This window comes from Falsiruegeria mediterranea M17 (assembly GCF_900302455.1).
GTDB classification, from domain to species: domain Bacteria; phylum Pseudomonadota; class Alphaproteobacteria; order Rhodobacterales; family Rhodobacteraceae; genus Falsiruegeria; species Falsiruegeria mediterranea.
This window is the reverse complement of the sequence record NZ_ONZG01000001.1, coordinates 570,228-669,759: the sequence shown is the minus strand read 5'-3', so window position 1 is coordinate 669,759 and position 99,532 is coordinate 570,228. Positions and strand designations below refer to the sequence as shown.

The window sequence follows — 99,532 nt, the reverse complement described above, 5'->3', positions numbered from 1 at the left end:
CGAAGCACAAATCCTGATCGAACAATGGAGAAAAAACTACAACACGAAACGTCCACATAGTGCCCTAGGTTATCGCCCGCCAGCGCCCGAAACCATCGTCCAGATGGACCAAAGGCCAATCATGCACTAACAATCAAACCGGACCACTCAGGTGGGGCTGATCACATGTTTTAACCGCCTTTGACCCAATACGATGGCTCTCGCCTACGAAATCAGTGGCGATTCGGCGGTGTCATGGCAGGTGATTCTGCTGCTAACCCTATTCACCCAACCCTTCCTGAAACCTCTCGAGGAAACTGACCATCTTTGCGATGATGCGCTCGGCTACTGACTTTCGCGTCAGAATTCCTGGCTGAGTGCGCACCGCCTGTAGAACTTCGTCAGTGAGGGGAGCTTTGTTCGAAAACTGAAATGCTTCCAACAGCCCATTGAAACGATCTGGGTCCAAATCCTCCTCAGAGCACAGCGTTTCGAAGGCTTCAGTCTGCTTCTGTTTCCAAAATTGCCAAAAGGTTTCGATGGTCTCTTCCTCCGACTTCGACTTGGGAAGATAGGATGAGATAAACTCCTCGATCAGTTCGCGTTTGCTTCTCAAGCGTGGCTCCGACCCAAGCAGGTCGAGAACAGCTTTCTGTTTGGCTTCAGCGTCTTCTGCTTCATCCGCATCCCCGGACGACATCGATGCCAACAGAGTGAGAATGTAGGCGACGTTGATGTTGTCGCGCCGGATCAACTCGAGCTCAAAATCGACTTCATCGACTATCGACGCCTTTAAATCGTCATCATTGTTGGCCTTCACACGATCGTGGATGTCCAAGTATTTGCTCTTATAGTCCTCGAACCTTTGCGGATCGAGAACCAGGTCCTCTGCCGAGAACTCAGCGAACGTCGACAGGACGTTCCGGATCCGCATGAGCTCACGAAAGGCCCTTACAAAAGCAAGGATGTCTTCTTCAGATTCCAACTTGTCGACAGCATTCGGTGTAGCCGCAATTTGAAATAGATCCATGGCGGCTTTGTTGAACTGATCGACATGTACTTGATACGGCTCGATCAGGATCTGGTCACTTGCATCCCGGTTTGAGAAAAGCGCGATGGCGTCATCGACCTTTTCCTTGAGGTTCCGGAAACAGACAACATTGCCCTGTGATTTCACCTGCCCAAGAATGCGGTTGGTACGCGAGAACGCCTGGATCAGACCATGGTATCTCAGGTTCTTGTCCACATAGAGAGTGTTGCACGTCTTGGCGTCGAAGCCGGTCAGGAACATATTGACGACCAACAGGATATCTATGCCTTTCTCGGGCACGAAGTCCTTCTTGTCCCGCCATTTCATGCGCTTGGCCAAGCCTTTGTAATAGACGTAAAAGGCCTTGCCATCTTTGACGCTATTGTTGGTGCCGAACATGGCATTGTAGTCGGATACATAAGAGGCCAGCTTATCCCGGCTATGCTGGGTCTGTATGTTGACCGGGCCGCCAGTCACGTCTGCTTCATCAATCAGACCGTTAGCCTCGGCATCCTCTTCATTCGCAGCGAACGTGAAGATGGTGGCGACCTTCAAATCATGCAGGCCTGCTTCCTTCCTGCTCTTGAACGCCTCATAGTATTTGGTCAGGGCCTCTACGGACCCAACGCACATGATGGCGCTGAACTGACGCTGGTGTGTCTTCCTGTCGTGGTTCTGGATCACCCAGTCAACAACGTTGCCAATGCGCCTGTCGTCTTCGAAGAAGCCTTTCAGATCAAGGCTTGCAACTTCCTCGTCGCCGATTAGAGATCCATCCTTGCGGCGAAGCTTACCCCAGTACTCAACCGAGAACCGTAGGACGTTCTCGTCTCTGATCGCGTCGGTGATGACATATTTATGGAGTGGCTCATCAAAGAGCTTTCTCGTGGTTTGCTTGCCCACGGCGTTCTCTTTGAGGATCGGCGTGCCGGTGAAGCCAAACAGTTGAGCCTTGGTGAAGAATGCGACGATGTTCCTGTGGGTGTCTCCGAATTGAGAGCGATGGCACTCATCGAAGATGAAGACCACCCGCTGATCTTTCACGTCCTGAAGGGCCTTTTCATGGCGCTCCCTGGTGATGGCAGTGTTCAGCTTCTGGATCGTCGTGACAATCAGCTTGGTTTCGCCTGAGAGCTGCCTGACCAGTTGATTGGTGTTGTCTGTGCCATCCACTGAACCTGGGGAGAAGAAGTTGAACTCTTTCGTCGTCTGATAATCCAGATCCGCCCGATCCACGACAAAGACAACCTTGTCCACCTTGGGGTTCTCAATCACCACTTGGGCAGCCTTGAAGCTCGTCAGCGTTTTGCCCGACCCGGTCGTGTGCCAGATATAGCCATTCTTCCGCCCCTTCATCACCCGGTCCAGGATCCGCTCGACCGCGTAGTACTGATAGGGGCGCAGCACCATGAGGTTCTTGTCGCTCTCATGCAGAACGATGTATTTGGCGATCATCTTCGAGACGAAGCACTTTTCCAGGAAACCGTCTGCAAATTTGTCCAGACTCTTGATCGGTTCGTTGTCTTCTTCAGCCCAATAGAAGGTCTGCTTGAAATCCTGGTTCCGATTGTTGGCGTAATACTTGGTGTTCACGCCATTCGAGATCACGAAGAGCTGCACATATTGGAACAGGGCGTTCCCCGCGCCATAGCTGTGCCTTTGATACCGGTTGATCTGGTTGAAGGCTTCACGCAATTCAATGCCACGACGTTTCAGCTCGATCTGGATCAGCGGCAGGCCGTTCACCAGCAGCGTCACGTCATAGCGGTTCTTGTAGGCCCCTTCCTGGGTCACCTGCGTCGTGACCTGATACCGATTGCGGCACCATTCCGTCTTGTTGAAGAACTCGATCCAGGCCGTTGTTCCATCGTCCCGCTGCAGGGCAAAGCGATCGCGCAGCGTCTTTGCCTTGTCGAAAACGTTGCCCTTCTCCAGATGGTTCAGGATGGTACGGAATTCACCAGGGGAGAATTTCAGGCCATTATGCGTTTCCAGCTGGGTTTGCAGGTTCGAGGCGAGGGCTGCGCTGTCAGGAATTGAGACGGCCTGCCAGCCCAACCCCTCGAGACGTTTGACAAGGGCTGCTTCGAGTTGGGCTTCGGACTGAACGGACATGAAAAATCCTTTTGGGGAATGAAATCAGACAAACATCTTTTGCAGGAGGCCCTTTTTGAAGGTCTCCATTTCGGAAATCTGGGCGGATACAGCTTCGATCTTGGCATCTATGGAGGAAAGGAAGTCGGCGATTTTGCGTTGTTCGTCGGGATGAGGGCACATAATTGTCAAAGCTTTCAGATCATGCGTTGTGACACCCTTTATCGAAGTCCCTTGGGCTACAGACAGCAGCTTTCTCTTGTTCCTGCAAAGCCAGTAGGCATAAAACTCAGGCACTCCATCGTTAGGAATGAAATTGGTAAAATCTTGGGAGGTGCAAACGTCCTCGGGCGCTATCGCGCACTTACCAATTCCAACACGCGTAACAATGAGAACCGCACCCTTAGGAGTGATTTGTGTCGCGCTCTGACGAATAGCTTCCTCAGTAATCCTCCGCTCGATTTTAAGAGATTTGATCCGATTTTCAGCAAGATCAGAACTGGAAACCCAAGCCGTTTTTCCCTTCCAATACTCGAGAACATTAGTGTCCGGTGTTCCTCCACCTGCGAAGCCGCCCAAACCGCCCAACTTCCGCTCTTTCCAATCCGGGAAATCGGAACCGTCATCTCTGGTGAAACGCAGAGCCCGAGAGAACAGCTGCTGCATCACCCCGCGCTTGTATTCCTCCATCGCGGACTTTTTTTCAGTCAAAAGAGATACTTTTTCAGCTACGGCACCTACGAAGTCGGCTATCTTCTTTTGTTCATCGCGCTTGGGAACGACGGGCTTTAATTTTAGGAAGGCGTCTTGTCCTAAAGTTTTGTTGCGCCCTGCCCCTCCAGGAGAGGCGATTTCCAGAAGGATCTTTCCTTTCGGCGTAAGCAGAAGCTGCTTGATGAAAGGCAGGTAAGAACGCTCTTCGTTTTCCAAGAACATTGGAAAACGGTGTGAAGCAATGAACTCCACCTCTTTGTCCGAAGTCAGAGCAACAGCTTGCTCCCATGCAAATACAATGTTCAGAACGAGTGCATCGGGAACAACTTGGAAAACCCGCTTGTTTCCCAACGCTTCCCCAAAAACCGGCCTCTTGTGAAATAGCCCCTTCCCATGAGAACGAACCCCGATCTCTCGATAAACCTCACCCGGAGCCACTTGGACAGGGTTGCTGACACGCCGCAACAATTGGGAAAACGGAGTGCTTTCCCAAGGCTGATCGAATTCTGGAAACCGAAGAGATGGGGAGAACGCCCTCATACCGGGGCCTCCAAACCCAATTCTGCGCAAAATGAACGCATTGTCTCATCCACTTCCTTCATATCAAGGTTCAGGTCGTGGATACGACGTGTCGTAGCTTCCAGGTCCACGTCTGGCTCGGGATCATATGTGTCCACATAACGGGGGATGTTCAAATTGAACTCGTTCTCACGGATTTCGGCCAGATTGGCCCGATGGCTAAACCGTTCTTCCTCTGCACGGATGCGGTAAGCTTCGACAATCCGGTCCACGTCCTTGTCACGCAAATTATTCTGGTTTTTGCCCTTTTCGAAACAAGAAGATGCATCAACGAACAGGACATCTTCGTTCTCTTTGCACTTCTTGAAAACCAACAGTCAGGTTGGAATTGTAGTGCCATAAAAGATGTTGGCCGGTAGGCCAATCACCGCATCCAGCCAATTCTTGGTTCCCACCAGAAATTCACGGATCGCCCCTTCGGCCCCGCCACGGAACAGCACCCCATGGGGCAAGACCACCGCCATTGTGCCGTCTTCGTCCAGGTGGTGCAGCATATGCTGCACGAAGGCGAAGTCCGCCTTGGAACTGGGGGCGAGCTTGCCATACTCCGAGAAACGGTCGTCGCTTTCAAAAATCTTGCTGGCCGACCATTTCGCAGAAAATGGCGGGTTGGCCACGATAGCCTCCGACAGCAGCCCGTCATGCTGGGGATGTTCCAGCGTATCTTCCTGCCGGATATCGAAATTCCGGTAATGTACCCCATGCAAGATCATGTTCATCCGCGCGAGGTTGTAGGTGGTTCGGTTCAGTTCCTGGCCAAAGAAGTCCCCCACGTGCTCAACCTCGCGGGCCACGCGCAACAACAGGGACCCGGATCCGCAAGTGGGGTCGTAAACAGAACGAAGGCGGGTTTTGCCTGTGGTCACGATCCGGGCCAGGATGGTCGAAACCTGCTGGGGCGTATAGAATTCCCCCGCTTTCTTGCCCGCCCCGCTGGCGAACTGCCCAATGAGGTACTCATAGGCATCGCCCAGAACGTCAGACTTGGTGTCCTGAAGCTGAAAGTCGATTGCATCAAGGTGCCCAAGCACCTTGGCGATAACTGCATTCTTGGCTTCTTCAGTGCGGCCAAGCTTGCTTGAACTCAGATCCAGGTCTTCAAACAGGTTGTCGAAATCATCCTCGGACTCAGTGCCCATGGTGGATTTCTGGATGTTGTTCAGGATCTTTGCCAGATCAGAGAGGATGAATGTATTTGGCTGAGCGCCCTTGGCCGCGATGGCGCTGAACAGTTCGGAAGGCTTCAGGAAATATCCCAGCGCTTCGATCGCGTTCTCCTCGACTGCTTTGAGAATGCCAATATGAACAGCATCATTCTCATCAAGGTTTGCAAAGGTCAGACCATCGGCTTTGAGGATCTTGTCGGCATAGAGATTCAGGCGTTCCGACAGATACTTGTAGAAAATGAAACCTAGGATGTAGTCGCGGAAACCATCAGCATCCATCCGCCCCCGGAGAACATTCGCAATATCCCAGAGCTTTTGCTCAAGCTTCTTCTTCTGTTCGTCAGTCACGCTGCTGGTTCCTCATAGATCTTACAAAGGTTCTACCAGCAGTCGATTGGATTGAAACCCAGTTTTCAGGCATACCCTCGGAGCCGGGCTGCTATGACAAACGTTTTATGATGCTTCCCACGCTTTCTGCCTGGCAGGTTTATTCATTCTGGGCGCGACCGAGCTTGCTGAATAGACTGCCTACAAGAAAATGCCCCGCAACTGCCGACGGGGCATCATGACCAAAAACCAACAAGGGCTCAAAACACGGACCGCAGAACTATGGGCGGATACCGCAAAACTATGAGGTATCCGCAGTGCTATGGGGAAACCTACACAGTGTTAGAAATCGAGGTTTTCTACACTCAGCGCATTTTGCTGGATGAACTCGCGTCTTGGTTCCACCACGTCGCCCATGAGCTTGGTGAACAGATCATCTGCTTCGACCATGTCATCCACGCGCACTTGCAGCAGCGTACGGGCGTCGGGGTCCAAAGTGGTTTCCCACAGCTGATCAGGGTTCATTTCACCCAAACCCTTGTAGCGCTGCAACGAGAGGCCCTTTTCGCCTTCCTCCAGGATCGCGCGTAGCAGATCCAGAGGGCCGTGGATGATTTGTACCCGGTCGCGGCGTATCAACTGGCATGAGGTCGAATAAACCTCTTGCAGGCTTTGGGTGAAGCTGCCGGTCTTGCGGGCTTCGCCCGAACGCAGCATGGGGCCGTCCAGCGTGCGAACCTCTTCGACGCCGCGAAGGATACGGGCCAGGCGGATGCCGTGGTCCTGTGTGATCCGGCCCTGCCAGCCGCGTTCGTATTCCAGTGCGATTTGATCCAAGCGGGCGGCAACCTTATCAGCCACGCCTTGCAAGTCGCTGTCCACCGCGCCAGGTACAAAGGCCCCGGCAACCGCAGCTTGTTCCAATATATGGCGGGGGTAATGCGTCGGGAAGGCATCCAGTACGCGCTTGAGTTGTCGTGCTTCGTCCACCACACGGGTCAGATCTTGGCCGATGATCTCTTCACCCGAGCCAAGCTTTAGAACAGCACCGTCAACGCCCTGATTGACCAGGTATTCGTCCATGGCGGCTTGGTCCTTCAGGTACACTTCAGATTTTCCGCGCGACACTTTGTAGAGCGGCGGTTGCGCGATGTAGAGGTATCCACCTTCGATCAACTCGGGCATCTGGCGATAGAAGAAGGTCAGCAACAGCGTTCGAATGTGCGCGCCGTCGACGTCCGCATCGGTCATGATGACGATCTTGTGGTAGCGCAGCTTTTCGATGTTGAATTCATCCCGGCCAATGCCAGTGCCTAGCGCCATCACCAGGTTGCCAATCTCTTGGCTCGACAGCATCCGATCAAAACGCGCCCGCTCCACGTTCAGGATCTTACCCTTCAGCGGTAGGATCGCCTGTGTCTGGCGGTCACGACCGGTCTGAGCGGAACCACCAGCCGAGTCACCCTCGACCAGGAAAACTTCGGTTTTGGACGGGTCTTTCTCGGAGCAATCCTTGAGCTTGCCTGCCAGATAATTGACATCCATCGCCGTCTTTCGACGGGTCAGCTCTCGGGCCTTGCGAGCAGCCTCACGGGCCAAGGCTGCCTCAACAATCTTACCGACGATCTGTTTGGCGATGTTTGGGTTCTCTTCGAACCATTCTGCCAGCCGTTCGTTCATCAAGCCCTCAACGGCAGGGCGAACTTCAGAGCTGACCAGCTTGTCCTTGGTTTGCGAGCTGAACTTGGGATCGGGCACTTTGACCGACAGCACACAGGTCAGACCTTCGCGCGCATCGTCACCGGTAAAGTTCACCTTTTCCTTTTTGGCGACACCCGACGACTGTGCATAATTGTTGATCGTCCGCGTCAGCGCGCCACGGAAGCCCGCCATGTGGGTGCCGCCGTCTCGCTGAGGGATGTTGTTGGTAAAGGGCAGCACCGTCTCGTGATAGCTGTCGTTCCACCACATCGCGATTTCAACGCCGATGTCGTCCCGTTCACCCTTGATATAGATCGGCGCCTCCATTACAGGGGTCTTGGAACGGTCGAGATATTTGACGAACTCGTTCACGCCGCCTTCGTAAAACAACTCGGATTCCAGTCGCTCGGCAGGGCGTTCGTCAATCAGGATGATCCGCACGCCCGAGTTCAGGAACGCCAGCTCGCGTAGACGCTTTTCAAGCGTCTCGAACGAATATTCCAAGTTCGAAAACGTATCGGTCGAGGCCAGGAACCGAACCTCGGTTCCGGTTTGGTCACCGCAGTCGCCCACGACTTCCAGATGCCTGGCAGTCTCGCCGCGTTCAAATCGTGCGGTGTGTTCCTTACCGTCGCGCCAGATGCGCAGCTCCAGCCAGTCGGACAGGGCGTTCACCACCGAAACACCCACCCCGTGCAAACCACCCGAAACCTTGTACGAGTTGCTGTCGAACTTACCACCCGCGTGCAGTTGGGTCATGATGACCTCTGCCGCCGAAACGCCTTCTTCCTCGTGAATGCCAACCGGAATTCCACGCCCGTTGTCGCTCACGGAGACGCTGTTGTCGGCGTGGATTTTGACGGTCACATGGTCGGCGTGACCGGCCAAAGCCTCGTCAATTCCGTTGTCCACGACCTCGTACACCATGTGGTGTAGACCCGAGCCATCGTCGGTGTCGCCGATGTACATGCCGGGACGTTTTCGAACGGCTTCCAAGCCCTTGAGAACTTTGATAGAATCGGCGCCGTATTCTTCGGGTGCCTGATTGTCTTCGGACATGCGGAGAGTACCTTCATTATTTTGTCACCTTATACGTTTTCTGGGGGGGATTGTCACGTCATCCCACCATATTTTGTGTCACGTAAAGGGAATAATCAGACCAACACAGATCAGCAGGCAACCGGCCACGATATTGGTCCGTCGCATCGTTTGCGGCGAGGTCAAAACACTGCGCACCCGGTCGATGAACAGAGCAAAAGCAAGGTTGCCCAGCAGGGGCACTGTGAAGGACAGTGCAAGGATCGGGAGGATGTCGGTGCGGGTGATCTGGCTGAGGTCAAAGAACCCCGGCAGCATGCCCATATAAAACAGGATCGCCTTGGGATTGGCCAAGATAACGATCAGCCCGGCCATGAACCCCGCCCATTTGCCAGGCTTGGTCAGCGCCTTGTTTTCGCGGATCGTGTCGCCTGCATGGCGCAGCACGCCAACACCCATCAGCAGGAACACGCCGCTGGCCACATAGCGCAGAACGGTCATGAAGCCTTCGATCTCGTTCACCAGCCAAGACACGCCGATGATCGCCAACAGCGGCCAGAGGATATCCCCAATCGCGACGCCAAGCGCCAGCGGCCAGGCCGCCTGGAACCCGCCGCTGAGCGAGCGTGCGATGATTGCCAGCCAGACGGGACCGGGCGTCAGGAACAAAACCAGCAGGGCGCCAGCGTATAGGGTCAACTCCCAAGCGGTGACGGTCATCGGGCGTGAACCTCGGACACGCCATCGTGTTCGGTGACGTCCAGGAACTGGGCGCGGGTTTCCAACTCGGCGAACAACTCGGGCCCGGTGCCGGTCATCCACGCTTGGGTGCCAAGCGCGCAGATCTCGTCATAGAGCGCCGCACGACGACCAGCGTCGAGATGGGCCGCGACCTCGTCCAGCAGTACGATCGGCGGTGCGCCGGTCTGGGCTGCCAATGCGCGGGCGTTGGACAGGATCAGCGAGACCAGCAGCGCCTTTTGCTCCCCGGTCGAGCAATCTTTGGCTGGCACGCCCTTGGCAGCAAACACACCATACAGGTCACTGCGATGCGGTCCGACCAACGTCCGCCCCGCTGCCAGATCACGGAACCGGCTTTCGATCAGCGCCTCGCGCAAGTCATTTTCGGTTTCGGGCATGGCCCCTTCGGTTTGCACCAGTTCAAGATCGGCTGAGGGGAAGGCCGTTTGTGCCTGCTCCTGGGCCTGCCGGACCAGCTCCAGCGCCGACAGCCGCCCCTGATGAATGCGGGTGCCTGCCTCGGCCATCTGCCGCTCCAGCGCCACGTACCAATGATCGTCGCGGATTTGCTCCTTGAGCAGCTTGTTGCGCTCGCGCATGGCCTTTTCATAGAGCAGCGAGGCCTCGGCATGGCCCGGATCAAAGCTCAACGCCATGCGGTCCAAAAATCGCCGCCGCCCATCGGCGCCTTCGATCCACAGCCGGTCCATCGAAGGCACAAGCCAAACTACCCGCGACAGTTGCCCCAAAGCCACCTGATTGGCCGTTTTATCGTTGATCCGCACCTGTCGAGCGCCGCCGCCATCGGACCAGGTTTCGATCTCGTGGCATTGACCCTGCACGTCCAACACGCCTTGCAGCTTCCAGCCCAAGGCCTCGGGGCGCCGGGTCATCTCGGCCGCACTGGCCCGCCGCATGCCGCGCCCTGGGGAAAACAGGGACACCGCTTCAAGGATGTTGGTCTTGCCCGCCCCGTTTGCCCCGTGAATCGCAACCGGTCGACCGTCCAACGACAGCCGCGCCACCTTGTGTGAGCGGAAATGAGATATGGTCAACGAGGTCAGAGCCAGCACGAGACCCTACCCCTTCTTCTCGTGAAAAATGCGGCCGCCAGAGGCATCGCGCGGAACGCGCGATCAGACACGCATCGGCATGACGACATAAACCGCGCTCTGGTCGTTACCTTCCCGCATCAGGGTCGGATCACCCGCAGAATTGAACATGAACACCGCATTCTCGCGGTCCACCTGAGACGCGATTTCCAGCAGGTATTTGGCATTGAACCCGATCTCGAGCCGCTCGTCGCCATAGGCCACGGCCAACTCTTCCTCGGCCGCGCCGCTGTCGGGAGCATTGACCGACAGGATCAGACGGTCTTCTTCCAGCTGCAACTTCACCGCGCGTGAGCGTTCGGACGAAACTGTCGCAACCCGATCTACGGCCTGGGCGAACTCGGATGCATCCACCTCCAACCGGCGGGTGTTGCCCTGTGGGATCACGCGCGTGTAGTCAGGGAAGGTGCCATCGATCACCTTGGACGTCAGGGTAATGTCCGGTGTGGCAAAACGTACTTTGGTTTCGCTGACCGACACGGCGATATCCATCTCATCATCGTCCAGCAGCTTGCGCAGCTCGCCCACGGTCTTGCGCGGCACGATCACACCTGGCATGTCCGCAGATCCTGCGGGCAGTTCGGCATCAATACGGGCCAGGCGGTGACCATCGGTCGCCACGGCACGCAGCACCTTGCCGCCATCGGCGTCGGTGACATGCAGGTAGACACCGTTCAGGTAATAGCGGGTCTCTTCGGTTGAGATCGCAAATTTCGACTTGTCGAACAGGCGGCGCAGCACAGCGGCCGGCGCAGTAAAGTTCGACTGGTACTCGGACGAGGCCATGACCGGAAAATCTTCGCGCGGCAGCGTCGCCAGCGAGAAATTCGACCGACCTGCATCAACTGTCAGACGGCCCGTGGCGCTGTCGGCCGTGAGTGTCACGAGTGCCCCGTCGGGCAGCTTGCGTACAATCTCGTGCAGGGTGGTGGCGGCAACCGTGGTGGCGCCTGCTCGCTCGACCTGAGCGGGGGCCTTGTCCACAACTTCGATGTCCAGATCGGTGGCGCGAAATTGCACGCTGTCGCCTTCGGCTTCGATCAGAACATTTGCCAGGATCGGGATAGTGTTGCGGCGTTCCACAACGGATTGGGCCTGAGACACGGCCTTGAGCAGCGTGCCGCGTTCGATGCTGATCTTCATAATCCCTACATCCTTTTCTTGGGCCAGCGAGATGGCCGGGACAGGCACCCTAACGGGTCAGGCCTGCGGTACAAGTTTTTTCATGGATTTGTCCGCTGGAATGCAGGGAGCGTCAAGGCCCGCGTGGCCCTTGGGACACAGATCAAAGCAAATCGTTGACCGCAGCACACAACCGGCGAACAAAAAAGGGCCCCGGAGCGTGTCCAAGACCCTTTTTCATGAGTGGTGGTCGTAAGTCTATGCCTCGAGCGCGCGGCGCAGCATCTCGACGTCTTCGGCAATCTGCCCATCGGTCAGTTTCAGCTCTTCGATGCGCTTAACGCCGTGCATGACCGTGGTGTGGTCACGCCCGCCAAAGCGGCGACCGATTTCGGGCAGCGAGCGGCTGGTGAGCTGCTTGCACAAATACATCGCAACCTGACGCGGGCGGGCATAGGACCGCAGGCGCTTGGGGCCAATGATGTCGCTGAGACGGATGTTGTAATAGTCGGACACCTTGCGCTGGATTTCCTCGACCGTGATCTTGCGCTCGGAGGCGCGCAGCACATCGGCCAGGCAGTCCTGCGTCAGATCCATATCGATCTCGCGCCCCACCAGAGAAGCAAACGCAAAGAGACGGGTCAGAGCACCTTCGAGCACACGCACGTTGGTCGAAATCCGGTGCGCCAGAAACTCCAGCACGCCATCCGCGATCTTGAGGTCGGGATAGGTGGCTTTGTGCTGCTGAACCTTGTTCTGCAGAATGCCCAAGCGCAGTTCATAGTCGGTGGGATGCAGATCGACAACCAGCCCACATTGCAGGCGCGATTTTACGCGGTCTTCCAGATCCTTGATCTCGCCTGGGGCGCGGTCCGCCGAGATAATGATCTGTTTGTTCTGGTCCACCAGCGCGTTGAAGGTGTGAAAGAACTCTTCCTGGGTGGAATCCTTGCCCGCAATGAACTGCACGTCGTCGACCATCAGCACGTCGACCGAGCGGAACAGATGTTTGAAGTCCATCATTCGGCGTTCGCGCAGGGCCTGTACAAAGCGATACATGAACTGTTCTGCCGACAGGTACAGCACGTTCAGGTCAGGGCGTTTCGATTTCAGTTCCCAGGCGATGGCGTGCATCAGGTGCGTTTTACCAAGGCCAACGCCGCCATACAGAACCAACGGATTGAAGGTCACTGGACCGCCCTCGGACACGCGGCGCGCAGCGGCATGGGCCAGTTCGTTGGGCTTGCCGACAACAAAGCTGTCAAAGGTAAAGCGCGCGTCCAGCGGCGCGGCTTGCAGCGAATCCAACGGGTCAAATGCGCTACCGGTTGCACGAGTGTCCGTGGAAACGGTCTCCGTGGTCGGGGTCGCGTGTTTGCTCTCGGTTGGGCGCTTGCCGACAGAGGCGGTCGCTGTCGCAGGCCGTGCCGGAGAGTTCGCAGCAACCCGAAACGCAATGCGCTGCACGGATTCACCCGAGCTGTTGAGTTCGTACAGGATCAGATCAGCGAAGTTCTGGCTGACGTAATTTCCCATGAAGTTTGTCGGAACCGTAAAGACTGCAACCCCATCGTGCAGCTCCTGGAACTCAAGCGGTTCGATCCAGGTCGAGTAGTTGTTCTGTCCAACTGTCTTGAGCAGTTTTTGACGGAGTTGTCCCCATTTTTCTTGTGTCATCCAGCGCCTCACGCGTCCCATCATCAGCGGCCATTCAGCCTGTTATTACCCATCCAATTCACCGGACCAGTCCCGGTAGCGACCACTCATAAGGATATCGTTCACCGATGTGTGAGCACCGGCGTCATGCGATTTCCAAACCGCATGAAAACGAACAACGAAAGACAAACACCCGTCTTGTCCCGACGGATTGTACATCCTCGTCACCCGTAACACTCATTTTCGACAGGGCTAGGGCGTTTGAGTATACCCATAGCAGACCGACCGTGCCGGGTTGCCCCGACTCTCGGCAATCGCAAGTGCCTTCCCTGATACCAGTCAGGTCGGGTGCCTTGCAGCCTGTCCCCCCAAGCGAGTGAATCGCTGGAACAGTGGTAGCAAGTCCGGGTGCAGAGCGGCAACGAAACTCTGATGTTGACTCTGCCTTTGGCGACAAAGAATCTCTCGCGCTCGCAGCAACGGGGCATCCGTGCAACAGGCACAAAAAAAGGCGCTGCCGATGGCAACGCCTTTTCACAAAACGCTTTTGTGCGAGTCGCGAATTAACCCAGAGCTTTGACCCGGGCTGCCAGACGCGACATCTTCCGCGATGCGGTGTTTTTGTGGAACACGCCTTTGGTCACACCGCGCATCAGCTCGGGCTGAGCAGCGCGCAAAGCAGCGGTTGCAGCTTCTTTGTCGCCGGATGCGATTGCTTCTTCGACTTTACGCAGGAAGGTGCGGATGCGCGAACGACGGGCTTTGTTGACAGCAAAGCGGGTTTCGTTCTGACGGGCGCGCTTTTTTGCCTGGGGCGAATTTGCCATGGTTTTCTGACCTTTATCTCGGTTCGGTTTGTTCAAGTTAGCGCAATGCCAAGCCCAAGCCGGGTATCAGGTCACCGGTGTGATTCTAGCCAGAGCGGGCCGCACGCGCATGTATTGCGGCGCTATCTAGACAAGTTTGCCCATAAAGCCAAGCCGATTCTGTGCCCGGCTCTCCAAAACGAAACGGGCAGGTCCATGACCCGCCCGCTCACCAGAAGTGATTCCATTACGCGACGTCATTTGTCGCGGAATTGGGCCTCGCGTTTTTCCAGGAAAGCGGCCATGCCCTCTTTCTGGTCCTCGGTGGCGAACATCGAATGAAACACGCGGCGTTCAAACAGCAGACCCTCGTTCAAGGTCAGCTCGTAGCTGCGGTTCACAGCTTCCTTGGCGGCCATTGCCGTCAATTGCGATTTCTCTGCAATCTTCTGAGCTGCGGCTGTTGCTTCCTCGATCAGTTTCTTGGCCGGAACCACGCGGCTCACCAGGCCCGAGCGTTCTGCCTCTTCAGCGTTCATGAAACGCCCGGTCAGGTTCATGTCCATGGACTTGGACTTGCCGACAAATCGGGTCAGACGCTGCGTGCCGCCAATGCCGGCGATGACACCGAGATTGATTTCGGGCTGCCCAAACTTCGCGGTATCCGAGGCGATGATGAAATCGCACATCATCGCCATCTCACATCCGCCACCTAAGGCATATCCGCTGACCGCAGCAATTATGGGCTTGCGGATCGCAGCTACACGGTCACCAACTTCACCGAAGAGGTTTTCGGTAAACACCTCGACATAGGTCTTCTCGGACATCTCTTTGATGTCCGCTCCGGCGGCAAAAGCCTTTTCCGACCCGGTCAGGACAATGCAACGCACCTTGTCATTGGCATCAGCTTCATCCAGCGCAGTACACAATTCACTCAGCAGCTGACTGTTGAGTGCGTTCAATGCGTCGGGGCGGTTCAGTTTGATAAGAGCTACGTGGTCTTCAACGTCGACGATGATCGTCTCAAAGGCCATAGAGTTGTGCTTTCGGTTGTTCTGTCCTGGACCGATTCCTTACCACGAGGGGGAGATGGTTCAAGTTATCTTTGGCATTGCGGACAGTAGAAAGATGAGCGTCCCGACTGGGTGATTCTGGTTACCGTCCCGCCGCACCCCGGGTTGCGGCAGGGCTCATCCTCTCGACCATAGACGTCAAAGCTGTGTTGAAAATATCCAAGTTCTCCATCGGCTTGGCGGAAATCCTTGAGCGACGACCCACCCGCGTCAATGGCGTCTGCCAGCACCTGTCGGATGATTGGAACAAGGGTGGCAACGCGGGCAGCGGAAATTTTTCCGGCTTTGCGACGTGGCGAAATTCCAGCGCGAAACAATGCTTCGCAAACATAGATATTGCCCAAACCCGCGACGATTCCCTGATCCAGCAGTGCAGATTTGACCGGCGTATTCTTGCCACGGAACGAGTCAACCAGATGTTGTTCGTGGAAATCATTGCCCAGTGGCTCTGGCCCCAGCACCGACAGCAGCTTGTGTTCAGCCGCTGTCGCGGTCGGCAGCAGGTCCATTGCACCAAAGCGTCGGGGATCATTGAACGTGACCCGCGCACCATTGGCCATGTGGAACACCACATGATCATGCTTTTCCGGCATGGGGTGGTCATGCACGAACTGCCCCAGCGGGTCACCTGACACTGTCATGCGCCCCGACATGCCCAGATGAATCAACAACGTCTCGCCCGTGTCCAGATCGGCCAGAATATACTTCGACCGCCGCCCCAATCGCTGCACCCGCGCGCCGGTCAGCCGCTCGGCCATCCGCTCGGGAAAGGGCCAACGCAGGTCCGGGCGATTGACGTCAGCCCGCTCAATCACCTCGCCCTCCATCGCGGGGGTCAGGCCACGTCGGACGGTCTCGACCTCGGGCAGTTCAGGCATTATGGGGCTCCTAATTCCAAAGGGCCGCATTGTGCCCGTGTTCCAACGCCCTATAACAGGGTCGAAATCAGAAAACGGCAAGGCCCATGTCCGAGAACAGTCAAAAGACCACTCACTTTGGTTTCTCCGAAGTTCCCGAAGGTGAAAAGGCCGGGCGCGTCCAGGGCGTGTTCAACTCGGTGGCCAGCAAATATGACATCATGAACGATGTCATGAGCATGGGCATTCACCGGGTGTGGAAAGATGCCATGATGGATTGGCTGGCGCCGCGCCCCGGACAAAAGCTGTTGGATGTGGCAGGTGGCACCGGCGACATCTCGTTCCGCTTTCTGGATCGCGCGGGCCACGGCCACGCCACTGTTTTGGATCTGACCGAGCCGATGCTGGTTGAGGGGCGCAAGCGTGCCGAGGCGGCGCATCTGGCCGACAGTCTGGATTGGGTCGTGGGCGATGCCATGTCCCTGCCGTTCGAGGACAACACCTTTGACGTCTACACCATCTCGTTCGGCATCCGGAACGTGACCCGCCCGCAAGAGGCACTGAACGAGGCTTACCGCGTGCTGCGCCCCGGCGGCCGTCTTATGGTGCTGGAATTCAGCCAGCTGCCCAATGACGGGCTGCAGAAGCTCTATGATCTTTACAGCTTCAACGTCATCCCGCGCATGGGGCAGGCGATTGCCGGGGATTACGACAGCTACCAGTATCTGGTGGAATCGATCCGCAAGTTCCCCGACCAAGAGACTTTTCTGGGCATGGTGCGCAGTGCGGGCTTTGGCAACGCCAAGTACCGCAACCTGTCGATGGGCATCGCGGCGCTGCATTCGGGTTGGAAGCTCTAACGGATGCGCGGACCTCACAACATCATTCGCCTGATCCGGACGGGCGCAACTCTCGAGCGGACGGGCGCCATGAACGTGGTGCTGGATGCGTTTGAGGCCCCGCCTCTCTTGCGCTTTGTGGCGCATGCTTTGGGTAAACCGTTCCAATGGCTTGGGTACAAGGGCGACCCTGACATGCCGCCCGCAACCCGCGCCCTGACGGCGCTTGGTCCGGCGTACATCAAATTTGGTCAAGTCCTGTCCACACGACCCGATGTCGTGGGCGATGAATTGGCCGAGCAACTGCGGGTGCTGCAAGACAAACTACCCCCCTTTCCGCGATCCGAGGCCATGGCCGAAGTCGAGCGCGAGCTGGGGCAGCCCCTGCCCGAGATGTTCAGCGAGTTCAGCGAGCCGATTGCGGCCGCCTCGATCGCGCAGGTGCACAAGGCGACGCTGGCGACCAACGGTGATGAGGTGGCCGTCAAGGTCCTGCGCCCGGGCATCGAAAAAGCATTCCGCAAGGATGTGGATGCGTTCTATCTGGCTGCCCGCATCGTGGACCTCTTTGCCCCCGGCGCGCGCCGTCTGCGCCCGATGGAGGTGATCGAACATTTCGACGGTGTTGTTCGAGGTGAGCTGGACTTGCGGCTGGAAAGTTCGGCCGCGTCTGAATTCACTGACAACACCAAAGATGATGCCGGGTTTCAGCTCCCGCCCGTGCGGTGGTCCCTATCTTCGCGCCGGGTGATGACGCTGGGATGGGCTGATGGGGTGCCGTTGGGCGACAACGACGCGATTGATGCCGCTGGTCACGACCGCGTCGATTTGGGCGAGCGTGTGTTACGCCTGTTCCTGATGCATGCGCTGCGCGATGGCTATTTCCACGCCGACATGCATCAGGGCAACCTGAAGGTCGCGCCGAATGGCGACTTGATCGCCTATGACTTTGGCATCATGGGCCACATCGACGAATACACCCGCCGGGTCTATGCCGAGATTCTGTTCGGCTTTATCCGTCGCGACTACAAACGGGTGGCCGAGGTACATTTCGAAGCGGGATATGTTCCCGCCAATCAGGACGTCGATGAATTTGCCCGCGCATTGCGCGCTGTCGGAGAGCCGATCTTTGGCATGGACGCCACTCAGATTTCGATGGGCCGACTGCTGAACTACCTGTTCGAGGTAACAGAACGCTTTGGCATGGAAACCCGGACCGAACTGATCCTGCTGCAACGCACCATGGTGGTGGTCGAAGGCGTCGCTCGCTCGCTGAGCCCCCACATCAACATCTGGGATGTCGCACGGCCAGTGGTCGAGGATTACATCAAGAAATCCATCGGCCCACGCGCACTGGTGTCCGACCTGTCCAAAACGGCGATGGTTATGGCCCGCTTTGGCCCTCGTCTGCCGGCGCTGGTGGAAAAAGCGTTGATTGCGCAGTCGGTCGAGGATGAGCCAAAACCCATGACCTTTCAAAGCCGTCTATGGTTGATTCTGGGCAGTGCCTTCGGGGGTGGTCTATTGGTGATTTTGGCCGATATGCTGTTCTGAGCTGAAATCGTGCTAGGGTTCGGTCATGCCAAAGCCGAGCCCATACCGCCCTTTTCAGCCAGACCCGGATCAAACCTCCCGTCAGCCCGACATCAGCGGCAATGACATCAATGGATTGGGCGAGGTTGAGCCTCGCAATCCGTCGATGGTCTATTGGGCGCCTGACCCCATGGACATCCCGCACGGTCCCCTGCAGCTCTATTTTTATACCAGATCTGCTGAGGAACCTGCGTTCAGCGTGCAACGCGCCGCGCGGCAAAAGATCTTGGATGCAGCCTTGCCCGATGTGGCGCCGGTTGCGGTGTCTCGGTCTCCAGCGGATTGGACGCGCGGCTTGGATCATTTTGTCCAGGACGGCATTTGCGAAATGACGGGCGTTGCCGAGATGCAGCCCAACTGGGTGTTCGAGGGCCATGATATCCCTCAATCTCGGGTCGTCATTTTGGGTGTGCAACATGATTATGCCGAGATTTCCGCAGCCCCTGAGCCGCGCGCTGGATTGGAGGTCATGACCCAATACGCCCGCGCCGCTTTGGCAGCAAAGACGGTAGCCGGGTGGATCAGAGAGCAGGGATGGGAGGCTGAGGCGGTAACTGGACCAATGACTGGTGCCTTGGCGATGATCCCGCCTGCTTTGGTCTGCGGGTTTGGGGAATTGGGCAAACACGGGTCGATCATCAACCCGGAACTTGGGGCCTCGTTCCGGCTGTCAGCGGTGTTGACCGATGCGCCGTTTGAGCCAACCCCGGCGCGGGAGCATGGGATTGATGCGTTTTGTCAGAGCTGCCGGATTTGCGAGGATGCCTGTCCGCCCGAGGCGCTGTCACCCGACAAGCAGATGGTGCGTGGTACACGCAAATGGTACGTGGATTTCGACAAATGCCTGCCGTTCTTCAACCAGACCCACGGCTGTGCGATCTGCATCGCGCAATGCCCTTGGTCGCGGCCCGGCGTGGGTCTGAACTTGGCCGCTAAGTTGGCTCGAAGAAGGGAAAGGGCCGCAGTCGAATGACCGCGACCCTTGCCAGAAAAGTTCAATTGAATCAGAGACGTTCCAGAGCGATGGCGATGCCCTGGCCGCCACCGATGCACATGGTGACCAGCGCCTTGGAGCCACCTGTGCGCTCCAACTCATAAAGCGCCTTGAGGGTGATGATCGCGCCGGTTGCACCGACCGGATGACCCAGGGCAATCGCGCCGCCATTGGGGTTCACCTTGGCCGCGTCCAAACCCAGTTCCTTGTTCACTGCCAAGGCTTGCGAGGCGAAGGCCTCGTTGCTTTCGATGACGTCGAAATCGCCCACTGAAAGGCCCGTTTTGGCCATCAGGTTCTGCACGGCAGGAACTGGGCCGATGCCCATGACTTCGGGGCGGACACCGGCGTGGGCATAGCCCAGCACGCGGGCCTTGGGTTTCAGCCCCGCCTTCTCTGTCGCGTCGGCTGTGGCAAAGACCATCGCGGCCGCGCCGTCATTAATTCCGCTTGCATTACCGGCAGTTACGCGACCGTCTTTCTTGAAGACAGGGCGCAAGCCAGCAAGAGCTTCGGTCGTTGTGGCCTTGGGGTGTTCATCGACCGTGAAGTCGACCATGTCGCGCTTGACCTTGACCTGAACGGGTGTGATCTGGCTGTTGAAGTGCCCGGCTTCGATGGCCGCGGCGGCGCGGGTCTGGCTGGCCATTGCGAACTCGTCCATCTGTTCGCGGGTGATCTGGTGTTCGTCGGCGACGTTTTCCGCCGTGACGCCCATGTGACCGGTGCCAAACGGGCAGTTCAACGCACCCAGCATCATATCGAGCGATTTGACGTCGCCCATTTTCGCACCCCAGCGGGCCTGTTGCATGATGAAGGGGCTGCGCGACATGCTTTCAGCACCACCTGCCAGGGCAAAGTCTGCATCCCCTAACATCAGGGATTGCACCGCGGAAACAATGGCTTGCGCGCCCGATCCGCACAGACGGTTGACGTTCATCGCAGGCGTACCATTGGGAATGCCAGCCTGCATCGCGGCGACGCGGCTGAGGTACATGTCGCGGGGTTCGGTATTGATCACATGCCCAAAAACCACATGCCCGATCTGTCCACCTTCGACGCCCGAGCGCTCCAGCGCGGCTTCGGTTGCGACAGTGGCCAGATCAATGGGTGCGGTCGACGCCAAGGCCCCGCCAAAGGTACCGATGGCGGTGCGGGCACCGTCCAGAATCACGATGTCGGTCATAATCTCTCCTCTCGATTTGACGGCATTATGCACGTGCAGCACGACCCTGTCTGCGGGAACGTACCGTCATCAAAATGGCCAGAAACCCCTATGCACTATGCGTGCACCAAGCGTGCACTACCCGTGCACCGGGTTTACGCTGCTTTTTGCAGTCCGCGCGCATCCACCAGACCGGGGTGATCCGACCCCCAGATGCGTTCGATGTCTCGTTTCATGTGGGCGCGCTCCAGACGATCAAGCTCAACCAACGCGGCTTGCACGTTGCCTTGGTGCTTGCGCATGGCCTTGGCCCAGATCCGCTCGGCTGACTTTACTGACCAACTGAGCATGGCGCGCTGAAGCCAACCGCGTAGTTCGGGTGGGAGGCAATCAAAGCGGGTCATTGGAGCGGCCTTGCGGCGCCGGAGGGAAGAGGTGACGTTTCTGCGCATGAGTGAATGTAATGTTATTACGTAACTTATTTCTATCGACCGTGCCCAGAGTTGACAAGAGCGACAAAAGACGGGCAGAGACTCCGTTATGACGGAGAATGCAGACGATATCCTGACACGCTTGCCCGCGCGCCTGAAGGAGGCGCGCCGTGCGCAGGGCCTGTCGCTGGAAGCAGTTGCGAACCTGTCGGGCGTGTCCCGCTCTATGGTGAGCCAGATCGAACGTGGCGAAAGCAGCCCGACCATTGCGACCCTGTGGAACCTGACGCGGGCATTGCAGGTGGATTTCGCAGGTCTGCTCGAGGATGGTGAAGCTGCCGACAAGATCGAAGTGCTGCGCGCCACGGATGTGCCGAGCATCGACAACATGGGCCACGGCTGCCGCATTCAAATTCTGTCGCCCCCCGAAGAGGCCGGCGGGCACGAGGTGTATGACATCCGGTTCGAGGCGGGTGGCGCGCTGAACAGCCAGCCGCACACACGTGGCGCCAACGAGCAACTTACAGTGCTGGAGGGGTCTGTGCAGGTCACGTCCGGCAGCGCAAGCAACACGCTGAACGCCGGGGACACGGCCCGTTACGCTGCGGATATCGCCCATTCCATCCAAGCCGGAGATCAGCCCGCACGCGTCTTTCTGATCGTGAAGAACGCTTAACGCTCTGGACAGGTTCAACTGCTAAAGTGGTCCCCGCCAAAGAGGAGGGGGTTCTCTTTGACGGGGAAGGCCAGGCTGGGTGTAGCGGCAAAGCCTGGCCAGTGGTCAGGTCGCCCGGAAAATTGGGGTTCCTGACCAGTCCATCGGTGCGCCTGCGTGAGCAAGGATACGTATTCAACATCTTCGACCTGCAAACTGGGGGGTGGCCGAAGAGGTCAATGCACCGACGAAACTCTGTATTGCAAAGTCACTTAAAAGGTAGTGCGGATTATCCATTGGTCTACGCATCCGGCCGTGGAACTTGATCCGCTTATGTTCAGTGTCCCCAATTCTATCATGTTTCCTGGTGCAGTTGGACGTTGAGTCCCTGTCAAAGCAACCGCGAAAAGCACCCAGTTGGGCCAGAGGGCAAAAGTGAGCAATATCACGCCTATGCAATCTGGGGTTGTTGGCGAAAACTGGCCCGTTCTGCGCCTTTGGTGATTAAGTTGGGTCAGTCTTTTTCGCTGATCGGCGTCAATTTGACGGGTTTTTCCACGATAAGTATGCATCATACTGCGCGTGAGAGGAGAGTGTCATGTCCGAACCCTTGGCTGAACTGGAGGATTTACCGCAGGCGTATCGCGATGAGTTGGAGCAGGCGGGCGTTGCACCGCTCTGGCCGATGATGCGCAATGTGCTGCCCCATGATGCGCCGCAACCGGTGACGCAGGCGGGATATTGGAAGTATCAAGCGCTGCGGCCTTTGCTGTTGAAAGCGGGGGAATTGACGCCCGTGGAAAAGGCCGAACGGCGCGTGTTGGTGCTGTCTGATCCGGGGCGTGGAACTGGCGCGATGCAGGCCACGGCCTCGATTTATCTGGGGATGCAGTTGCTGCTGCCGGGCGAAAGCGCGCCTGCGCATCGGCACACGCCTTCGGCCGTACGGATCATTGTCGAGGGCGCGGGCGGCTATTCAGTGGTCGACAGCGAGCGCCTGCCGATGGAAGAGGGCGATCTGGTCCTAACGCCGTCAGGCGAATGGCACGATCACGGACATGATGGGGATGAACCGGTGGTGTGGCTGGATGCCTTGGACCTGCCGGTGTTTGTTCAGCTTGAGGGGTCATATGCGGTTGAAGGAGATTTACAGCCGCAGCGCAACAGACCGGACGCCAGCGAGGTTGAGTACAAGGCGGCGGGTCTGGCCCCCACCCGGAGGCCCGGTCACCGCGCCCGCCGCTTTCCGATGTTGCGCTACCCCTGGACCGGGACCGAGGCGGCGTTGCGCCAGATGGCGGCTTTCGGCGGGGATGAGATCGCAGAATTGGATTACATCAACCCCGAGACCGGCGAGGACATCCTGCCCACTCTTGGATTCACGGCCATGATGTTTGGTGCAGGGCAGTCGCAGCGCCCGCCCTTGCGGTCGTCGTCCTGCGCGTTTCATGTGATCAAGGGACATGGTCGGACCGAGGTTGACGGGCAAGTGATAGAATGGGGCCCAAAGGACACATTCACCGCGCCGGTCTTTGCCGCTATCTCTCATCACGCGGAGAGCGAGGCCTTTGTGATCCGCATTCATGACCGTCCGTTACAGGACAAACTTGGCTATTATGAGGAGCGCGCGCGATGAGCGACAGCTTGTTTTCCCTGCCCCAGACCCCCGGCATTCCAGTGAATGGCGAAAATGCCACCTATCCGATCGGGCGGATCTTCTGCGTTGGTCGGAACTATGCCGCGCATGCGGCCGAGATGGGGCATGAGGTGGATCGCGAGACGCCGTTTTATTTCACCAAGTCGGCCCCCAATGCGGTGCTGACAGGGGCGACGGTGCCGTACCCTCCGGGCACTGAGAATTTCCATTATGAGATGGAATTGGCGCTGGCGATTGGCAAGCCGGTGTTGCGGGCCAATAGCGGGCAGGCTTGGGATGCCGTCTATGCCTATGGCTGTGCCTTAGATATGACGCGACGGGATTTGCAGATCCGCGAGCGAAACAAACAGCGGCCTTGGGACCTGGGCAAGGATGTTGAGCAATCTGCAGTATTTGCGCCGCTGACAAAGGTGGAAGCCTGGGCGCCTGACGAAGACAAGCGCATTCATCTGTCGGTGAATGGTGAGGTCAAGCAGGACGCCACCCTTGCCGAGCTGATCTGGAAGATCGACGAGATCATCTGCCACCTGTCGGGGTTCTACCATCTTCGCCCCGGCGATCTGATCATGACCGGCACGCCTGCAGGCGTTGGCCCCGTGGTGGCTGGCGATGTGATCGAGGGCGGAATTGATGGCCTGAACCCGATTGCCCTGACATTAAGTGGCGCGGAGTAAGCCATGAGCCAGGACCACATCCTGATCGCTGGTGGCGGGATTGGCGGTCTTGCCGCAGCGCTGGGCCTGGCCCAGCGCGGGCGGCGTGTGCTGGTTCTGGAGAAAGCCACGAGATTTGGCGAGATCGGGGCTGGAATACAGCTGGGCCCCAATGCCTTTCACGCTTTTGACTATCTGGGTGTGGGCGATACCGCGCGGGCCATGGCCGTTTACATCGACAATCTGCGATTGATGGACGCGCTGAGCGGCGAGGAAATCACGCGCATCCCCTTGGGCGATGAATTTCGCGCGCATATGGGGAACCCATATGCCGTTGTGCATCGGGGAGAGATGCATGGAGTTTTCCTGAGCGCCTGTGAAGCGAACCCGCTGATTGAATTACGTACCGAAGCGGCGGTTCAGAGCTATGCGCAGAATGCAAGCAGCGTTCAGGCGGTGCTCAGCGATGGTGCGCGCATCGACGGCGCGGCGCTCATTGGCGCAGATGGGCTGTGGTCGCGGGTGCGCAAGCAGATGCTGGACGATGGCCCGCCACGGGTCTCGGGGCATACCACTTATCGCTCGGTCATACCGGTGGATCAGATGCCCGAGGCGCTCAGGTGGAATGCGGCGACGCTGTGGGCGGGGCCCAAGTGCCATGTGGTGCATTACCCGCTGTCGGGCGGGCAGAACTTCAACCTGGTTGTGACCTATCACAACGACGCGCCCGAGCCAGTGGCGGGCAAGCCCGTACCGGTCGAAGAGGTGCGGCGCGGGTTCGAGCATGTGCATCCCCTGGCGCAACAGGTGATCGAGCAAGGGCAGGATTGGAAACTTTGGGTGCTGTGTGATCGTGATCCGGTTATGGACTGGGTCGAGGGGCGCGTGGCCCTGTTGGGCGATGCGGCCCATCCGATGCTGCAATATTTTGCCCAAGGCGCCTGTATGGCGATGGAGGATGCGGTTTGCCTGTCAGACATGGTGGCCAGCCATGATGATCTGGAACAGGCTTTGTGCGCCTATCAGCAGAAACGGCGCTTGCGTACGGCGCGGGTTCAGTTGCAGTCTCGGGAGATAGGAGAGCACATTTATCATCCTGATGGGGCCCATGCGGAATTGAGGAACGCCATTATGCGGGAGAAAACACCCGCAGATTGGTATCGGGAGATCGAATGGCTTTACGGCGGCACCGGGTTGGAGAGCGCGGCGTCGTGACCAAAGACTGTAGCAATATATTGCATTGATGATCCAGATTTGCATTATATTGCTTCAAAGAGGGATCAAAGGGAGGAAATCATGACTTATCGCAGAACCTTAATGGGTCTGATCGGGGGCGCGGCCGTAGCAGCCATGGCCACCGGTTTCGGCGCAACTTCGGCGTTGGCGCAAGAGGTTACGCTGAAACTGCACCAGTTCCTGCCAGCACAGGCCAACGTGCCAAAGCTGGTTCTGGATGTCTGGGCCGACAACGTCGAAAAGGATTCGGGTGGCCGGATCAAGGTCGAGCGTTATCCGTCGATGCAACTGGGTGGCAAGCCACCAGAGCTGATGGACCAGGCGATTGACGGCGTGGCAGACATCATTTGGACCGTTGTGGGGTATACACCGGGCCGTTTCCCATCAACCGAAGTGTTCGAGCTGCCGTTCATGATGACCGATGCGCGCGCGATGAGCCGCGCCTATTGGGAAATGTTCGAAAAGCACATGAAGGACACCGAGTTCAAGGATGTGCACATCCTTGGCACCTGGGTGCATGGTCCAGGCCTGATCCACACGGCTGATCCAGTGGAAAGCCCCGATGACCTGCAAGGCATGAAAATCCGTGGCGGTTCCCGCTCGGTCAACTCGCTGCTGACCAAGCTGGGCGCGACACCGGTTGGCATGCCGGTCCCTGCAGTTCCCGAGGGTCTGAGCAAAGGCGTGATCGACGGCACCACCATCCCATGGGAAGTGACCGCCGCGCTGAAAGTGCCGGAACTGGTGGAAAACCACACCGAGTTCACCGGCAAGGCGCTGTATACGCTGACCTTTGTGCTGGCGATGAACAAGCCCAAGTATGAGAGCCTGCCAGATGATCTGAAAAAGGTGATCGACGACAATTCGGGACTTGAGTTTTCGGTCTTTGCGGGTGGCACCATGGCGGATGCCGATGGCCCGTCGCGTGTGATTGCCGAGGATCTGGGCAACAACATCATCACACTGGACGCTGACCAGACCGCCGAATGGCAGGCGCTGGCCATGCCGATCTATGACGAATGGATCGCGGATATGGAAAGCAAGGGCAAGGACGGCAAGGCGCTGATCGAAGAAGCACAGATGCTGATCGAAAAGTACTCGCAGTAAATACTTCTGACCGTGGCGGTTCTGCCGCCACGGTCGCCATTTCAAGAAAGACGAACGACCGATGCACAAGCTGATGATGGGATTGGCCCGTACGCTGGCCATTGTCGGCGGGATTGTCCTGAGCGCGCTGATCCTGTTGACCTGTGCTTCCATCCTGGGCCGTCTGCTGAACGGCTTTTTCCATGGCGATTTCATGCAAGGGCTGGCGCCCGGTTTTGCCGATTGGGCGATTGCGATCGGCATCGGTCCGGTGAATGGCGATTTTGAGCTGGTCGAGGCAGGCGTTGCCTTTGCCATCTTCTGTTTCATGCCGCTGTGTCAGATCACGGCAGGCCATGCCTCGGTCGATATTCTGGCGAACAATTTTCCCAAGGTGGTGAACCGGTTCCTGCGGATGGTGATCGAGGTTGCTTTTGCGGGCGTGCTGGTCCTGATCGCGTGGAAGCTGGGCGATGGAATGCTGAGCAAAAAGCAATACGGCGAGACAACGTTCCTGCTGCAATTCCCGATATGGTGGGCCTATGCGCTCAGCTTTGTCGCCTCGCTGGCGGCTGCCATTGTTGGGATCTACATGGCCGGTGTTCGGATTTTTGAGTTCCTGACGGGTCGGATCGTGATCCATGACGGGATGGAGGCAAGCCATTGACATCGCTTGAGATCGGGATTGCATCCTTTCCCGCCCTGATGGTGCTGATATTCCTGCGCGTGCCGATTGGGCTTGCGATGTTTGTTGTGGGGCTGGTCGGGCTGATCTGGGTTACGGACGGCACACAGGTGGCCTTTGCGCGCCTGAAGAATGAGACCTACACGACCTTTTCCAGCTACTCGCTGACGATCGTGCCGATGTTCCTGCTGATGGGACACTTCGCAACCTTGGGCGGCATGTCGAACGCGCTGTTCAAGGCCGCCGAGGGCTGGCTGGGTCACCGCAAGGGCGGTGTTGCGATGGCATCTATTGGGGCCTGTGCCGGATTTGGCGCGATTTGTGGCTCGTCATTGGCCACGGCGGCAACAATGGGACGCGTGGCGCTGCCCGAGTTGAAGCAATACGGTTACGCAGGCGGGTTTTCGACCGCGACACTGGCAGCCGGGGGCACGCTGGGCATCCTGATCCCGCCATCGGTCGTGTTGGTGATCTATGCGATCCTGACCGAACAGAACATCGCCAAACTGTTTCTCGCGGCCTTTATCCCCGGCATCATGGCGGCGTTGGGCTATGTGATCGCGATCTCGGTCTATGTTCGGCTTTATCCCGAAAGTGCCGGCACCCGGCCTGCGGTGCCCTATTCCGAGCGGTTTGCGGCCCTTGTTCAAGTCTGGCCTGTGCTTCTGGTCTTTGGCCTTGTGGTGGGCGGTATCTATCTGGGCTGGTTCACCCCGACCGAAGGGGCCGCTGTTGGGGCGTTCGGTACGGCTGTGATTGCGTTCTTCAACGGTGGTCTGACACGCAGTTCTCTGGTCGAGAGTTTCACCGTTACCGCGCGGTCCACCGCGATGATCTTTTTCATCGTGTTGGGGGCTGGGTTCTATAATGGTTTTCTGGCACTGACGCAGGTGCCGCAGGAGCTGTCGAATTATGTGGTCAGCCAAGGGTTCAGCCCGTGGATGGTTCTGGCGCTGATCCTGTGTTTCTATCTGGTCTTTGGCTGCCTGATGGACAGCCTGTCGATGATCCTGCTGACGATCCCGATTTTCTTTCCAGTGATCTCGGCCATGGATTTCGATCTGGTCAACCTGGCCGCCTTGCAGGCCGATGCCGCGCGCGAGGTGCTGGCGGCTGGCGTGCCCGAGGGGATGGCGGCCGAGACGCTAGCGTCGATCAAAGAGGCGATTGCCAACGGGACCGAACTGACCCGCGCCGAGATGAAAGAGCTGGGCATTCGGATAACCAAAGGTATGGCCAACCGGATGGAGGCCGAACATGTCGCGATCTGGTTCGGCATTCTGGTGCTGATCGTGGTCGAGGTCGGGTTAATCACGCCCCCTGTGGGGATGAACCTGTTCATCATCAACGCGATGGACCGCAAGACCCCGATGATCGAGACCTACAAGGCCGTGATGTTCTTTGTCGGCTCGGACATCATCCGGGTGATCATCTTGGTGGCCTTTCCGTCGATCACGTTGTTTCTGTTAGCCTTGTAGCGCACATTACGGCCCACCCACTTGGGCCAGCAGCTCCACGAACTCGAGCACACCTTATCTGTAACACAGAGTGGACCAGATAAGGGACGCCCCACACAAATCCTGGGCGCTCGCGGCCCGTTGCGGGCATAAGGCATCTTCACCCGTCGCGTTGCACCCCCACGGGTGTGCAACCGATTTCCTGAGCAAATTCAATGATGGTGGCGACCCCGGCAGGATTCGAACCTGCAACCTGCCCCTTAGGAGGGGGCTGCTCTATCCAGTTGAGCCACGGGGCCGAGTTCGGGATAAGCAGACACCTGCAGAGCGTTCAACAAGCAGTCGTTGGTTCCCTATTCTGACGATCATCCATAATTCAATCAGATGAGCGTTGCAAACCTGCTTTGCGAACGTTGGGCGTTTGAAATCGAACCTTTTTGATTGCGCCTCAAGCGCTTGTGTCTGAGTGAATGTTCACGGTAACATCATCCTAAATCAGAATGCTCAAAAAGGGTTCATCGTGACAGCAGACACAAAACGCCCGCTCACCCTTCGTGATGTCTCCGAAGCGTCAGGAGTGTCCGAGATGACCGTCAGCCGGGTGTTGCGAAACCGTGGGGATGTGTCCGATGCGACCCGCGCCCGCGTTCTCGCCGCTGCCAAAGAGTTGGGATACGTTCCAAACAAGATCGCTGGCGCCCTGGCATCAAACCGGGTCAACCTGGTGGCGGTGATTATCCCGTCGCTGTCGAACATGGTCTTCCCCGAGGTTATGACCGGCATCAATCAGGTTCTGGAAGACACAGAATTGCAGCCTGTTGTTGGTGTCACCGATTACCTGCCCGAAAAAGAGGAAAAGGTGCTATACGAGATGCTCTCGTGGCGGCCATCCGGCGTGATCATTGCCGGGCTTGAACATTCCGAGGCCGCGCGCACGATGCTGGATGCGGCCGGTATTCCCGTGGTCGAGATCATGGATACCGACGGCAAGCCGGTGGATGCGATGGTGGGCATTTCGCACCGCCGTGCAGGTCGGGAAATGGCGCAGGCCATCTTAAAAGCTGGCTATCGCCACATCGGGTTCATGGGCACCAAAATGCCGCTCGATCACCGCGCCCGAAAGCGGTTCGAGGGGTTCACCGAAGTGCTGGGCAAGAGCGGGGTCGAGATCGAAGACCGCGAGTTCTATTCCGGCGGGTCAGCCCTGGCCAAGGGACGTGAGATGACCAAGGCCATGTTGGATCGCTCGCCTGATTTGGATTTCCTATATTATTCCAATGACATGATCGGGGCGGGTGGCCTGCTGTACCTGATGGATCAGGGCATCGACGTACCGGGCCAGGTCGGTCTTGCGGGCTTCAACGGGGTTGAACTGTTGCAAGGTTTGCCACGCCAACTGGCAACCATGGATGCCTGCCGACTGGAGATCGGGCGCAAGGCGGCCGAGATTATCGCTGCCCGCCTGGAAGACCCCGAACAGGATCTTGAAAGCCGCGTGACCCTGACCCCCAAGATCAGCTACGGCGATACGCTGAAACGGCGCTGATCCCATGTCGGCCCCGGTGATGGACAACACATCCGCCCGCGCGCTGTTTCTTGACCGCCACGCCCTGGCGGAACAGCCCGCAGGCCCGGCCAAAGGTCAACACCTGCTCGACCTGATCGAACGGCTGGGGTTTGTACAGCTCGACAGCATCAACACCGTTGCGCGCGCCCACGACATGATCCTCTACTCGCGGCGGCCGACGTATCGCCCCAAGCACCTCAAGCGCCTCTACGAATCCGACCGCGCCTTGTTCGAGCATTGGACGCATGATGCCGCCGTGGTGCCGATGACGTATTACCCGCATTGGCATTTGCGGTTTCAGCGCGATGCTGAACTCTTGCGGTCACGGTACAAGAATTGGCATCGCGACGGGTTCGAGCAACGGTTCGATACCGTGCTGAAGCATATCCGCGATCACGGGCCGGTCTGCTCGTCAGATGTCGGCAAAGACGAGAAAAAGGGCTCGGGCGGCTGGTGGGACTGGCACCCATCCAAAACAGCGCTTGAATACCTGTGGCGCAGCGGTGCCCTGACAGTGATTGGACGGGACGGATTCCAGAAACGGTATGACCTGACCGAGCGCGTGATCGAGGAGCACCTCTGCCCCGGCGCGATCCCTTGTGACGCCGAACACACGGTTGATTGGTTGTGCAACGCGGCTTTGGACAGGTTGGGATTTGCCACATCCGGAGAATTATCGGCCTTTTGGGACACCGTATCGTCGGCTGAGGCCAAAGACTGGTGCACCGCAGCGGAACAGCGCGGCGAGATCGAGGTGATCGAGGTCGAATGCGCCGATGGCTCCAGACGCAAACATTTTGCCCGCCCCGGTACCGTTCAGACCGCGTCCAACGTCACCGCGCCACCGAAACGGCTGCGCGTCCTGTCCCCGTTTGACCCGGCCTTGCGTGACCGTAAGCGGGCGGAGCGTCTCTTCGGGTTCCACTATCGGATTGAAGTCTTTGTGCCAGCGCCCAAGCGCATCTATGGCTACTACGTCTTTCCGCTTCTTGAGGGGGACAAGTTGGTCGGTCGCGTCGACATGAAGGCGCACCGCGACTGCGGCGAATTGCGGGTTCGGGCACTTTGGCCTGAGCGTGGCGTGCGTTGGTCAAAATCCAGAACCCAACGGTTAGAGTCTGAACTGGATCGTGTCCGCCGTTTCACCGAAATGGACAGCGTGGTGTTCGTACCCGATTGGCTACGCGACCCCATTTGACCCATCAGGTCTCAGGTAGAAAGAAAGCCCCGGTCAAGAACCAGATCCTTTAGGCGGGCAAAAGCTTCGTCCTCGCTCAACCCCGATGTGTCGAACTGTGCCAGGGCCTTGCCGTATAAGGCCTCGCGACTGGTCAGGATGGATTTCAGTTGTTCCATCGCCTCGGGGTTTCCGGCCATTGGGCGTTCGTCGCCTTGCGCCCGGACCCGCTCCATATGCTCGGCGGGCGAGGCGCGCAGCCAGATGGTGTGGAAATGGCTAAGGAGGGTATTGTAGGTCTCGGGCTCGGCCACGATACCGCCCGCAACTGCCAGGATCATAGTCTCATGTGTGGCGATCACCCGGCTGACGGCCTGCGCCTCCAGCTTGCGATAGCCCTCTTGCCCATAAAGCGCCATGACCTCGCTCACCGGCATGCCGCTTTGCTCTTCGATCTCGGCGTTCAGTTCAACAAAGGGGGCGTCCACTGCAGCCCCCAAGCGAGCACCCAATGTCGACTTTCCTGCCCCGCGAAGCCCAACCAGACAGACCCGTTTGGCCCGCAAAGCCTCGGCCGGTTCAGGGCTCAGGATGCGCAGGGCCGCCTGTTGAACATCTGCGTTGGCCACACGAAACAGATCTGCCACGCGCACAGCGTCCGATGTCCAGGGGTCGTCCTCGCCCACCAGCCATTCGATGCGATGATCCAAAGCCACGGCAACCCGTTGTAGCAGCCCGATTGAGATATTGCCTTCGCCCGCTTCAAGCTGCGCCAGATAGCGCGGCGAAACACCTGACATCTCGGACAGAACCCGCCGTGGAATACCACGGCGCTGCCGCGCCTCGCGGACCCGTTCACCCACGCGCACTATCAAACCATCAACCGAGGCCTCGGTGTGGTCGCGCGTGTCCTGCGGGCTGCTTTCGCCGCGAAAGTTGGTGATTTCTGTCATCAGGCCCAGCCGTTATGCAAAATAATGCGCAATTCTACGACGGCATTGCCAAATTGGCAATGCGATACAGCATTATCTTGCATCTCGCTGGATTGTACGGGTCAGTAGGTTTCCACGTGATACCGTCCGTCTTCGCGCATTTTATCGCGGATCTCGGCCCAATTCAAACCGATACCGCGCGCAACGTCCTTGAGCGCTTCCTCGACGCCTTGTTCCATCGCCTTGAGTCCGCAGATATAGATGTGACCTTTGGGATCCTGCAACAGTTTGCTCACCTTCTCGGCCTCATCCCTCAGCTTGTCCTGGACATAGTGCTTGGTCTCACCCTCCATCCGCGAGAACGCGAAATGCTTGGCCATGAATTCATCCGGAACTTTCCCGAGGGGGCCAAAATACGGCAGCTCTTCGGGGCGTCTAGCACCAAAGACCAGGGTCAGTGTGTCCTTGAGCTTTGGGTTCTCACGCTGCCTGCGCATGGTGAAGGCACGGAACGGAGCTGACCCGGTGCCCGTGCAGATCATCAACAGGTGCGTCTCGTGGTCAGAGGGCAGCAAGAAGGTCGCGCCAAAGGGGCCGGTCAATTGAACCGTATCACCTGCTTTCAGGTCACACACGTAGTTCGAGCAGACGCCGTGTTCTTCGCGTTTGACGGTCAGGGACAGGTTGTTGAAGTTGGGGCGCTCGCCGTCTCGTGGGCTGGACACCGAGTAGAGACGCGGCAAATGCGGTTTGCCTTCGGCGTCGGTGCCGGGTGGGATGATCCCAACACTTTGCCCTTCGAGCACGGGAAAGGGCAGCGCACCGAGGTCCAGAATGATGTGGCGCACGTCGCTGTCGCTGTCTTGGTCCGTCAACCGATAGTTCCCCTGCACCTTTGCCTCGGCCGGTTTGCCGATGGTGTAGAGGTTGATCGTGGGCTTCGAGGCGGATGCCGGTGCCTTGGCCTTGCCGCCAGCCCCCTTGTGTGCCTCGGCCAAAAGGGCCGCCATCGCATCATCCAGCGCCTCGAGGCCGGTGTCGGCCTCGGGCAGATCCTCTTGCGGGGGCAGTTCCATCCACTCGAACTGTTCGTCGACCGAATAGGGCTCGGCCACCACCCGCCACTCGTCAATGGACCCCGTTGGGCAGACAGGAATGCAGTCCATGCAAAAATTGCATTTCGAGGCATCGACCACGACATTCATGTCGTCATGTTCGATGGCCTCTTCGGGGCAGGTCATCTCGCAGGTGTAGCAACGAATGCAGATTTCCGGGTCGATCAGATGTTGTTTCAGGGGTTGGTTCATGGGGTCGACCCCCGCCGCAACACAACTTCGGGCAAGGTTGCCACCTCGGCCAGGGCGAAACAGACGCCCCGACATGTGGTGCAGCCCAAACAGGGTGCATTCTGGTCGATCACGATCTGACCGACTTCGACCAAGCGCCGGGTTTTCGGCGCGCTTTGTTCGATCTCCATGACCTTCTCCTGGCTTGGACGATTATGCCATGTGCAGTTGCACGTATTCGAAATCGCCTGGCTTGTTGTCGATGCCGACCTTGGGCGGAGAAATCCAGCTCGCGAATTTGCCGGGCTCAAAGCAGGGTTTCATCAGCGACTGAATGAAATCGCCATCCGCCTTGGTTGGCAGCCAATCCTTGACCTTGGCATTCCACTCCTCTTTCGGAATGATGTTACCCTGGGGATCGACACTAACACTGGCAAAAACGCCGATTTTGCGGTGGAACCCTTCATGTGGCAGGGCCATGGCAAATTCGATCCCGTGCTTTTCGATGATCTTGTTCCAGCGGCCCACACCACCTGCGGCGTCTTTCACGTAGTCATCGCGCAAACGCATATTGATCGCTGTCAGAGCGGGGACCTCTTCGGCAAGGATCGCGCCATCTTTGACCGTGCGCACAACGTAGGTGTCGTCACTCAGCTTGTGGTCATCCTTGATCCGCATCTCCATGAACCGGCCCTTGACGCCCGCGTTGAACGCGTTGGCGGCGTTGGTCGACACTTCGTTTCCGAACAGGTCCAGTGACAGGGTGTAATGCAGGTTCAGCTTTTTCTGGATCGTGGGCAGGTCGATCACACCCAGATCGCGTATCTTGTCGATGTCGTAGGGATCAGTAATGCCCGCCTTGTTCATCGCCTCACACGTCGCCTGGATGGTGCGGCCAACACCGGTTTCACCAACAAACATATGGTGGGCCTCTTCGGTCAGCATGAAGCGGCACGTGCGGCTGAGCGGATCAAACCCGGATTGTGCCAGGCTTTCCAGCTGCATCTTACCGTCGCGGTCGGTGAAATAGGTGAACATGAAGAACGACAGCCAATCCGGCGTTTCTTCGTTGAACGCACCCAGCATTCGCGGCGCTTCATCCGATCCCGAAGAACGGACCAGCATGTCGTTGGCCTCTTCCCGGCCATCGCGGCCAAAGTATTTCTGCAGCAGATAGACCATCGCCCACAGGTGCCGCCCCTCTTCGACGTTCACCTGGAACAGATTACGCATGTCATATAGCGACGGGGCGGTCAGACCCAGGAACCGCTGCTGCTCGACCGAGCCCGGCTCGGTGTCGCCCTGGATCACGATCAAACGCTTGAGCATGTTGCGGTATTCACCGGGCACCTCTTGCCAGGCGGGTTCACCATAATGCTCGCCGCACGGAATGCGACGGTCTTCAACCTGTGGTGCCAACAAAACACCCCAACGGTATTCCGGCATCTTCACATAGTCGAACTTGGCCCACCCCTTGGGATCCACCGACACAGCGGTGCGCAGATAGACCATGCTTTCCTGAAAGTTCCGCGGGATCAGGTCGTTCCACCAGTTGATGTAACCGGGATGCCATTTCTCCAGCGCTTTCAGGACCTTCTTATCCTGACTCAGACCCACATTGTTCGGGATCTGGGTGTCATAACTGACGTTGATCAGATCGAGCATTTCATTCCTCCCCAGTCGATGGCCCTGCCACCGCCGTTACACACGTTCCATGTTGTAGTTGCCGCGCACACCAGTGCCATAGCGTTGCAATGCGCCGTCTTCGCCCACTGCGTTGGGGCGCTGGAAAATCCAATTCTGCCAGGCGGTCAGCCGCCCGAAAATGCGGGTTTCCATCGTCTCGGGACCGGCAAAGCGCAGGTTCGCCTCCATCCCGGTCATTGCATCGGGTGAGAAGCTGGCGCGTTCTTCCATGAAGATGCGCACCTCATCTTCCCAATCGATGTCATCAAAGGCATAGGTGATCAGGCCCATTTCTTCGGCCTCATCCGCCTCGATCGCTGCGCCGATCTGCGCCTTGGCTGCATCAACCGCCTCGGGTGATCCAAGAAAGCGGGTTTCCAACCGCGTCAGGTCGTTCGACATCGGATAGCGCCCGAAATTGCCGTCTGTCAGCTTGATCGCCGCCAAGGGCCGATTGTCGCCTTCGAACTCTTCGAGCATCATGTAGGTCCGGTCGACGGACCACAGCAACTCGGCCAGAACCCCAGCAAAACAAGACCCATGTTCGACCAAAGCCACCAGCGACCGCGAGGTCATGTCGACCCGTTTCAGCACCCGCTTCCAATAGGTCAGGATTTCGTTGGCCAGCCAGTGGTCGGCGTTGTCCAGCAGCAGCCTTTCATGGGCGACCAGGTTGTCCGCGTCTCCTTGAGTGCTGAAAACCACCAACCCAAGCTCACGCTCGTTCAGGCGCAGATGCAGGATCGCGTCGTCCAGCTCACGCGCAAGACGCAGCATGTAGCCCTCTGCCCCTTGTTCGGCCAGAGCATCGGTTGATGTCGGCGCTTCACCCTCTGGCCCCTTGATCAGGATGGTCGCACGGCCTGCATCCCGTTCGACCGTCACTTCGACCGTGGAATAGGTCACCGATCCGTCTTCGGCGAAACTGCGGGACAGAGGTGTCAGGGTGATGCCCGCGGCAACATCCGCCTTGTCCGAGGCATCTGCAAACTCTTTCGCGCGCTCTTGCACGGTGTCATCGAATTTCGAATTGGCGATGACCTCGTCCACAAGTTTCCAGTCCACTGCGCGTTGGCCTTTGACGCCTTCTTCGACCGAGCAGAACACATCAGCCAGATCGCGGCGCACCTTGCGCTTGTCGGTCACGCGGGTCAGACCGCCGGTGCCCGGCAGCACTGCCAGCAGCGGTACTTCGGGCAGGGCTACGGACGACGAGGAATCATTCGTCAGCATGATGTGATTGCAGGCCAGTGCCAGCTCATACCCGCCCCCGGCGCAGGCGCCTTTGACAGCGGCCACGTATTTTTGTCCTGAATCCGCTTCTGCGGCCTCGAACGTGTTGCGGGTCTCGTTGGTGAATTTGCAGAAGTTCACCTTGTGCGCGTGGCTCGCACCGCCGAGCATCCGGATGTTGGCCCCGGCGCAGAACACCTTGTCCTTTGCCGATTGCATCACCACGACCTTGACCTCGGGGTGTTCAAACCGCATCCGCTGCACGACATCAGCCAGCTCGATATCAACACCCAAGTCGTAAGAATTGAGTTTCAACTCGTAGCCGGGAAACAGCCCGGCCGTCTCGTCCACATCCATGAACAGGTTCGCAACGGGCCCGTCGTATTCAACGCGCCAATGACGATAGTTCGAGGGATCGGTCTGAAAGTCGATACGTTCGGCCATGCCGGTCTCCGCCTTTGTTGGTTGATGTGCAACATAGTACGTCAAATGATGTGCGGCAAGCTCATATTGGCATAATAATGCACAAATTGAACTCAAGATCGTTCATTTTCGGGCACGCTTTCACCAGGATGAGTGAATTTAAGAGCATTTTTAAGCATTATAATGCACATCACGTTGCGATTCGCCCTTCTATTGCACTCAATCGCTCCAGCACCCTTACAACCCGGATGCCCATAACTTCAGTCGGTAAACCGTTCAGCCCTGATCGGCAGGCAACGCACAAACGGCGCACAGCTTGTGGTCGATCCATCTTCTCTTTCAGCGACGCATTGGCCAATTGGATGACGGCCTGCACAAATCGCCGCTCTGTCGAATTCGGCGGCAAGACCAGCCAAACCGCCTCCCACACCTCATGCGCTTCCCAAAAGCATTCGGCCTCCAGAAACGTCCAACCCGCAGTCCAGGCGTCACAGATCGCAAGATCGAAAACGGACATTCCCGGCCGTGCTGTCAACCTCAGCGCGTCATACGTTCCCTCTTCGGGGCGCGGGGTCGCGCCGGGAACATATGGAACCGCAGGCAGTTCCACCGATCAAGCGGTTTCGACTTGCGCCGCTTCGATCCGTTCCAATCTGGCGCAGAATTCCGCCGCGGCGGCGAGCGTTTCCTCGGAAGCCTCCAGATGGGGCGAATGTTTACAATCCAGCTCGACTCGACCAACGGGGCAATAGGCGCGGTCGGTAATTTCGTCCAACTGCGCCATGGTGCCATATTGGTCGCCATGCCCCTGGATCGCCAGGATGGGCACCCGGATATAGTCGATCACCTCGGCCACATTCCAATCGGCAAACCCCGGATCAAGCCAAACATCTGCCCAACCCCGAAACGCACCTTCGGGATCTCGGTGATATTTGCTCATCCGCGTTGAAAGGTCGGTGGTGTTGAACGTGTCGCGCGCCCGCTCGATCTCGGCCAGCCCCATGGGTTCGGCAAAGAAATGCGGGGCCATCAAAATCACCCCTCGCACCCGATGATCTTCGACACTGCCCGCATAGGCCGCGGCCATCGTGGCACCGTCTGAATGACCGAACAGGATACACCGCTGAATATCCGCCTGCTCCATGATGTGCGGCAGCACCTCAAGCGGCTCTTTTGACTGGTAATCCAACCTGCGCGGCAGCTGGATCGGGTCCGAGTTGCCATAGCCCTGTCGCGAAAACACCAGCACACCGAAACCGGTGCGTGCTGACAGCTTCTCGGGGAAATCCCGCCACAGAGCGACACAGCCCAACCCCTCGTGCAGCAGGACGATCGTCGGGGCCTGATCCGGGGCGGGGCCGTGACAGGCATATTCCAAGGCGACGCCATTCACCTTCATCGGAAAGCTTGGGGTCAGACTCCATTCGAACATCTTTTACCCTTCACGCAGCTTGAAACGTTGAATCTTACCCGTTGCGGTCTTGGGCAGATCGTCAACAAAGTCGATCCACCGAGGGTATTTCCATTTGCCAACCTTGTCTTTGACAAATGTCTGCAGCTCTTCGGTCAGATCACCACCCACGTCCTGCTTGAGAACGATAAAGGCCTTGGGCTTTTCCAGATCCTGCTCATCCCGCATGGGGACCACTGCGGCCTCCAGTACGGCGGGGTGCGCGCTCAGCGCCTGCTCGACCTCGAACGGAGATACCCAGATGCCGGACACCTTGAACATGTCGTCGGTGCGTCCGCAGTACACATACCGCCCGCTTTCCGTCAGCTCGTATTTGTCGCCGGTGCGGGTCCATTCTCCTTCGAATGTCGCCCGACTTTTGTCGCGCTTGTTCCAATAGCCGTCCGCCGCAGACGCTCCGCGCACCAAAAGCTCGCCCAATCCGCCGACGGGAACGTCATTGCCATCTTCGTCCACCAACCGGACGTCGTAGCCCGGCACCGGGCGTCCAGAGGTGCCGTACGCCACATCATCGGGCGCATTCGACAAAAAGATGTGCAGCATTTCAGTCGAACCAACACCATCCAAGATGTCCGTTCCCCAAAGCCCGCGCCACGCGGTTCCGATGTCTTCTGGCAAGGCCTCTCCGGCTGAAATGCAACGCCGCAGTTTGGTATCCGGCACATCGCCTTGCTCGAGCAAGGCAACCGTCGCGGCATAGAGGGTGGGCACCCCACAGAACACGGTGGGTTTCTCGTCACGCAGGATCTGTACGGTCATCTCGGGTGTGGGACGGCCGTTGAACAGGATGGTTTCGGCCCCCACGGACATGGGAAAGGTCATGGCGTTGCCCAATCCATAGGCAAAGAACAGCTTTGCCGCAGAATAGACCACATCGCCGGGTTCGATCTGCAACACCTGCGCACCATAGGTGTCGGCCGTGGCCTTGAGACTGCCATGCACATGGCGCACCCCTTTGGGCTGCCCGGTCGACCCGGACGAATAGAGCCAGAATGCCACGTCATCCTCGGACGCATCGACCGTATCGGAAGGGGCACAATCCGCAGTGAAGTCCGCATAGCTGCCGGTGCCCTCGGGCGCGTCACCAATGACGACGATATGGCTCAGGTGGCTGGATGCCCTTGCAGCGGGTTCCACGACCGGCCAAAGCTCTTGGCTGACAAACAGGATGGTCGCGCGGCTGTCTTCCAGAATGGCCTTATAGACCGGGGCGGCCAGCAAGGTATTGAGGGGCACGGGGACCACGCCCGCCCTCATGCAACCCCAAAAGATCTGCGGAAACTCGATCTGATCCAGAACCAGCATGACGGCCCGCGCCTCGCGCGGGATGCCTGCACGGGTCAACGCGGATGCCACGACACCGGCCCCGTCGGCCAAGGCACCGTAGGTGAGGGACCGCTTTTCACCACCTGCCTCGCGAAAGGCCGGTCTGTCGCCGCGCCCTTCGTTAACATGACGATCCACAAAATACTGCGCTGCGTTTCCGCTCATCCACCCCTCCCTGACGTGATTGACTGGGGCAGCGCGCGAGCGGCTCCTCCGATCCGACTCGCGCGCGCCTCTCCCCTGCCGCGTCACAATGCATTCGGACTCAGTATATGCAAGATAATGCTCATCACGAAAGTGGGAACTTGCACTTTATCGCATATTTTTCTGAATCTGTTCGATTGCCCACCCTACGTCGGATCCATCCGTAACACCCCAAAGCCGCGCATAGTCATGATCGTTGACCAGTTGCATTGCGTTTCTGAAGACCGCTGAGTGAGGCTCAACCGACCGCGTAGACACATTGCTTTAAGGTCAATTCGCTGATTTCATCCCCATCACCTTGAAACGTACCCCACCACCGCCGTTCCACGATTGGCAAAGTTGCTGAACAAAAGACTTTGCCTGCCGCGCTTCAGCCATGGAAACACTTGATTGGACCACCCATTGAACACCTACATGTTTAACCAAGACCTCTTGTTAGGGGTCAAAGCCAATCTTGAGCAGTTTTCAGTACAGCCCAATACTCAAACAGAACTGCGAAAGGCCGCAGTTGCCATTGTGATCACCGAGCATGTGGAAACGAGGGAAAGCTGTATTTTGATGACGTTGAGACCCCCAAGACTGAACCGCCACGGTGGACAATACGCCCTGCCCGGCGGCCGCCTCGACGAAGGTGAGCACGATGTCCAAGCCGCCCTCAGAGAATTGCACGAAGAGTTGGGGCTGGAGCTGGAGGCTGACTCTGTTCTTGGTCGGCTTGATGTTTTTCCGACAAGGTCCGGCTTTCAAATCTCGCCAATTGTGGTTGCCACCTTGGGTCCGGTAAACCTAAGCCCCGACCCGACAGAAGTAGAGCAAGTGTTTCATTTGCCGATGTCTGAACTTGACGACCCTGAGATCCCAAGGCTTGAAGAAAGCCCCAACAGCGAGCACCCGGTGCTATCGGCATTCTTCCCGACTTTGGGTCATTATATGTATGCGCCAACGGCTGCCATCCTGTATCAGTTTCGTGAAGCCGGGCTGCACGGACGGCAAACCCGCGTCTCGCACTTTGACCAACCCACGTTTGCCTGGAAGTAGCGCCCATTTGAGTTGGTGAAATCGCCGCCGTGATGATCTGTATACAATTCCGCATCCAATATTGTGGGCAATTTTGTTGACATTCCAAATGGCTTCGGCAAAAACAGATCAGTCAATGGAAAAGGCATCCACAGATGAGCACAAGCGTTGATTTGGTCTATGAACAAGTCCGTCAGATGGCCGCCAATTTCGAGTTCAAGCCAGCCGAACGGATCAACGAAAGCGAGCTGTCCAAACAGCTGGGTGCCAGCAGAACCCCCCTGCGTGAAGCGATGAACCGGCTGACAGCTGAAGGTCTGCTAATGTTCGAACCTGGGCGAGGGTTCTTCTGCCAGCCATTGACGCCGGAACTGGTTGTTCATTTGTACGAGGTACGCGAGGCACTGGAAACATCAGCCATTCGCGCCGCGGTCGAGCGTGCAGGCGATGATGACATCGCCGCGATACGGCAGTTTTTGTCGGACACGGCTGAACGCTATGCAGACGGCACTCCCACTAAGGAAATCGTACGTCTGGACGAAGAGTTTCATCTTATGATCGCCCAGTTGTCCGGCAACCCCGAGTTGGTGAACATGATCAAGCTGACCTACGAGCGTATCCGCTATGTACGCTGGATCGCGATGCGCGAGCGGATCGACATCACCCATTCGGCGCATCTGCATATCTTCGAGGCGCTTGAGAACCGCGATGCGCAAGCGGCCGAAGACCGCATGCGCACGCACATCAAGACGCATAACGCCGAGGCGACCGAGATTGTGGGCAAGGCTTACAGCAACCTTTACGTCCCTCAACACTAGGCTTTTCGGGAAAGGGCCCAAGCAATGGCAACCGAATTTGGTGGAAAATCCGTCTATGGCGCTGTGCTGGGCATCCTGATGCTCGAAGCCCGCTTTCCGCGCATCTATGGCGACATCGGCAACGCCACCACCTGGCCGTTTCCGGTGCAATACCGCGTGGTCAAAGGGGCCAGCCCCGACAAGGTCGTGCGCCAAGATCCAATGTTGCTGGTTGATGATTTCATCGCTGCCGCGAATGAGCTGGTCGAAAGCGGCTGCGACGGGATCACCACCAACTGCGGGTTTTTGGCACTGACGCAGGATCGGATCGCCAAGGCGGTACCGGTGCCGGTGGCGACCTCATCCCTAATGCAGATCCCGATGGTGCAGGCGCTGATGGGGCCGGGCAAGAAGGTGGCGGTTCTGACGATCTCCAAGAACACGCTGACCCCGGCGCACATGAAGGCGGCAGGCGTGTCGAAGCTGGACGAAGTGCCGATTTTCGGAACCGATGGCGGCCGCGCCTTTACCCGGTGCATTCTGGATGATCACGCTGAAATCGACTTTGACGCTTGCCGTCAGGACATGATCGACGCAGCACGCGAGATTGTTGAGACGGACCGGGACATTGGGGCGATCGTCCTGGAATGCACCAACATGGTGCCCTACGCCCGCGACGTGCGAAAGGTCACGGGGCTGCCTGTCTATTCGATCTATTCCTTCGTGAACTGGTTCCATCAGGGGCTGATGCCGCAAAGGTTCCCTTTGGAGCTCGACGATCCCCGCGCGGGCCTGTTCTAGACTTCGGTTCTCTGCCTAACGGCTCGAAAGGAAAAGAAAGCAGCGGCCGCGCCGGGGGAGTAATTCTTACTCCCCCGGCGCGGCCGCTGCCCTGCGTTCCGTGATCCGGAGTTGAACCGCTCGGATACTACTCAAAATAAGGCAAATTCTTTGCTTTCGCGGCCCGCACCCAGTTGGGCACGAAGGGAATGATCTTGTCCTGTGTCGGCACCATCATCTCGATAAAACTGGCCCCTTCATGCGCGATCGCTTCTTGCAGGATCGCCTGGATGTCATCTTCTGACGTGATCCGCGCTGTCTTGAACCCAAACGCTTCGGCCAGTTTGACGTAATCCACCGCACCAAAGTCGGTGGACCAGGGCTCGTCCACGTCATCCAGCAGTATCGCCTCACCCCGGATCCAGCCAAAGGTGTCGTTGCGATTGAGGATGACCGTAACGTTCTTGCCCGACCGTCGAATGGTCTCCATATCACCCAACACAAAGCCAAATGATCCGTCCCCGGTGAACGAGATGATCGGACCGTCAGAGGCATAGGACGCGCCCAACGCCGCAGGAACAGAATACCCCAACGCCCCCATCGAGTAGTTGGTGATGTAGCGCCGTCCCGGCTCCTTGATCGTCAGCAAGGCCGAGGGGTAGATCGCACTCACGCCCGGTTCCGAGGTGATGATCGCATTAGCGGGCAGGATCTTGTCTAGCGCCTGGCTGAGTTTCACGGGCGACACCGTGCTTTCTGGCATCGGGATGTTCGAATTGAAGACCTTGTCCAACGCCGTCTTCTTGATCGGGTTCAGGTTAATCTCATCGCGGGCCACATCGGGGTGCTCGGATTTGATGATCTCAACCATGTACTCCAACGTCGCGCGCGCATCCCCGACCAGACCCACCTTGACCGGGAACATGTTTCCGACATGCGCCTCGGCAATGTCCAGATGCAGGAACGTTTTGGTTTTTGGGTCACCATACAGCCGCCAGTGATCCGTGGCCGCGCTGTCGGTGTTGCTGCCGACAAAGAAAATCGTATCCGCCTCGCGCACGTAAGTGTTCGAATACTCCATGCCACCACGCCCACCGATCACGCGCAGAGCAAGCGGGTGGTTTTCCGGGATAGTTCCCTTACCCGGCGTCGTCGTCGCCACCGGAATCTGCAGCAACTCTGCCAGGTCCAGAACCGCCTGCGTGGCGCGCGAGATCAACGCTCCCTGCCCGCAAACGATGGCGGGATGTTTGGCGGCCAGCAGCACATCTATGGCCTCGCGGATCTTGCTGTGATCTGCGACCGGACGATGCGCGGGATAGCTGCCGTATTCGGCCGACGCATAGAGGTCATCGACCTCGGCCTCTTCGTGAAAGACATTGATCGGCACACGGATATGCACCGGTGCTGGTCGGCCAGAGGTCGCCACCCGGAACGCGCGGCGCAACATGAAGGGGATCTCGCGCGCGTTGGTCAGTACAAAGCTTTCCTTGCAGATGCTGTCATACAGCGCGGTTTGATCGACCCCGGTCAGCCCGTGCTTCTTGTCCTGATTGATTGGGATGTCCGAGCTGAAATAGATGATCGGAACCGAGCTCAGATAGGCCTCGGTGATGCCGGGGGTACAATGGGTCACACCGGGGCTTGGCGCCTCGAGCACGCAGGGCTTACCGGTGATTTTGGCATAGGCCTCGGCCGCGTAAGCCGCCGTGCGTTCATCCCGGGTCAGCACATATTCGATGTTCGAGTTCTCACGCCACTCCTTGTACCAGCCGATTGTGGTTTCTCCCGGCAAACCGAACACATGTTCAACGCCGTGCAGTTCCAGCATTTTCAGGATGATCTGAGCGCCATTCAGGGTGGCCGGTGTGGTGTTGGTCATCGCAGAGGGGTCCAATCGGATCAGGGAGTCACAAAATTGTATACAGCTTGTAATACCATTTTCCACACAGATCAACATTCAGATTTTGACTGCTGCACATCACCGCCAAAACAAAAAAGAGCCGCCGATCCGAAGCGGGATCGACGGCTCACGGGGAGAGACCCGGTCCATTTTATCTCCGGACCAGGCGAGGGAGCTCGGTCAAGCTGCGCCAGGCAACTTGTTTTCCATTGCGTCACTGTTAACAGTCAGCGTGTTGAACATGGTTTCGGTCCAGGACACAGCACCCGACGTCAGTAGAAAGACCTCGGGCACAACAACCCATTCAGCGATCCAGACACCGCCCGAACGTTCGTGCTCGTGCTGGGTCAGCTCACCGATCTGTTCCGCCCGCTGGCGCCCCAGACGGGCCACGGCTTCGCCAAACTCGGACGCGCGCTGATTGCGTTTGTGCGCCATCGAGGATGAGGCACCTTTGCCCTGTTCGTGCACCTCATAAACCTCACCGATGTCCGAAGACGACAGCAGGTTCACGTTGTGCGCAATCTTGCAGAGCGTGGCACATAACAACCCCAAGGCCGCCACCACATCGGCCACACCATCGCGGGCGTTTTGCCAATGTGGCTCGGTTGTGAATAGGCCAAGAGCATCCGCGACACCCTGTTTGACTTGCAGGCCAACGCCATCCTCATACCCGCGCAGGTCACCAACCGGACCACCGACCTGAACATTCAAACCACGGCGCGCGGCCTCGGTCAGAGCATCCGACCGGCGGTACAACTCGGCCTGCCAGAGCGTCAATTTGGTCGCCAATCGGATCGGAACAGCATGCTGCCCGTTGGTGCGGCCCATCATCCGGGTTTCTGGATGCGCCTGGATCAGATGCGCCAACGCGGTGTCTATCCGCCCCAACATGTCCTGAATATGCTCCAGCCCCAGCTTCATCTGTAACGCCACAGCGGTGTCCATGATGTCCTGCGTGGTCGAACGATGGTGGACATGTTTGCCGTGCGCACCAACCTTGGCCTGCAATTGATTGACCAGGCCAACGATTGGACGCCCCACCAGCATCATCTCGCGCTGGAGCTCTGCTTGATCGAGATCGCAGACCGACACCGCATTGATGGCCTCGGCCGCGCCAGCCGGGATCAGGCCAAGCTTGGCCTGCTGCCCAGCCAGTACCTGCTCGACCGTTAGCCAGGCTGACATCGTGGCATGCTCGGACCAGATCGACCGCATATCGGCGCTGGAAAAACAGTCGCGATAGACGCCGAAATCAAGCATCACCCAAGCCCCCCTGCAATTTACGCTCTTTCATGATGCCGCGAACCCGCAAGGCAATCGCGACCACACCAAGTAGCAGGAAGCCAAGGGCAACCGGACGCTCGACAAAGATCAGTGCACCACCGTCGGACATCAGCAAGGACTGACGAAAAGTCTCTTCTGCGCCTTTGGCCAGCACGAAGGAGATGACGCAGGCCGCGATTTTGAAGTCATACTTGCGCATCAGCCAGCCACCAAAGCCCGCGACGGTCATCACGGTTACGTCAAACATGGAACCGCGAGCGGAATATGATGCAACAAAGGCGGTTAGAAAGATCAGCGGATAGAGCACATTGGTCGGGATCTTGAGGATCAGCTTGGCCACCTGAGTGGCACCGAAGTAGCCGATGAACCCGTAAGCCAGAATGCCCAGCATGCCGCAGGCGAACAGTTGATAGACAAGCTCCTTGTCGGTCAGAAACAGGGTCGGACCAACCTGAATGCCATGGATCAGGAACACGCCCAACAGGATCGCACCGATGGTCGAGCCGGGGATACCCAGCGTCAGCAGCGGCGCCATCGACGGACCCGAAACGGCGTTGTTGGCCGATTCCGGGGCTGCGACACCTTCCAGCGCACCCTTGCCCCATTTCTCGGGGTTCTTGGCACGCCGCTTACCCTCACCGTACGAGATGAACGCAGCGATGGCCGATCCCAGACCGGGCAGAACACCGATGCCTGCTCCGATGAAACCACCCCGCAAGGCATGCGGCAGACAGGGTTTGTATTCGTCCCATGTCAGCGAATTGCCGTCGCCTTCGCTTTCGTTTTCTTCGACGTCACCGGTGGCCTTGCGGCGCGATTCCATCTGGGCGAACACCTCGCCCAGAACAAAGACACCAATCATCAGCGGCACGAGGCCAATTCCGTTGGACAGATCAAACGAGCCAAAGGTGTAGCGCTCTTCGCTGGAAATCGGGTCCAGGCCAATCATCGCGATCAGGATGCCCAGAATAGCTGAAGCAAGCCCTTTGGTGATCGAGCTGCCAATGACCGAGCCGATGACGACAAAGGCCGCAAAGTAGATCGCAAAGGTTTCCGGCGGACCCAGTTTCAGGGCAATTGCGGCGATGAAGCCGACACCAACGACCAACAGGATATCCCCCATCAGGTCCCCGATGATCGACGAGATGGTGGCCACCTTCATCGCCTTCCCGGCCTTGCCCGCGCGGGCCAAAGGATACCCGTCGATTTGAGTGGCGGCAGAAGCTGCAGTGCCGGGAGTATTGAACAGGATCGCAGCAATCGACCCGCCATAGCGGCCCGATTTCCCGATCACGTAAAGGAACGCCAGTGCGAAAAGCGGTGGCATGTAGAATGTGATCGGCAACAGCATTGCGATCGCGGCCGAGGCCGTCAGGCCCGGCGTTGCGCCAACGATCATGCCGACAGCTGCGGCCAGAACGATGGCAAACAAAAGGGTCGGATCCGTGATGACCGACAGCATTGCGGGAAAAATTTCCATGGCCCGTTACCCCTTGATCCAGTCGAGCAGGTCAAAGACCTCGCCAAAGGGTGGGAACACCCCAAGCAGCTCGAAGAAAATGACATGAAACACCAGCGGGCAGATCACCACCGACAGCGCCAGACCGACCCAGCTGCGCACGCCGAACATGTACAGAACGATCGGGGCAACGATGGCCGTTGGCAGCAGATAGCCGAACCAGCGGAACGACTGCTGATAGATCAGGGCGATCAGGAACAAGCTGATGATTTCGAACGTGGCGGCGTGGTCGGTCTTGTCTTCGCCAGATGCGGTCTGTTGCGACGCACCCAGAAGCATCAGACCGGACAACAGCAACAGGGCAAGGCTTGCGGAAAAGGGCACGATCCCGGCCCAGGTGTCACCGGGTGTGGCACCGGGGACCCGCCAGGCGCCCCACAGGGCCACCAGCGAAATCGCGGTCAGAACCAACCCTTCGGCATATGCACGCATGGTATCCTCCGTCAGTCAGAAAGGAAACGACCGGGCCGTTTTGTTGGCCCGGTCGGGGTTGGAGTTTACTTGCTCAGGCCTTCGACCAGCGGGGCGGCGTCCGCCTTCATCGCGGTCAGGCCCGCCTTGGCGTCTGCACCGTTCTGATAGACCGGGCCAGTGCCACGCGATGCCAGCAGTTCAGCGAACTCGGGCTTGGCAGAGATCTCGGCCAGAGCGGCCTCCATCGCGGCGACAACCTCGGCAGGTGTGTCTTTTGGGGCAAAGACAATCACCGGCGAGGAGACGGCGGCAAAGGGAATACCCAGCTCACCAAAGGCGGGCACGTCCTTCATGATGGTGTCGCGGTCCTGGCTGTTGACGGCGAGTGCGCGCAGCTGCTCTTCGAAGCCGGCCAGCTGCTGAACGCCCAGGAAGCCAAAATCAGCTTGCGACCCAATCAGAGCGGCGCGGGTCGGTCCGCCCCCTTTGAACGGAACGTCTTGGGCTTCGATGTCATTGTTGGCCAGGAAGCCCAGACCGCCAACGTGGTGGAAGCCACCGCGGCCCGAATGTGCCCAACGAAGCGAGCCGGGGTTTGCCTTGGCTGCGTCAATCACGTCCTGCACGGACTGGAAAGGGCTGTCCTTGGGCACCATCAGCGAGGTGCGTAGCTGGCCAACCTGAGCGACAAACTGAAAGCTTTCCAGCGCGTCGATCTTGGTGTCACGGGTCATGGTCGACAGCAGAAACGAACCACCCGAGGTCATCATCATGGTGTAGCCATCCGGGCGTGCACCCACGACCGAGTTTGCTCCGTTCAGACCACCCGAACCGGGCTTGTTCACAACGACGACGGGCACGTCCAACACACCCTCGGCTGCGGCTGAGATAGCGCGAGCATAGGCATCCGTGCCACCGCCAGCCTTGTAGGGCACAACCAGGTTGATGGGGCGCTTGGGCCAATCCGCAGCCAGGCTGGCAGTCGCGGAAACGGTCAGGGCGATGGTGGCGACAACAGCGCCAATCAGAGTTCTGCGTTTCATGAGGGTCCTCCCTAATATGATCGCACTCACAATACGGGAGTTGCTCGATTGCAAAAAATGCAAAGATGTTTAATACTCTTGCAAAATACGAAAGCTTTGCAGATGAACATCAAGGCTCTTCGCGCCTTTCGCACCACCCTGTCCGAGGGATCCCTGACCGCCGCGTCCGAGATCATGCACCTGAGCCAGCCGGCGATCAGCCGGCTTATCTCGGGGCTTGAGGCAGAACTCAAGCTGACGTTGTTTGATCGCAGCGGGCGGGCGCTGACCCCAACGCCCGAGGGCATGTCGTTCTACCGCGAGGCTGGGCGCATTCTTGACAATCTCGACGAGGTGCCCCGCATCGCCGCCGAAATCCGAGCCGGTCGGTCCGAAAGCTTGCGGATCGTGACCATGCCGCGCATCGCACAGGCCGTGACCATTCCAGCAATTGCCCGGTTCATGAAAGAGTACCCCGAGGTCAATGTCAGCCTTGATGTGCGCAGCCGACGCGACGCTGGCAAGTGGCTGGCCGGACGCGCCTATGACATTGGGGTTGGTGCCCTGCCCGTTCAGCACCCCGGCATCCGCACCAAGGCGCTGATCCGGGTGCGAGGTCAGGCGGTTCTGCCTCTGGGTCATCCCCTGTCCGACCGCCCGGAAATCACTGCTGAAGATCTGATGGACGAACCTGTCATTCGCCTGATGCACGGGCTGTTGCTGCGTGAACAATTGGATGACATTTTCAGCTCGGCCGGCGTGTCCCCAAAGCAATCGGTCGAGGTTGCCTCCTCCCAGACCGCCTGCGGGTTGGTGGCTGCCGGGGCTGGCGTCACCATCGCGGATGAGTTGAGTGCTGCGGAAATCCGGCCCGGGCTTGTAGACCTTGTGCCGCTTAGTCCTGCGCGTTGGATGACCTTTGGCATTCTTGATCCAGTGGCGCAGAAATCGTTCAAGGCGCTGGAGGATTTCAAGGCGATCCTTTCGGAACATACCGCTACACTGGCCGAAAACAGCCCGACCCTGGCGGTCGCCTGAACATCGGAGCGCAACACGCATGTCATCCCTTTTGATCGTCTATCACTCGCGCACCGGCGGCAGTCGGCAGATGGCCGAAGCCGCTTATGACGCGGCCAAAGGGGAAACGCAGGCCGTTCTGAAAGAAGCAAGCCAGGCAGGGCCAGAGGATGTGCTGGCGGCCTCGGGCTATATCTTTTGCGCGCCTGAAAACCTGGCGACCGTGTCGGGGATCATGAAAGACTTCTTTGACCGCTGTTATTACCCGGTGCTGGGCCAGATCGAGGGGCGTGCATATTCCCAGATGATCTGCGCCGGATCAGACGGTCAGGGTGCCGTCCGCCAGATCGCCCGCATCGCCCAAGGCTGGCGGCTGAACGAGGTGCAGCCTGCGATCATCCTGTGCACCCACGCCCAAACCTCCGAGGCCATTTTGGCCCCGAAGGTTCTGAGCAACGATCAGCTCGCCCCGTGCCGCGACCTGGGTCAGGCGCTTGGCGCGGGGCTCAGCATGGGGGTGTTCTGATCGCTCACTCGGCGGCGGCGACGTCAGGCTTGACCCAATCGTCCCAATCCGTCCCTGCGGTGTAGATTGGCCCAGTCCAGTTGAATGGCACCTGGTGGATGATGGTGTCATCCCCATTGATCAGCAGCACGAAGTATCCCGGCTCCATCGGAGCGCCCTGCAGAAATTCGGCCTCACTCAGGTCAGGCAGCGACTGGTTGCCGGTCGACGGCACGCTGGCAAATTGAACCCCGGCATATCGCCCATGGATCGGCGCGTGGACATGGCCAAAGTGGAGATAGTCGATGCGATCTGCGAACTCTTCAAGCAGCGCACGGAAACCGGGCCGATCCTCGGCCACCAGAGCGATCTTGTCTTCGGCAGGCAGGCCGATCTCCATGGGATTGTGATGCAGGAATATGCGCGAGCGATCACATTCTTCAAGCTCGGCCCGCAGCCAATCGCGGCGCTTGGCGCAGAAATGACCGGCATGGGTCTTGTCGCCGACGCTATCGAGAAAGATCAGGCGGACCCCATCAAGCGTTTCGGCATGATTGACGAAGCCATTGGCATCTATCGAGTGATCTGCAAAGACCTTGCGGAATGTGGCGCGGTCATCGTGATTGCCGATCATCAGCCGCACGGGCACAGGTGCCCCGGTAACCGCTGCCTTGAGCGCTTCATAAGCGCCCTCTTCACCCCAATGGGTCAGATCGCCAGTGATGATGATGCGGGCGGCGTCAGGGTGGTTTTCCCCTACATCAGCCAGGGCGCGGGCGAAGCGGCTGTGCGGATCAAGCCCGCCCATCTCTTCGCCGGGAAGGGTCAGGTGGATGTCCGAGATATGGATGAGTTTCATGGAATGTCCTGAAATTGAAACGGTCGCCCGCAAAATCACGGGCGACCGAAGATCGGGTTAGCCGTTGGGCAGCAGGTCGGCGACTTCTTCGACCATCTCTTGCTGCAGCTCTTTCATGTCGGTGGCGTCACCGGTCACAATCCGTTCGATCCCGTCATAAATCACCTGGGTGATGGCCAGACCGTTGTCCCCCGGATAAGCCAGCCAGTCGCGCAGCAGCGGCAGCTGATCGACAGCGGTCTGCTTGTTGGGGTTCTGGTCATAGAAGTCGGCCAGGATCACCTCGTTCGCGGCCTTGTTGGGCGGCATGTAACCGGTGGTTTTGGCAACCTCGGCGGCGCCCTCACCGCTGGTGATGAATTTGAGCCAGGTCCAGGCCGCTTCCTGTACCTTTGGGTCATCCGAGGTCGAGGTCAGCATCGCCGCGTTTCCGCCCGCAGGCAGACCCTTGGGGGTTTCGCCCATGCCGGGGAACGGGCCGGTCTTCAGCACGAACTCACCTTGCGAACGTTCGACTGCACCAAGCGCCGACGTCGACCAGAACATCATGCCGATTTCACCCGCCGAGAACGAGGCCAGCGCTGCCTTCCATTCCAGGTTCTGCATCTCGCATTTGGTAAAGATCTCTTGCATCTGCTCCAACGCAGCCAAGGCTTCGGGGCTGTCGAGCGTGACGCGACCGTTGTCCACGATGGCCTCATCCTGGCTCCACATCAGGGCCTGCATGAACCAGTTGCCCGTGATGTTCCAACCCCAGAAGATCGGGTTTTTGGTACCGCTGGCTTTCATGGTTTCACAAGCGGCAATCACCTCGTCCCAGGTGGTCGGCATCTTGTCGATCCCGGCCCCTGCCAGGATGTCCATGTTGTAGTACCCAACCGGCAGCGAGACCGAGAACGGCAGACCGTGGACGTTATCGCCAAAAGTCGACAGCGACAGCATCGCGTCATGATAGCCTTCTTTGGCAAAGTCGGCTTCCTTCTCGATGAAGGGCTCCAGCGACTGCGCGATGCCTTTGTCCACCAGGATCTGCTGGCGGTTCAGGCCCTGCATGGTCACGTCAGGTAAATTGCCCGAAACAGATTCACGCAGGATGGTGTTGGTGCCGTCCTCATAGGATTCGTAAGTGGCGCGGAACTTGATCTCGATATCCGGGTGCGCCTTTTCAAAGGCGGGCATCATCGCCTCGTACGTCACATCGAACAGGTGGCTGTAGGGATAGGCGAACTCGACCGTGACTTTGTCTTGGGCGAAGGCGGCGCTGGCGGTCAGGGCCAGGGCCATTGCGGTGGCAGTCAGTTTCATGAAAGATGTCCTCTCTTGCCGGGTCTTGGAGCCAGAAGTTTGCAGACGGGCGGCTCCGGGGTTCATCCCTTTTGGGATCTTGGGTTGGGCGTGTCCTTGATTGGGCACGCCCGGTTTCATTTCATGCCGCTCAGCGTGATCCCCTCGATGAAGCGTTTCTGAGCGATCAAAAAGGCAACGATCAGCGGCGTGACGATTACGGTGGCGGTGGCCATCATCGGACCAAAGAAACTGCCGTCCCCGTCGCCTTTGAATTCGCGCAGGCCCAGCGGCGGGGTGAACAGATCGCGGTTGCCGGTCACAACGATGCGCGGCCAAAAGTAGTCATTCCAATGAGCGACGATGGAAAAGATGGCAAAGGCCAGAAGCGCCGGGATCGCTGTGGGCAGCATGACGCGCCAGACAATCGCGAACTCTCCCATCCCGTCCATCCGCGCAGCGTCGATCAGGTCATCCGGCACGGTCATAAAGAACTGCCGCATCAGGAAAGTCCCAAAGGCGGAAATCGTCCAGGGCACCACCAGCGCCGCGTAGGTGTTGGTCAGCCCCAGCTTGGCCAGCAGGATGTAAAGCGGCAATGCAATGGCATGCACCGGGATCAGCAGGCAAAAGAGCACCAGCCCAAACACCGCCTCGCGTCCCCAGAATTTCAGCTTGGCAAGCGCATAGGCCGCAGGCAGCGCCACCACGACCTGCAACAAAAAGATCGACACGGTGACGATCACGCCGTTGAGCAGATAGCGCAGCAGCGGCGCCTCGGTGAAGGCTTTGCTGTAATTGAAAACCACCGGGTGCATGGAACACTCCACCTCGGCCTCGGCCATCAATGCGTCGCGGATCTGTCGCTCGCTTTGGCCGGGGAACCGATCCGCAGCAGCGGCAATGTCATCGCGGCTGGGATCACGCAGGGCAACGCAGCGCGGATCAATCATCAGCTCTTGCCGACCGAAAAAGCCCCCTTCGCCCCGGTCAATCTCTCCCGGGGATTTGAACGAATAGCTGACCATCATGTAGAATGGCGCGATGACGACGATCACACCCAGGATCAGGATCAGATGTTTCCACCAGTCACGGGTCATCAGTAGTGCACCTTTCGCTCGACCAGCCAGCGCTGGATCAGGGTGAGGAACATGACAAAGATCAGGAACAGAACGGTGATGGCCGAGCCGATGCCGATCAGGTTCTGCTGCACGCCCTTTTCGAAAATGGCGAACATCATCACGTAGGTGGATTTGTTAGGACCGCCGCCTTGGGGCCAGAACGCCTCGATCGTGTCGAACACCTGAAAGGCGCGGATGCAGCTGATGGTGACGACAAAGACGGTGGTGGGGCCAAGGGCGGGCCAGGTCACCAAACGGAACCGCTCCCACGCGGATTTGGCGCCGTCCATTTCCGCCGCGTGATACAGCTCGCGGTGCACGCCGGTCAGGCCCGCAAGGTAAAGCACCATGTTAAAGCCAAAGCCTTGCCAGATACCGATGAAGCAGACCACCCAGATGGCATAGCGCTTGTCGCCCAGCCAGACCGGAAATCCATCGGCGCAGCCCGTGGCCATGAAAGGCCAAATCGCCTCGATCACTGTGCCGCAGCCCATTTCAAGCGTTTGGTTGATCATGCCAATCGACGGGTGCAGCATGAACTCCCACGCGATCGCCATCGCCAGCAGGGTTGCCATCACCGGCAGGAAATAGATGGTCTTGTAAATCTCGCGGAACCGACCAAGCGAGTTGATCAGCAACGCTGCACCCAACCCCAAACCCACCGAAATCGGGACCACCGTCACCACATAGGTGAACGTCGCGATGAACATCTTTTCATAGGTCGAGCGCGAAAACAGCCGGTCATAGTTCTTGGTGCCAATCCAGTCGAAACCGTCGTTGCCAAGCGAGTAATTGGTGAAGGACAAGACCAGCGCGACCATCACCGGCAGCAACAGGATCGCCACCATTAGGACCAGAGCAGGCGCCGTCAGCGACCAGGCCGCGCGACATTCCTGCGCCTGCGTGTTGTTCGTGATCCCGGGGGGCGTTGTGTCGATGACCGCCATGTTATGCCACCTCTGTCGCAGAACGGGGGGCGACCTGAATGCCGCGTACGCGGTGGCCATTTCCGTCAAACACCAGCGCTGCCAAAGCATCAAACCCAAGGCTCACAGGGGCACCCACACGCAAAAATGCGCGCTGTGACGGTGTGGCCCGCAGCGTGACCCGGTTCTCCAACCCCGGAATGTCGACTTGCACAAACACTTCGGAGCCCAGGTTTTCAGAATGCGCCACCGTGCCGCGCAGAACTGCATTTTCGGTCGCCAGATGCAGCGCTTCGGGCCGCAACCCTAACGACACGGCCCCGTCGATCCGGCCCGTGCCACGCAGGCCCAAGCCCTGCTCGAACAGAGACAGTTGGCCATCGGTTCCGTAGGTCAGCGGCAGGATGTTGATCTTGGGGGAGCCGATGAATTCGGCCACTTCGATGGTGTCAGGGTCATCATAAACCGCCTCGGGGGTGTCACATTGCAGGATGCGCCCCCCCATCATGACAGCAATCCGGTCGGACATTGTCATCGCCTCGACCTGATCATGGGTGACATAGATGAAGGTTGCGTTCAGGCTGCGGTGCAGTTGAGCGATCTCAACCCGCGTCTGCACGCGCAGCTTGGCATCCAGGTTCGACAGCGGCTCATCCAACAGGAACGCCGCCGGGTCCCTCACCAGTGCCCGACCAAGCGCGACACGTTGGCGTTGCCCGCCAGACAGCTGCCCCGGTTTGCGATCCAACAGATGCGCGATCTCCAACCTTTCAGCGGCAGTGAGAATATCCTGCGAAATCGTATCCGCCTGAATCCGCGCACCCGGCATTAACCGCCCCACCAACGGCAGGCGCTGTGTGGCTGTTAACCGCCGCATCCTCAGCGGCACTGCGATGTTCTCGGCCACGCTCAGGTGCGGGTAAAGCGCATAGGATTGAAACACCATCGACAGGTTGCGATCCGCCGCCCGCAGGCCCGCGACCGAGCGATCCGCAATCTTGATATCGCCCGAGGTCTGTTCCTCGAGTCCCGCAATGATCCGCAACAGTGTGGACTTGCCGCAACCCGAGGGGCCGACCAGCGAAACGAATTCTCCATCTGCCACATCCAGCGAGACGCCTTTAAGCACCTCGACGTCGTCAAACCGTTTGGTGAGGTTTTCTATGTTCAACCCGGCCACTGTGATTCCCCCAGTTGTTTGAGGGTTGTTTAGTCAAACGGGCCTTCACTTTTGTGACGTCATATTAGTGAGACTAATGGTCAATAAGGCTGGTTCCGAAAAGGGGACTTCAATGCGCGCCAATCACCATCAATTCGTCGCGTTTGCCTATGTCGTGCGTGAAGGTAGCTTTTCGGCCGCGGCAACACGGTTGGGCGTGACGCAATCGGCAGTGACACAGCATGTGGCCAAGTTGGAAAAGCAGGTGGGCACACCGCTTTTGCTGCGCAGCCGGGACGGGGTATCGCTGACCCGCACGGGGCGGGAATTCTATGATCTGGCCGACCGGCTGGTGGCGCTCGAAGGGACGATCTCGGAACGGTTGCAGGGGTTCGAAGCGATGGCGCGCGGGCACATCAAGGTCATCGCAAACGCCCCTCTGCCCGCCCTCAAGGCGATCAGCCAGTTTCACCGCGCCCATCCAAACGTCGAAATCGACTTTGCGTTGCACGCCTGGACTACGGCCTCGCGGCTGCTGCGCGAACGGCGGGCGGACGTTGGGCTCATCACGGATCCGCCACAAGCTGATGATTGGGACAAGGTGGTGGTGCAAAAGGTGCGGTATGCGGCCTACCTACTGCCGGATTCGCATTTTGCAGCGCGTGAGGCTCTGTCCCTGACCGAATTGGCTGCTGAGACGGTCATCCTGCCCGAAACGGGGTCGTTGACCGAGCGGGTGGTGCGCGAGGCCCAAGACCGATCCGGTGTCGTGTTCCCCCGGACCATCCGTATGACCACCTTTCCGCTGATGTGCGAAGCCGTGCTGCAAGGCGCAGGCATCGCCATTTTCCTGAGCAACAGCGGGTTGATCTCGCGCGGATTGGTCGAGGTCCCGATCGTCGAGATGTCAAAGACCCACGAAACCGCCATCGTCGCCCCCAAGGACCGCGCACGCATGCGATTGGTGGCGGCCTTCATCGACATCGCAGCAGCCTCGGCATTGGACTAGAGCCACGGAGCACTCCCGCCCGTCGTCAATGCCCCTTGCGGGACATCTCCTCCCGTTGGGCCAGGCTCACACGGGCTTTGCCCGTGTGAGCCTGGCCCCCCTGCCGTCCGCAGGACGCAAGGCCGACAGGCCGCGCAGTTTGGACGCGTATCAGGGGTAACTTAGCCGAACATCCGCTTTTTGCGCGCTCGGGTCTCTGCCGTCGCCTCGGGCGAACCATCGTGGAACGTGCCAAACCACCGATCCCAGGGCATCTCCTGATTGCCGTAGTTGCACTCGTAGTACCGGTGATGCAGCTGGTGATAAAAGGTGCCCAAGACCAGCTTGCGCTTGTCCTTGATCAGAAGATCCTCGTAACCGGTATGACTCATCGCCGCGCCAGGCCCCTGGAACACGATGTGGAAATACAGATGGATCGGGTGCGACGCGACAACCCAGTGAACGCACAGCGTGGTCAGATAGATAAAGTGTTCGACCGGGTGCATTGAGAACCCCGACCACGGGCCAATGTTAACATTGCGGTGGTGCAGGCTGTGAACCCGCTTGTACAGGAACGGCTGATGCAACAGGCGGTGCACCCAGTAGAAGTGGAACGCGGACCACATCGGGATGATCACCAGCCAGGCCAGGAACCACACCGGGTTTTCTGCAAAAGTGATCACGGGCGCATAGCCGTTTGCCATCAACCACATGGTGACCACCTGAAACCCGGTCAGTTGGAACACGCCGGACCCCAGCGACCAGAACATATTGTCCTTCACCTGATCGCTGAAATCCCACAGCTTGTTGTTCTTACCCTGATCCCTGCGCTCAAACTTGAGCTTCTTGCCCTGCCCTTTGCGGATGTAGAAATACCAGTGCAGGCCGCCAGCCACGGCAAAGATCATCACGAAGTTGATGACATAGATCTGGGCAATCCAGCCAAAGGCAAAGCTCTGCGCGGTTTCCAGCGAGGGGTAGAAGAAATACCACAACGCCACGGCCAGGATCACCATCATCACCCGCTCGCTGAGCGTCAGCCAGTTGCGCGCAAGCCAACCGATCAGAAAGGCCGGGTTGGGCGGCCATTGAAAGATGGATGGGTTCTGCAACGGCAGATCCGGGTGATAGTTCCACTCTCGGCTCATATCCTCCATCTGTTCGCCCGATAAGGGGGCGGGGGTCGGGGCGGTGTTAGCCATCTGGTCCAGGCTGGGTGTCGTATCGGTCATTTTGGCATCTCCTCTTTGGCCAAAACATCAGATTTCGCGCGATAGAAGCGCGTCTTCGAACGGGTAGCGCGAAAGACAGATCGCGCCGGTGTCAGTGATGAGGTATTGGTCTTCCAGCTTGACGCCTTCGTATCCGCCAAGCTTGCCGACATAGCTTTCGACGCAGATGACCATTCCGGACTCCAGTTCACCGTCATATTGGAACTGCGCGTCCGCGGGGTAGTAGATCACCGGGTATTCGTCGGCCATGCCTAGCCCATGCATCATGCAGGGATAGGTCTGGTCGTTGTATCCGTCGGGCTGGCGATAACGCTGCGCAATCAGCTCGGTGAACGAGATACCGGGACGCAGCAGAGCGCCGTTATGCATCACCTCGTTGTGGGCATATTGATATAGGCGGCACTGCTCCTCCGTCGGACGTCCAGGCCCACAATGATAAGCGCGGCTGATGTCAGCGCCATAGCTCCACGGACCGACCATCCCGCAGTCGAACACCACCAGATCACCTGCACGAATGGTGCGGCTGCTGGCCTCTTGCTGCCAGGGGTTGGTGCGTTCACCAGACGCCAGCAGGCGATAGTCGATCCATTCTCCGCCGCCTTCGATATTGGCGGCCCACATGTGGGACCACAGTTCCTGCTCGGTGATGCCGTTAACCAGATTATTCCGCATCCGGGTCATGCCATCCTCGGCCACCGCAATCGTCTGGTTCATGCACAGGATTTCTTCGGGGCTTTTGATTTTTCGGGCGTGGGCCAAAGCCTCTCCCGCATCAACCAGGGTCAAACCGGCCTGTTCCAGCGCCATGTGAGGCAGGGGCGCGGTGCGTTCGACACCCACTCGGGTCTCGCCGCCGCAGTGTTCATCCACCAGTGCCTTCATCTGCGCGGCCCATTTGGTGCACCACTCCTGATGCCGATAGCCCGCGAACATATAGGACAGCGGCAGCAGGTCATCGCGGATCTCGTCGATGGTTTCCAGCTGCACGCCGGTTTCCCGACCCGGCTCGCTGTCGAAATAAATCACTGGTCCCTCGGCTGGCAAAAACAAATAGCCCGCATGAATATGCATCTGAAACAGCGTGCAGTTGCGCACCCCCGTCGCATAGCGGATCGACAGCGGATCGGTCAGGATCACCGCCGCTAGCCCATGTGCTTTCATCTGCTCACGCAGCCGGTTCTGGCGATACCGCCGCATCCGGGGCACGTCGATCATGCCTTCGGTATCCGTCAGCTGCATGGGCGGCGTTTTCCACGCGGCCTGTTCCAGCGTCAGAGGCTGCGGCTTGGCAGCAAAGGCACGCGTATAGTCTGTGGCGTCATTCATGGCGCGCTGATTGTCCCTGGCTGGGGGCCGTCTGGCCGGTCTTGCGGTAGAGGGTGCGATAGGTTGAGCGCAGCTCGCCCCGGTCGATGTAGCAACCGCGAAGGTGGCGTTGGCCGCTGTCTGCGGAATAGGCCGCGCGGCCATGCACGATGCGATGATTGTCAAAGATGATGCATTCGCCCGCGTTCAGGCGGAACTGCACCAGATATTCGGGCCGTCTGAGCCAGCGCATGAAGCGGACAAAGGCGGGATAGTAGCGGTCCAGCAGCTCTTGCGGCATGTCGAACACATCAGCCATATGCTGCGAGACAGTCAGGCCCGAGACCGCGCCACCCACATCCAACTCGATCACCCGCTGCCGCGCGCGCCAGTCAAAAGCGTCATGCTCGTAATAGAAAGGGGCCGTCACAGTGGCGAGGAGTTCAAACTCGTCAGGATACCGTTTTCGGAAATCCTCGGCCGCAGCTGCACCATCCAGAAAAAGGCTGTCGCCGCCCTCAACCGAGTTGGCACGGCAATGCAGGAACTGCACGCCCGGCGGGGTTTCCTCGGCAGGGGTGTCTGTGTGCAACTCAAGCTCAGCAGCCGTAAAGGCCAAATTTACCGGACCAACATGCACCTGCACGTCAAAGTACGACCCTGTCACCGACGGCCGAACGTCACCCAACAGGTTTGCCAGATCGGTCAGGGCCTGGTCGCTGTCTTCCAATCCCTCAACGATGGCGACACCGTCTTCGATCAGGGCAGGGGCCCAGTCACAACGGATTTGGTCCCGATCCAGATCAGCGCGATCAAACCGCTTAAATGCCTTGTCCGAGCGCCATAGTGCACGGGGAATGGACGCAGGATCCGTCCGCGGCGCACCCCTGGCGCAACCCATCAGCCAATCCAGACTATAGCGGCTCTGATGATCCTCGCCCTGCCAGTCCACCACCAATGCCTCGCCGTCTGCCCATGCGGTGGCGATCACCGGGTCACCATCCAACGCGCAGATGTCAAACACCCGCTCGCGGGTCTCGGCGTCGAACGAGCTGGCGCAGTTGTCGCGCAGCCAGAAGGCGTTGAAATATGCCTCGCCATCCGGCAACGCGACCCGCAGGCCGGTGTCTGTCAGGGTGACGCTCATTGATGAAGGGTGCTCCACTTGTCGAGCGCCGCGCGCAGCTTGTCCTCTTCGCCGGGCAACATGCCAACCGTATGTGCCTCATCCGGGAACGCCCCGGACTGCACGTCGGTTCGGAACCCGGTCAACGCCTTGTCACGCTCGGCGGCCAGTTGTTTGCGGATCGACAATACATCGCCCCAGGCTTTGGCATGACGCGGCGGGTTTTCAACGTCGCCACAGATGTCCTCCATGAAGGAAAAGATGATGTCACCGCCCGTGCCCGCACCAATCGAATGGGTCAGAAGCGAGGTCTTGTGATTGATCGCCTGCAGCGCCTCAACCGCGACACATTCAACCTCGACCGCTACCGCGCCTGCATCCTCGTACCGGCGCATCCAGTCGAGCAGTTTCATTGCCTCCTCAGCTGTCTTGCCAAAGGTCTTCAAGCCCCCTGTTAGGGTCGATTTACGCGGCACCAGGCCCACATGGCCTTGCACCGCCAGCCCCTCGTTCGCGATGAGTTCGACAATGCCCATACCACGCGGGGTAAAGACCGCATCAGCGCCTTTCTCGGCCGCTTTCAACGCCGCCGTCAGGCATTCCTGCGGTTCGAAATACTGGCACATGGTCTGGCTGGACGTGATGAAGGTATGCGGTGCGCCCGCACGGACGGCATCATAGTCCAGATCGGAGATGGTGATCATGTCGATCCCCATCTCTTCGCAGGCGCGCGCCTCATCCTCGCTGAGGGCCGAGACCTGAGTCATCTTTTTGCCAGCCGCCTTGTTGCGTCGCAAACAGTCGACGGTCAGGTTGCGACGGGCAGGTTTGCCGCCGTAGGTATAGATGTTCTTCATGCCTCTTCGCCCATGGCTGCCAGGTAGATGTCGTGGAAATGACGCATCGCATGTTCCGAGATGTCGTGCGCGTCCGGATCAGTGACGTACCAGCCCTGCTTGAACCCCCGCTGATGCATGCCGCGTTGCACGTTTTCACACAGCTCGCGATCCTCGACCGACACGACATTGGTCGACCACTCTGCCCGCTCGGCGGAGCGCGCCGCCATGTCAGGATCAGTAGGCTCAGGCGGGATCAGCGAGATCGAACGCCGCTCGGTCAGGTCCGGTGTGACCGGATCAAACCGCGAGGCATAGAACCCGCGCGCGCCGGGGAATTGGCCAAAGATGGTGTTGGGGAACAGGAACCAGAACTGCCCGTCCAGGACGTCATGCTCCAGATCCAGCCGAAACGCCTCATTCTGGGCTTTGCGGGCCGTGGGTGCATGTTGATAGGTGTAGTTTTGGTACAGTTCAAACCGGTTCTCGGCGATGTTCATCATGTCGTCAAACGAATGATGCGCCGGGCCGCAGTGGTGACATTCAAGATAGTTATCCAGCATCACTTTCCAGTTCGATTTGCAGGTGTAGGTGTGGCCGTAGGCGCTGTCACCCTCGATCACCAGCGTAGGCAGTTCCGGGATGCGGTCCAACATCTGCGCATCAAGACCCGGAGCAAACTCGGCCAGGCTGGGCGCGTCATCGTCCAGGTTCACAAACAGGAATCCGGCCAATGATTCGACCCTAACATGCGATAAACAGACTTCAGACCGCGCCGGAGCATCTGTTCCATCCCGTTTGGGCATCCCGCGCAGGTTGCCATCCAACCCGAATGTCCATGCATGATAGGGACAGGTCAGAACCGCCTTTTTCCCGTTCCCCTCGACCAGTTGATGCCCCCGATGCGGACAGACGTTGTAGAACGCGCGTACCTCACCCTCGCGGTCGCGCACCAGAAAGATGTTCTGGTCAAACAGCGACAACGTTATGTAAGCGCCCGGCTCTGACAGCTGCGTTTCGTGCCCAGCCAACTGCCAGCTGCTCAACACTAGTTCACGGTCAGCTTCAAGCGATTGGACAGACGTATAGTATCGGGCGGCGAGGGTGCGCGCCCGGGGGTTGGCGGTATCCAACATGGGATGTCCTTTCTGGCTTGGCGGCTAACGCCGCTTAGCTCGCGTAGTCAGACCCTTCTGCGTCCAGGATCGCTTTCATTTCGCGCATGTGCGCTTCGGCCTGGCTTGGATAATCCTCAAGCTCTTGCGCGGTTTTCTCGGCGATCTCGTCGCTGAGCACCCGCAGCTTTTGGCCGGTTTGCAAGGCTCGGATATAGGTCTCGGCCGCGCGCTCAAAATAGTAGAGCCGGTTGAACGCGTCCGCCGCGTCACTGCCAATCACCAGAACCCCATGGTTGCCCATGATCATGACCTTTTTCTTGGGGTCGTTCAGCATTGTGGCGCAGCGCTCACCTTCGCTCTCAAAAGCCAGCCCGCCGAACTCGTCATCAATCACGTAGCGATTGTAGAAGGTGGCGGTGTTCTGATCGATCGGGAGGATGTTGCTGTCCGCCAACGAGGCCAGAACGGTGGCGTGGATCGAATGCACGTGCATCACACAACGCGCATGCGGGCAGTGACGGTGGATCGAACCGTGCAGGCCCCAAGCAGTCGGGTCCGGCGCGCCTGGCATGTCCATTGTGTTCGGATCATTTGCATCCAGCAGCAACAGGTTCGATGCCTTCACACGACTGAAGTGCATCTGGTTCGGGTTCATCAGGAACTGCGTGCCGTCGTCGTTCACGGCCAGGCTGAAGTGGTTCGCCACCGCCTCGTGCATGTTCAGTTTGACGGTCCAGCGAAAGGCCGCCGCCATATCAACCCGCTCGGACCAGTGATCCATATTGGGTCGCAGATTTGTCACGCTCATCGCCGATTCTCCCTGATGCCGAGGCGGTTTCCCTAGGTGATCAAGAACCTGCATCCCGGACTTGCATTTGACCAACGAAAAAAACGAAGCTATCTCATTAGCGTTACTAATGACAGAGTTATACATATGCAGAAACCCCTCCCCCCTTTGGGCTGGCTTCGCACGTTCGAGGCCGCAGCGCGCCACCTGTCGTTCACCGGTGCTGCGCGCGATCTGAACATGACGCAAAGCGCGGTCAGCCAGCAGATCAAATCGCTTGAAGGACACCTGGGACGCCCGCTGTTTCATCGCCGTCCCCGGGCGCTGGAGCTGACGGAAACCGGGATCACCTATCTGCCGGTCGTGCGCGAGGCTTTTCGAACCCTGGTGCGGGGGACCCAAGCGGTGGTCGGGGATCAGGTGAATGCGGTGCAGGTGCAATCGAACATCACCTTTGCCGTGAATTGGCTTGCGCCAAAGCTGCCCCGGTTCCGCGCGCTGCATCCGGACGTTCAGTTGAACATCTTCACCGAGCTTTGGGAGCCGCGAGAAATGGCCGAAGGCGCCGCGGTTGAAATTCGCTATTCCCTGCGGCCAGCCGACACGGTCCGGACCGAGCTGTTGCGGACCGATCACTATTATCCGGTGTGCGCACCGGGGTACTCTGTGACGTTGGAAAACCTGCAGGACCAACCGCTCTATGATTGCTCGAACCTGTTGTCCAACTGGTCGAATTGGGCCGAAGATCAGGGTCTAATATGGGGAAATCCGCCAATCACATATGCCACGACGTATATGGTCAGCCTGTCGGTTGCGATGGCCAGAGGAGGGTTGTGTTTGGCACATGACACGATCGTACGCGGATTGATTGGCGAGAGCCGCTTAATTGCGCCCTTTGCGCATCGCGCGGTCATGCCTGAGGCTTACTATTTGCTGTTGTCACCCCAAGCGGAAGAAAACCCCGGTGCTATCGCCTTTACCAACTGGCTGAGATCCGAAATCGCGGCTGAAGTCGTTTCCTGATCCGCAAGCACTCCCGCCCGTTGTCGATGTTCCTGGCGGACCACCTCCTCCCGTTGGGCCGGGCAGGCGCGGGCAACGCCCGCGCCTGCCCGGCCCCCCGCCGTCCGCAGGACGCGTGACCGCAAGGTCGCGCCATTTGGAGATTGTTCAAACTAGCTTTTTGGGTCTGCTCGGCACCCAAGCGTACCCATCGGCACACAGAATATACGCCTCTCGCAGCCCATGTGGTTTGTCCGTTGCAACTTGCAAAACCGTGGCCCCAAAAGCCTCGGCCCGTTGCACGGCCTCATCCGGGTCGCTGTCATACAGGCGGATTTCCAATCCGGCCCCGCGTGGCGGGTTTTCCGGCAAAAGATTCAGCAACGGGTTCGCGTGATAAGTGCCATCGCTATGCAGCTGAAACACCTGGTTGCCATAGGTCACGATGGCGAAATCCGCTGTCACCTGATGACTGCACATCCCGAATACCTCCGCCAGAAAGGTGCATTCAGCCTGCACATCCCGCACCAACAGGTTCAGGCCGATCCCTCTCAGCGACCGTCCAAACGCATCGGCATCTACTGTTTCATAGTCCATGTCTTGCCCCCCTTCCGTCCCCCGATGAGAGCGAAAAGAGCGTCAACTCACAAGGGGATTTCCGACTGGATTGCGGCTCATTCCGGCAGCCGGTTTCCGTGTTCGTCGATCAACACCGCGCCATCCTCCTTGGCCCAAGGTGCGGGCGGCCTGCTGTCCAGCAGATCCAGGACTGCACCAGACGGGCGACAGAGCATTACGCCGTTGGCGCAGGCCACGATGGGGCGATTCACCAGAACCGGATGCGCCAGCATCGCATCAAGCAGTGCGGCGTCCGAAACGGACGGATCGAGCAACCCAAGCTCTTCGGCCGGGGATTTGCTTGTGCGCAAGGCTTGGCGCGGTGTGATGCCAGCTGCGGCAAACAACGCTTGCAACTGCGGGCGGGTCCAGCCGGTGTCCAAGTATTCGACAACGACCGGATCATAGCCTGCGTCGAGGATGATTTGCAGCACATTGCGAGAGGTGCCGCAGGCGGGGTTGTGATGAATAACGATTTTCATGGGACCCTATACCCGACCAGATGTAACCCTTTCATGATACCGCGACGGGAGGGGTTGCACAGGCGCTAACATTCGGGAAAGTTGAGCCATGGAACAGACAACTTTCCCCACCTGGCCCGAAGTGGCCCCCCGTTTGATCGCCGTCGCCGCCGGACGCGAGGCCGCCGACACCGTCATCACCGGTGGAACCTGGGTCAATGTGCATACGCGCGAAGCCCTACCTGATCATTCGATCGCAATCGCCGCAGGTCGGATCGCCTTTGTCGGTCCCGACGCCAGCCATTGCACCGGCCCCGATACGCAACTCATCGAGGCCAAAGGCCGTTACATGATCCCCGGCCTGTGCGACGGCCACATGCACATCGAAAGCGGCATGCTGACGCCCGCCGAGTTTGCTCGCGCCGTGATCCCTCATGGCACCACATCAATGTTCACCGACCCGCATGAGATCGCCAATGTGCTGGGTCTGGACGGTGTTCGCATGATGCATGACGAGGCGCTGATGCAACCCGTCAACATCTTTACCCAAATGCCGTCCTGCGCACCCTCGGCGCCGGGCCTGGAAACCACCGGCTATGAAATCAGCCCCGAGGATGTGGCCGAGGCGATGACCTGGCCCGGCATTATCGGCTTGGGCGAGATGATGAACTTTCCTGGCGTGTCAAACGCCGACCCCAAAATGCTAGCCGAGATTGCGGCGACGCAACGCGCAGGCAAGACTGTGGGCGGGCACTATGCCTCGCCCGATTTGGGCCCGGCCTTTGCGGCCTATGTCGCGGGTGGCCCTGCGGATGATCACGAAGGGACGTGTGAGGCGGATGCCATTGCCCGCGTGCGCCAGGGCATGCGGTCGATGATGCGACTGGGGTCTGCCTGGTATGACGTTGAAAGCCAGATCACAGCAGTAACGGAAAAGGGTCTGGATCCGCGCAACTTCATCCTGTGTACCGATGACTGCCATTCCGGCACGTTGGTCAATGACGGTCATATGAACCGGGTGGTGCGACACGCAATTGCTTGCGGCTGTGATCCGTTGATTGCGCTGCAGATGGCGACGATCAACACGGCTACTCACTTTGGATTGGAGCGCGAGATTGGTTCGATCACACCGGGGCGTCGGGCCGATGTTATCTTGACTTCCAACCTGACCGACCTGCCGATTGAAACCGTGATCGCACGCGGGAAAATCGTTGCTGAAAACGGCTCTATCAAAGTGGATTGTCCTCATTTCGACTGGCCCGACACTGCGCGCGGCACAGTGCATCTGGGTCATGAGTTGGGCGCCACGGACTTTGAAATCAAAGCGCCTGAAGGTGCCAATTCCGTCCGCGCCAATGTAATAGGTGTTGTGGAAAACCAGGCCCCGACCAAGGCGCTCAAGGCCGATCTTCCGGTGCGTGAGGGGCTAGTCGAAGGTGATGGAGAGACCTGCCAAATCGCACTAGTGGAACGACACCGGGCCACGGGCGGGGTGACCAACGCCTTTGTCTCGGGCTTTGGCTACCAGGGGCGCATGGCCATGGCATCGACCGTGGCGCATGACAGCCACCATATGATTGTCGTCGGGACAGACCGGGCGCAGATGGCACTTGCTGCGAACCGGCTGGCCGAGGTGGGCGGCGGCATCACCATTTGGCGAGACGGCGAAGAGCTGGCGCTGGTGGAACTGCCCATTGCCGGGCTCATGTCCGACAGCCCAGCCACGGACGTCGCCGCGAAAGCCGAGCAGATGGTTGCCGCCATGCAATCGTGCGGCTGTGACCTGAACAACGCATACATGCAGCATTCGCTGCTGGCCTTGGTGGTGATCCCGGAATTGCGGATATCGGACCTTGGCCTGATCGACGTGCGCACCTTTGAAAAGATTGACCTACTGGACCCACTTGAATGACAGAATACGCCACACCCGAAACCCTTGAACCAGAAAGCTTCACCGACCCTGCGCAAGCCGTCGAGCGGTTGATCGAGCTCTATGATCAGGCGACGGCTTTCCTCTGCCAGCGGTTTTCCGAAGCGATGGTTGAAGGCGCGCCAGAGCGTCATGTGCGTGCGTTCTATCCCGAGGTGCGGATCAAGACGACCAGCTATGCGCAGGTGGACAGCCGACTAAGCTACGGGCATGTGACAAATCCCGGCACCTATGCCACGACCATCACGCAGCCGCGTCTCTTCCGGTCTTACCTGACCCAGCAGATTGCGCTTTTGATCAAGAACCATGGCCAGCCGGTCACCATCGGCCCGTCAACGACGCCTATTCCAGTGCATTTTGCCGTTGCGGCCAACCCCGGACTGACGGTTCCGCAAGAAGGCGCTGCAGGGTTCACCCTACGCGATGTGTTCGACGTGCCGGACCTGAGCACCACCAACGATGATATCGTTAATGGCACCCATGTGCCCAGCAACGGCACCGGCCCACTTGCTCTGTTTACGGCACAGCGTATCGACTATTCGCTGGCGCGGCTGTCACACTACACGGCCACCGATCCGGACCATTTCCAGAACCATGTTTTGTTCACCAACTACCAGTTCTACGTGTCCGAATTCGAAGCCTATGCGCGCGCTCAGTTGGCCGATCCGAACAGCGGTTACATCAGCTTTGTCAGTACCGGCAACGTCGAGATCACGGATGCCGAAACGCCCATCGACACGCCCGCCAAACTGCCTCAGATGCCGACCTATCACCTGAAACGGGCGGATGGGTCGGGGATCACGCTGGTCAACATCGGCGTGGGGCCATCAAACGCCAAGACTGCGACAGACCACATCGCAGTCCTGCGACCGCACGCCTGGTTGATGGTGGGTCACTGCGCAGGTCTGCGAAACACACAGGCGCTTGGCGATTTCGTGCTGGCACATGCCTATCTGCGCGAAGATCACGTACTGGACGACGACCTGCCTGTGTGGGTGCCGATCCCAGCCTTGGCCGAGATTCAGATCGCGTTGGAACAGGCCGTGGCCGAAGTGACGGAACTCGCCGGATACGACCTGAAGCGGGTAATGCGCACCGGCACGGTTGCCACCATCGACAACCGCAACTGGGAACTGCGCGATCAGTCCGGTCCGGTTCAGCGCCTCAGCCAGTCACGCGCCATTGCGCTGGACATGGAAAGCGCCACGATTGCGGCCAATGGCTACAGATTCCGTGTTCCCTATGGCACGTTGCTGTGCGTTTCGGACAAACCGTTGCATGGCGAATTGAAGTTGCCGGGCATGGCATCCGAGTTCTATACAACCCAGGTCAGTCGTCATCTGGCCATCGGAATTCGCGCGATGGAGGCGCTGCGCGGGATGCCTCTGGAGCGCCTACACAGCCGGAAATTGCGCTCGTTTGACGAAACCGCCTTCCTCTGAGCGCAAAAAACCGCCGAAAACCCCATATTTTCTTGGTTTTCGGTGCTACTATTCGTTGTGTTACCTCACAATATCCAGTTAGAGTTACGCGATGAGGCCCAACTGATCGGGCACAGTAAGGAGACCAAGAAATGGCAAAGCCTATGACCAAAACTCAGCTCGTGGCAGCACTGGCCGAGGAAATGGGTACAGATAAAAAAGCCGCTGGCGCAGCACTCGACGCTATCACCGGCCTGATCACCCGCGAAGTTTCCGGCGGTGGCGCCGTGACCCTGCCAGGCGTGGGCAAGATCTATTGCCGTGAGCGTCCAGAGCGTATGGTGCGTAACCCTGCCACTGGCGAACAGTTCAAGAAAGAAGCCGACAAGGTCGTGAAAATGACCATCGCCAAAGCGCTGAAAGACAGCGTGAACGGCTGATCGGATCCTCTTGATCTGAACGAATTGGGGTCGCCAGCTGGCGGCCCTTTTTCGTTGTCGCTTCGTCAGGGTTTGGCGCCCTGGAACTGCACAGCTCAATAGGCTTGCATTCTGTTATGTTATAACATAATTGTCATTGCCGTAGGTAGATTTGGCAATCCTTTCGCAACCGAACTCTCGAATTAAGGACCACGCAGATGAACGACTCCCGCCTTCCTGTTACTGTCCTGTCCGGCTTTTTGGGCGCAGGCAAAACAACGTTGTTGAACCGGGTTCTGAACAATCGTGACGGGCGCAGGGTTGCCGTCATCGTCAACGACATGTCCGAGGTAAACATCGACGCCGATCTCGTGCGCGCAGACACTGAACTCTCGCGAACCGATGAGACGCTGGTAGAGATGTCGAACGGTTGCATCTGCTGCACCCTGCGCGACGACCTGCTGGACGAGGTGCGGCGCCTCGCTGGCGAAGGGCGTTTCGACTATCTTCTGATTGAATCAACCGGCATATCAGAACCCCTGCCCGTCGCCGCCACCTTTGATTTCCGCGACGAGTTTGGCCAGAGCCTGTCCGACGTCTCGCGCCTGGACACGATGGTGACCGTAGTTGATGCCGTGAACCTGCTCGAAGATTACTCCAGCCACGATTTCCTAAGTGACCGCGGCGAGACCATGGGCGAAGAAGACGAGCGCACATTGGTTCACCTTCTCACTGACCAAATCGAGTTCGCTGATGTCGTAATCCTGAACAAGGTGGTGGATGCCGGACCTGAGCGTGTGGATGTCGCCCGCAAAATTATCCGCAGCCTCAACGCAGACGCCAAGATCATCGAAACGAACCAGTCTGACGTGCCTGCAGGTGAAATTCTGGATACTGGCCTGTTTGATTTCGAAAAGGCACATGAACATCCGATGTGGGCAAAAGAGCTCTACGGTTTTGCCGATCACGTCCCCGAAACCGAAGAATACGGCGTCACCAGTTTTGTCTACCGGGCCCGCCAACCCTTTATTCCAGAAAAGGTTCTGGATGTTTTGAATGGAAAGCTATCTGGCGTCATTCGCGCCAAGGGCCATTTCTGGATCGCAACCCGGCCCGATTGGGTCGCAGAATTCTCTCTTGCCGGAGCGTTGTCGTCGATCCAGCCGCTTGGCACCTGGTGGGCCACCGTTCCCGAAGACCGACGGCCCGACCATGAAAGCGCACGTGCCTATATGCAGGCCCATTGGCAGGAACCTTGGGGGGATCGCCGCCAAGAGATCGTGTTCATCGGCAGCGGCATCGACTGGCCCGCACTCAAGGCCAGGCTCGACGGGGCCCTATTGCCCGCCATCGCCGCGACCGGGCCTCATGACCTTCCCGATTTGTCAGATCCCTTCCCGATCTGGCGCCGGAGCGAGGCCGCAGCATGAATGTCATCCGCGAAATCGGAACAGACATCGCATCCCGCGTTGGCATAACGGAAACGCCCGAGGGTCTGGTCGAGCTGAGAAAACCCAAAATTGGTGGCGTGATCTGGCAGCGCAACCCGACGTCGCAATTTCAATCTTGGATCAACACGCTTGATCCAAAGCAATTGCCCAAAACCAGGGTCGTTCTGCGTCCACATGCGGCACGCGATGCAATGCACAAGGTGTGCGAGGTGTCTGGCACCCCAGACTGCTCTGAACGCAATGTGCTGGTTGATGATGTGGCCGCGATGGCGGATGTTTTTGCCAATCTCATGGGTGCGAATTGGCTGCGCCTGCGTCTGGATGCTGTGACAACAAATGCCTGCCGACGGTTCCACATCGATGCCGTCACAGCCCGTTTGGTCTGCACCTATCGCGGAACCGGCACGCAATACGGGATCTTGGGGGACGCGGACGAGCCGGATCACATTTTCACCGCACCAACTGGCGCCCCGATCCTGCTGCGCGGAACGCTTTGGCCCGATCAATCGAAATCACGCCTCGTTCACCGCTCTCCACCGATCGAAGGGACCGGGGAAGCGCGACTGTTGCTTGTTCTTGATCCGGTCGACGAACCGGAAAATGAACCGGATCACCAGTATTTGCATTGATGGGAAGGGGGATGTCTTAACGATTCATTCTGGGCATCCTCCTGCAATGCCTGATCTATTGTATCAACACATACTAACGCACTTGCATGCCTGTGTGATTTGATGAACTGTCCCCTCGCTGCGTGAGGGAGAGGGACAGCATCATGGATATGCGTGCCGTTGTCATGGGGCTAGCCTTTGCATTCATGTGGTCGTCGGCCTTTACGTCGGCGCGGATCATCGTTGCGGATGCCTCGCCCCTGTTTTCCCTGGCTCTGCGATTTCTGATTTCCGGCGTGTTGGGTGTGCTGATCGCGCGCGCCATGGGGCAAAGCTGGCGGCTGACCCGGCCGCAGCTGTTTGCGACGATCATGTTCGGGATATGCCAGAATGCCCTGTATTTGGGTCTGAACTTCTATGCGATGCAAACGATCGAGGCTTCGGTCGCGGCCATCATTGCCTCGACCATGCCGCTGATGGTGGCACTGGCGAATTGGCTGATCTTCAAGGAACGGTTGCGCCCTCTTGGTCTGATCGGTCTACTCATGGGATTTGGCGGCGTGGCACTGATCATGGGCGCGCGGATATCGGGCGGCATCGACATGTTTGGCCTGATGCTCTGCGTATTGGGCGCACTGGCGCTAACCTTTGCCACCCTTTCGGTGCGCGGGGCGACCTCGGGCGGGAACTTCATGATGGTAGTCGGGTTGCAGATGCTTGTAGGCTCGGCCGTCTTGTTTGTTGCCGCCCCGGTGTTTGAAACGATTTACATCAACCCGACGATGCCTTTCCTGCTGGCTTTTGCCTATACCACGCTGGTTCCGGGGCTTGCTGCGACGCTGATCTGGTTCCTGCTGCTGGATCGGATCGGGGCCATTCGCGCCTCAACCTTTCACTTCTTGAACCCGGCGTTCGGCGTTGCTGTGGCCGCAGCTTTGCTGGGTGAAAGTCTGGGGGTACTCGACGGCCTTGGCGTGGCGATCACAACGCTTGGCATTCTCGCGGTACAGCTGGCACGCCAGCCCGCTTCAAAGCGCGCCTAACTCAAAAACTCTTCGATCGCACTGACGATCTTGCCCGAGTCGGGACGGATCGCCGATCCAAACGTTGCGGCGACAGAGCCATCAGGTGCAACCAAGACTTTGTTAAAGTTCCATCGCGGCACAAATCCTGTGTCCTCTTTGACCTGACGATAGAACGGATGTGCCGATGAACCGCGAACCGATGTGATGTCGGTCATCGGAACATCCAGGCCGTAGTTCATTTCGCAGAACTGCTTTACATCCTCGCTGGTGTCCAACTCTTGATTGAAATCGTCAGACGGCACTGCCAGCACGATCAGGCCACGATCACGGTAGCGATCATAGAGCTTTTGAAGACCTGCGTATTGGTCCGTATAGGCGCATTGAGATGCGGTGTTTACCACCAGCACAGGCCGACCCTGCCATTCCTTCAATGAGAGTTTTCCACCGTCGATCGAGTCAAACACGCCGCGAACCGGGCCTGCATGAACCATTTGGCCGATTAACAGCAGCAGGCTTAGAATACCAATTCTGATCATATTGAACCTCCTGGTGCATTTCATACGTCCATCGAACCCGATTGGATGAATTGCACGTTGCTGCTATCTGAGTGAAACAAATCTTTGCTTTTCATTCCACGGCCCCACATACGTGTTCAAATCAGAACCGGAGGTTGCATGACCAAATACACCAAAGACCCTCAGGCCATCGCCGCCCTTTCGCGTGAAGAGTTCTATGTGACCCAAAACAGCGGCACAGAACGTCCCGGCACCGGCAAACTGCTGCACAACAAGGAACCAGGCATCTATGTGGACATCGTGTCGGGCGAGCCGCTGTTTGCCTCGTCCGACAAATACGAATCCGGCTGCGGCTGGCCTAGCTTTACCAAACCTATCGAACCGGCCCACGTGCAAGAGATCGAAGACCGCACCTTGGGCATGATCCGGACCGAGGTCCGCTCGGCCCATGGCGACAGCCATCTGGGACATGTCTTTCCCGACGGCCCGTTGGATCGTGGCGGACTACGGTATTGCATCAACTCTGCCTCGCTTCGTTTCGTGCATCGCGACGACATGGAGACCGAAGGCTATGGCGACTACATCAATCAAGTGGAGGATATCGCATGAGCACTGAACGCGCCGTTCTGGCAGGTGGCTGTTTCTGGGGCATGCAGGACCTGATCCGCAAAATGCCCGGCGTCTCTGGAACCCGCGTGGGTTATACCGGCGGGGATGTTCCCAATGCCACATATCGCGACCATGGCACCCATGCCGAGGGGATCGAGATCTTCTTTGATCCTGCGCAGATCAGCTATCGCAAGCTGCTGGAGTTCTTTTTCCAGATCCATGACCCGACCACGGTGAACCGCCAGGGCAACGATATGGGCATGAGCTATCGCTCGGCGATCTATTATGTGGACGAAGCGCAGAAGGCGACCGCGCTGGACACCATTGCCGACGTGAACGCCAGCGGCCTGTGGCCCGGCAAGGTCGTGACCGAGGTCGAGCCTGTGGGTGATTTCTGGGATGCCGAACCCGAGCATCAGGATTATCTGGAGCGCATTCCCAACGGCTACACCTGCCACTTTGCGCGCCCCGATTGGGTGCTGCCCAAGCGGTCAGAAGCGGCAGAATAAAGTGAAAATTACGCCCCTCCGATCTTGGTGGGGCGTTTCCCTTTAATGGGTTTAATCCGGTTCGTCCCGATCCAATAGTCGCTTCATCGCTGCAAAGTGGAAATCGATCTGCCGTTCGTCCCACATGCCTGCGGCCAGCTTTTCAGAGACATCATCAGGAAGAATGGCAAGCGGACGTCCCGAGGCCATTGCCGTCAGCTGGTATTCGCAAGCCACCTCAAAATTGTAGAAATCGTCATAGGCCCGCGCCACGGTTTCCCCAACCACGGTGATCCCGTGGTGGGCCATGACCACGATGTTGCCGTTTCCGATGGTTGCTGCAATGCGCCCACCTTCGCCGTCATCAAAGGCAGACCCGCTAAAATCGCCGTCGTATGAGACCCGCCCCAAGAACCGCAAAGCATCCTGATGGCAGTTCTCAAGACGCCCCCCTTCGATACAGCCAAGCGCCGTGGAATAGGTCGGATGGGCGTGAAGAACGCAGCGCGCATGGGGAACGGTGCGATGGATGTGGGAATGAATGTAAAAGGCCGACGCCTCAATCTCTCCCTCTCCTTCAACCACATTGCCGTCGTGATCGGCCAACAAAAGGTTCGATGCCGTAACTTCGGACCAATGCAGGCCACGGGCGTTGACCAGGAAATGCCCCTCATCAACCGCCAACGAAAAGTGATTGTCCACACCCCTCTGCCATCCGTTGCGGGCGGCCAGCCTTAGACAAGCAGCCAAGTCAATGCGGTCCTGACGATGTTGCATTGCGATCCTCATATTGATGTCAGTACAGACTGCACCAGGATCGAAAAGCAAGTTTGCAGGATTCCGAGCACTAGCCAACTGCAACACGGGGCCGTCCGCTGGCCTCGACCGTCAGCATACCTTCGACAAAGACATCCCGCGCCTCGATCCTCGCGGTGCGGATGTCGCGTTCAACCAGTACCCGAATATCCGCCGCACCAGCGGCCTTTGCAGCACCTTCAGCTTCTTGGCGCAAAACTGTCTCTAACAAGGTCAAAGCCGCGTCCGATTCGGTGAAATCCTGTGGCCCCGAGTCCAGATGGACGCGGTATTTCCCCTCAGACGGGGATGTCACGGTGCCACTTCGGCGGAATGTGACCCGCCCGACAACGGCCCCTACGGCATTGGCGACACCAGCGTGCTCCGGCAGGATCATGTTGCAACGCAAACGCTCTCCAACAGCGGGGTAATAGCTGGGTGCCGAGGCACCAAGTCCCACCACATCCACGTTCAGCGACGCATCCAATGCCAGCAAGCCGCGGTGGTTGGACAACCCCTTTTGCAGCAGAACATGTCGCGCGAGCTGTTCAGGCGGCACGCCGAAATCTTCGGCCTCTTCCGCAAAAGCAGTCTCTAACAAGGTTAAAGCTGTCTGTTCGGTCAGCTGATCCACGACGATCTGAGCCATAGCACGAGGCGTCGCAGAAATGCGGTCGCCTGTGCCCACACGTTTGCGCGAGAAAAGCTCGAGTGCCTTTTCTGCCGCCGACCGATCCCAACTGTCCAACCGTCCCAAAACGTGACTTGCGTCCGAAGGGGTCACACCAGATACCTGCACGATCCCACGATCCACCAGGCGGCCAAGCGCGCCATGTTCCATGCGGGTTCGCAGCACCTGATCCAAGGGCACCACCCGGTCCCCCAAACGTTCGATCAGAACGGCTTCGCGCTCGCCCACACCATCAACTGGAATACCCGGAACGACCCGCGCAAAGCGGGCGTCGTGTTCGCCGGGCGTCGGTGAATGCAGTTGCGCGTCCAGCACGCCATGCACAACATCGGGCGCCTCAGAGGCGATCAACGAAACGGGCACAACCCGGCGCGGGCCAAGGAACACCCCACCCGTCAGCCCCTCGGTCACCACATGAACCTGACTGTCCCCCCCAAGGCCACTGGTGCGCATTGCGACCGCCTCGACCATGGTGCGAAATCCGCCCACTCGCGCACCTGCGGGGTCAATCGCGGGTTTTCCGTCCTTGATCAGAGCCACATCCGTCGTTGTGCCGCCAATGTCCGAGACCAGCGCATTTTCCGTGTAGGTCAGCCAACAGGCCCCAACAATCGACGCCGCCGGGCCGCTTAGGATTGTCTCGATGGGGCGCTCGCGTGCCTGCTCGGCGCTCATCAGTGCTCCATCGCCACGCACCACCATCATCGGCGCCGTGATCCCCAAGTCCACCAACGTGTCTTGCGCCCGGCCAATCAAGCGGTCGATCATGCCAATCAGACGGGCATTCAACACGGCCGTCACCGCCCGTTTGGGACCGTTCAATTTGGCCGACAGCTGGTGCGAACAAGTCACCGGAACGCCGGTGCGCTCGGTGATGATGCGGGCCGCTTCAAGCTCGTGCGCAGGGTTTCGGGTAGCGAACTGCGCAGCAACCGCATAGCCTGATATTCCCGAGTTGGCGTCAATGAACGCCTCAAGTGCGGCTACATCAAGCGGTGCTTTTTCGCTGCCCGCGTGACTGTGCCCCCCCGCGATCACCAACGCCGGATCACCTTTGAGCGCATCTGAAAGCCCGTGCTTGTCCAGATCTTGCTCGCGAAATCCGATGTAGATCAGCGCAACCCGTCCACCTTGCCCCTCGACCAGGGCGTTGGTGGCCAGCGTGGTCGACAAAGAGGCCAGCGTCACCTGATCCGCGCTGACATCTGCCTGCGCCAGAACCGACTTGATCGCCTTGCCAACGCCAATCGCCAGATCGGCCCGTGTGGTGAGCGACTTGGCCGAGGCGATCACATCCCGTTCGTCCCGGATCAGCACCGCATCCGTATAGGTCCCGCCAGTATCCACGCCCAAAGACAGCGCCATCTTGATCCTCCATTCGCGTCGTGATCCCACCACATAGCGAGTTCGCGCGACACGTCCTGCCTGTTTGCGTCACTTATTGCAATTGTTCCACGGCCCAACGGGCGGCATCGGCCACGGTTGCATCCGCATCTTTGGTCAAACCCTGTGCGGTTGGCATCAATGCCGCATCACCCGAGTTGCCGATCGCATAGAGGACATTGCGCACGAACCGGTCCCGCCCAATCCGTTTGATCGGCGAGCCCGAGAAAAAAGCCCGGAACGCTGTATCATCCAGCGTCGCCAATTCAGCCAACGCCGGAGCTTTAAGCTCTTCACGGGCGGCGTATCGCATGTCACTGGCCGCCACCGCGAATTTGTTCCAAGGACACGCGGCGAGGCAATCGTCGCAACCGTAGATGCGGTTGCCCAGTCTACCCCGCAGCTCTTCGTCTACCGGGCCTTTGTGCTCGATGGTCAGATAAGAAATGCAGCGCCGGGCATCCAATTGGTAGGGCGCAGGAAAAGCATCAGTTGGACAGGCCGCCAAACAAGACCGGCAAGAGCCGCAATGGTTGATCTCAGGCGCGTCTGCGGGCAAGTCGAGTGTGGTAAAAACAGAGCCTATGAAAGCCCAATTGCCCCAATCCCGACTGACGAGGTTGGTATGCTTGCCTTGCCATCCCAGACCAGCAGCCATGCCCAGCGCCTTTTCCGAAACCGGAGCAGTGTCGACAAAAACTTTCACTTCTCCGCCGCCCTCGGCGATCAGCCACCGGGCCAGACGTTTGAGTCGTTTCTTGACCAGATCGTGGTAGTCCTTGTTCTGCGCATAGACCGAAATCGCGCCCTTGTCGGGATGGTCCAGAATGGCGCGAGGGTCGTGATCGGGCGCATAGCTTTCGGCCAACATGATCACCGATTTAGCTTCGGGCCAAAGCTCGGCCGGGTTGCCGCGCCAGTGCATCCGTTCGGCCATCCAGCCCATCTGCCCGTGATACCCGGCCTCGACAAAGGCGGCCAGGCGATCGGGCACCTGCGGGATGTCCCATGGACGGCAAATCCGACAGGATACGAACCCCTCGTCCAGCGCCTGCTGGATCAGTCTCTGTTTCAAATCAGGATCGGTGGTCATCGGAATTGGGCCTCTGCCCAAAGGTCTATCAGAAATCCAGGTCGGCGTAATGGGCCGGTGGGCGAAAGCCCGGGATCTGATCGGCCAGGATCGACCGGAAGGCGGGGCGCGATTTGATTTTGGCGTACCAATCCTTGACGATCTGGCTGCGGTTCCAATCCACGTCCGAGATATAGTCCAATGACGACAGATGCGCCGCGGCCGCAAAATCCGCCAGCGTCATTGCATCGCCTGCCAACCAGCGGCGATGGTCCAACAGCCAGGCCATGTAATCCAGATGGTACTTGATCGCCTTGGCTCCGGCCTTGACGTTGCGGCTGTCGGGGTAGCCTTGACCTGTCATCTTCTTGTTGACCCGCTCATAGAGCAGCTTCGACGTCACCTCGTGATGGAACTTGTCATCGAACCAGCTGATCAGGCGGCGCACCTCATACCGGGCGTCCGCATCCGTGGGCATCAGCGACGGCTCGGGCCGAGTCTCTTCGATGTATTCACAAATGGCGGCGCTTTCAGCCATCATCTTGCCGTCCAGCTTGATCACCGGGACCTTGCCCGCCGGATTTCGGCGCAGGAAATCCGGGTCTTCCTCCCAGTATCTTTCCTCGACCAGCTCGACCTCAATCTTCTTTTCAGCAAGCGAAAGCCGAACTTTGCGGCAAAACGGTGAAAGGGGGACGTGAAACAGGCGCGCCATGATGATCCAGTTGAACGAATGGTGTTGATCCAGCAATGCCCTGTGGCGTCAGGATTTTCAATCCTCGAAACACGAAGCCCGTCCATCTGCGCGGATGGTGGCCGCTCCGTCGATGATTGCCGCAGTCCGCTTGCGCACCTTTGCGCTTGGTTTCGAGGCCGAGCGCGATTTGGGCGCAGGGAGTACAGCCGCGATGCGCGCGGCCTGCAGAGACGTGAGCTTATCCGGCGTCACGTCAAAGTATTCCTGGGCCGCAGCATCAACGCCGAACACGCCCTCATCCATTTCCGCAACGTTCAAATAGACTTCAAGAATGCGCCGCTTGGACCAAACTGCCTCGACTGCGGGTGTAATCGCGGTCTCCAACGCCTTGCGAATCCAACTGCGCCCTTGCCAGAGGAACACGTTCTTGACCACCTGCTGCGAAATGGTGGAGGCCCCGCGCCCGCTGCCGGAATCGATGGCCGCCCGAATCGCGTCGACGTCAAAACCCCAGTGCAGGCAGAAATTCGCATCTTCGGCGGCCACGACAGAACGGGCCATCACCGGGGCAACTTCTTCGATCGGAACCCATTGGCGATCAACCGAGCCCAAACGGCGTTTCTCGGTCCAGATGGTGTGGGTGATCGGCGGATTGACGAATGTGTAGAGCAAGACCATCGCCAGAACGGTCAGGATCAGGATCGTCGTGCCACGCAATGCAAGGAACCCAGCCCACGACAACAGCCAAGGCAACGGTTTCACCCGTGTCTTTGCTTTGGATCTGCTCTTCTTCTTGCCTGCCGTTTTTTTGGCCATGCCCACTCTATACTGGACCTGCGCCGATCCGACAAATGCTCTAAGCGGGTTTTGAGGGGCGCAAAAGCCAGGGTCCAACCCGCAGTACAAAGACACCAAAAGCCGCGATCCAAAGCGTTGCCGACAGATCCAGCATCCAGCCGGGTAAACCCCATAGCGACCACGCCGCACGCAGACCTGCCGCCAGCGCCAGGGCAATCAAGGCCCCATTCATCCACGCATCCGATTTCAACGGACGCCCGGTGTGCCCCATGCTGGCACGCAACATGACGGCCATCGTCATTCCACCAATGGCGGCAATCCCGATGACGTGCAAACCGGCGGCGTAGAACGCCCAGTCCACCGGCGCTGCGGCCAGCATCAGCAATCCCAGCGGGATCATGGCAAAGCACCCATGAAGCGCGAACAGGATAGGGTTGGGCAACGTCCGCAGGCCGCCCCAGCGACCCAAACGCACGGCCTGCAGGAAAGCGGCGATTGCCAATGGTCCAGTAGAAACAAGCGTATCCGGGAAAATGATCCACAAAATCAGAGCCAAAACACTGATGAAAAGACTGATGGCATCGAACCGACCAAAGGTGGGTGGCAGATGCGTATGTCCTTGCTGCTTGAGCCAATTGCGGGTGAAGGCAGGTGTAATCCGCCCCCCGATCAGCATCAGCAAAACCGTGATCGCTGCAAACCCGGCGCGGGTCGCAAATTCGGCATACCCTGTCAGCGCCGTCTCAATGTGAAACCCCAGGTTCGCCAGAGCAAAAACACTGACCGGTCCCACCACGATCAGGTTGCGCCAATTTCGACCGGCGACCACCTCTCGTGTCGTGATCGCCAGAACAGCAAACAGAAACGGCGCCTCTATCCCCGCCGCCGTCCATCCGCTGCCCCAGAGCATCGCAGCACGGCCTGCAACCCACAGCCCCGTCAACCCCACTAACAGCGACCCGGCAAGAGGTGCGCGTCCGGTCCAATTGGGCACGGCCGTCAGCAGAAACCCGGCCAACACGGCCGAGACGTAGCCAAACAGCATCTCATGCATGTGCCACAGGTGGGGATCCCCATAGAGCGTCAGGTCAGCAGCGCCCCGCAACGACAAGATCCAGATCACAATGGACAGGATCGCAAACAGGGACGCGCCCAGAAACATCGGGCGAAATCCGTAGGAAAAGAATGGGGTTTGATGTGGGGACATGTGGACTGCACAACTTGATCGAATTCCAGAGAATTGCCCCGACGTATCACGCGACCCCAAAGTTGAGTTTGTGATAGATCAATCTTTGTGTGTAAGGCGGCTTTACCCGGTTTCCCCATCGCAGTTGAGTTTGGTATCCAAACCCCCTATCTCAGCCGCATACGGCGCAAAGGACATCATTCGTGGCAAACCACCTGTACAAGAACGACCTGCCCGACGGGCTGGATCTGGGCCCAATCGTGGCCATCGATTGCGAAACCATGGGCCTGAACCCGCATCGGGACCGCCTGTGCGTGATCCAGATGTCCGGTGGTGACGGCGACGCGCACATCGTGCAGGTCGAAAAGGGTCAGACGTCGGCACCGAACCTGTGTGCGATGCTGGAAAACCCGGATGTGCTCAAGCTGTTTCACTTTGGACGCTTTGACATCGCGGCGATGTACAACGCCTTTGGCGCGCTGACGGCGCCGGTCTATTGCACCAAGATCGCCAGCCGTCTGGTGCGTACCTACACCGACCGCCACGGGCTTAAGAACCTGACGCAAGAGTTGATCGGCGTCGACATCTCGAAGCAGCAGCAGATGAGCGATTGGGGCGCTGAAACCTTGACCGCCGCGCAACTTGACTATGCCGCCTCCGACGTTCTGCACCTGCACCAACTGCGCGAAGAGCTGAACAAGCGCCTGGCGCGTGAAGGTCGCACCGAGATGGCACAAGCCTGCTTTGATTTTCTGCCGATGCGCGCCAAGCTGGATCTGGCGGGCTGGCCCGAAACGGATATCTTTGCCCACTCATGACCGATTTTCAGGATATCGCGCGCCGCGTCATCGCGGTTGAACAAGATGGGCTTCGCCAATTGGCCGATGGTCTGGACGAGAGTTTTGACAGGGCCGTTGAAACCCTGCTGAACGCCACCGGGCGCATCATCATCTCGGGTATGGGCAAATCCGGCCATATCGCACGCAAAATCGCGGCGACGCTGGCCTCCACCGGGACGCCTGCGCATTTCGTGCACCCGGCCGAAGCCAGCCATGGTGATCTGGGCATGATGGCCCAAGGCGACGTGGCCATGGTCTTGTCCAATTCGGGCGAAACACCCGAGCTGGCCGATATGGTCGCCTATACCCGCCGCTTCAACATCCCGCTGATCGGGGTCGCAAGCCGCCCGGATTCGACCCTGCTCAAGCAATCTGACGTGGCGTTGGTCCTGCCCAAGGCGCAAGAAGCCTGCGGTACTGGCATCGTGCCCACAACCTCGACCACTATGACGTTGGCTTTGGGGGATGCTCTGGCCGTAGCACTGATGGAACATCGCTCGTTCACGCCGGAAAACTTCCGTGAGTTTCATCCAGGTGGCAAATTGGGTGCGCAGCTCAGTAAGGTGCGTGATCTGATGCACCGGGATCTGCCCTTGGTGGCGTCTGGTACGTCCATGGGCGACGCCCTTTTGGTCATGAGCCAAAAAAGCTTTGGTGTCGTTGGAGTGACAGATGCGGCCGGCGCTTTGCTGGGCATCGTGACCGATGGTGACTTGCGTCGCCACATGGAGAACCTGCTTGAACTGGACGTCGATCAGGTGATGACGGACAATCCCCGTACGATCGGCCCTGATGCCATGGCGGAAGAGGCCGTGGCCCTGATGACGCTCCAGACGCCTCAGATCACTTGCCTGTTTATCGTGGATCCGGAAGGCAGCGGCCAAGCCGAGGGGATCTTGCATATCCACGACTGCCTGCGCGCCGGTCTGGGATAGGAGACACCGCCGTGGACGGCTATTCGCGTATGGTTCAACTGCTCAAGGTGCTGCTGCCATTGGCAGCGCTTGCGCTGTTGTCGACCGTGTTCCTGCTGTCCCGTAGCGTTGACCCCAACGCCACCATCCCGTTTGCCGAACAGGACATGGCAGATCGGATGCGTGATCAGCAGGTGACGAAACCTTACTTCTCGGGCACCACCGCCAAAGGCGAAGAAGTGCTGGTCACCGCCCTGATCGCCCGACCCGGCGGGCCAAATTCACCAGCCGAGGCGACCGAGTTGGACGCGCAGATCACTCTGGTCGATGGCAAGATCATCCGCTTGACCTCGGATCTTGGAGAAGTTGCATTGGATCAGGACATAGCCGTCTTTTCTGGCGATGTCCGGATCACGTCGACCGATGGCACTGAAATTCGGACCGAAGTGTTGAACACTGCACTTAGCGGGATCAAGGGATCGACCCCCGGAACGATCACCGGAACAGGCCCAATTGGCGATTTCACGGCTGGAAACATGGAAATGGGGGCAAAAAACGACGATGGACCCATTCACATGGTATTCAAAAACGGGGTGAAGCTGGTATACGATCCCCAAAAGCAAGAAAGATAACCTGTGATCTATTTTCGCGCTCTGATTTTCTGCATGCTTTCGATCCTGGGCGCGGTATCAGCGTCGGCGCAGGGCACCAACGTTGCATTCGGCGCGATCAAGGCGGACCCTTCGCTGCCGGTCGAGGTCACGGCCGACACACTGGACGTGAACCAGGAAAGCGGATCAGCTGAGTTCAAGGGTAACGTATTGGTGGGACAGGGCGAAATGCGCCTGTCGGCCGAGCGCGTTCTGGTCATCTACAACCAGGAACAATCCGGCATCCAACGGATGGAGGCGACCGGGGACGTCGTATTGGTCAATGGCCCGGACGCTGCGCAAGCGCAACGCGCCGATTACACGATCGACACCGGCATCATCGTGATGACGGGAAATGTACTGCTGACACAGGGTGAAAACGCCCTGACCTCGAACAAGATGACTGTCAATCTGATCACCGGAACGGCGCAGATGGTTGGCCGAGTGAAAACAATTCTGAACTCGGACAAGAATTGATGGCGAAACCGAAACTCAGCGTGACCGAAGGCTCCTCGGGGTTGAAAATCGAGAAGCTGCGCAAGTCTTATAGCAAAAAGACCGTGATTCGGGACGTGTCGATGTCGCTGGACCGTTCCGAGGTGGTGGCGCTGCTGGGTCCGAACGGGTCTGGCAAAACGACAACATTCTATTCCATCGCTGGTCTGGTGTTCCCCGAAGCAGGCTCTGTCACCATCGACGGGCAAAACGTCACCACGCTGCCGATGTACCGCCGCGCGCGGTTGGGGATCGGATATCTGCCACAAGAAATGTCGATCTTTCGCGGCCTGAGCGTCGAAGACAACATCTCGGCCGTGCTGGACGTGACTGTCAAACATGCGCACAAGCGCAAGGAACGGCTAGAAGAATTGCTGTCGGATTTCTCCGTCGAGCACCTGCGCCGCGCCCCTGCGCTCGCCCTGTCGGGCGGTGAACGCCGCCGGGTCGAAATTGCCCGATGCCTCGCCGCAGACCCCAAATATCTGCTGCTGGACGAGCCTTTCGCAGGTGTTGACCCAATCAGCGTCGGCGACATCCGCCACCTTGTGGCTGATCTGAAAAAGCGCGGCATCGGCGTGCTGATTACCGACCACAATGTGCGTGAAACGCTCGAGATCGTGGACCGCGCCTATATCTTGCATGATGGCCAGGTTCTGATGTCCGGCACCCCGGAAGAGGTTGTAGACAACGAAAACGTGCGCCGCGTTTATCTGGGCGAAAACTTCCGCATTTCATGACCTTACGGCGGATGGCCGCCGAAGGCGGCGAAGATTCGCACAACTTCTTTGCTGCTTTGCGATTGACTCTCGGCGCGTCTCTTGCCTCAATCAGGGTATGGCAAACTTGCGGTTCGATGCTGTCCTGGTTCGCCCCTTCGTTGAGGGGACGAATGCGACGCAATCTACGCAAATGCCTAATCCAATCACCCGTTATTGACAGGCGCACCCAATCCATTGGGCGTGAATGCGGGTGAGAATTGTGAAGGAGATCACATGCGTTACCAAATCAGCGGAAAACAGATTGATATCGGTGAAGCCCTGCAAACACACGTGCAGACGGAACTGGGCGATGCAGTGGCAAAATATGCGGAACGCCCCACCGACGCCAATGTCGTCTTTTCCCGCTCGGCGCATGAATATGTGTGCGAAACAACCGTGCATCTTTCGACCGGGCTAACCGCCCAGGCCAAGGCGCATGCCAACGAAATCTACGCGGCCTTCGAGGCCTGCTGCGACAAGATGGAGACCCAGCTGCGCCGCTACAAGCGTCGCCTGAAGGATCACCACAAGGATCGGTCTGAGCCGGTTGAAATCTTTGGCGCGTCCTCGTATATCCTCGCGTCGGAAGAACAGAACACCGATAATGAGCCCGAGTCGCTTCAGCCGATTATTGTGGCCGAGATGGAGACAAAGATTCCGTCGCTTTCGGTTGGCGAGGCCGTTATGCAAATGGAGCTGGCTGGCGCCCCGGTGCTGGTCTTTCGGAACGAAGGCAAGGATGGGTTGAACGTGGTGTACCGTCGCGAGGACGGAAACATCGGCTGGATCGACCCGTAATAGGCAAGAATTATCAAATGGCCGCCCTCTGGCATGATGATCAGGGGGCGCCTGTGCGGAGCAAGCAAGACATGGAGCTTTCAAGCATCCTCAAGCCTGAGGCGGTTAAGGTATTTGCCGCTGCCTCGAGCAAGAAACGTCTGTTCCAGGAAATCGCCGAAGTGGCGCACACCGCTCATGGGTTTGAACCCCAATCGACGGTTGAGGCCCTGATGGAACGCGAGAGCCTGGGACCGACTGGCGTTGGTCATGGTGTGGCCCTGCCACATGCGCGCCTGTCGGGCGTGGACACTGTGACCGGTGTGTTTGTCATGCTGGAAAAGCCGATGGACTTTGGGTCGGTCGACCGACAGCCGGTGGACATCGCATTCACTTTGTTTGCTCCAGAAGAGGCCGGTGTCGAGCACCTCAAGGCACTTGCCCTGGTGTCCCGCACCCTGCGCGAACAACCGCTCTGCACCAAGCTGCGGGCCAATTTGGACCCGACCAAGCTTTATGCGATCTTGACCGAGGCACAGTCTGTGCAAGCGGCCTAGGTCAAAATTCAAATTTCAGAATCGAAAAAGGCCCTGCGTGGGGCCCTTTTTGTTGGAACTCCCTGGACTCAACCGCCCATTTCCAACGTCCACCAGATCTTGCCGCCTTTTTCTTGGAACCATGCAAACCCCATGTTGACGGCGCTCGGGTCCAGAATCACGCCACGAGGCCCCGGCTCTTCCATCCAGGCAGCCAAGGTTTCCAGCTCGGTCTCATAGGTTTCCGAGATCGCTTCGCCCACAAGGGGACCCGGGTAACCAGCTCGGGCGATCCGGTCAATCGGCGAGGATCCGTCCGAGCCAAAATGCCAGGGCCGGTTCTGCGCTGCCATGTCACGCGAATGGGTCGCAGCGGCCGCGTTTAGTTGCGCGTTCAGCTGCACCGGGCTCAGACCCGAGGCCGAGCGCAGCGCATTCACCGAATCCAACATGCGGAACTGCAGTTTCGAGGCATTGCCGCGAATCTTGTAAACCTTGGGCAGCGGCAAGCCATCCGCGCCCAACTGACCTGGACCCGAAGTGGGCGTACAGGCAGCCAAGCCCAGAAACAGGATCGTCAAAAGGGAAATCAGTCGCGTCATAAGGCACCCCGGTACATCTATCCGAACATGAGATAGCGCGACATCGGTTCATGCGCAAATGCAACTCTGCCACAGTGCGCGCATTAGAGCCGGTTTGATTTGCGACTGCGGCTTTCGCGCCATATTATGTGTCGAATACTGGGATTGAACACATAAAGGTCTGCAACCATGGTCAAAAAGTCTTTCGAATCCCCGACTCGCCGTAGTTTTTTGATTGGCGCGACGGCTACGTTGGGCACGCCAGCCATAGCTCAATACGTGCCAAACGACCCATTACGCCCTGCGCCCGAGCCGGAACCGGCGGTTCGTCGCAATATTTCGAGCTTCCGCGCGAAGAGTTGGAAACCCTATTTCAGCAACACCCGCAACGGTGCGATTCTGGTAGATACCACCTCGCGCGCGCTGCATTACTGGTCGGACGATCAATCGATCTACAAACTGTACCCGTCGTCCGTGCCTCTGACCGAGGAATTGACTCGCCTTGGTCGCACCAGCGTCATCCGCAAGGTGGAAGGTCCCAGTTGGTCGCCAACCCCTTCGATGAAAAAGCGGAATCCGGAATGGCCGGACCATATTCCGCCGGGTCCAGACAACCCCTTGGGTACCCATGCGTTGTATCTCAGCTGGAAGTACTACCGTATCCACGGCACCCATGACACGCGCAAGATCGGGCGTCGGTCGTCGAACGGATGTATTGGGCTGTACAACGAGCACATCGCTGAATTGTTCTCAATGGCCAAGGTGGGCACTCAAGTGTTGCTTATTTGACGACATTTTGGCGCGCTGAATCGGGTTGGGGGTAAGTAGCGTTTGCAATTCAACCCCATAGCTGATTAGAAAAAAACCACGAGGTAAGTCTTGGCTGCGCGGTTCACTATGCCGAATCGCGCAAATTCTGGAGGTTAATATGAAAAAACTCGTTCTTGCTGCTGCTCTGACTGCTGCTGCTTCGACCGCATACGCTGGCAACATCTCTGAGCCGGTCGTTGAACCGCCGGTCATCGTTGAAGAAACTCAGTCGTCGTCGTCGGGCATCGTCCTGCCGCTGCTGCTGCTGGTTCTGGTCGGCGCCGCTGTTGCATCGTCGTAAGATTTTCAGCTTCGGCTGATACGAAAAAGGCGGTGGTCACCCACCGCCTTTTTCATTTTCTGGAACTGGCCGATCAGCGTCAGTCTATCCAGCCTGATAGATTCTCTGCCACCACTGTGCTCAGCGCCTCGATATGCGCGTCATCGTCGTTCAGGCAGGGGATGTAGGTAAACTGCTCACCTCCCGCTTCCTCAAAGCTCTCCTTGATCTCTTCGTTGATCTCTTCGAGTGTTTCGATGCAGTCAGCCGAGAAGGCGGGCGCACAGACCGCAATGTTCTTTTTTCCCTGCTTTGCAAGATCAGCAACATGGTCAACGGTATAGGGCTTCAACCATTCCTCGGGGCCGAAACGCGACTGAAAAGTCGAGATGATGTCTGTCTCGTCCCAACCCAAGCGCTCGCGCAGCAACCTTGTCGTTTTCACACATTGGCAATGATACGGGTCGCCCTGCTGCAAATACCGCTCAGGCATCCCGTGATACGAACACACCAGAATGTCGGGGCGTGTCGACATGTCCGCATATGCGTGCTCGATCGACTGCGCCAACGCCTCGATGTAACTCGGGTGATCAAAATAGGGGGCGACCGTGCGGCTGGCCGGTTGCCAGGCTTCCTGCATCAGTGCGCGAAAGAACTGATCGTTAGCAGTGGCTGATGTGGCCCCGGCATAGTGCGGATACAGCGGAAAAAACAGAATCTTGTCGCATCCCGCTGCCACCATTTCACGCACTTTCGACGACGTCGACGGGTTGCCATAGCGCATACAGAAATCAACCATCACCCGGTCGCCATAGCGCTCGGTCAGACTTGCCGCCATCTTGGCTGTCTGATCCTTGGTAATCGTCATAAGTGGGCTTTCGCCCTTGTCGTGGTTCCAGATCGACTTGTATGCCGCACCGGAGGTGAACGGCCGCTTGGTCAGGATGATCAGCTGCAAAAGCGGCTGCCATTTCCATTTCGGATAGTCGATCACCCGCTGGTCGGACAAAAACTCGTTCAGATAGCGTCGCATCGGCCAGTACGTATAATCATCCGGCGTGCCCAGATTGGCCAGCAACACGCCGACCTTGCCGAATTTCACCTTTGGGTGGCCGGTCGGCGCATGGGTCGGGCGGGTGGCATCAAACATCTTTGGCGTCCTGAATAAGTCGTGTGTCGAAGCTGAGATAACCGGAAATCCCCTTGGGTCAATCCGACAGTTTGCCTTCTTTGGTCTTGAGAGCGTCCGCCAGTCGCGCTGTCGCGGATCCCGGGCGCAAAGGTTTGGGCTGACTTTCATCGGGGGACCACCCGGTCAGGCAGATCAGATCAAAGGTGGCAGGCAAGCGTCCCAGGTCGGTGGCAAAGCTGCTGTGGTAGAGCTCTTGCGCCCGCTGGAATACGGCCCGGCGCGTGGAATGACGCAGACGGGCGTGCAAGGCGTTGCCCTCTCCCATGGCACGCAAATCGCGCATCAGATGCCAGATGTCCCTGTATTCGGCGCGCAGGTCCACGTTGTCGGCTACAGGCAAGGCAAAGCCTGCACGCTGCAAAAGCCCCCCCAGATCCCGGATCTCCGCCATCGGGGCGATTCGCGGGGACAGCCCGCCAGAAACCTCGACCTCGGCCTGTCCCAGCGCGGCGCGCAGCTCGTTCAGGGTTTCACCGCCCAGCGCGACAGCCAGAAACAAACCGTCTGGTTTCAGCGCGCGACGGCACTGGATCAACTGCCCAACCGGGTCATTGGCCCAATGCAGGCCCATGGCATGCACCACAAGATCATGCGCTGCGGGCTCCAGATCCAGTACTTCAGCCTCCTGGCTCACCCGGGCCCCCGGCACCGCACCGTCCCAGACCTGCGGTAAAGGTGTAACAATCGCTGGCGCCATAAAGGTTCTGTTAACCATCGAGAGGCGATCCTGCACTTCGTCGATGGCTGCGTCGTGCAGAAACAACGCATCTAGCTGAATGCGGCGGCGATAGGCAGCGCGGGCCGTGCTGTCGACCAGCTTTGGCGTGTCTTGGGGTGGAATTCTCATGGGGTGCAAATAATCCGATGTGGAGCAGGATTCAAACCGCTGTCGAAATGATCTACCCGCCGCGCTGTTTGGGTTGCGGCGAGCTGGTGACAGCGGACTTTGGCCTGTGCGGGTCGTGTTGGCGCGACACACCCTTCATCGCAGGCACCGTGTGCGAGGCCTGCGGCACCCCCCTGCCCGGTCAGCAGGACGGGTACCGGATCGAATGCGACGACTGTATGGCCACCCCCCGCCCGTGGAAAGATGGGCGCTCGGCTCTGCTTTATACGGGCCGAGCGCGGCGGATGATTCTGGCACTGAAACATGGCGACCGACCGGACTTGGCGCGCCCTGCTGCCCTGTGGATGGCCAAGATCGCCAAATACATGATGCACGACAAGATGCTGATCGCGCCGGTGCCCTTGTATTGGACCCGCCTGCTGAAGCGCCGCTACAACCAATCAGCGCTACTGGCGCAGCATCTGTCGTCTGAAACCGGCCTGCCCCACTGCCCGGATCTGATGATCCGCAGCAAGAAGACCCCAATGCTCGAAGGGAAAACCGTGCAGGAGAGGACCGAGATTCTGTCCCAGGCCATCACCGTCCACCCCAAGCGTCGCCACCGGCTGATCCAGCGGGACATTCTGCTGGTGGACGACGTGATGACATCCGGAGCAACCCTGACGGCCTGTGCGCAGGCGTGTCTGGCGGCCGGCGCAAATCATATTTTCGTGCTCACACTGGCGCGCGTTGCCAAGGATGCCTAATTCCCCCTAGATTACGCAAAATCTGCCAAGGGAACGACCATGAAAGCCGTTGAAATCTACACCTCGCCGCTCTGCGGTTTTTGCCACGCGGCCAAACGCCTGTTGAACCAGAAGGGCGTCGAATTCAACGAGATTGACGTGATGCGGAACCCCGACCGCAAACCCGAGATGATCCAACGCGCCAACGGTGGCCGCACCGTGCCCCAGATCTTTGTCGGCGAAACCCATGTGGGTGGCTGCGATGACCTGTATGATCTGGAACGGTCTGGCAAACTCGACCCGCTGCTGGCCGCCTGATGAAAACCGCTCTGGTCCAGATCACGTCATCCGACGATCCAGCCGCAAACCTTGACATGGTGCGCGGCATGATCGCCGAGGCTACAAAGGGTGGCGCCAAGTTCGTCCTGACGCCCGAGGTCACCAATTGCGTCTCGACCAGCACCACGCGCCAGCGCGAGGTGTTGCAGCATCAAGAGGATGACGTCACGCTGGCCGGTCTGCGCGAGCAGGCGGCCGAGTTGGGGATCTGGCTCTTGATCGGATCACTGGGGATCAAAACGCATGACGCGGATGGCCGGTTTGCCAACCGCTCGTTCATGATCAACCCTCAGGGTGAGATCGTCGCACAATACGACAAAATCCACATGTTCGATGTTCAAGTGACCGAGCATGAGACATTCCGCGAATCTGCCAACTATCGCCCCGGAACGCAGGCCGTGGTGGCCGAGACCGACTTTGGCAAGGTCGGCATGACCATCTGCTACGACGTCCGCTTTCCACACTTGCACGCCAAACTAGCGCAAGAGGGCGCAACGATCCTGACGGTGCCGGCAGCCTTTTCTCCGGTCACAGGTGCCGCGCATTGGGAACCTCTGCTACGCGCCCGCGCCATTGAAACCGGGTGCTGGGTGCTGGCGCCTGGCCAATGCGGCGAGCACCCCAAAACCCGCGGCAAGACCCGCTACACCCATGGGCATTCACTGGTCATCGCCCCTTGGGGAGAGGTCGTGATTGACGCAGGTACCGAACCGGGCATTCACTATTTTGATCTGGATGATACATCTGTTACAGACGCACGACGCAAAGTACCGTCTCTGACTCACGTTCGGCCCTTCGAAGGCCCCTGACCCAGATCTGGAAATGACAGACGAAACCAATGCCTTGGCGGTCACGCTGTTCAGCGAGATTCTGACCGCAGACCAACTGTTGCGCAACCGGCTGAGCCGGGTGCTGCCCAAGGGCATGGAGATCTCGCATTTCTCGGTTCTGAACCATCTGGCCTATGCAGGTACAGAACGCACACCAGCGCAGCTTGCATCCGCCTTTCACGTCACGCGTGGGGCGATGACCAACACGCTCGCGAAACTGGAATGGGCCGGCTACATCCACATCCGCCCCGACTGGGACGACGCCCGCCGCAAGATGGTCGCCATCAGCCCCGCTGGCCGTCAGGCACGCGATCAGGCCATCGCGTCGATCTCCCCCTTGATCAATGAGGTCGTTGGACAGCTCGGGCAGGACCGTGTCCGGTCAACCCTGCCCGTGCTGCGCGATTTGCGGATCAAGCTTGAAGGGTAGCGCGCTCCTTTTGCTCAAGCGCGCTACGGAGCACTTTCCCCTAGTACACATCACTTGACTACTGCGTCACCATAGAGGCGATTGTTTGAAACTGCTTGAGCAATCGCCAACTGGAATGCCACGAAACTCGCAGGTATTTTCAATGAAACGTCACAAATCGCGCGACGTTCCACCCCGAATTCATGTCTCGAAAACTTCTCTGACAATAGAATTATCGGTAGCTTAGGATTTGCGGATCGCACCAAAAGCAAAGCATCAATCGTCTCATGAAGGTCATTGATTTCGTCAATACACACGACCAGAAGACCCCAGGAAAGTGGGTCCTCGACAATCGATTCCAAAGCCAGATCAAGACAGCATGTCGTCGCGATCTCGCCTCCAAGGTAATTTACCCATCCACGTATTGCTCTGACGGGTTGGCTAATTTCGCCCACAACCAGAACCGGGTGGCGGGTTACCGTGAAGGGATCTAAAAGATAGCCTTCTTCAGCGTCAGCCTTCGGTTGTGGTTTTTTCGAATCGTTTGCAGACTCAGGCTTGAGAAGGTCATATTCTTCCCATCGGGTACCAGAAGGGGAATGAACCAGTACCCCCTTTGGTTTTGCGGGCAACGAAAAGATGCTGGAAAGCGTCTCCGTTGCGATGTTTGCGACCTTGTGGGCCAACTTGGATATTCTTTGAACGTTCACATTCTTGTTCATAACAATGTTGTCCTATGTGTTCGCCATCCTCACGGAGCCCTTCTCAAAGTTCGCTACGTCTCAAACAAGTTAGAAAATGGACGAAAACAGCCAAAAATTCATCAATTTGAAAGACTGCATTTACCAAATTGAATGGGAGAATCTTGCAATCAACAACCCATGATCTGGGAGCAATGAGTCATTCAAAACCCGGCGATCCAAGACTTCACGAGCTTTTGTCCATGTGAAATAGTGTAGTGCGATTATGATGGATCTGAAAAATTTGACGCTGAAATGGCTCGCTGTTCATCGCCGACCACCACTCGTCTTCTGCCTGCTCAAGCCAGCTTTGTCGAAGCAGATAGAACCTGCCTTTCGACTAGTTGCAGCCGACAACTCAAAGGATGCTCCCCAAAGGCATGGAAATCTCGCATTGCTCGGTTCTGAACAATCCGGCTTATGCTGGGACCGAACGTACCCTGGCGCAATTGGCATCCGCCTTTCACGTCACGCGTGGCGCGATGACCAACACGCTCGCGAAACTGGAATGGACCGACTACATCCACATTCGCCCGGACTGGGACGACGCCCGCAGCAAAATGATCGCCATCAGCCCCGCAGGCCACCAAGCCCGCGATCAGGCAATCTCTTCGATTGCACCATTGATCAATGAGGTCGCCGGAGAACTGGGGCTGGACCGTGTCCGGTCCACCCTGCCTGTTTTGCGTGATCTTCGGATCAAGTTAGAAGATTAGTGCTGCCTTCGTGATCTCATCTGCATATTCAATTGCAATGAACTTAGAAGCTTATCAGGCAAGCACCCTCTCATTATAGAGACGGTTGTTCGAAACCGCTTGAGAAACTGCCAGCCGAAACGACGTGAAACTTGCCGGTGCTTTCAAGGACACATCGCAAATTGCCCGTCGTTCCACCCCGAATTCATGTCCTGAAAAAGAGGCAGACAATAAGATTATCGGCAACTCCGAAGAAACTGACCTCACCAAAAGCAACGCTTCAACCACCTCGTGAATATCTGCGATTTCATCCGCATAGACGACGAGAAGTCCCCAGGATTGCGTGCTCTCTGCGATCGAATCCAACGCCAGGCTGATTGAGCTGGTCGTCGCAACCTCCCCACCCAGAGCCTCGACCCAAGTGCTCATGTCCTCGGCAGCTCGCACTTTGGCGCTTACGACCAAGGCAGGTTGCTCGCGCAACAATAGCGGGTCAGCGAGTAACTGCTCAGAATCGAGCGGGCGGGACTGAACATTTTGATCAGCGTTTGCCGGTTGTGGCCTGTCAGGTTGAAAGTCCCCCCAATGAACACCTTTGGGGGAATGCACTAAAACACCCTTTGGTTTTGTGGGTAACGTTAAGTAACTCGAAAGTGCCCTGGTTCCAGCCACGAACATTTCGTGAGCCTTTTCAAGAACGTGACGAGCGCGTGTATTCGTCTTCATGCCGATCAAGACCCTCCTTTGGCAAAAGTGTCGGCGTCCCAGTACTTGCCCCCAGAGTCTCCGGCAATTCTGGCAGAAGGTCATTCACCTATACAAAAGTATACCACACACCGGCCCGTCGAACTCGGTTTAGGGCTTACATTCTAAGCAGTCCTTATGGCTTCACACTTGCGGTGACATAATTCACACTCAAGTCACGGTCCGAAATGGACCAGCTCCACAAGATCGGGTTGAACACAAAGCCCTTGCGGTCGACCGGGTTCAAGCCCGCTTGGCGCAGCAGATCAAACAGCTCGTCGGGCGTGATGAACTTGTTCCACTCATGCGTGCCGCGCGGCAGCCAGCGCATTACCACCTCGGCCCCAAAAATCGCCATAGCATAGGATTTCGGGTTGCGGTTGATGGTCGAACAAATCTCCAACCCGCCCGGTTTCAGCAACTGCTGGGTCGCGGTCAGATAGCCGAGTGGGTCGGCCACATGCTCTACCACCTCCATGTTCAAAACCACGTCGAACTGTTCGCCTGCCTCGGCCATGGCTTCGGCCGTGGTGTGGCGATAGTCGATATCCAGTCCCGACTGTTCTGCATGAATGCGCGCAACGGGCAGGTTCCCCTCCGCCGCATCGGCACCCACAACCTCGGCCCCCAGACGCGCCATCGGCTCGCTAAGCAGACCACCACCGCAACCGATGTCCAAAAGCCGCAGCCCCTCGAACGGGCGCGACCCTGCCAGGTCGCACTCGAACTCACCGGCGATTTGTTGCGTGATATAGTCCAACCGGCACGGGTTGAGCATGTGCAGCGGCTTGAATTTGCCGTTGGGGTCCCACCATTCAGCGGCCATCGCTTCGAATTTCGCGATCTCCGAAGGGTCAACCGTGTTCGCAGGCGCTTGCATTCCTGTCTCCGTGTGCTCTTTTACGTCTTAGGACTATATAGGGCCATAATGGACAAGTACTCGGACCAAAAGCGCGCAGTGCAATTTCTTTACCCGCCGATCGAAGCTTTCGATCAGCAGTTAATTGATGTTGGGCAGGGTCATCGCGTTTATTTTGAACAGTGTGGCAACCCAAACGGCATTCCTGTTGTGGTGCTTCACGGTGGCCCTGGTGGCGGGTGCAGCCCCGCGATGCGACGCTATTTCGACCCCGAAGTGTACCGAGTGATTCTCTTTGATCAGCGCGGATGCGGCCGCTCGCGGCCTCATGCCTCGGTCGAAAACAACACGACGCACCACTTGGTCGCGGATATCGAACTGATCCGGCGGCAGTTAGATATCGAGGCCTGGATCGCCTTTGGCGGCAGCTGGGGCGCGACACTCGCGCTGATTTACGCTCAGGCCCACCCGGATCGCGTGACCCATCTTGTGCTGCGTGGCGTGTTCCTGATGACGCAAGCCGAGCTCGATTGGTTCTATGGCGGTGGCGCGGGCAAGTTCTGGCCAGAAACCTGGGCCAAGTTCGCCTCGCTCATTCCTGAGAATGAACAGCACGACATGATCGCCGCCTACCACAAGCGGTTGTTCTCTGGCGATCGCCCGCTTGAAACACGCTATGCCCGAGCCTGGTCGGCGTGGGAGAATGCGCTTGCCTCGATCCATTCGTCGGGCACCAGCGGCGAAAGCCCCGGCGATTACGCCCGCGCGTTTGCCAGGTTGGAGAACCACTATTTCATCAACAACGGCTTTCTCGACGTTGATGGGCAGATACTGGCCAACATGGGCCGCATCTCGCATATTCCCGGGGTGATCGTTCAGGGACGTTATGACATGATCTGCCCGCCTTCTTCCGCCTGGAAGCTCAACAGCCTATGGCCCGCATCCGAGCTGCGGATGGTCCGCAACGCCGGCCACGCCCTGTCAGAACCGGGCATCAGCGCCGAGCTTGTGCGCAGCATGGACCGGATCGCCGAGGTGCTGTCATGACCCGTATCGACCGCCGCGCGCTTTTTTCCACCGGTGCGGCCGCTGCGCTGCTGGCCGCGACTGGCGTTTCGCTGGACGCCGCGCCAAAGGCGGGCGGTACGCTTCGCCTGGCCGTGCCAAGGGACGGATCGCTGGACCGGGTCGCGCGCGGCGCCATGTTCGACACCCTGACCGAGATTGCGCCCGACGGAACTTTACGCGGAGAATTGGCACAAAGCTGGCAAAGCTCAGAGGACGCCCGGGTCTGGACCTTTGATCTGCGCCCGGGCGTACTGTTTCACGATGACACACCGCTCACTGCGCAAGACGTCATTGAGGCCCTGTCGCATCTGCCGGACCTAAGCCGGATCGAGACCGTGACGGATCACCAGCTTCGGGTCGAACTGACCAAAGCTGTACCGGGCCTGCCATTCACGCTGGCTGAAGACGCCTTTTGCATCGCACGAGACACCATCGGCACAGGATGCTACCGCGCCGCGCACGTGCAAGAGGGGCGCCATTTCCGGGGGGAAAAGGTCGCGGATCACTACAAAACCGGCCAAGCTGGATGGCTCGACCGGATCGAAGTGATAACGATACCCGACGCCAACGTCCGTGCCGAGGCCCTGCGCGACGGCTATGTCGACGTCGCTGCCCTACCCGCGCCAAACGGCCTGCGCGAGCGCGCCAAATACCGCTATCACCCCTCGGAACACGATATGGCGCTGGTCGTCGCGGACGCGGTTGGTCTGCCGCGCCAGATCAGCTCTCGTGCGGCCTTGGATGATGGGCGTATCGCAGAACGCTGGTGGATGATCTAACCTTCGTCTCTCACAATTTCACACTGCCCCTTGCAGACTCATCCCATCCGCCGTATATGCCTTGACAACAGCGGCGCGTCGGGTCTCTTGGACCGGAAGCACCACCGGAAATTTCGACGGGCCGCGCGCCCGTTTTTTTGTGCCCGGAGTTTGGGTAATCTGACAATGACTAACGACCTGATAGCAAAAGCAGCGATCGACCGCAGGTTGGCCGAGATCATCACGCCTGTGATCGAAGATCTGGGCTATGAGCTGGTCCGCATCCGCCTGATGAGTGGCAAGGAAACCACCCTGCAGATCATGGCGGACAAGCCCGATGGTGGCATCGAAGTGGATGATTGCGGCGAAATTTCGAGCGCGGTCAGCGCCACGCTGGACGTCGAGGATCCGATTCTGGACGCCTATACGCTTGAGGTTTCGAGCCCCGGCATCGACCGCCCGCTGACGCGCCTTAAAGACTTTGACATGTTCGAAGGTTACGAGGCCAAGCTGGAAACCACCGAACTCATCGACGGACGTCGCCGCTTCAAGGGTGAGCTGGCCGGGATCGAAGGGGATGAGGTTCTGATCAACCTCGACCAGAACGGCGAGACCGTGACTATCGGCTTGCAGTTCGACTGGCTCAGCGACGCCAAACTGGTGCTGACCGACGATCTGATCAAGGAAATGCTGCGCCAGCGCAAAGACGCGGGCGTGTTGAACGAAGACGCATTCGACGACATCGAGACCGAAGGGTCCCAAGAGGAGACGAAGTAATGGCAATCACCTCTGCAAACCAGCTGGAGCTGTTGCAAACCGCCGAGGCCGTGGCCCGCGAAAAGATGATCGACCCCGGTCTGGTCGTCGAAGCGATGGAAGAATCCCTCGCCCGTGCTGCGAAGTCCCGCTACGGCGCCGAGATGGACATCCGCGTTTCCATCGACCGCAAAACCGGTAAAGCGACATTCACCCGCGTCCGCACCGTGGTCGAGGATGAAGAGCTGGAAAACTACCAGTCCGAATTCACCGTCGAGCAGGCCAAACAATATATGGCTGACCCGCAGGTCGGTGACACCTTTGTCGAAGAGGTTCCGCCGGTTGAAATGGGTCGCATCGCCGCGCAATCCGCCAAGCAGGTGATCCTGCAAAAGGTGCGCGAAGCCGAGCGTGACCGCCAGTTCGAAGAATTCAAAGACCGCGCAGGCACCATCATCAACGGTGTCGTCAAGCGCGAGGAATACGGCAACGTCATCGTCGACGTGGGTGCCGGCGAAGCAATGCTGCGCCGCAACGAAAAGATCGGCCGCGAAAGCTATCGCCCGAACGACCGCGTGCGCTGCTACATCAAGGACGTGCGCCGCGAAGTGCGTGGCCCGCAGATCTTCCTGAGCCGCACCGCGCCCGAGTTCATGGCCGAACTGTTCAAGATGGAAGTGCCGGAAATCTATGACGGCATCATCGAGATCAAAGCCGTGGCCCGTGACCCCGGTTCGCGCGCCAAGATTGCCGTGATCAGCTATGATGGCTCGATCGACCCTGTGGGTGCCTGTGTTGGTATGCGCGGCAGCCGCGTACAGGCCGTTGTGAATGAACTGCAGGGTGAAAAGATCGACATCATCCCGTGGAACGAAGATCAGCCGACATTCTTGGTGAACGCGCTGCAGCCCGCCGAAGTGTCCAAGGTGGTTCTGGACGAAGAAGCCGGCAAGATCGAAGTTGTTGTTCCCGAAGAGCAGCTGTCGCTGGCCATCGGTCGCCGTGGTCAAAACGTGCGCCTGGCCTCGCAGCTGACCGCTCTGGACATCGACATCATGACCGAGGCCGAGGAATCGGCGCGCCGTCAGAAAGAGTTTGAAGCCCGCACCAAACTGTTCATGGACAGCCTGGATCTGGACGAATTCTTTGCTCAGCTGCTGGTGTCTGAAGGGTTCACCAACCTGGAAGAAGTGGCTTACGTCGAAATCGACGAACTGCTGGTGATCGACGGCGTGGACGAAGGCACCGCAGAAGAGCTGCAAACCCGTGCCCGCGAGTACCTGGAAGCACAGGCCAAGGCGGCTCTGGACAATGCCCGCGCCCTTGGTGTCGAAGAGAGCCTTATTGAATTCGAAGGCCTGACACCCCAAATGATCGAAGCACTGGCCAAGGACGACGTGAAAACGCTCGAAGACTTTGCAACCTGCGCCGACTGGGAACTGGCCGGTGGCTGGACGTCGGTCGATGGCGAACGAGTCAAGGACGATGGCATTCTGGAACCTTTCGACGTTTCGCTGGAAGAAGCCCAGGACATGGTCATGACTGCCCGCGTTCTGTTGGGCTGGGTTGATCCGGCCGAGTTGGAAGCCGCAGCCGAGGAAGACGGCGCGGAAGACGACACTGACGAAAACACCGACACGGAGGCCGGGGCCTGATCTCAGGCCCCAGGGGGTTCGAGATGGGTCGCGGTGGCGTTCCAAAGGATCACTCGGATGGTCCAGACCGCAAGTGCATTGCCACGGGTGAAGTACAGCCGAAATACGGGCTGATTCGCTTTGTGGTGGGCCCTGACGGTCAGGTCTATCCGGATGTGATGGGCAAATTGCCTGGTCGCGGCGCCTATGTCGCAGCGGACCGGGCGGCACTTATCAAGGCTGTGCAAAAAAAGCTGTTTTCCCGCAGCTTCAAAATGCAGGTGACGGTGGCAAGCGATCTGGTCGACGACGTCGAGCGCCAGCTGGCCCGCCGCGTGATCGACCTGCTGAGCCTTGCACGCAAATCCGGCGATGCGGTCGCCGGGTACGAAAAGGTCAAAACAATGCTCGACAGGGAAGAGGCGCAGGTTTTGCTGCAGGCCTCGGACGGATCGGGACGCGGAAAATCGAAATTGAGCACGCCACACCGGGGTAAATACATCGGTTGGCTGACCGCAGACGAGTTAGGCATGGCATTTGGACGCCAAACTGTGATACATGCCGCCCTCGCCTCTGGTGGACTCAGTAAACGTGTTGTAGAGGAAGCGCAGCGTTTACGTGGCGTGCGCGAAACGGATGACGGCGGCAAGGGCCGCACGGAAGGGTAGTTAGGCTTTATGAGCGATAGTGACGGCAAAAAGACATTGGGTCTGCGTGGGTCCCGCCCGGGGAATGTGAAACAGAGTTTCAGCCACGGACGGACCAAGAATGTCGTGGTGGAAACCAAACGCAAGCGCGTGGTGGTTCCCAAGCCCGGCGCTGGCAAGCCCGGGGGCTCGGCCCCTGCGGGTGATCCGTCGCGTCGCCCGGCTGGCATCACAGACGCGGAAATGGCGCGCCGCCTGAAGGCCGTCCAGGCCGCCAAGGCCCGCGAAGTCGAAGAAACGGCCAAACGCGCCGCTGAAGAGAAGGCCCGGGAAGAAGAACGCGCCCGTCGCCGCGCCGAGGCAGAAGCCAAGGAACGCGAAGAACAGGAACGCGCTGAAAAAGCTCGTCAAAAGGCCGAAGAAGAAGAACGCAAGCGCAAAGAGGCTGAAGAGGTCGCGAAACGTGCCGCCGAGGCACCCGCGCCAAAAGCTGACGCGCCATCGCGCCCCGCGCCCAACAAACCGGCACCTGCCGCGACCCCACGCAAGTCCGACCGCGAGCGCGAGCAGCGCAATACCCGCGGTAAGGGCCGCGACGATGGTCGCCGTTCGGGCAAGCTGACATTGGGTCAGGCCACAGGTGGCGAAAACAACCGCCAGCGTTCGATGGCGTCCATGAAGCGCAAGCAAGAGCGTGCGCGTCAGAAAGCCATGGGCGGCTCGG

At 58.5% G+C, this 99,532-nt stretch carries 98 protein-coding genes, 1 tRNA gene and 2 pseudogenes (1 of these 101 running past the window's edge); 48 read left to right on the top strand and 53 right to left on the bottom strand.

Annotation, left to right across the window (positions count from 1 at the left end; genetic code table 11):
* Positions 1-130 (top strand): integrase core domain-containing protein (locus TRM7615_RS03265; protein WP_165821352.1); only part of this gene is annotated, 130 nt, incomplete at its 5' end.
* A gap of 129 nt (positions 131-259) precedes the next feature.
* Here TRM7615_RS03265 and TRM7615_RS03260 read toward each other — a convergent pair.
* The 11 genes and pseudogenes from TRM7615_RS03260 to mutM form a co-directional block, all read right to left on the bottom strand.
* Positions 260-3,124, bottom strand: a complete 2,865-nt coding sequence (locus TRM7615_RS03260; protein WP_108785442.1) for a type I restriction endonuclease subunit R — start codon at positions 3,122-3,124, stop codon at positions 260-262.
* Between the two features lie 24 nt (positions 3,125-3,148).
* On the bottom strand, positions 3,149-4,357 hold the full coding sequence (locus TRM7615_RS03255) for a restriction endonuclease subunit S (protein WP_108785441.1): 1,209 nt from the start codon (positions 4,355-4,357) through the stop codon (positions 3,149-3,151).
* Positions 4,354-5,910 (bottom strand): annotated as a pseudogene (locus tag TRM7615_RS03250) (type I restriction-modification system subunit M). Before TRM7615_RS03250 ends, TRM7615_RS03255 begins: the two are co-directional and overlap by 4 nt.
* A 321-nt stretch (positions 5,911-6,231) precedes the next feature.
* Entirely contained in the window at positions 6,232-8,649 is a 2,418-nt protein-coding gene (gyrB, locus tag TRM7615_RS03245; protein ID WP_108785440.1) for a DNA topoisomerase (ATP-hydrolyzing) subunit B, read from the bottom strand.
* A gap of 78 nt (positions 8,650-8,727) precedes the next feature.
* Positions 8,728-9,348 (bottom strand): LysE family translocator, encoded by a 621-nt coding sequence (locus TRM7615_RS03240; protein WP_108785439.1) that lies wholly within the window; start codon positions 9,346-9,348, stop codon positions 8,728-8,730.
* Positions 9,345-10,442 carry a DNA replication/repair protein RecF gene (gene recF, locus TRM7615_RS03235; RefSeq protein WP_108785438.1) on the bottom strand — a complete coding sequence of 366 codons (1,098 nt, stop codon included), beginning with the start codon at positions 10,440-10,442 and terminating at the stop codon, positions 9,345-9,347. Before recF ends, TRM7615_RS03240 begins: the two co-directional genes overlap by 4 nt.
* A 63-nt stretch (positions 10,443-10,505) precedes the next feature.
* A complete protein-coding gene (gene dnaN, locus TRM7615_RS03230) occupies positions 10,506-11,624 on the bottom strand; it encodes a DNA polymerase III subunit beta (RefSeq protein ID WP_108785496.1) in 1,119 nt (372 codons plus the stop codon).
* Positions 11,625-11,861: 237 nt separating this feature from the next.
* Positions 11,862-13,280, bottom strand: coding sequence for a chromosomal replication initiator protein DnaA (dnaA, locus tag TRM7615_RS03225; RefSeq protein ID WP_108785437.1), 1,419 nt, complete (start codon positions 13,278-13,280; stop codon positions 11,862-11,864).
* A gap of 542 nt (positions 13,281-13,822) precedes the next feature.
* The gene (gene rpsT / locus TRM7615_RS03220; protein ID WP_108785436.1) at positions 13,823-14,086 is read right to left on the bottom strand and encodes a 30S ribosomal protein S20; all 264 of its coding nucleotides are present in this window, start codon (positions 14,084-14,086) and stop codon (positions 13,823-13,825) included.
* Between the two features lie 236 nt (positions 14,087-14,322).
* Positions 14,323-15,099, bottom strand: coding sequence for an acryloyl-CoA hydratase (gene acuK / locus TRM7615_RS03215; protein ID WP_108785435.1), 777 nt, complete (start codon positions 15,097-15,099; stop codon positions 14,323-14,325).
* 65 nt (positions 15,100-15,164) lie between these two features.
* A complete protein-coding gene (gene mutM, locus TRM7615_RS03210) occupies positions 15,165-16,016 on the bottom strand; it encodes a bifunctional DNA-formamidopyrimidine glycosylase/DNA-(apurinic or apyrimidinic site) lyase (RefSeq protein ID WP_108785434.1) in 852 nt (283 codons plus the stop codon).
* A gap of 86 nt (positions 16,017-16,102) precedes the next feature.
* Between mutM and ubiE the strand changes: the two genes are divergently transcribed.
* The 3 genes from ubiE to TRM7615_RS03195 are packed head-to-tail and all read left to right on the top strand — an operon-like array spanning position 16,103 to position 19,400.
* A complete protein-coding gene (ubiE, locus tag TRM7615_RS03205) occupies positions 16,103-16,855 on the top strand; it encodes a bifunctional demethylmenaquinone methyltransferase/2-methoxy-6-polyprenyl-1,4-benzoquinol methylase UbiE (RefSeq protein WP_108785433.1) in 753 nt (250 codons plus the stop codon).
* A 3-nt stretch (positions 16,856-16,858) separates the two neighbouring features.
* Positions 16,859-18,388 (top strand): 2-polyprenylphenol 6-hydroxylase, encoded by a 1,530-nt coding sequence (gene ubiB / locus TRM7615_RS03200; protein WP_108785432.1) that lies wholly within the window; start codon positions 16,859-16,861, stop codon positions 18,386-18,388.
* A gap of 25 nt (positions 18,389-18,413) precedes the next feature.
* Positions 18,414-19,400: a 4Fe-4S dicluster domain-containing protein gene (locus TRM7615_RS03195; RefSeq protein WP_108785431.1), complete on the top strand. Its 987-nt coding sequence runs from the start codon at positions 18,414-18,416 to the stop codon at positions 19,398-19,400.
* 31 nt (positions 19,401-19,431) lie between these two features.
* Here TRM7615_RS03195 and TRM7615_RS03190 read toward each other — a convergent pair whose 3' ends face one another.
* Positions 19,432-20,607, bottom strand: coding sequence for an acetyl-CoA C-acyltransferase family protein (locus TRM7615_RS03190; RefSeq protein WP_108785430.1), 1,176 nt, complete (start codon positions 20,605-20,607; stop codon positions 19,432-19,434).
* Positions 20,608-20,741: 134 nt separating this feature from the next.
* Complete coding sequence (locus TRM7615_RS03185; RefSeq protein WP_108785429.1) at positions 20,742-21,038, bottom strand: DUF6525 family protein; 297 nt, start codon at positions 21,036-21,038, stop codon at positions 20,742-20,744.
* 88 nt (positions 21,039-21,126) lie between these two features.
* On the opposite strand from TRM7615_RS03185, the gene TRM7615_RS03180 reads away from it, so the two are divergent.
* The 7 genes from TRM7615_RS03180 (at position 21,127) to TRM7615_RS03150 (ending at position 28,467) form a co-directional block, all read left to right on the top strand.
* Positions 21,127-21,693, top strand: a complete 567-nt coding sequence (locus TRM7615_RS03180; protein WP_108785428.1) for a helix-turn-helix domain-containing protein — start codon at positions 21,127-21,129, stop codon at positions 21,691-21,693.
* Positions 21,694-22,270: 577 nt separating this feature from the next.
* Positions 22,271-23,308, top strand: a complete 1,038-nt coding sequence (locus TRM7615_RS03175; protein WP_108785427.1) for a cupin domain-containing protein — start codon at positions 22,271-22,273, stop codon at positions 23,306-23,308.
* Positions 23,305-24,003: a fumarylacetoacetate hydrolase family protein gene (locus tag TRM7615_RS03170; protein WP_108785426.1), complete on the top strand. Its 699-nt coding sequence runs from the start codon at positions 23,305-23,307 to the stop codon at positions 24,001-24,003. The genes TRM7615_RS03175 and TRM7615_RS03170 overlap by 4 nt, the downstream gene beginning before the upstream one ends.
* 3 nt (positions 24,004-24,006) lie before the next feature.
* Complete coding sequence (locus TRM7615_RS03165) at positions 24,007-25,197, top strand: 3-hydroxybenzoate 6-monooxygenase (protein ID WP_108785425.1); 1,191 nt, start codon at positions 24,007-24,009, stop codon at positions 25,195-25,197.
* Between the two features lie 81 nt (positions 25,198-25,278).
* A complete protein-coding gene (locus tag TRM7615_RS03160) occupies positions 25,279-26,325 on the top strand; it encodes a TRAP transporter substrate-binding protein (protein WP_085793856.1) in 1,047 nt (348 codons plus the stop codon).
* A 61-nt stretch (positions 26,326-26,386) separates the two neighbouring features.
* Positions 26,387-26,971 carry a TRAP transporter small permease gene (locus TRM7615_RS03155; protein WP_108785424.1) on the top strand — a complete coding sequence of 195 codons (585 nt, stop codon included), beginning with the start codon at positions 26,387-26,389 and terminating at the stop codon, positions 26,969-26,971.
* Positions 26,968-28,467: a TRAP transporter large permease gene (locus TRM7615_RS03150; RefSeq protein ID WP_108785423.1), complete on the top strand. Its 1,500-nt coding sequence runs from the start codon at positions 26,968-26,970 to the stop codon at positions 28,465-28,467. Before TRM7615_RS03155 ends, TRM7615_RS03150 begins: the two co-directional genes overlap by 4 nt.
* A 201-nt stretch (positions 28,468-28,668) precedes the next feature.
* Here the strand turns inward: TRM7615_RS03150 and TRM7615_RS03145 are convergent.
* Positions 28,669-28,745 (bottom strand) — tRNA-Arg (locus TRM7615_RS03145).
* A 221-nt stretch (positions 28,746-28,966) separates the two neighbouring features.
* Here TRM7615_RS03145 and TRM7615_RS03140 point away from each other — a divergent pair.
* Both TRM7615_RS03140 and TRM7615_RS03135 read left to right on the top strand, forming a co-directional pair.
* Positions 28,967-29,992 carry a LacI family DNA-binding transcriptional regulator gene (locus TRM7615_RS03140; protein WP_108785495.1) on the top strand — a complete coding sequence of 342 codons (1,026 nt, stop codon included), beginning with the start codon at positions 28,967-28,969 and terminating at the stop codon, positions 29,990-29,992.
* A gap of 4 nt (positions 29,993-29,996) precedes the next feature.
* On the top strand, positions 29,997-31,211 hold the full coding sequence (locus TRM7615_RS03135; RefSeq protein WP_108785422.1) for a winged helix-turn-helix domain-containing protein: 1,215 nt from the start codon (positions 29,997-29,999) through the stop codon (positions 31,209-31,211).
* Positions 31,212-31,222: 11 nt separating this feature from the next.
* On the opposite strand, the gene TRM7615_RS03130 is transcribed toward TRM7615_RS03135, so the two are convergent.
* The 8 genes from TRM7615_RS03130 to TRM7615_RS03100 form a co-directional block, all read right to left on the bottom strand.
* Positions 31,223-32,143, bottom strand: a complete 921-nt coding sequence (locus TRM7615_RS03130; RefSeq protein WP_108785421.1) for a helix-turn-helix transcriptional regulator — start codon at positions 32,141-32,143, stop codon at positions 31,223-31,225.
* 101 nt (positions 32,144-32,244) lie between these two features.
* Positions 32,245-33,429 carry a benzoyl-CoA 2,3-epoxidase subunit BoxA gene (boxA, locus tag TRM7615_RS03125; protein WP_108785420.1) on the bottom strand — a complete coding sequence of 395 codons (1,185 nt, stop codon included), beginning with the start codon at positions 33,427-33,429 and terminating at the stop codon, positions 32,245-32,247.
* The gene (locus TRM7615_RS25425; RefSeq protein WP_165821351.1) at positions 33,426-33,599 is read right to left on the bottom strand and encodes a hypothetical protein; all 174 of its coding nucleotides are present in this window, start codon (positions 33,597-33,599) and stop codon (positions 33,426-33,428) included. Before TRM7615_RS25425 ends, boxA begins: the two co-directional genes overlap by 4 nt.
* Before the next feature lie 22 nt (positions 33,600-33,621).
* Entirely contained in the window at positions 33,622-35,073 is a 1,452-nt protein-coding gene (gene boxB / locus TRM7615_RS03120) for a benzoyl-CoA 2,3-epoxidase subunit BoxB (RefSeq protein ID WP_108785419.1), read from the bottom strand.
* Between the two features lie 36 nt (positions 35,074-35,109).
* Positions 35,110-36,771: a 2,3-epoxybenzoyl-CoA dihydrolase gene (boxC, locus tag TRM7615_RS03115; RefSeq protein ID WP_108785418.1), complete on the bottom strand. Its 1,662-nt coding sequence runs from the start codon at positions 36,769-36,771 to the stop codon at positions 35,110-35,112.
* 169 nt (positions 36,772-36,940) lie between these two features.
* Positions 36,941-37,267, bottom strand: coding sequence for a DUF309 domain-containing protein (locus TRM7615_RS03110; protein WP_108785417.1), 327 nt, complete (start codon positions 37,265-37,267; stop codon positions 36,941-36,943).
* Positions 37,268-37,363: 96 nt separating this feature from the next.
* Positions 37,364-38,182: an alpha/beta fold hydrolase gene (locus TRM7615_RS03105; RefSeq protein ID WP_108785416.1), complete on the bottom strand. Its 819-nt coding sequence runs from the start codon at positions 38,180-38,182 to the stop codon at positions 37,364-37,366.
* A 3-nt stretch (positions 38,183-38,185) separates the two neighbouring features.
* On the bottom strand, positions 38,186-39,712 hold the full coding sequence (locus TRM7615_RS03100; RefSeq protein WP_108785415.1) for a benzoate-CoA ligase family protein: 1,527 nt from the start codon (positions 39,710-39,712) through the stop codon (positions 38,186-38,188).
* A gap of 441 nt (positions 39,713-40,153) precedes the next feature.
* Between TRM7615_RS03100 and TRM7615_RS03095 the strand changes: the two genes are divergently transcribed.
* The 3 genes from TRM7615_RS03095 to TRM7615_RS03085 all read left to right on the top strand — a co-directional run bounded on the left by TRM7615_RS03095 (position 40,154) and on the right by TRM7615_RS03085 (position 42,366).
* Positions 40,154-40,789 (top strand): NUDIX hydrolase, encoded by a 636-nt coding sequence (locus TRM7615_RS03095; protein WP_165821350.1) that lies wholly within the window; start codon positions 40,154-40,156, stop codon positions 40,787-40,789.
* A gap of 134 nt (positions 40,790-40,923) precedes the next feature.
* Positions 40,924-41,586, top strand: a complete 663-nt coding sequence (locus tag TRM7615_RS03090) for a GntR family transcriptional regulator (protein WP_108785413.1) — start codon at positions 40,924-40,926, stop codon at positions 41,584-41,586.
* A 24-nt stretch (positions 41,587-41,610) separates the two neighbouring features.
* The gene (locus TRM7615_RS03085; protein ID WP_108785412.1) at positions 41,611-42,366 is read left to right on the top strand and encodes an aspartate/glutamate racemase family protein; all 756 of its coding nucleotides are present in this window, start codon (positions 41,611-41,613) and stop codon (positions 42,364-42,366) included.
* A 127-nt stretch (positions 42,367-42,493) separates the two neighbouring features.
* On the opposite strand, the gene TRM7615_RS03080 is transcribed toward TRM7615_RS03085, so the two are convergent.
* From TRM7615_RS03080 to TRM7615_RS03060, 5 genes are all read right to left on the bottom strand, one after another.
* Positions 42,494-44,227, bottom strand: coding sequence for a thiamine pyrophosphate-binding protein (locus tag TRM7615_RS03080; protein ID WP_165821349.1), 1,734 nt, complete (start codon positions 44,225-44,227; stop codon positions 42,494-42,496).
* 201 nt (positions 44,228-44,428) lie between these two features.
* Positions 44,429-45,511 (bottom strand): lyase family protein, encoded by a 1,083-nt coding sequence (locus TRM7615_RS03075; protein WP_108785410.1) that lies wholly within the window; start codon positions 45,509-45,511, stop codon positions 44,429-44,431.
* On the bottom strand, positions 45,504-47,015 hold the full coding sequence (locus TRM7615_RS03070; RefSeq protein ID WP_108785409.1) for a tripartite tricarboxylate transporter permease: 1,512 nt from the start codon (positions 47,013-47,015) through the stop codon (positions 45,504-45,506). Before TRM7615_RS03070 ends, TRM7615_RS03075 begins: the two co-directional genes overlap by 8 nt.
* Positions 47,016-47,021: 6 nt before the next feature.
* Positions 47,022-47,486 (bottom strand): tripartite tricarboxylate transporter TctB family protein, encoded by a 465-nt coding sequence (locus TRM7615_RS03065; protein WP_108785408.1) that lies wholly within the window; start codon positions 47,484-47,486, stop codon positions 47,022-47,024.
* A 65-nt stretch (positions 47,487-47,551) separates the two neighbouring features.
* Positions 47,552-48,511 (bottom strand): Bug family tripartite tricarboxylate transporter substrate binding protein, encoded by a 960-nt coding sequence (locus TRM7615_RS03060; protein ID WP_108785407.1) that lies wholly within the window; start codon positions 48,509-48,511, stop codon positions 47,552-47,554.
* Between the two features lie 102 nt (positions 48,512-48,613).
* Here TRM7615_RS03060 and TRM7615_RS03055 point away from each other — a divergent pair, with 102 nt between their 5' ends.
* Together TRM7615_RS03055 and TRM7615_RS03050 are read left to right on the top strand one after the other, a co-directional pair.
* Complete coding sequence (locus tag TRM7615_RS03055) at positions 48,614-49,528, top strand: LysR family transcriptional regulator (RefSeq protein ID WP_165821348.1); 915 nt, start codon at positions 48,614-48,616, stop codon at positions 49,526-49,528.
* 19 nt (positions 49,529-49,547) lie between these two features.
* Positions 49,548-50,033 (top strand): flavodoxin family protein, encoded by a 486-nt coding sequence (locus TRM7615_RS03050; protein ID WP_108785405.1) that lies wholly within the window; start codon positions 49,548-49,550, stop codon positions 50,031-50,033.
* 4 nt (positions 50,034-50,037) lie between these two features.
* Here the strand turns inward: TRM7615_RS03050 and TRM7615_RS03045 are convergent, their stop codons facing one another.
* From TRM7615_RS03045 to TRM7615_RS03025, 5 genes are all read right to left on the bottom strand, one after another.
* Complete coding sequence (locus tag TRM7615_RS03045; RefSeq protein ID WP_108785404.1) at positions 50,038-50,871, bottom strand: metallophosphoesterase; 834 nt, start codon at positions 50,869-50,871, stop codon at positions 50,038-50,040.
* Between the two features lie 57 nt (positions 50,872-50,928).
* Entirely contained in the window at positions 50,929-52,176 is a 1,248-nt protein-coding gene (locus TRM7615_RS03040) for an ABC transporter substrate-binding protein (protein WP_108785494.1), read from the bottom strand.
* Between the two features lie 116 nt (positions 52,177-52,292).
* The gene (locus tag TRM7615_RS03035) at positions 52,293-53,255 is read right to left on the bottom strand and encodes a carbohydrate ABC transporter permease (RefSeq protein WP_108785403.1); all 963 of its coding nucleotides are present in this window, start codon (positions 53,253-53,255) and stop codon (positions 52,293-52,295) included.
* Positions 53,255-54,223, bottom strand: a complete 969-nt coding sequence (locus TRM7615_RS03030) for a carbohydrate ABC transporter permease (RefSeq protein ID WP_108785402.1) — start codon at positions 54,221-54,223, stop codon at positions 53,255-53,257. The genes TRM7615_RS03035 and TRM7615_RS03030 overlap by 1 nt, the downstream gene beginning before the upstream one ends.
* A 1-nt stretch (position 54,224) precedes the next feature.
* On the bottom strand, positions 54,225-55,382 hold the full coding sequence (locus TRM7615_RS03025; protein ID WP_108785401.1) for an ABC transporter ATP-binding protein: 1,158 nt from the start codon (positions 55,380-55,382) through the stop codon (positions 54,225-54,227).
* Positions 55,383-55,494: 112 nt separating this feature from the next.
* On the opposite strand from TRM7615_RS03025, the gene TRM7615_RS03020 reads away from it, so the two are divergent.
* Positions 55,495-56,370 carry a LysR family transcriptional regulator gene (locus TRM7615_RS03020; RefSeq protein WP_108785493.1) on the top strand — a complete coding sequence of 292 codons (876 nt, stop codon included), beginning with the start codon at positions 55,495-55,497 and terminating at the stop codon, positions 56,368-56,370.
* A 161-nt stretch (positions 56,371-56,531) separates the two neighbouring features.
* Here TRM7615_RS03020 and TRM7615_RS03015 read toward each other — a convergent pair whose 3' ends face one another.
* The 6 genes from TRM7615_RS03015 to TRM7615_RS02990 are packed head-to-tail and all read right to left on the bottom strand — an operon-like array spanning position 56,532 to position 62,774.
* Positions 56,532-57,581, bottom strand: coding sequence for a sterol desaturase family protein (locus TRM7615_RS03015; protein ID WP_108785400.1), 1,050 nt, complete (start codon positions 57,579-57,581; stop codon positions 56,532-56,534).
* A 27-nt stretch (positions 57,582-57,608) separates the two neighbouring features.
* The gene (locus tag TRM7615_RS03010; protein WP_165821347.1) at positions 57,609-58,907 is read right to left on the bottom strand and encodes a M24 family metallopeptidase; all 1,299 of its coding nucleotides are present in this window, start codon (positions 58,905-58,907) and stop codon (positions 57,609-57,611) included.
* Positions 58,900-60,033 carry a TauD/TfdA family dioxygenase gene (locus TRM7615_RS03005; RefSeq protein WP_108785398.1) on the bottom strand — a complete coding sequence of 378 codons (1,134 nt, stop codon included), beginning with the start codon at positions 60,031-60,033 and terminating at the stop codon, positions 58,900-58,902. The genes TRM7615_RS03010 and TRM7615_RS03005 overlap by 8 nt, the downstream gene beginning before the upstream one ends.
* Complete coding sequence (locus TRM7615_RS03000; protein ID WP_108785397.1) at positions 60,030-60,869, bottom strand: 3-methyl-2-oxobutanoate hydroxymethyltransferase; 840 nt, start codon at positions 60,867-60,869, stop codon at positions 60,030-60,032. Before TRM7615_RS03000 ends, TRM7615_RS03005 begins: the two co-directional genes overlap by 4 nt.
* Positions 60,866-61,984 (bottom strand): aromatic ring-hydroxylating oxygenase subunit alpha, encoded by a 1,119-nt coding sequence (locus TRM7615_RS02995; RefSeq protein ID WP_108785396.1) that lies wholly within the window; start codon positions 61,982-61,984, stop codon positions 60,866-60,868. The genes TRM7615_RS03000 and TRM7615_RS02995 overlap by 4 nt, the downstream gene beginning before the upstream one ends.
* A 34-nt stretch (positions 61,985-62,018) precedes the next feature.
* Complete coding sequence (locus TRM7615_RS02990) at positions 62,019-62,774, bottom strand: class II aldolase and adducin N-terminal domain-containing protein (protein ID WP_108785395.1); 756 nt, start codon at positions 62,772-62,774, stop codon at positions 62,019-62,021.
* Positions 62,775-62,900: 126 nt separating this feature from the next.
* Here TRM7615_RS02990 and TRM7615_RS02985 point away from each other — a divergent pair, with 126 nt between their 5' ends.
* A complete protein-coding gene (locus tag TRM7615_RS02985) occupies positions 62,901-63,776 on the top strand; it encodes a LysR family transcriptional regulator (protein WP_108785394.1) in 876 nt (291 codons plus the stop codon).
* Positions 63,777-63,923: 147 nt separating this feature from the next.
* Here TRM7615_RS02985 and TRM7615_RS02980 read toward each other — a convergent pair whose 3' ends face one another.
* Positions 63,924-64,352, bottom strand: a complete 429-nt coding sequence (locus tag TRM7615_RS02980) for a VOC family protein (RefSeq protein ID WP_108785393.1) — start codon at positions 64,350-64,352, stop codon at positions 63,924-63,926.
* Between the two features lie 77 nt (positions 64,353-64,429).
* Positions 64,430-64,855, bottom strand: coding sequence for an arsenate reductase (glutaredoxin) (gene arsC / locus TRM7615_RS02975; protein WP_108785392.1), 426 nt, complete (start codon positions 64,853-64,855; stop codon positions 64,430-64,432).
* Between the two features lie 88 nt (positions 64,856-64,943).
* On the opposite strand from arsC, the gene ade reads away from it, so the two are divergent.
* The 6 genes from ade (at position 64,944) to TRM7615_RS02945 (ending at position 71,706) form a co-directional block, all read left to right on the top strand.
* Positions 64,944-66,746 (top strand): adenine deaminase, encoded by a 1,803-nt coding sequence (gene ade, locus TRM7615_RS02970; protein ID WP_108785391.1) that lies wholly within the window; start codon positions 64,944-64,946, stop codon positions 66,744-66,746.
* Positions 66,743-68,206 (top strand): AMP nucleosidase, encoded by a 1,464-nt coding sequence (locus tag TRM7615_RS02965; RefSeq protein WP_108785390.1) that lies wholly within the window; start codon positions 66,743-66,745, stop codon positions 68,204-68,206. Before ade ends, TRM7615_RS02965 begins: the two co-directional genes overlap by 4 nt.
* A 131-nt stretch (positions 68,207-68,337) precedes the next feature.
* Positions 68,338-68,625, top strand: a complete 288-nt coding sequence (locus tag TRM7615_RS02960; RefSeq protein ID WP_085797769.1) for an HU family DNA-binding protein — start codon at positions 68,338-68,340, stop codon at positions 68,623-68,625.
* Positions 68,626-68,822: 197 nt separating this feature from the next.
* Complete coding sequence (locus TRM7615_RS02955) at positions 68,823-70,034, top strand: GTP-binding protein (RefSeq protein ID WP_108785389.1); 1,212 nt, start codon at positions 68,823-68,825, stop codon at positions 70,032-70,034.
* The gene (locus TRM7615_RS02950) at positions 70,031-70,684 is read left to right on the top strand and encodes a DUF1826 domain-containing protein (protein ID WP_108785388.1); all 654 of its coding nucleotides are present in this window, start codon (positions 70,031-70,033) and stop codon (positions 70,682-70,684) included. Before TRM7615_RS02955 ends, TRM7615_RS02950 begins: the two co-directional genes overlap by 4 nt.
* Before the next feature lie 143 nt (positions 70,685-70,827).
* Positions 70,828-71,706: a DMT family transporter gene (locus TRM7615_RS02945; RefSeq protein WP_108785387.1), complete on the top strand. Its 879-nt coding sequence runs from the start codon at positions 70,828-70,830 to the stop codon at positions 71,704-71,706.
* Here the strand turns inward: TRM7615_RS02945 and TRM7615_RS02940 are convergent.
* Entirely contained in the window at positions 71,703-72,224 is a 522-nt protein-coding gene (locus tag TRM7615_RS02940) for a glutathione peroxidase (RefSeq protein WP_108785386.1), read from the bottom strand. The two genes, TRM7615_RS02945 and TRM7615_RS02940, sit on opposite strands and share 4 nt — an antisense overlap.
* Before the next feature lie 138 nt (positions 72,225-72,362).
* Between TRM7615_RS02940 and msrB the strand changes: the two genes are divergently transcribed.
* A complete protein-coding gene (gene msrB / locus TRM7615_RS02935) occupies positions 72,363-72,812 on the top strand; it encodes a peptide-methionine (R)-S-oxide reductase MsrB (RefSeq protein ID WP_108785385.1) in 450 nt (149 codons plus the stop codon).
* Positions 72,809-73,321: a peptide-methionine (S)-S-oxide reductase MsrA gene (gene msrA / locus TRM7615_RS02930; RefSeq protein WP_108785384.1), complete on the top strand. Its 513-nt coding sequence runs from the start codon at positions 72,809-72,811 to the stop codon at positions 73,319-73,321. The genes msrB and msrA overlap by 4 nt, the downstream gene beginning before the upstream one ends.
* A gap of 51 nt (positions 73,322-73,372) precedes the next feature.
* Here msrA and TRM7615_RS02925 read toward each other — a convergent pair whose 3' ends face one another.
* The 6 genes from TRM7615_RS02925 to TRM7615_RS02900 all read right to left on the bottom strand — a co-directional run bounded on the left by TRM7615_RS02925 (position 73,373) and on the right by TRM7615_RS02900 (position 79,943).
* Positions 73,373-74,077: a class II aldolase/adducin family protein gene (locus tag TRM7615_RS02925; RefSeq protein WP_165821346.1), complete on the bottom strand. Its 705-nt coding sequence runs from the start codon at positions 74,075-74,077 to the stop codon at positions 73,373-73,375.
* A 70-nt stretch (positions 74,078-74,147) separates the two neighbouring features.
* Entirely contained in the window at positions 74,148-76,151 is a 2,004-nt protein-coding gene (locus TRM7615_RS02920) for a hydantoinase/oxoprolinase family protein (RefSeq protein WP_108785382.1), read from the bottom strand.
* Positions 76,152-76,224: 73 nt separating this feature from the next.
* Complete coding sequence (gene queG / locus TRM7615_RS02915) at positions 76,225-77,262, bottom strand: tRNA epoxyqueuosine(34) reductase QueG (RefSeq protein ID WP_108785381.1); 1,038 nt, start codon at positions 77,260-77,262, stop codon at positions 76,225-76,227.
* Between the two features lie 28 nt (positions 77,263-77,290).
* On the bottom strand, positions 77,291-77,956 hold the full coding sequence (fzlA, locus tag TRM7615_RS02910) for an FtsZ-binding protein FzlA (protein WP_108785492.1): 666 nt from the start codon (positions 77,954-77,956) through the stop codon (positions 77,291-77,293).
* Between the two features lie 57 nt (positions 77,957-78,013).
* Complete coding sequence (mtgA, locus tag TRM7615_RS02905) at positions 78,014-78,754, bottom strand: monofunctional biosynthetic peptidoglycan transglycosylase (protein WP_108785380.1); 741 nt, start codon at positions 78,752-78,754, stop codon at positions 78,014-78,016.
* Positions 78,755-78,794: 40 nt separating this feature from the next.
* The gene (locus TRM7615_RS02900; protein WP_108785379.1) at positions 78,795-79,943 is read right to left on the bottom strand and encodes an NnrS family protein; all 1,149 of its coding nucleotides are present in this window, start codon (positions 79,941-79,943) and stop codon (positions 78,795-78,797) included.
* Positions 79,944-80,125: 182 nt separating this feature from the next.
* Here TRM7615_RS02900 and TRM7615_RS02895 point away from each other — a divergent pair, with 182 nt between their 5' ends.
* The 7 genes from TRM7615_RS02895 (at position 80,126) to TRM7615_RS02865 (ending at position 84,915) form a co-directional block, all read left to right on the top strand.
* Positions 80,126-80,740: a ribonuclease D gene (locus TRM7615_RS02895; RefSeq protein ID WP_108785378.1), complete on the top strand. Its 615-nt coding sequence runs from the start codon at positions 80,126-80,128 to the stop codon at positions 80,738-80,740.
* Positions 80,737-81,696, top strand: coding sequence for a KpsF/GutQ family sugar-phosphate isomerase (locus tag TRM7615_RS02890; protein ID WP_108785377.1), 960 nt, complete (start codon positions 80,737-80,739; stop codon positions 81,694-81,696). Before TRM7615_RS02895 ends, TRM7615_RS02890 begins: the two co-directional genes overlap by 4 nt.
* Before the next feature lie 11 nt (positions 81,697-81,707).
* The gene (locus TRM7615_RS02885; RefSeq protein ID WP_108785376.1) at positions 81,708-82,307 is read left to right on the top strand and encodes an LptA/OstA family protein; all 600 of its coding nucleotides are present in this window, start codon (positions 81,708-81,710) and stop codon (positions 82,305-82,307) included.
* A 33-nt stretch (positions 82,308-82,340) separates the two neighbouring features.
* Positions 82,341-82,802: a lipopolysaccharide transport periplasmic protein LptA gene (gene lptA, locus TRM7615_RS02880; protein ID WP_108785491.1), complete on the top strand. Its 462-nt coding sequence runs from the start codon at positions 82,341-82,343 to the stop codon at positions 82,800-82,802.
* Positions 82,802-83,560, top strand: a complete 759-nt coding sequence (gene lptB, locus TRM7615_RS02875; RefSeq protein ID WP_085797753.1) for an LPS export ABC transporter ATP-binding protein — start codon at positions 82,802-82,804, stop codon at positions 83,558-83,560. The genes lptA and lptB overlap by 1 nt, the downstream gene beginning before the upstream one ends.
* 255 nt (positions 83,561-83,815) lie before the next feature.
* Positions 83,816-84,379 (top strand): ribosome hibernation-promoting factor, HPF/YfiA family, encoded by a 564-nt coding sequence (gene hpf, locus TRM7615_RS02870; RefSeq protein WP_108785375.1) that lies wholly within the window; start codon positions 83,816-83,818, stop codon positions 84,377-84,379.
* Positions 84,380-84,450: 71 nt separating this feature from the next.
* On the top strand, positions 84,451-84,915 hold the full coding sequence (locus TRM7615_RS02865; protein ID WP_108785490.1) for a PTS sugar transporter subunit IIA: 465 nt from the start codon (positions 84,451-84,453) through the stop codon (positions 84,913-84,915).
* A 68-nt stretch (positions 84,916-84,983) separates the two neighbouring features.
* On the opposite strand, the gene dalA is transcribed toward TRM7615_RS02865, so the two are convergent.
* On the bottom strand, positions 84,984-85,496 hold the full coding sequence (gene dalA, locus TRM7615_RS02860) for a divisome-associated lipoprotein DalA (protein ID WP_108785374.1): 513 nt from the start codon (positions 85,494-85,496) through the stop codon (positions 84,984-84,986).
* A gap of 168 nt (positions 85,497-85,664) precedes the next feature.
* Between dalA and TRM7615_RS02855 the strand changes: the two genes are divergently transcribed.
* Together TRM7615_RS02855 and TRM7615_RS02850 are read left to right on the top strand one after the other, a co-directional pair.
* The gene (locus TRM7615_RS02855; RefSeq protein ID WP_108785373.1) at positions 85,665-86,264 is read left to right on the top strand and encodes a L,D-transpeptidase; all 600 of its coding nucleotides are present in this window, start codon (positions 85,665-85,667) and stop codon (positions 86,262-86,264) included.
* A 139-nt stretch (positions 86,265-86,403) separates the two neighbouring features.
* A complete protein-coding gene (locus tag TRM7615_RS02850) occupies positions 86,404-86,586 on the top strand; it encodes a hypothetical protein (RefSeq protein WP_108785372.1) in 183 nt (60 codons plus the stop codon).
* Between the two features lie 79 nt (positions 86,587-86,665).
* Here the strand turns inward: TRM7615_RS02850 and hemH are convergent, their stop codons facing one another.
* Positions 86,666-87,715, bottom strand: coding sequence for a ferrochelatase (gene hemH, locus TRM7615_RS02845; RefSeq protein ID WP_108785371.1), 1,050 nt, complete (start codon positions 87,713-87,715; stop codon positions 86,666-86,668).
* 58 nt (positions 87,716-87,773) lie between these two features.
* Positions 87,774-88,604 carry a methyltransferase domain-containing protein gene (locus TRM7615_RS02840; RefSeq protein ID WP_108785370.1) on the bottom strand — a complete coding sequence of 277 codons (831 nt, stop codon included), beginning with the start codon at positions 88,602-88,604 and terminating at the stop codon, positions 87,774-87,776.
* Between the two features lie 17 nt (positions 88,605-88,621).
* Between TRM7615_RS02840 and TRM7615_RS02835 the strand changes: the two genes are divergently transcribed.
* Genes TRM7615_RS02835 through TRM7615_RS02820 form a run of 4 tightly spaced genes read left to right on the top strand, consistent with a single transcriptional unit; the run spans position 88,622 to position 90,928 of the window.
* On the top strand, positions 88,622-89,350 hold the full coding sequence (locus TRM7615_RS02835) for a ComF family protein (protein WP_108785369.1): 729 nt from the start codon (positions 88,622-88,624) through the stop codon (positions 89,348-89,350).
* Between the two features lie 39 nt (positions 89,351-89,389).
* The gene (gene grxC, locus TRM7615_RS02830; protein ID WP_108785368.1) at positions 89,390-89,647 is read left to right on the top strand and encodes a glutaredoxin 3; all 258 of its coding nucleotides are present in this window, start codon (positions 89,390-89,392) and stop codon (positions 89,645-89,647) included.
* Positions 89,647-90,477 (top strand): carbon-nitrogen hydrolase family protein, encoded by an 831-nt coding sequence (locus tag TRM7615_RS02825; RefSeq protein WP_108785367.1) that lies wholly within the window; start codon positions 89,647-89,649, stop codon positions 90,475-90,477. Before grxC ends, TRM7615_RS02825 begins: the two co-directional genes overlap by 1 nt.
* Before the next feature lie 13 nt (positions 90,478-90,490).
* Positions 90,491-90,928, top strand: coding sequence for a MarR family winged helix-turn-helix transcriptional regulator (locus tag TRM7615_RS02820; protein WP_108785366.1), 438 nt, complete (start codon positions 90,491-90,493; stop codon positions 90,926-90,928).
* A gap of 50 nt (positions 90,929-90,978) precedes the next feature.
* On the opposite strand, the gene TRM7615_RS02815 is transcribed toward TRM7615_RS02820, so the two are convergent.
* Positions 90,979-91,629 carry a hypothetical protein gene (locus TRM7615_RS02815; protein WP_108785365.1) on the bottom strand — a complete coding sequence of 217 codons (651 nt, stop codon included), beginning with the start codon at positions 91,627-91,629 and terminating at the stop codon, positions 90,979-90,981.
* Positions 91,630-92,009: 380 nt separating this feature from the next.
* On the opposite strand from TRM7615_RS02815, the pseudogene TRM7615_RS02810 reads away from it, so the two are divergent.
* Positions 92,010-92,363, top strand: a pseudogene (locus TRM7615_RS02810) (MarR family winged helix-turn-helix transcriptional regulator); the annotation flags it as partial.
* A gap of 54 nt (positions 92,364-92,417) precedes the next feature.
* Here TRM7615_RS02810 and TRM7615_RS02805 read toward each other — a convergent pair.
* Together TRM7615_RS02805 and ubiG are read right to left on the bottom strand one after the other, a co-directional pair.
* Complete coding sequence (locus tag TRM7615_RS02805; protein WP_125133634.1) at positions 92,418-93,068, bottom strand: hypothetical protein; 651 nt, start codon at positions 93,066-93,068, stop codon at positions 92,418-92,420.
* Between the two features lie 154 nt (positions 93,069-93,222).
* Positions 93,223-93,966 (bottom strand): bifunctional 2-polyprenyl-6-hydroxyphenol methylase/3-demethylubiquinol 3-O-methyltransferase UbiG, encoded by a 744-nt coding sequence (gene ubiG / locus TRM7615_RS02800; RefSeq protein WP_108785362.1) that lies wholly within the window; start codon positions 93,964-93,966, stop codon positions 93,223-93,225.
* A gap of 48 nt (positions 93,967-94,014) precedes the next feature.
* Between ubiG and pip the strand changes: the two genes are divergently transcribed.
* The 6 genes from pip to infB form a co-directional block, all read left to right on the top strand.
* Positions 94,015-94,992 carry a prolyl aminopeptidase gene (pip, locus tag TRM7615_RS02795; protein WP_108785361.1) on the top strand — a complete coding sequence of 326 codons (978 nt, stop codon included), beginning with the start codon at positions 94,015-94,017 and terminating at the stop codon, positions 94,990-94,992.
* Positions 94,989-95,792 (top strand): ABC transporter substrate-binding protein, encoded by an 804-nt coding sequence (locus tag TRM7615_RS02790; RefSeq protein WP_108785360.1) that lies wholly within the window; start codon positions 94,989-94,991, stop codon positions 95,790-95,792. Before pip ends, TRM7615_RS02790 begins: the two co-directional genes overlap by 4 nt.
* A 165-nt stretch (positions 95,793-95,957) precedes the next feature.
* A complete protein-coding gene (gene rimP, locus TRM7615_RS02785) occupies positions 95,958-96,548 on the top strand; it encodes a ribosome maturation factor RimP (RefSeq protein WP_108785359.1) in 591 nt (196 codons plus the stop codon).
* A complete protein-coding gene (nusA, locus tag TRM7615_RS02780; RefSeq protein ID WP_108785358.1) occupies positions 96,548-98,182 on the top strand; it encodes a transcription termination factor NusA in 1,635 nt (544 codons plus the stop codon). The genes rimP and nusA overlap by 1 nt, the downstream gene beginning before the upstream one ends.
* A 23-nt stretch (positions 98,183-98,205) precedes the next feature.
* A complete protein-coding gene (locus TRM7615_RS02775) occupies positions 98,206-98,829 on the top strand; it encodes an RNA-binding protein (protein WP_108785357.1) in 624 nt (207 codons plus the stop codon).
* Positions 98,830-98,838: 9 nt separating this feature from the next.
* Positions 98,839-99,532, top strand: the 5' portion of a protein-coding gene (gene infB / locus TRM7615_RS02770; RefSeq protein ID WP_108785356.1) for a translation initiation factor IF-2. 1,778 nt of this gene lie beyond the right edge of the window; only the first 694 of its 2,472 coding nucleotides appear in the window; the start codon lies at positions 98,839-98,841; its stop codon lies beyond the right edge, outside the window.

Coding starts and splice junctions, on each gene's coding strand:
- TRM7615_RS03260 (WP_108785442.1), bottom strand. CDS start 3,124: ATGTCCGTTCAGTCCGAAGCCCAACTCGAAGCAGCCCTTGTCAAACGT.
- TRM7615_RS03255 (WP_108785441.1), bottom strand. CDS start 4,357: ATGAGGGCGTTCTCCCCATCTCTTCGGTTTCCAGAATTCGATCAGCCT.
- gyrB (WP_108785440.1), bottom strand. CDS start 8,649: ATGTCCGAAGACAATCAGGCACCCGAAGAATACGGCGCCGATTCTATC.
- TRM7615_RS03240 (WP_108785439.1), bottom strand. CDS start 9,348: ATGACCGTCACCGCTTGGGAGTTGACCCTATACGCTGGCGCCCTGCTG.
- dnaN (WP_108785496.1), bottom strand. CDS start 11,624: ATGAAGATCAGCATCGAACGCGGCACGCTGCTCAAGGCCGTGTCTCAG.
- dnaA (WP_108785437.1), bottom strand. CDS start 13,280: ATGACACAAGAAAAATGGGGACAACTCCGTCAAAAACTGCTCAAGACA.
- rpsT (WP_108785436.1), bottom strand. CDS start 14,086: ATGGCAAATTCGCCCCAGGCAAAAAAGCGCGCCCGTCAGAACGAAACC.
- acuK (WP_108785435.1), bottom strand. CDS start 15,099: ATGGCCTTTGAGACGATCATCGTCGACGTTGAAGACCACGTAGCTCTT.
- mutM (WP_108785434.1), bottom strand. CDS start 16,016: ATGCCTGAACTGCCCGAGGTCGAGACCGTCCGACGTGGCCTGACCCCC.
- ubiE (WP_108785433.1), top strand. CDS start 16,103: ATGTCCGAGAACAGTCAAAAGACCACTCACTTTGGTTTCTCCGAAGTT.
- ubiB (WP_108785432.1), top strand. CDS start 16,859: ATGCGCGGACCTCACAACATCATTCGCCTGATCCGGACGGGCGCAACT.
- TRM7615_RS03195 (WP_108785431.1), top strand. CDS start 18,414: ATGCCAAAGCCGAGCCCATACCGCCCTTTTCAGCCAGACCCGGATCAA.
- TRM7615_RS03190 (WP_108785430.1), bottom strand. CDS start 20,607: ATGACCGACATCGTGATTCTGGACGGTGCCCGCACCGCCATCGGTACC.
- TRM7615_RS03185 (WP_108785429.1), bottom strand. CDS start 21,038: ATGCGCAGAAACGTCACCTCTTCCCTCCGGCGCCGCAAGGCCGCTCCA.
- TRM7615_RS03180 (WP_108785428.1), top strand. CDS start 21,127: ATGACGGAGAATGCAGACGATATCCTGACACGCTTGCCCGCGCGCCTG.
- TRM7615_RS03175 (WP_108785427.1), top strand. CDS start 22,271: ATGTCCGAACCCTTGGCTGAACTGGAGGATTTACCGCAGGCGTATCGC.
- TRM7615_RS03170 (WP_108785426.1), top strand. CDS start 23,305: ATGAGCGACAGCTTGTTTTCCCTGCCCCAGACCCCCGGCATTCCAGTG.
- TRM7615_RS03165 (WP_108785425.1), top strand. CDS start 24,007: ATGAGCCAGGACCACATCCTGATCGCTGGTGGCGGGATTGGCGGTCTT.
- TRM7615_RS03160 (WP_085793856.1), top strand. CDS start 25,279: ATGACTTATCGCAGAACCTTAATGGGTCTGATCGGGGGCGCGGCCGTA.
- TRM7615_RS03155 (WP_108785424.1), top strand. CDS start 26,387: ATGCACAAGCTGATGATGGGATTGGCCCGTACGCTGGCCATTGTCGGC.
- TRM7615_RS03135 (WP_108785422.1), top strand. CDS start 29,997: ATGTCGGCCCCGGTGATGGACAACACATCCGCCCGCGCGCTGTTTCTT.
- TRM7615_RS03130 (WP_108785421.1), bottom strand. CDS start 32,143: ATGACAGAAATCACCAACTTTCGCGGCGAAAGCAGCCCGCAGGACACG.
- boxA (WP_108785420.1), bottom strand. CDS start 33,429: ATGAACCAACCCCTGAAACAACATCTGATCGACCCGGAAATCTGCATT.
- TRM7615_RS25425 (WP_165821351.1), bottom strand. CDS start 33,599: ATGGAGATCGAACAAAGCGCGCCGAAAACCCGGCGCTTGGTCGAAGTC.
- boxB (WP_108785419.1), bottom strand. CDS start 35,073: ATGCTCGATCTGATCAACGTCAGTTATGACACCCAGATCCCGAACAAT.
- boxC (WP_108785418.1), bottom strand. CDS start 36,771: ATGGCCGAACGTATCGACTTTCAGACCGATCCCTCGAACTATCGTCAT.
- TRM7615_RS03110 (WP_108785417.1), bottom strand. CDS start 37,267: ATGTCCGTTTTCGATCTTGCGATCTGTGACGCCTGGACTGCGGGTTGG.
- TRM7615_RS03105 (WP_108785416.1), bottom strand. CDS start 38,182: ATGTTCGAATGGAGTCTGACCCCAAGCTTTCCGATGAAGGTGAATGGC.
- TRM7615_RS03100 (WP_108785415.1), bottom strand. CDS start 39,712: ATGAGCGGAAACGCAGCGCAGTATTTTGTGGATCGTCATGTTAACGAA.
- TRM7615_RS03090 (WP_108785413.1), top strand. CDS start 40,924: ATGAGCACAAGCGTTGATTTGGTCTATGAACAAGTCCGTCAGATGGCC.
- TRM7615_RS03085 (WP_108785412.1), top strand. CDS start 41,611: ATGGCAACCGAATTTGGTGGAAAATCCGTCTATGGCGCTGTGCTGGGC.
- TRM7615_RS03080 (WP_165821349.1), bottom strand. CDS start 44,227: ATGACCAACACCACACCGGCCACCCTGAATGGCGCTCAGATCATCCTG.
- TRM7615_RS03075 (WP_108785410.1), bottom strand. CDS start 45,511: ATGCTTGATTTCGGCGTCTATCGCGACTGTTTTTCCAGCGCCGATATG.
- TRM7615_RS03070 (WP_108785409.1), bottom strand. CDS start 47,015: ATGGAAATTTTTCCCGCAATGCTGTCGGTCATCACGGATCCGACCCTT.
- TRM7615_RS03065 (WP_108785408.1), bottom strand. CDS start 47,486: ATGCGTGCATATGCCGAAGGGTTGGTTCTGACCGCGATTTCGCTGGTG.
- TRM7615_RS03060 (WP_108785407.1), bottom strand. CDS start 48,511: ATGAAACGCAGAACTCTGATTGGCGCTGTTGTCGCCACCATCGCCCTG.
- TRM7615_RS03055 (WP_165821348.1), top strand. CDS start 48,614: ATGAACATCAAGGCTCTTCGCGCCTTTCGCACCACCCTGTCCGAGGGA.
- TRM7615_RS03050 (WP_108785405.1), top strand. CDS start 49,548: ATGTCATCCCTTTTGATCGTCTATCACTCGCGCACCGGCGGCAGTCGG.
- TRM7615_RS03045 (WP_108785404.1), bottom strand. CDS start 50,871: ATGAAACTCATCCATATCTCGGACATCCACCTGACCCTTCCCGGCGAA.
- TRM7615_RS03040 (WP_108785494.1), bottom strand. CDS start 52,176: ATGAAACTGACTGCCACCGCAATGGCCCTGGCCCTGACCGCCAGCGCC.
- TRM7615_RS03035 (WP_108785403.1), bottom strand. CDS start 53,255: ATGACCCGTGACTGGTGGAAACATCTGATCCTGATCCTGGGTGTGATC.
- TRM7615_RS03030 (WP_108785402.1), bottom strand. CDS start 54,223: ATGGCGGTCATCGACACAACGCCCCCCGGGATCACGAACAACACGCAG.
- TRM7615_RS03020 (WP_108785493.1), top strand. CDS start 55,495: ATGCGCGCCAATCACCATCAATTCGTCGCGTTTGCCTATGTCGTGCGT.
- TRM7615_RS03015 (WP_108785400.1), bottom strand. CDS start 57,581: ATGACCGATACGACACCCAGCCTGGACCAGATGGCTAACACCGCCCCG.
- TRM7615_RS03010 (WP_165821347.1), bottom strand. CDS start 58,907: ATGAATGACGCCACAGACTATACGCGTGCCTTTGCTGCCAAGCCGCAG.
- TRM7615_RS03005 (WP_108785398.1), bottom strand. CDS start 60,033: ATGAGCGTCACCCTGACAGACACCGGCCTGCGGGTCGCGTTGCCGGAT.
- TRM7615_RS03000 (WP_108785397.1), bottom strand. CDS start 60,869: ATGAAGAACATCTATACCTACGGCGGCAAACCTGCCCGTCGCAACCTG.
- TRM7615_RS02995 (WP_108785396.1), bottom strand. CDS start 61,984: ATGTTGGATACCGCCAACCCCCGGGCGCGCACCCTCGCCGCCCGATAC.
- TRM7615_RS02990 (WP_108785395.1), bottom strand. CDS start 62,774: ATGAGCGTGACAAATCTGCGACCCAATATGGATCACTGGTCCGAGCGG.
- TRM7615_RS02985 (WP_108785394.1), top strand. CDS start 62,901: ATGCAGAAACCCCTCCCCCCTTTGGGCTGGCTTCGCACGTTCGAGGCC.
- TRM7615_RS02980 (WP_108785393.1), bottom strand. CDS start 64,352: ATGGACTATGAAACAGTAGATGCCGATGCGTTTGGACGGTCGCTGAGA.
- arsC (WP_108785392.1), bottom strand. CDS start 64,855: ATGAAAATCGTTATTCATCACAACCCCGCCTGCGGCACCTCTCGCAAT.
- ade (WP_108785391.1), top strand. CDS start 64,944: ATGGAACAGACAACTTTCCCCACCTGGCCCGAAGTGGCCCCCCGTTTG.
- TRM7615_RS02965 (WP_108785390.1), top strand. CDS start 66,743: ATGACAGAATACGCCACACCCGAAACCCTTGAACCAGAAAGCTTCACC.
- TRM7615_RS02960 (WP_085797769.1), top strand. CDS start 68,338: ATGGCAAAGCCTATGACCAAAACTCAGCTCGTGGCAGCACTGGCCGAG.
- TRM7615_RS02955 (WP_108785389.1), top strand. CDS start 68,823: ATGAACGACTCCCGCCTTCCTGTTACTGTCCTGTCCGGCTTTTTGGGC.
- TRM7615_RS02950 (WP_108785388.1), top strand. CDS start 70,031: ATGAATGTCATCCGCGAAATCGGAACAGACATCGCATCCCGCGTTGGC.
- TRM7615_RS02945 (WP_108785387.1), top strand. CDS start 70,828: ATGGATATGCGTGCCGTTGTCATGGGGCTAGCCTTTGCATTCATGTGG.
- TRM7615_RS02940 (WP_108785386.1), bottom strand. CDS start 72,224: ATGATCAGAATTGGTATTCTAAGCCTGCTGCTGTTAATCGGCCAAATG.
- msrB (WP_108785385.1), top strand. CDS start 72,363: ATGACCAAATACACCAAAGACCCTCAGGCCATCGCCGCCCTTTCGCGT.
- msrA (WP_108785384.1), top strand. CDS start 72,809: ATGAGCACTGAACGCGCCGTTCTGGCAGGTGGCTGTTTCTGGGGCATG.
- TRM7615_RS02925 (WP_165821346.1), bottom strand. CDS start 74,077: ATGCAACATCGTCAGGACCGCATTGACTTGGCTGCTTGTCTAAGGCTG.
- TRM7615_RS02920 (WP_108785382.1), bottom strand. CDS start 76,151: ATGGCGCTGTCTTTGGGCGTGGATACTGGCGGGACCTATACGGATGCG.
- queG (WP_108785381.1), bottom strand. CDS start 77,262: ATGACCACCGATCCTGATTTGAAACAGAGACTGATCCAGCAGGCGCTG.
- fzlA (WP_108785492.1), bottom strand. CDS start 77,956: ATGGCGCGCCTGTTTCACGTCCCCCTTTCACCGTTTTGCCGCAAAGTT.
- mtgA (WP_108785380.1), bottom strand. CDS start 78,754: ATGGCCAAAAAAACGGCAGGCAAGAAGAAGAGCAGATCCAAAGCAAAG.
- TRM7615_RS02900 (WP_108785379.1), bottom strand. CDS start 79,943: ATGTCCCCACATCAAACCCCATTCTTTTCCTACGGATTTCGCCCGATG.
- TRM7615_RS02890 (WP_108785377.1), top strand. CDS start 80,737: ATGACCGATTTTCAGGATATCGCGCGCCGCGTCATCGCGGTTGAACAA.
- lptA (WP_108785491.1), top strand. CDS start 82,341: ATGCTTTCGATCCTGGGCGCGGTATCAGCGTCGGCGCAGGGCACCAAC.
- lptB (WP_085797753.1), top strand. CDS start 82,802: ATGGCGAAACCGAAACTCAGCGTGACCGAAGGCTCCTCGGGGTTGAAA.
- hpf (WP_108785375.1), top strand. CDS start 83,816: ATGCGTTACCAAATCAGCGGAAAACAGATTGATATCGGTGAAGCCCTG.
- TRM7615_RS02865 (WP_108785490.1), top strand. CDS start 84,451: ATGGAGCTTTCAAGCATCCTCAAGCCTGAGGCGGTTAAGGTATTTGCC.
- dalA (WP_108785374.1), bottom strand. CDS start 85,496: ATGACGCGACTGATTTCCCTTTTGACGATCCTGTTTCTGGGCTTGGCT.
- TRM7615_RS02855 (WP_108785373.1), top strand. CDS start 85,665: ATGGTCAAAAAGTCTTTCGAATCCCCGACTCGCCGTAGTTTTTTGATT.
- TRM7615_RS02850 (WP_108785372.1), top strand. CDS start 86,404: ATGAAAAAACTCGTTCTTGCTGCTGCTCTGACTGCTGCTGCTTCGACC.
- hemH (WP_108785371.1), bottom strand. CDS start 87,715: ATGTTTGATGCCACCCGCCCGACCCATGCGCCGACCGGCCACCCAAAG.
- TRM7615_RS02840 (WP_108785370.1), bottom strand. CDS start 88,604: ATGAGAATTCCACCCCAAGACACGCCAAAGCTGGTCGACAGCACGGCC.
- TRM7615_RS02835 (WP_108785369.1), top strand. CDS start 88,622: ATGTGGAGCAGGATTCAAACCGCTGTCGAAATGATCTACCCGCCGCGC.
- grxC (WP_108785368.1), top strand. CDS start 89,390: ATGAAAGCCGTTGAAATCTACACCTCGCCGCTCTGCGGTTTTTGCCAC.
- TRM7615_RS02825 (WP_108785367.1), top strand. CDS start 89,647: ATGAAAACCGCTCTGGTCCAGATCACGTCATCCGACGATCCAGCCGCA.
- TRM7615_RS02820 (WP_108785366.1), top strand. CDS start 90,491: ATGACAGACGAAACCAATGCCTTGGCGGTCACGCTGTTCAGCGAGATT.
- TRM7615_RS02815 (WP_108785365.1), bottom strand. CDS start 91,629: ATGAACAAGAATGTGAACGTTCAAAGAATATCCAAGTTGGCCCACAAG.
- TRM7615_RS02805 (WP_125133634.1), bottom strand. CDS start 93,068: ATGAAGACGAATACACGCGCTCGTCACGTTCTTGAAAAGGCTCACGAA.
- ubiG (WP_108785362.1), bottom strand. CDS start 93,966: ATGCAAGCGCCTGCGAACACGGTTGACCCTTCGGAGATCGCGAAATTC.
- pip (WP_108785361.1), top strand. CDS start 94,015: ATGGACAAGTACTCGGACCAAAAGCGCGCAGTGCAATTTCTTTACCCG.
- TRM7615_RS02790 (WP_108785360.1), top strand. CDS start 94,989: ATGACCCGTATCGACCGCCGCGCGCTTTTTTCCACCGGTGCGGCCGCT.
- rimP (WP_108785359.1), top strand. CDS start 95,958: ATGACTAACGACCTGATAGCAAAAGCAGCGATCGACCGCAGGTTGGCC.
- nusA (WP_108785358.1), top strand. CDS start 96,548: ATGGCAATCACCTCTGCAAACCAGCTGGAGCTGTTGCAAACCGCCGAG.
- TRM7615_RS02775 (WP_108785357.1), top strand. CDS start 98,206: ATGGGTCGCGGTGGCGTTCCAAAGGATCACTCGGATGGTCCAGACCGC.